The sequence below is a fragment of the Nodularia sp. LEGE 04288 genome (assembly GCF_963896525.1).
Classification (GTDB): Bacteria; Cyanobacteriota; Cyanobacteriia; order Cyanobacteriales; family Nostocaceae; genus Nodularia.
The window spans coordinates 1-85,782 of sequence record NZ_CAWQOY010000092.1 but is presented as its reverse complement, the minus strand read 5'-3'; the positions used below and the strand labels follow the sequence as shown (position 1 = coordinate 85,782).

Genomic DNA, 85,782 nt, shown 5'->3' with positions numbered 1-85,782 from the left:
CTTAACAACCTATTCTCTTCTCCCCTGCCCCCTTTCCTCTTCTCCCCTGCCCCCTGCTCCCTGCACCTCTGCCTCTTCCCAGTCCCCACTCCCTACTCGCGACATAAAATGAACGTTGCACCTACTTCTAAAGCTAAATCATCAGGCTTTCGTTCTGGCGATCGCCGCCAAGCCCTCAAAACAGCCAAGATAAATCCCAAAAAACTATATCTCAGAGCCATCAGGGATGCTTTTGTCAAGCTTGATCCCAGGTCTGCAATTAAAAATCCCGTCATGTTTTTGGTTTGGCTAGGGACACTTGTCACCCTAGTATTCACCATTGCTCCCAACTTATTTGAACCAGCCCCAGAAAATAACCCACAACTTTTTCATGGCTTATTAACAGGAATATTGTTTCTCACTGTTTGGCTGGCTAATTTTGCCGAAGCATTGGCTGAAGGACGGGGTAAAGCCCAAGCCGAAGCCTTACGCGCCAAGAAGACAGAGACAATCGCCAAAAAATTGGCTCCCGATGGCACAATTTCCGAAGTTCCTTCCCCTAGCCTCAGACAAAATGACACCGTTTATTTGGTAGCGGGCGATATCATTCCTGCTGATGGCCAAGTAATCATGGGTGTGGCCTCGGTGGATGAATCAGCAATTACTGGGGAAACAGTCCCCATCCTCAAAGAATCAGGCTCAGATGTTGCCGGTTCGGTGATCGGTAGTACGCGGATTATCTCTGATGAACTGATTGTTCGCATTACATCTGACCCAGATAAAGGGTTTATTGACCAGATGATTGCCTTATTAGCAGGAAAAGAACGCCGTCAAACACCGAATGAAATTACCCTGACAATCTTACTAGCCGTTTTGAGCTTAGTCTGTCTGTTGGTCGTAGCCACCTTGCCAGCACTGGCTTACTATGTCGAGAGTCCTGTCAGCGTCACAATTTTGATCGCTCTGTTGGTAGCGCTGATTCCCACTACCATCGCCGGATTATTAAGTGCCATTGGTATAGCTGGCATGGATCGGGTTGCCCAATTTAACATCATTGCCACCTCTGGACGAGCCGTGGAAGCCTGTGGCGATGTTAACACCCTAATTCTCGACAAAACAGGCACAATCACCCTTGGAAATCGCTTGGCAGAAGAGTTGATCCCGGTGAATGGCCACTCATTAGAGGAAATGGCTCATATTGCTTTGGCAGCTAGCGTATTTGATGATACACCTGAAGGAAAATCTATTATTCGACTGGCACAAAGCTTTGGCGCACGATTTGATTTTGATCCCAACCAAGCAGTCGGGGTGGAATTTTCCGAAGCCACCCGCATGAGTGGTACAAACTTATCCGGAGGACGTGAAGCCCGGAAGGGAGCCGTAGGAGCCATTAGTGAATTTATCCGTCTCCGCAATGGACAAGCACCCCCAGAACTGAATGCTGTCTACAAAAGAATTTCCCAACAAGGAGGTACACCCCTAGCAGTTTGTCTAGATGCGGAAATTTATGGTGTAATTTATCTCAAAGACATCATTAAACCTGGTATCCGCGAGCGTTTTCAGCAGTTACGCCAAATGGGGATCAGTACTATCATGCTCACTGGCGACAACCAGATTACCGCAGCTGTGATTGCCCAGGCCGCCGGAGTAAATGAATATATTGCTGAAGCTACACCAGAGGAGAAAGTCAGCGTTATTCACAGAGAACAAGCAGCAGGTAAAGTAGTCGCAATGACCGGAGACGGCACTAACGATGCTCCCGCACTAGCAAAGGCAAATGTCGGTGTTGTCATGAATACAGGTACTCAAGCTGCTAAAGAAGCAGCCAACATCATAGATTTGGACTCTGATCCCACAAAGCTGATTGATATCGTCAGTATTGGTAAACAATTACAAATTACCCGTGGAGTTTTGACTATATTTTCCCTTGCTAATGATATTGGTAAATACTTTGCACTGATCCCATTTATCTTTACCGCCGCTAATCTGCAAAGTTTGAATATTATGAATTTGTCCAGTGCTAATTCTGCTGTATTATCGACACTAATTTATAATGCTTTGATTATTCCCGCTTTAATTCCCTTGGCTTTGAGAGGTGTGCAGTTAAAATACCTGACAGCTAATCAACTGTTACAACGCCATCTCTTAATTTATGGATTGGGTGGAGTAATTGCACCGTTTATCGCGATTAAATTAATAGATATGCTAATTGCGACAACAGGGTGGATATAGAAAAGAAAACTAACTTTTAGTTTTTACTCTATTGCAGGACTTACGCAATAACTCTCTGTAACCCTCTTTCCTTTGTGTTCTTTGTGTCCTTCTCCCAAAGGGAGAGGCTAGCGCCAATGCGGTATGCGCTACGCGCACGCTACGCGAACGTTTTTTCATAATTTTGCGTAAGTCCTATATTGAACAAATGAATTAGAAATTCTTGCTATTTGTAGAGATTCATCGTTATACAAGACATTTCATCTGAGTGAAGTATACAAAAATTATATTCAGGAGCAATAGGAATTTTTATGACTATTATTCAAGAAACTATCAAAGCTATTCGCATGACTCTGGTACTTTGGTTACTAACGGGAATCATCTATCCTTTGGCAATCTTGATCATGGGTCAAGCCTTGTTTCCATTTCAAGCTAATGGCAGCGTTATGGTGAATGTAGAATCAGAAGCAATTGGTTCTGCTTTAATTGGTCAAACATTCACCACAGAGGGTTATTTTCATGGTCGTCCCAGTAGTGTGAGATATAGCCAAGGAGAACAGGCCAGTCCAACTGGCATATCTGGTGCTAGTAATCTTGCGCCTAGCAATCCAGCACTGCTAGATCGAATTGTCGAACAGGCAACTCAATTGGAAGAAGAGAATATTCAACCACTGGCTGATTTAATTTATAGTTCTGGTTCTGGCTTAGATCCACATATTTCTTTGAGAGCAGCAAGGCAGCAGGTGAGCCGAGTTGCTCGCGCTCGTGCTATCCAAGAGAATGAAATTTCACCTTTAATTAATCAGTATACTGATGGCAGATTTCTGTGGATTTTTGGGGAGCCGGGAGTCAATGTACTGCGATTGAATTATGCTCTTGACCTGCAAGATATTAACCGTCCATAAAGAGGCAGGGGGCAGGGGGAAAGGAAATTAGCTTTCGCTTTCCTACTTGCTGCAAGTTTCAAACCGCGTTCTCGGCTTGCTAGTCTTTGCTCATCTGTTAGCAATCGCACCAACTTGGGAATAACCTTCAATTTTCTAGCGTTGGCTTGGGGTAAACCATTCATCTCTACATAATTCCCATCAACAGCAGTTTTGCAGTAGCTAGGAAAGTCTTTACGCCACTGGTTCATAGTGGGACGTTAGACTAACACAGCAATAGTTTGTCGTCATGGTCAATAGATATAGCAGTTTCTATAGGGTCTTTAAGCATGAATTAACTCCTTAGCCTTCTTCATTTGTTCTAACTTTTCTGTCGATACTGAATTGACTCCCAATCGAACATATGTATAATTTTATATATTAATATTTTTGGTAATTAGAGCAATGAAATCAATAACAAAGACTTTTTTGATTGGTATATTACTTTTCATCTTCTTATTAACCATATCAATTTGTCTTTCTATTGGGATTTATAATATTAGAGATTCTACTTTTAATTCAGCAGACAAAATTGAATCAATTATTAAAATTTTTACTACAGCGGGATTGTTTTTTGGTGGTTTTGTAGCAGCTATCAATGCTTATTATGGTGCTGTACGTTCCTTTGCTATGGAAAAAACTGCTGAAGCGGCTAATAAAAATGCTGAGGCTGCTATTGATAAACAAATTACAGACCGCTTCTCAAAAGCAATAGAACAACTTGGTAGCGATAAAATCGAAATAAGATTGGGTGCTATTTATACTTTAGAAAGAATTGCCAAAAATTCTAATAATGACCATTGGACAATTATGGAAATTCTTACAGCATTTGTTCGTCAAAATTCGTCCGTTAAAACACATATCAAAAAACCATTATTATATGAAAACTCAAATAATCAGAAAGAAAAAGAATTGTCAAAACCAGCAATTGATATTCAAGAAGCAATGACAGTAATTATACGACGTTTTGATATATATGACAGAGACAAAATACTAGATTTGTCTCATGTAAACTTTAGTCAACTTAACCTCACAGATGCCAAACTCGCAGGAGCAGACCTCACAGGAGCTAACTTCAATAGAACAAACCTGACAAAAGCCATCCTCGTAGGAGCAGACCTCATAGGCGCTAATCTCACAGAAGCTAATCTCACAGAAGCCGAGCTTGAAGGAGCAAACTTCAGTGAAGCTAATCTTAAAAATGCAATCTTTTCAAGAGCTTTGCTTAGAGGAGCTATTCTTAAAAAAGCCGACCTTACAAAAGCCCACCTTGCAGAAGCCGACTTTACACACGCCAACCTTAAAGAAGCTGACCTTACAGAAGCAAGACTTGGAGGAGCCAACTTCACAAGAGCAAACCTTTCAAGCGCGTGCTTTAGAAGAGCTGACTTCGATCAATTCTGCTATATAGGAATAGGATTAATTGGAAGAGCAATCCTTACAGAAGCAAAAATCTTTAATGCCGACTTCTCTGAAAATAGAACAATAAAGTTAGAGGAAATTAAATCTACAATAGACTGGAATACTGCTAAGTATGATAGAGAATTTCATAACGAGTTAGGTTTACCGTACTATTAATAACTAATTGCCCATCTGGTTATCCCGCTTCCTCGCTTGAAAATTAAACAAAAAGTTTTTGAAGAGTTTCCATGAAGCTACCTTAAATAAATATATGTAGGATAGAAGATAAACACCAAACCATGAACCAGGTAGACTATCTCCGAATTAGCCTGATTGATCGCTGTAATTTTCGTTGTCAGTATTGTATGCCAGAGGGGGCAGAATTAGATTATTTCCTCAAGCAACAATTATTAACTGATGAAGAATTGCTGACGCTGATTCAAGAAGTATTTATTCCTGTGGGTTTTACCCGGTTTCGGTTGACTGGTGGGGAACCGTTGCTCCGCCCCCGTGTAGTAGATTTGGTTAAGGCGATCGCATCATTACCCCAAACCCAAGACCTTTCCATGACTACTAACGGGTTTTTATTAGCCCCCCAAGCCCAAAACCTCTATGATGCTGGTCTCCGGCGGATCAATATTAGCCTGGATTCCCTGGATTCAGACACCTTTGACCAGATTATTGGCAATCGTGGTCGTTCTCGTTGGCAACAAGTTTGGCAAGGGATTCAAGCTGCATACAGTGTAGGATTTGACCCTTTGAAGCTGAATGTAGTGGTAATTCCTGGTGTTAATGATCATGAAATTCTGGATTTAGCAGCCTTAAGCATTGAAAAGCAATGGCACGTCAGATTTATTGAGTTTATGCCTATTGGTAATGGCGATTTATTTGGCGATCGCGGTTGGGTATCTTCAGAAGACTTGCGCCAACGTATCCGCGATCGCTGGGGTTTGACAGCATCCCAAATTTGTGGTGCTGGGCCGGCTGATGTATTTCAAATTCCAGGGGCGAAGGGAACTCTGGGATTTATTAGTCAAATGTCAGAATGTTTTTGCGATCGCTGTAACCGGATGCGCTTGTCTGCCGATGGTTGGCTGCGTCCCTGTTTATTAAATGAAACTGGGCAAATTGATTTAAAAACGGCGCTGCGTGCTGGTACTAGCACTGACCAACTACAACAGCAAGTCAGAAAATTATTAGCAATCAAGCCAGAAATTAACTTTAAAGGGCGCGACTCTGGTACTGCCGGTCTTTACAGCCGTACCATGTCGCAAATCGGTGGTTAGTAGTCATTTGCATCCAAGTCTCCCCTCTCTTTACCAAGGCTACGGTGTACACACATCCTTATCCAGAAAGGGTTTCCCGCCCTAAAAACAGGGTTTAAGCGGAAACCCAGTTCCCCTCCTCGCTTGCGGGGAGGGGCTAGGGGTGGGGTGTTATTGCAGAAAAGAGCAATTTCCCGACTTGTGTGTACACGGTAGCTTTACCAAGGAGAGGGGTTGGGGGTGAGGTTCTGTACTTGATTAAATCCACACTCCAATGACCAAGGACTAATAACTAAGCTTGACGTGAGTAGTATTCCACAACCAGCAGCTCATTAACTTGTAACGCCACCCATTCTCGTTCAATGACGCTGTTAACTTTACCAGTCAACTTAGCTTTATCAAATTCCAGATGACTGGGGAGATTGGCTAAACCGGGATATTGCAAATTGGCTTCTACCAACTTCCGTGAAGCTTCGCGGTCTCTAATTGCAACTACTTCACCGGGACGGCACTGGTAACTAGCAATATCGACGCGCTTACCGTTAACTGTTACATGACCGTGATTTACCAGTTGGCGAGCAGCTGGAATCGTGGGAGCCATACCCAAACGAAAAACGGTATTATCCAAGCGCATTTCTAGCATTTGTAGCAGCACTTGTCCGGTAGAACCAGTTATGCGTCTAGCTTTACGCACATAGCGTAGCAGTTGCTTTTCGGTCAAACCGTAGTTCATCCGAATCTTTTGCTTTTCTTCTAGACGAACTGCATACTCAGAGCGTTTTTTACGGTTCTGACCATGTTGGCCTGGTGGATAGGCTCGTCGAGCTGTTTTACGACTTAATCCTGGCAATTCGCCTAAGCGACGTACAATTCTGAGGCGTGGCCCTCTATATCGGGACATGAGTTTCCTTAATCTAATCCTGTTAACTTTTACCCAGACATTCAATTTTGACACTCTCCTGATTATAAATCAGGAAATTCTTGGTTCTAAGAAGCTGCTGGCTTTGACATGACATATCAAAGTCGAGGCATTTTCTCCCCAAGCGTAAAATCCGGACTGTCCTGCCGTACTATAACAAACCGGTTTCTTGTGTTTATTTAGTTGGTAGACTACGAAATCGCTAGATTGCCTGACGCAGTATTTCAACTCGGAAATACTTTTTACGTTGTCTACTTATCTTATATTTTGACTATATTAGCACTATTCGCCTCAGCATCAATCGCAGTACCAAAAATCGTGAGAAATACAGGCATCATCGAATTTTAGATTTTAGATTTGGGATTTTGGATTGAGCCGACAGATAAATCCAGGGGCTTGTACCATTAAGGAACTATTGGTCAAGGAAGAGGCAGAGGGGCAGGGGGAAGAAGCAGGGGAGCAGGCTTGCCGTGAGCGTAGCCGAATGGGAGCAGGGAGCAGGGGGGAGTTAGAAATTACTTGAAACTTCCGGTTACTTAATAACCGTTCCTCTTCTTCCCAATCCCCAGTCCCCAGTCCCCATCCCTTGTATAAATTTTGTTTTGGAGGTTGGAAAAAATGGTCAAAATAACTGCTCGTAAATTTGTAGGCAGAGAAAATGTTTATGACATTGGGGTTGAGCATGACCATAATTTTACGATTAAACATGGTTTGATCGCCTCCAATTGTTTCAATAAATCCCACTCAACTGCCTATGGATATGTCACATATCAAACTGCATATTTAAAAGCTAATTATCCCTTAGAGTATATGGCGGCGCTGTTGACGGCAAACAGTGGCGATACAGATAAAGTGCAGAAATATATTAATAACTGCGCGAATATGGGTATTATCATCGACCCGCCAGACATTAATCGTTCTGGTCTAGATTTTACACCAGCCGCCGGCAAGATTTTATTTGGATTTACAGCAGTACGGAATGTGGGACAGAATGCGATCGCCTCTATTTTGTCAGCTAGAGATGAGGGCGGCGAATTTCAAACACTCGCTGATTTTTGCGATCGCGTCGATCTGCGAGCTGTTAACCGCCGGACTGTAGAATCCTTAATTCACTGCGGAGCCTTTGACAAAATTGAATCAAACCGTCAACAGTTAATCAATGACTTATTACTGGTTTATGATTGGGCGCAATCCCGCGATAAAGATAGAGCTAGCGGTCAGGGAAATCTTTTTGATTTTTCCGGTCTAGGTGGTGGCGTTACGGATACTAATCATAAAAAAGGAAGTAATGCTTTTGCCGCAGTTCCTAAAGCTGAACCTGTGGGAGATTTCCCCCCCCAAGAGAAGTTACGCAAGGAAAAAGAATTGCTGGGTTTTTACGTGTCAGATCATCCCTTAAAAGCTTTAAGACAAGCCGCATCCCTGCTGAGTCCGATTAACCTTTCACAACTTAATGAACAAAAAGAAGATACAAAAGTTTGTGCGGTGATCATGCTCAATAACGTCAAAAAAGTGATGACCAAAAAAGGTGATCAAATGGCAATTTTGCAAATAGAAGATTTAACGACACAATGTGAAGCAGTTGTTTTTCCTAAAACCTATGAACGCATCAGTGAGCAACTTATAGTTGATGTCAGGTTAATTATCTGGGGTAAAGTAGATCGGCGAGATGATCAAACTCAACTGATTGTTGAAGATGTCGAAAAAGTAGAGGAAGTAAAGATGGTGATGGTTGAACTCAATCCTCAAGAAGCTGGTGACATTGAACATCTACATCATTTAAAGACAATTTTACAAGAACAGTCAGGGGATAAAGAACAGGCCAGAACGCCAGTAATTGGAATTATACAATCAGAAAATTCTCGCCAATTGGTGCGCTTGGGTTGGCAATTTTCTGTGCAGTATTCTGGTAGAACAGTTCAAGCTTTGCAAAACGCCAGATTTACGGCGCATACAAAATCGCTGATTGATAATTGAATAGGAAAGTGCTGAGTAGAAACCCAGTCTCTATTACGAATTACGTTAGCGAAGCGGGGCGTAGCCCATTACGAATTACGAATTACGAATTACGAATTACGAATTACGAATTACATTTTCGGCGGCTTTGCAATACCTTGCTTCCTTAGATTCGCCTCAAGTTCTCTAATAAATTGCATATCTTCCTCTAACAGAGGCTGGTTTCTGTTTCCAGATAAGTCCTCACTAAAGGCGGGTTGCTTTTCCAAAAAACTGAATGCTTGGCGGAATTGATCGGGACTGGCTTCAATAGGGGAATCAAAATGACAGGTGATAATTTGGCGAAAATCCCAATTTGCAACTTGATCAGCCCAGAGAATTACTTGTTTTGGTGCTTGGGGGAGAATCAGAATTTGCAGGATTGGTGCTACAAACACGCGTCCATTACTTCGGAGAATATCGAATGACTGCTGCCAATCGTCTCGCCAGCGAAAGGGAAATAAACCAAAATAAGCCTGTGGTGAATGTTGTGGTGCTTTAAAAGCGTCACTAAACATTTGCCATAATCCAGTTGTTTCCAGGGAATGGGGACGAAAGTAAACGGCAAACAGTGAAATACGTTGCCATCCCTTGCGGCGATTTTCGGGATGATCTGCGATCGCTTCCCTAGCATGATCCCTAGCATGAAACAGTAAGGGATAGGGGTCTAATTGGGTAATAGCGGGTGGTTCTTCTGGTACAGACAGTATAGAGTCAGTCAGCAGCAGAGTGTGCGATCGCCTATGAAAAAATGCCACTTCGGCAAAAGAACCCCGTCCCAAGTCAATATCCAGCACCTGATAATCGAACTCATCAGCAAAAGGACTTTGACTACTATCTTCTGGAAGTACCTGAGTGCGTTTTTCGGGAAAACCCAGCCAACTCAAGGGTAAATTGAACGGGAAACTCCATTGATGGGGAGCCACAAAAACCTGTGCTTGTGGAAAGCGTCTGGCAAAAGGCCCGACAAAAACCTTATGTTCTAGACCCGAACTCGTGGGTAAAATAATGTACTTAACATCACCGTGCTTGGTGACTAACTCGTTAACTAAGCGGACACATTCAATAGTCGGAGCAACTGGCGCATAAACCAGAAGACCGCCGGCTGCGAGTTTCACCACAGTCATCCGAATCGGCACAACAGTGTAGAGAATGCCGTGAAGCTGATCGAATGTCCAGATCGTATCCTTGACTATTTCCGCGCAAATTGTCCGCCGCCTACCGTAGGGATAAAGTGGTACAGCCGGCCAGAAGTGCCATGACCAATCTTGTGGATGAGTACTCGGTTGCATCCATTCATGTTGCTGTACGTTCATTTTGTAGACTTTTAATCGTGATGATCACAAGCAAGGCAATTGCCAAAACTAATGCCAGGTTTCTAAGTAAAGAGTTGTTCCACTGCTTGAGTGCGATCGCTACCAATGCCCATATTGTGACTCCAGTGTAAGCAAAGTCTCGACGCTGAATCGCAATCACTGCTGCAATTACAAAAGCCACAAATAACATCATAGCCGTCCATAACTCAGCAGAAAGACCCCATCCATTCCACCCCTGAGAATACAACCAAGAAGCCACATTAACAATAGTCGCCACGCTAATCCAGCCCAGATAAATACTGATGGGAAAATGAACACACCACTTCTTCATCTGAGGTACACGCTGTTTACCAATGCCTAAACGCAAATAGGCAGCAATCAGTGGTATCAGAATTAACATCATTGCTATTACAGAAAGGGCAAAAAGTCGGGAAAGGAAAAGATATACCCAGATACTTTGAGCCACAGAAGCAATTACCAAGAAATATCCAATTTGGCGTAAATCTACATCATGCCTCTGGTTTGGGAGAAATTGGTAAATTGCCAATGCGAACAATCCCAGATAAATCAATCCCCAAATCGCAAAAGCATAGTTAGCAGGGATAATCAGAACATTAGCGAACAAAGTATTAGAAATATCACCTATTCTCAATCCGTTGAGCGGAAAAATATTTGATACTACATTGACAACAAAAGCACCAATGATTGCAGTCAATGTAACGATTTGCCGGATAAAATCTCCGTCATTTCCAGATGTAGACTTCTGCATAGAATAATCAGATAACTTATATCTTTGTCTGCTTTTATTTTACATCGTTATCAAGTAGGGGTTTGTTTTTGCATCCTACCTATTAGGAGGAGTATGAGTATTTATTTAGCGTTAGCATATTGAAGAGAAAAGACTAAAAAACCATTAAATAAAATGGAGGTTTGGTCAGTGAGTAAAACATCAATACAGAACTACCACGAACATCTCGTAGCAGCCGCAAAACGCCCTCAATCTGTGAAAGCTGTGGTTTCTCGCGGCGGACGGACTGACTTAGCTGGTTCAGCCTTACCTGATGTCCAAGCACCAACACTGCTAATTGTTGGTGGATACGATACACAAGTGATAGCGATGAATCAGGATGCACTGAAACAATTACGTATCAAAAAGCATTTGGAAATTATTCCTCAAGCCACCCATTTGTTTGAAGAACCGGGCGCATTGGAAGCCGTAGCGCAATTAGCGAGCCAGTGGTTTACGCATTACCTCATGCCATAAAATTAACAATACTATCACCAAAGCATTCATAGTCCATGAGGGCTTTGATTTCAACCTACAGCAGCTGGGACTCGGAAAAACCAAACTATATTACGACTCGTAAACACCCATGAAACCCTTACCAATGACCAATAGACATCTCCGACAATTAAATATGCGTTTCCTAGAACCCTTGTCGAGACGTTCCATGTCACAAAAAATCAAAAACAATACATTATTAATAAGTCTAAATTTTTATAAAATCTTGTATAGATATTTTGCAACTCGCTCAGAAAAGCTATTTTATGTGAAAAATACCCAAAAAATTTTCTACATTATAGTTTAAGATTTTCTAGATGAAATGCACCCTTTAATTGAACGGTGGAACAGTCGGCAGGGCCAGCAGAAAGCTCCACAGATACTTACCGAAGTAATAGTGGTCAAAATTTGCCAATTTGAGCTAGGCGGAATATCTGATTCTGATGATTGGTCTTGTGTGTCTTGAGCTAGCTCTTGAACTGAACGAGATAGCTGACTGACTGTACTCACCCCTTCAATTGCTGCTCCAATTAGATAAGCTACCAGGGCAATTCCTAGCCAGTGATTCATAATTTTGCAATTGTTAAATTCTGAGAAAATAATTGACCATATATATTAATTATGTGTAATTATTTGCTTTATTGTACTAGTGATTGCCTTTTCCAAAGGATAGTCTTCCTTCAGCTGTATCACGAATTAAGGGCAGTTTAGATTCGATGTAACTATTGAGACTGCTATCTGTCTGTATGTCAAGCACTTGCTGAGATTTGAACTTCTGGAGAAGTAATTGTACTAAGGCGGCATCGTCAAACTGGAGCAGAGTACTGACTTGGGTAGACTCGATTACAGCCCAAATTTGTTGCATCATCTTAGCAGTTATCATGATTTTCGCCTTTCTTAAGATTTTCTTTATATTCGCACACCTTAGCCATTTGTGCTGGGTTTGCGGCTCAAGATTAATCAATCAACACAATTAGAGATGCCTAATGAGTGATTTAGAGACAAATATTCACGATATAAGCAGGGAGCAACATGGAAAATGACACAAAAATGTGGTGGATATATGCATTGCTTTCAGCTGGTTTTGCCGCATTGACAACCATCTTTGCCAAAATTGGTGTTGAAAATGTGAACTCTAACCTAGCAACAGCAATCCGAACGGTTGTCATTTTAGTGATTGCTTGGGTAATTGTACTTATTGAAGGTAAGGGAGTCAATCTTTTGGCAATTCCCCAAAAGACTATGTTTTTCCTATTATTATCGGGAATGGCTACTGGTTTGTCCTGGATTTTTTATTTCAAAGCTTTACAAATGGGAAAAGCCTCACTCGTTGCACCAATTGATAAATCTAGTTTGGTATTAGTTTTATTGTTTTCCGTTATTTTTCTGGGTGAATCGTTAAGTTGGAAAATTGTTTTAGGCAATTTATTAGTAGCTATAGGAACCTTGGTATTAATCCTTTAAAATTCTGATCACTAACAAGTCTAGTAACATTGCGTACAAGTTCTAGAGGAATCTGATGTGACTTTTGAGAGAATGTGACAGTTAAAGCCGGATTCCTCTAAATTAACTAGATATACTTGCCTGTAACTGATTCTCTAGATTTGCACGTAAACATAAGTCTGCTATCGACCAAACCCACAACTTATTTGTAGACACCGCAAAATCTTCCGGTTTATGGGTGACAATTGCGTCTAGTTGCCAATACCTGGCACAGGAGAACTCTACCGCCGATTCAAAATCTCTCAGGGGTAATGAGCGTGCTTTTTGGAGAATCAGATGGTCAACTTGGCAAACTTCAATTTTCCCTTGTAACCAATATAATACTATCCCAGCAATCTTACTATTTTTGAAGCATTTGGCATAGGTGTAAATTTTTTGCCAACCAACATCTGTGATGTACATCTGAATCAATGGATGTACTCTATCTAATAATACTCTAATATCTTCTGTAAATTCTTGGCGATTGATCAAAGCTTCTAATATTAAATCAGCATCCAATAAAATTCTGATCACTTGAAATCCCCTTTAAGTCTGATAACGATAGCGTCAGAAAGCAGCTGATACGCATTTAATTTGCATCCTTGATGCTGAAAGTTGGCGATACTTACTTTTTTACAATCGCAGCAGTAATACTGATATTTAAAAAACATAAGATGCAAGTATGAATGTGCTTTAGCTATCTCAATTGGGTATGGGCATAATTAAATACAACTTGAATTAGCAAGATTTCAGATACGATGTCAAATTTTGGTAAAGATAGAGATTCTGGAAAAATAAACACAGGCTTTCACATTACCCCGCCTGATGCAGACTAGTAATTGCTTGAGAATATGTTGAGATGACGAGCAATTATTTTTTATGGTTCCAAACTAGAGCCAGTAGCTGGAATACTTGGGCTTAATTTGTAGAGTTCAGCCCGATTATCCGCCATTGATGAGATAAAGAGATAAATTTAGTTTTAAGCAAAGGGTAGATCCCAAGAAACACATTGGGATTGTTTTCCTAAAAGCTTTGCTATATCAGGATGACAAAATGTGTTTCTTAGAAGGGATGGGGTATTAGGCGGTAAGGATGGGAAAAACTTTTCCCTAGTCCTTAGTCTCTAAAAATTTAAACTCGGCCAGTCTGCTTCACGATAATAGTGCGTCATATCGTCAAATTTCCGTAGTTCTACACGGTCGATTAAAAATTCTGGAGAATTCAGCAGCCATTGCTGATTCAACTCAGAAAGCATAGTGCTGAGATTTATCCGGTCTAAATCTGGCGAAACCTCCCCAAAATAGCCTAATGTGACGTGGGCGAGAAAATGATAATGCTGTTCAATACCCAAAGCCATTAACTTCGGATTTTGATAAATTTTGCGGCGAAATTGAATAATCTGCTCATAGCAATGTTCATTCTGGGGGACTAAACAAACACCCACTGCTCTCGGCATCACTACCAATCCCAGCATTTGCCATTGAATCGGATTAGTTCCATTTGTCATGGATTCTTGATACTGCTGTAATATTTCAGCACAACAAGAGCGTAACTTTTGGTCAAATTCCGGGTCTTTTTCACAAGCGTGAACATAAGCACTGTCCCAAATCAAGTCAGCTAAAGTCAAATGAAAGCTAGCCGGGGGTACAGGGACAATCAAATCACTGCCCACAGGCAACTGTAAAAGTTCCTGCTGGTAAGATTGTAATTGGCTATGGAAAGTAGAGTTTTTTGCTTGTTCTGCCGCAGGTGGGGTAATTAGTGAATACCCAGGAAAAGGAGCAGCTTGTCTGGAGCCAGAATGCAAATTAAACTTAGCAGATTCCTGAATATGCTGAATTTGGGATCTGTAAGCTTCTGGTAGCATCATTTTTGCTACCCGATTCAGGTAAGTTTGATAGTTGTCGTCCAATCTTCGTAGCCTCGCGCTCTCACTTGATAGATTTTAGGGAAATTTACTCAGATTAGCAGAATGATTTCAAAAGTATTTAGCTTTTTTAAAATGATGATACGAGGACAAGGGTAACAAAAAGATTAGACTTAAGTATTGATGACCGCAAAAATAGATTTTCGATGCAGTAATTGTGGTTTTTAGGGGGGACGGAGAAGCCCACCCCACAAAATCAATAATCTTATGCACAGACAAACAGCAATAATCTCCCGCGACAGCCTAGCTTGGTGGGGGAGTCTTAACTTAAATCCGTAACCACTTCCATTGGACGCATCATATCGTGGTCTTCATGGATTAAGACATGACAGTGCCAGACATATTTTCCTAGTCTATCGTATTTGGCAATAACCCGGACAACTTGATTGGGGTAGACAATTATGGAATCCTTTCGACCCTGTTCGTAAATTTCTGGGTCTTGCGGATCGCCCTGAAAGTAAACATTTCGGAGAAATTGCTTAGTCTCTCCCTTTTTGGGGTCTATTTCCGAGACTACATTACCACTGAAATTCTGCCGATTGAGAACGTGAAAGGCAATCAAGTGAATGTGGATAGTGTGTGTGTACTGAGTAGTGTTGTAAAATTCCCAGACCTCGGTTTGATCCAGCAGTGTTTTTTCTGTTACAGGGTCTGAATATTTAAACGAACCATCTTCCAATGTACCCAGCAGAAACAGATCATTGTTACCTGCTTCTCTGAGTTGAAAAAGAGCTAATTGCTTGGGAGGTACAGTTGCTGTCAGAGGTGTGATGTTCTCCTGTCGCAACTGAGTCGTTAATCCATCACTCTCGTCTGTATCAACTGTGGCGATGGGAATATTAGAAAGCGGTTGGTTGACAATGAACTTAATAATCTGACCAGTTGTATTAGGATCAGCTCCTGGGCCATAGTTTCTTAAAATGAACTCTTTTCCGGCATCGTTAGTAAAGTCTACAATCACATCTGCACGTTCACTAGGAGAAAGAACCAAGTCATCTAGCGCAACTGGATTGTGTACAAAGCCTTGCTCAGTACCTATGAGGTACATTTTTTTATCTGAGTTGTAAAAATTGAGCTCGTAAAAGCGTGAATCTGAGCCATTGAGCAAACGCAAGCGATATTTTCTTGGTTCTACCTCCAGCTTGGGCCATACCATCCCATTCACTAAAATTAAATCGCCATAAGCTCCTGTGCGACTAGGTACTCCTGGTGGATTTATATTACCTTGTTCTGGATAGAATAGTTGACCATCAGTAGTAAACTTTTTGTCCTGAATCAGCAGTTCTCTTTCGTAGTCACCACTGGGTAAAACATCATTGTTGATGAGACTATTTTCGTTGTCATCTCGCAGTAAATAATAACCTGCAAGACCTGCATAAGAATTTAAACGAGTAACCATGTTTGTGTGGTCGTGATACCAAAGTGTCGCCGCTTCTTGGCTATTGTCATATAGATCGATTTTTTGTACCCAGTCTGGCCCTGTTAGTTCATAGTTTTGTGTGTACCACTCGTCTGGTAAGCCATCGCTAGCTGATTCGGTATGACCTCCATGCAGGTGTACAACTGCGGGTATTAATTTTTGCTCAAAGGCTTCTCTGAGAGGTTGACTGTGCAGTTTTTCGATATCTATCGGTAGCAAATGTTCTCTCGGTAGCTTATTTTCCCACTCAACTTGAATAGGCACAGACTCTTGGGCGATGAATGTGGGGCCAGGATAAGTCACATTTTGACCTGCTAAACCATATCCCCAAATGGTTGTATTTAAACGCTCATCATCGCTAGTCCCATACTCTCCATCTTCACCGGGGTTGGCATATAGTCCTAGCCATTGCTCACTTTCTCTCATTTCTAGAGTAAAATTTCCTCCCGTTGTAGCATCTATCTTCTGAGGAGAAGGTAGGGAATTAATGAACTGTGGTTGGCTTCTGGCATTGAGCAGGGAATAACTGTTTGTAGACTGGGCTTTGACTGAGTTAAATGAAATTCCTAAAATAAACAAAAATAAACCTAAAAAAAGTAACCTATTTTTCATGTTCATCAAATTTGATAGAAAGTGCATTATTGCGTCATACTCTTTTTTGACATCAAAGCAAAAAGCCATCTTACAAACTGTTGTTGGCGAATATTGATGTTCTATTTGTATAAATTATGCAATTAGACTAGATTCGCCATTTTGACAGAAGATTATTGAGTAACGCTGTTTAAAACAATATCATTATGTCTATTGGTATCTTGATATATCAAAAGTAATAGAAAAATCTCCAATAATTAGAGATTAAATTGTTTTTTATACAATTAAATAAAAATAGGTTACAATACTAATAAATGAAATTTATTTTGCAAATAGCAAGTATATTTAAGCTGCAAAAAAGCGTTAATTCAAAATAATTGTGAATTGAATTTTAGCGAAATATATTTATAATGGCTCAAAGTTTTTTTGATTTTTTGTCTTACCTACTCGCGATCGCATTATTACCATGAGTCTCACGCAGGATATGTCTGCACATTTAGGTGTTAAACAATACAGTTTTTATACAATTAGCTAAGTAATTACGTGTAAAAAAAGCGATTAAAGCTTTTCAGCCCGCTTGGGAAATTTAGCCATTTTCCCTGATAAATCAAAAATTAATTTTACAATGTACACTTAGACTTGGCTAAACCTGCTGTTAAAAAAGTTTATGCTGTTTTTTTATTGATTTGACGAGCAATCCATCGGCTCAGTCGCAGGCAGTTTATATTAAATAAGTAGCGCGAAAACTAAAGATTAAAAACGCAGAGGTGAACGCAAAGGCGGCAGAGTGAATATATCCTCCGCGTTTCTCTGTGTGTAAAAAAACAGGATATGAATTATGAAGACAACATTAGATAATTTGATTAATTCTCTCGAAGGTATCGAAATTATTACTGAAACTACCCAGGTGGCTAAATTATCCCAGGATTATCATACCTTTAGCCCGGTTCTAGTACCCAAGCTGGAGGGTAAAGTTGGGGAAATTGTGGTGCGTCCTGCTAACGAGGAAGAAGTGATCAAGGTTGCGATCGCTTGTGTCCAATGCCAAATACCTGTAACTGTCAGAGGTGCGGGAACTGGTAATTATGGGCAGTGTGTGCCTTTACATGGCGGCGTAATTTTAGATATGTCGAAGATGCAGGGGATACCTTGGGTAAAACCAGGAATAGCACGGGTGGAAGCTGGGGTGAAATTGGCTGCTATCGATAAAAAAGCGAGAGAAATCGGCTGGGAAATCCGTATGGCTCCTTCTACATACCGCACAGCCACAATTGGGGGATTTATTGCTGGTGGAAGTGGTGGTATTGGGTCAATACAATATGGGTTATTAGGCGATCGCGGTAATATTTTAGCCCTGCGAGTGGTAACTTTAGAAGATCAGCCTCGTGTGATCGAATTACGTGGCGATGATGTGCAAAAAGTCACTCATGCTTGGGGAATTAACGGCATCATCACAGAGGCAGAAATCCCTTTAGGGCCAGCTTACCCTTGGGCAGAAGTGATTGTTACATTTGACGATTTTATGGCAGCAGCCAAGTTTGGACAAGTCCTTGGTAATGCTGACGGCATGATTAAAAAATTAATTGCGGTGTTTGCATCGCCCATCCCCCAATACTTTCATCCCCTGCAAGAGTATATTCCTGGAGGTACTCACTCAGTTTTGTTAATGCTGGCTGAATCCAGTTTAGAGTTATTACCGGGTTTAGTGCAGCAATACGGCGGACAGATTACCTATCAAAAACCAGTTGCTGAAAAAAGTATCAACTTGGGAGAATTTACTTGGAATCACACCACGCTTCACGCCCGGACTGTAGATACTTCAATTACTTATTTGCAAAGTATGTTTCCGGCTGATGCTAGCTTGGAACTGGTAGAGCATATGTATCATTATTTTGGTGATGAAGTGATGATGCATTTAGAATTTTTTCGAGTCAATGGTCGGGTAATTCCTGGTGCTTTACAACTTGTACGTTACAGCACAGAAGAACGCCTGAATGAAATTATTCGTTATCACGAAGCTAAGGGTGTATCTATTGCTAATCCCCACACATATATTATTGAAGATGGGGGTAGAAAAGTTATTGACCCTGAGCAGTTAAAGTTTAAAGAGATGGTTGATCCTTATGGGTTAATGAATCCTGGGAAGAGTAAGGTTTTAGAATTTAAAATTCCCAATTAAGAAATCACATTTTATACCTCCTTTGTATTTATCTATGCTATGGTTCGAGAACCGTGGAAACCATGCAAAAATCCAACATCCAACATCTCCCATGATTGAAATCGACGGTTCCTATGGAGAAGGAGGTGGACAGGTTCTGCGTACCTCCTTGAGTTTAGCCGCCATCACTGGCGAACCGATACGCATTGTTGGGATTCGCGCCAAACGCAAAAAACCAGGATTAGCAGCGCAACACTTAACAGCCGTTCGTGCTGCTGCGAGGATTTGTCACGCCCAAATGCGGGGTGATGCTTTGGGTTCAATGATGCTAGAATTCATTCCCAGTAGTTCTGTGCAGGCCGGAACTTATATTTTTGATGTTACGGAAGTGCAACAAGGTGGTTCTGCGGGTGCGATTACTTTGGTTTTACAGACTATCTTGTTACCTTTGTCCCTCGCATCTGGTGATTCTCTGATAACGCTGCGGGGTGGGACTCATGTTAACTTCAGCCCGACAATCACATATATTGAGCAAGTTTATTTACCAACACTCAAGCGTATGGGGATAGAAGCAGAAGTGAAGTTAGGTGCTTGGGGGTGGTATCCCCAAGGTGGGGGAGAAATTCAGGTGCGGGTGAGTGGTGGTAGCACACTGGGCGGAATTAACTTATTAGACCGTGGAGATTTGCAACAAATCCGGGGACTGGCTGTAGTAACGCAACTACCCGCCCATATTCCTCAACGGATGGCAAATCGGGCTGAGAATTTGTTACGAGAAGCAGGATTAAAAGTTAATATAAAGGCTTTAAGAGAAAAGGGTGTAGCACCAGGGGCAGGTATTTTTCTGACTGCTGAATATAAAAATAGTTTAACTGGCTTTGGTGGGTTGGGGCGTTTGCGAATAACCTCCGAAGAAGTGGCAGAAATTGCTTGTAAACAGCTGTTAAGATTTCATCAATCCGGCGCACCAGTAGATGAATATTTAGCGGATCAATTATTATTGCCAGCAGTTTTAGCGTCAGAGGAAAGTCAGTATAGAGTGGCTGAGGTGAGTACACATTTGACGACAAATGCCGCCATAATTAAACAGTTTGGGCTGGCTCAAATCATAGTAGATGAAGAAGAAAAGATCGTGGTGGTGAAGCCTGGGGATAGGTAATTTCCAGGGATATATTTTTTTTAGTATGGCCCTAAAAATCGTTCGCCGTTGAAGTGAATTATATGAGTTGGTGCTTCTGCTACCCAAACTTCTGTCTCCCAAGAAATTTCGTTAATATATCTTGCCATGTCACTGCGACGATCAAAAGCGGTGACGAATACAAGTCCTGCCGTTGAATTTTTAAATATGGCTTCTAGTTCATTGCGGCGTTTAGGATTTATCGGTCCATGACTGGTAGTTGCTTCAATTAGTACCAGCCAATTTTTCTCTATAAAATGAACCACAACGTCAGGCATTTTTCCGTGTGCTTCAACTGTAACACCCAAAGAGTTTAGATATTGACTATCAAAATATCCCCATTTATCACCAGTATCACCTATGTAAATTAACTTTCCTTCTGGGGTGAATAAAGCACAAAAATCATTGATAATTTTTTCAATAAGGATATTTTGTCCTCCTGGTGACAAAGAAATAGTCTGTCCTGGAGTCACTATAACGGGAATCCTTTGCATATAACGTTCCTGAGCATATCGACTCTTTAGTGTTTCTACTGTTGTCAGATAAACTATCAGGTTTTTACTCCAGTCATTTGTTTCATAGTTACGAAATAATTTCAATGCGTTCGGCTCAACTTGATAGACTGTTTTTGGGCTGTTTGTTGCTCTGGAAGGTTGATCCGGGTTACTGATTAGAAAGCCAGCTTCTAGAAACTGGTGAACCGTTTGACGACGAATTGTTTCACGGGTATTAGGTGCATAAGTTTTACTATAATTTTTAGCTATAAATTCCATTATCGGAGTGATGCCTAATAGAGGATTTGTTGCACGATTCCAAGGTATATTAACTTTTAGATCAAGTAAAGCTAGCAACGTTAGTGCCGAACGCTCATTTTGTTGCGCTGCGGGTAAACCTAGATCCCTGAGAACAGCTTTCGCTTCTTCTATTTTTTGCAGTGCTGGGATAGAATCAGGCGAATTGAGGTTATCTGACATCCTTTGTCACTCCTGCTTTACGTAACTTGCAGTTATTTCTGGCTGGGTTCTCCACAGCATCTATTCCCAGTTCTAGAGATAGCTGTATATATTGAGTTGATTGATGAATTTCTTGTGATGAAATTTGTTGATTCCTCTCCAAATAAGTTTTTACAGAATGCGCTAAAGCCTTTGCTAATAAAGGAGGTACAGCATTACCAATCTGATTAAACTGATTATTTTCAGAACCTTGAAATTGGAACCAATCTGGAAAACTTTGCAGGCGCGCACCTTCACGAACTGTCAGCCTTCTTCTACGTCCATCTGGTAAACGTATTCGTAACATATCACCAGTTGGACTAGATAAATTTCTACAAGTTACTGTTCTAGCAGGGGTATCCAAATTAATATCTCTGGGATTGATACATTTAGAAGCTATTTCATACTTTTTAATATATTCATCCATGCTAGGAGTTAGAATTTTGGAATTAGGTGGTGCTAAATACGCTGATTTCCCCAAAGCTTCACCAGCAGTATAAGGTGAATAAAAATGTGTTTTTTCAGGCCAATGCCAACCGCCTTTATGTGCAACACAAAACAAGCGTTCTCGTTTTTGAGGTACACCATAGTGGGCAGCATTTAAAATTTCCCATTCAACAATATAACCAATCTCTTGTAGAGCTAAAACTATTTCTTCAAAATATTTTTTATTACGAAACAGCATTCCCCGTACATTTTCAAATAAAGCTATTTGAGGACGATAACGCTCAACAGCAGCAATAAAAATCGGAAAGCCATCACGACTATCTTTTAAGCCTAATTGATGCCCACTGACACTAAAAGGTTGACAAGGTGGCCCACCAATTATCACTGCTGCTCCTTCAACTAAATTAGATAATGGTGTTAAATTAACCTGATGACATACACCAAGCAGATTATGCTCATAAGTTGCGCGGGCATCTGCTAAAATTTCGTAACCAATTGTTTGAAAACCTGTAGCTTCAAAGCCCAGCGCCAGTCCACCACAACCACTAAATAAATCGATGACTAAATGTTCATTATGATTTTTTTCAGGCAGTTGTAGTTCTGTTTCAATGAAATTAAGGTAAGGCAGTCTAAATTTCAAGGTTTCAATTAAGATATCAGATAACCAGTATATAAGATAAATTGCCTAATATTTGCTGCTCGCAGAAAGGAATTCAGATATCGAAGTAGGGCTGAAGCCCTAACTACAAACCTTTAATGTTGCAGAATCTATTGGGTAAAAACCTTGACAGTATTACCTGGGACAGATACTTGCACTCGTGCGCCTATGGGTAGAGGAATATCAGCTATAGTTCGAGCGTGAATTTCTTTCCCAGAGGCAGTTTTTAAACAATATAGATATTCACGTCCTAAAAATCTGCGACTGTGGATAAATACAGGCGAATCAGTGGCGGCTTCTAATTTTAAACCTTCCTGGCGGATCATGATTTCGCCAGTGTCGTTTGTGTAGTTAACTGGTAACTCAAAATTACCGACTTCGGTTTCCCATATATTACCTTGACGACGGGCGGGAAGAAAGTTAGCCTGAGTCACAAATTCAGCTACAAACCTCGATGCTGGATGAGTGTAAATTTCTTCTGGTGTGCCTATTTGTTCTAAGTGTCCTTGTCTCATTACGCCCACAATATCGGAAATAGCTAACGCTTCTTCTTGGTCATGGGTAACAAAAATGGCTGAAGTACCCGCCGCTTTCAGTATGTCTCGGATTTCTTCGCGCAACCTTAACCGCACTTGAATATCAAGGTTACTGAGGGGTTCATCTAACAGCATCAGTTGCGGTTGGCGTGCTAAGGCGCGGGCGAGGGCGACTCGTTGCTGCTGTCCACCTGAGAGTTCGTAAGGATAACGCTTTTCTAAGCCTTGCAAGTTTACTAGTTCAATGACTTCGGCGATACGTTTTTGGATTTGCTGTTTATTTGAATGTCTCAACCCAAAGGCGACATTTTCGGCTACGTTCAAATGGGGAAACAGGGCGTAATCTTGAAAAACAATGCCGATATCTCTCTGCTCGGCTGGGACAGAAACAGAACCTTCGCAAACTATTTTACCGCCAATTTCAATTTTTCCTGATTGCAGGTTCTCAAACCCCGCAATCATTCGCAACAGCGTCGTTTTACCACAACCAGATGGGCCGAGCAATCCCAATATATCCCCTTGTTGCAGCGTTAGAGATACATTATCGACGGCGGGCGCGACATTTTGGGAAAACTGCTTGGTGACATTCTCTAATTGGACAATTGCTTGTTGCATAGTAGATAACAAAGAAAATAAGGCGATGAGTAAATTAAAATTTAGGTTGTGTTTCGGCGTTAGGTGTGACTTTCTCTTTTTTAACGTTTTCTTGAGATAACACCAATAAGGTGGAACCCATAGAAACGAGTAGCATTGCTAGAGAGGAGGCCGCAGCGTCAGCAAAATCGACGTTTTCTGTGGCTTGCCAAATTTGTGTTGCTAAGGTGTTGAAGCCTATGGGTGCTAACAGCATTGTTGCGGGTAGTTCTTTAATGGCTGTGAGAAAGACCAAGACGGCACCACTTAACACTCCAGGTCTGACGAGGGGTAAAGTAACTTCTCTTAAGGCTTGCCAAGGATTTCTGCCTAAGCTGCGTGCTGATTCTTCTAGCTGGGGATTGACTTGTAAAAGGCTGGTGCGTATTGCTCCGACTGATTGAGGCAAAAATAACACTAAATACGCAAATATGAGCATTGGCAATGTTTGATACAAAAATGGTAAGTAGTTTGCACCAAAAAATACCAAGGATAAAGCTACTACAATTCCTGGTACACCAAAACCTATGTAAGAGCAGCGCTCAATTATAGCGGTGATTTTAGTGGGGAATCTGACTGATAAAATGGCTACAGGTAAGGCAAATATTGTCGCTGCGATCGCAGCTAATCCTGCTGCTGAAACTGAGTTTAAAATACTAGGTAATAAGTTGGGGAAACTGTAGCCTGTATTGAGTCCCCGAATCAGCCAAAATAAGGTAATCCCGACTGGTAACACTACACCGAAGCTAGTGATCAGGAAGCAAAAACAGAGGGCTGGCCATTTCCAGATTCCCAATTTGACAATTTTGGGCGGACGCAAAGAGGCGGAACCACGACTGTAATATGCAGCGCGCGATCGCACTCGATACTCTAGCCATAAAATTAAAAGTACCAGTGTCACCAACATTAAAGATAACACTGCGGCTGTGTTACGGTTAAAACTAGCTTTGTATTGGATAAAAATTACTCGTGTAAAGGCATCAAACCGCATCAGCGAGGGTGTACCAAAATCTCGTAATGAATATAAAGCTACCAATAATCCCCCGGCAATCATGGAGGGTTTCAGTTGGGGTAAAACTACCTTAAAGAAGGTTTCCTTACTGCTATAACCCAAACTGCGACCAGCTTCTTCTATAGAAGGATCTATACCTTGTAAGCCAGAACGGACACTGAGTAATAGATAAGGGTAAGTAAACAAGGTGATTGCTAAAACTGCCCCTGGAAAACCATAAATGGAAGGTAATTCTTCTACTCCCAAAGGTTGGAGCAGTAACTGTAAAAAACTCCCCCTTGGTGCTAAGGTGGCAATTAAAGCAAAACTACCTACATAGCTAGGAACTGCTAAGGGTAAAGTTGTGGCGACTAACCAAAATTTACGTGCGGGTAAGTCTGTCCGCACAGTTAAAAATGCTAATGGGATGGCAATTAGTGTGGAAAATAAGGTCACTGTTGCCGCCATCGCTGCACTATTAAAGAAAACCGTGATATTGCGGGGACGAGAAATTAATGCCCAGAACTCATCCCCACCGATACCTACTGCACGGATAACTAAGTATACTAACGGCAGGGTAATAGCCACGGCTACAACTGCTGCCGCTAAAATTAGAAATAATGGAGGGCGAACCGATGATTTCAACTCTTACAAAACTCCTGCCTCTTGTAGCAATTCTAACGTTCCTGGCAGATCATTCAAGTTTGTCAGGTTAACGTTGGGTGTCTTAATCTGGTTCAATGGTACTTGATTTACCGGCCCTGCTACTCCTGAAACTACGGGATATTCATTAGTTTCTTTCGCAAAGTATGCTTGCGAACTGGGTCTGAGTAAGTAGCCAATCAGTTTTTCTACTTCTGGTTTTTGCTTGGTGGAATTCATAATTGCCACACCAGCAATGTTGATCATTGATGCTGCATCTTGATTGGTGTAGTGAGCAGCCACAGGGAATTTGGGATCAGTTTTTTTGAAGTTAGCTAAATAATAGTTATTTACCAGCCCGATTTGAGTTTCTCCGCGTCCTAAAGCTTCTACAATTGTGGTGTTGTTGCGGTAAACTTTGGCTCCGTTAGCTTTCATAGCTTTCAGCCATTGCAGAGTTCTGGGTTCTCCCTCTAATACGCGCATGGCGGTAACAAATGACTGAAATGAGCCGTTAGTTGGGGCCCAAGCTACTTTACCACGCCATTGTGGTTTGACTAAATCCCAAACTGACTTTGGCAGTTGTTCCTTTTTGACTAGGTTGGTATTGTAGTTTAGTACACGCGCCCGACCAGAAATACCTATCCAATGTCCTTGGGGAGAGCGAAAACGAGAATCTACTCGATTGAGCAAGTTAGATGAAATTGGCAGTGTGAGATTTCGTCTTTCTAGCAAGCCTAAAGCGCCTGCATCTTGAGCAAAGTATAAGTCGGCGCGGCTATTTTTGCCTTCTTCCACGAGAGCGATCGCTAACTCAGCCGTATCACCGTAACGCACTTGGATATTCATACCCAAGTCCTTTTTAGCTTGTTCCAGCAACGGCGAGATCAGTTTTTCTCCTCTACCTGAATAGATAGTGACAGTTTTGGTTTGTGCATTTACACTTAGACCTACTCCTGAACTGAGCATGAAAGCTAAAGCTCCAGCTGTAACTTTCATTAATGGCAAAGTTTTCAATTTAACAGACTCCATTTTTATTTAACAAGAATATTTAGCGAAAATTCTCGCTATGCTTAATTATTATCACTAAGGGGTACTGGTAAGCAAGAAAACTTATCAAACTTTTTTTAAGTATTTCCAGTTTTGCCTGCATTACCTGACCCAACTCATATTTTTTGTGATATCTTAAATGATTGCTACTTCCTGCAATAGTTTCAGTGTATTATCCAAATCATTGAGGTTACTCAAATCAATTTTTTTGTCTTGTTGGCGAATTTCATTGAGTGATTTCAAATTCCCTTGGGGAGCAATTCCAGAAGCTAGAGGATACTCAGAAGTTTGACTAGCAAAGTAGTTTTGAGCCTCTTCATTGAGCAAAAATTCGGCAAATTTTTGAGCTATATTGGGATGCTTGGCACTGTTGAGAATGGCTATCCCTGCCACATTGACTAAAGACCCAACATCTTCTGTGAAATGATGCGCTACTGGAACTTCAGGATTATCTTTTTTGATTCGTTCCAAATAGTAGTGATTAACAAATCCTACAGCTATTTCACCGCGAGTTAAAGCTTCTACTATTGATGTGTTGTTAGGAAAAACCTTGGGTTCGTTAGCTTTGATACCTTCTAACCATTCCTTGGCTTTGTCTTCTCCCTCTGCCACTCGTAAGCCTGTAACAAAGGATTGAAACGAGCCATTGGTAGGAGACCAGCCAATTTTACCTTTCCATTTGGGATCAGTAAAACCAAAAATAGATGATGGTAATTCCTCTGCTTTTACTAATGAGGTGTTGTAATCTACTGTACGCACTCTGCCCGTAACACCTACCCATTGCCCTTCTGGTGAACGGTAAGCACTATCTACCTTATTCACCAGCGAAGTTGGTAACTGTACGGTTCTACCTGCTTTTTGCAAAGCTCCCAGAGCGCCTGCATCTTGAGCAAAAAATACATCTGCGGGGCTATTTGTGCCTTCTTCCAAAATTGCTGATGCTAATTCCGCCGTATCACCATAACGGACTTGAACTTTAGCCTTAGTTTGTGCTTCAAACTTCTTAATTAGTTCACCGATGAGTTTCTCATTGCGTCCTGAATAAATTACTAATTCTTGTTCTAACTCTGTGGCGGTTTGTCCTAACTCTGTGGCAGTTTGTCCTAACTCTGTGGCGGTTTGATTAGAATTAGCATCACAAGCAACAGCTAATCCACCGCTAGCAGTTGCTATTCCGACTAAATAAACAAATTGGCGACGCTTCATACCTTTCTCCAAACAAAACTATTACATCATCATCTATTTTTTCAAGAGTTTTTCATGAAAAAATAAACTGGCATCATCACAAATTCAGATAATAATTGTGATTAACCTGCTAATTAGATTCCAAATCACTTATTTGTGGTTTGCTCTCAATTTATTTAGCTCAAGCTATTGATAACTATTATAAATTAAGTTCCAATATATACATGATATTAATTTCCATTAAATCAAAATTTTTGTCTAAAAGCAATCAGATTCAGATGGGAATTATTCTTGTATAGCACTGAATGCTGAAGCCATATTTGTGGTCGCAGATGTGTTTGGTGATCAAAGAGCTGGAGGCGGTGACTTAAATTCCAACACCATTCTGGCTAATCGCGTCCGTCTGAATTTTGACAGTAGCTTTACAGGTAAGGATCGTTTACGTGTTCGCTTGCAATCTGGTAATGTCACAGGATTAAATCCTGGTGTGACTGGTACCAACATGACCCGTTTGGGATTTGATACCAAAAGATTCACCTATGGTTTCACCGCCAAGACACAAGTTATAGATGGGTTTGTCGAGGTAGAATCAACTCGAAGAGCTTAATTTTAGGAGTAAACCCCTGTCTCTACAATTTATTTCCCTTCCTCCTTCTACTTCTCAACCACCCACAGGTTTAATTGTCTGCTTACATGGTTGGGGAGCTAATGCTGAAGATGCTGCATCTTTATCGCCGTTTTTTAATTTACCTAATTACCAGTTTTTATTCCCCAATGCACCTTTTCCTTTTCCCGATTCCCCTACAGGGAGGGCATGGTATGACCTGAGAAAGGAAAATATGTATGAAGGTTTGGCAGAAAGTCAGCAATTGCTCATAGATTGGTTGCTATCTTTGGAGAGTAGCACTGGTGTGCCGTTGTCGCGGACTATTTTGAGTGGTTTTTCTCAAGGTGGGGCGATGACTTTGGATGTGGGGCTAAAATTGCCTCTAGCCGGATTAGTTGTGATGAGTGGATATTTACATCCGGATATAGTCACAACAGCTAAAGGTGATTTTTCCCCGACTTTAATTATGCATGGTAGATATGATGAAGTTGTGCCACTGGCAGCTGCTGTAAAAGCACGGTCAGCAGCAGAGTCTCTGGGAATTGCGGTAGAATACCATGAATTTGATATGGGTCATGAAATTCGCCCAGAAATGTTAGATGTGCTACGCAATTTCGTTGTCAAGCTCATTGGCTAATCTGGAGTACAAATTTTTTCCAAAATATGGTAAAAAGATTGCAAGTTTTTCGGAAATGTGCGCCCTCTAATGAGTAAGATAGATTGGGTAGCAGCGTCAAGCGCAACTCAAATCATGCTGGGTGAGAATTCTGCATAAGGGAGGGGCAAGGATTATGACAACTTTAAGCATTTCCAAGAAAAACATTTCTGCTATGACGACGGCAGATGTACAAGAGTTGGCTAATCGTCTGGAAGAAGATGATTATAGCAATGCTTTTGAGGGTTTAAATGATTGGCATCTATTGCGTGCGATCGCTTTTCAACGTCCTGAGTTAGTTGAACCCTATATCCATCTCTTGGATTTAGAAGCCTACGACGAAGCATAACAATTTTAACATTAGGAGTTAAGAGTTATATTTCTAACTACTTGCTCCTAACTTTTAACTATGCTGAATCTCCAACCCCAAACCCCAAACCGCAAAAAAAGGGTGATCATTGGTGTAGGTGGTGGTATCGCCGCCTACAAAGTTTGTGAATTAGTTTCAGCGCTGTTTAAAACTGGGGTAGAAATTCGCGTCATTCTCACCCAGGCGGCGCAACAATTTATTACGCCTTTAACTTTAGCTACCCTCTCTCGCCATTGTGCATACACAGATGATGATTTTTGGCAAGCCACTCACTCACGTCCCTTACATATTGAGTTGGGCGAATGGGCTGATTTGTTGGTAATTGCTCCTTTGACGGCGCATACATTAGCCAAGTTAGCTTGTGGGATGGCGGACAATTTACTCACAAATACGGTGCTGGCTTCTACTTGTCCTGTGTTGTTAGCACCAGCCATGAATACAGATATGTGGTTACAGTTAGCCGTGCAACGCAATTGGCGACAACTGTTAACAGATAGCAGATATCATGGTATGAAAACAGCGTCGGGGTTATTGGCGTGCGATCGCATCGGTGCTGGGAGAATGGCAGAACCCCCGGAAATTTTAACTTATATCCAATCACTTTTACACACTGGCGGTCAACGAGATTTAACTAATCAGCGTGTATTAATTAGTGCTGGGGGTACAAGAGAATATCTTGATCCAGTGCGGTTTATTGGCAATCCGTCCACGGGTAAAATGGGACTGGCTTTAGCACAAGCAGCACTGCATCGTGGCGCAGATGTGACGTTGGTGCATGGTGTAACTACTTGGGATGTACCATTAGGAGTGCAAACTATACCTGTAGTCAGTGCCGAGGAAATGCAGCAGGTAATGCAGTTATATTTACAGAAGGCTGATGTGATTATTATGTCCGCCGCAGTGGCAGATGTTAAGCCTAGAGATTATAGTCCAGAGAAATTACCGAAGCGATCGCTTCCCCAAGCTTTACCTCTAGAACCAGTCCCGGATATCATTGCTCAGTTAGCACAACTCAAACAACCCCATCAGCTGTTAATTGGGTTTGCGGCACAGACAGGGGATATTATCACCCCAGCTATGGCAAAGTTGCAGAATAAAAATTTAGATATGATTGTTGCTAATCCTATAGATCAACCTGATAGTGGATTTGGTAGTGATTATAATCAGGCGATATTTTTAGATAAACAAGGAAATCAAGTGGAAATTGCACCAGGTTCTAAGTTGCAAATGGCGCATGATTTATTTGATTTTGTGGCGTTTTCTCACGCAGAGGCGCAGAGGCGCGGAGAATCAGAGTTCAGTGAGTAATATGTCAAAGAATTACTGTGTTCCTATTTTTTAGGGATTTTCAGCATTTTTCTTATAATATCTGTAACACCTGACTAATTCGGGCTTGGTTTTTCACAGCGAAGGGTTTGGAAATGTTTACTTCGACAGAGATTCCCATCATTGGGATAATTTTGTTAATCGCTTTGGGTATTTTAGGTTGGGGCTTTTATCGCGCTAGACCTTTTGGGAAACTGGGAATCTTAGCCTGGTTGCAGTCGGTGGTATTAATGACTCCCTGGCTGCTGTTCTTTGGTTTGTTTGCGGCAGGGATTTACATTAATATACTTGGTATATTGATTTTAGTAGTAACTTCGGCTGGGTTGTACGTCTTTTTAGGCAGACAGTTACGCGCAGCTGGGCAAGATGCAATTATTAAGCAAAGAGCAACCGAAAGGCTAGCGGCTGATTCTTCACAAGCAGCCGAAAATACTCCGCAAGTCGTACTAGCAGAACTGAAAATCGAAGCACTGCCAATTCCAGAAGCAGATTTAAGTGCAATTAAAGGCATTTTCGGGATTGACACATTTTTTACCACAGAAACTATCTCCTATCAAGAAGGAGCGATTTTCAAAGGTAATATGCGGGGGGAAGCAGAAGAAGTTCACAAACGCCTAACTGCAAGTTTGCAAGAAAAAGTAGGTGATAAATATCGGCTGTTTTTAGTGGATAGTACAGACGGTAAACCTGTGGTGATTATCTTACCTAGTCGTAATGATCCACGTCCGATGTCATTACAGCAAAAATCCTTTGCGGTGATTCTATTGCTAGCAACAGTCGCCACTTGTTTAGAAACTGCGGGATTATTGCTGAATTTTGATTTATTTAGCAACCCAGAACGATTTGCGGCGGCTTTACCCATAGCGACTGGGATATTCGCAATTTTGGCAACTCATGAAATTGGTCATTGGTTGCTGGCTCGTCGTCACCAAATCCGCCTCAGCTGGCCTTTCTTTTTACCTGCTGTGCAAATCGGTTCTTTTGGGGCAATTACTCGCTTTGAGTCGCTGTTACCCAATCGTAAGGTACTATTTGATATTGCTTTGGCAGGGCCAGCCGCAGGTGGTATCCTTTCTTTGTTAATGTTAATCGTCGGTTTGCTACTTTCCCATCCAGGTAGTTTATTTCAATTACCCAATCAGTTTTTCCAAGGTTCAATTTTAGTCGGTAGCTTGGCGCGGGTTGTCCTGGGTTCAGCGTTACAATCATCTGTTGTCAGTGTCCATCCTCTGGTGGTGATTGGTTGGCTAGGGTTAGTGATTAATGCTTTGAATTTGATGCCTGCTGGACAATTAGATGGTGGTCGGATTGTACAGGCAATTTATGGACGCAAAACCGCAGGACGAGCAACTGCGGCTACTTTAATTCTCCTGGGGCTAATTTCTCTGGCTAATTCCCTAGCTATTTACTGGGCGGTGGTGATTTTCTTGTTACAAAGAGATTTAGAACGCCCTACTTTAAATGAAATCAGCGAACCTGATGATGCTAGAGCGGCTTTGGCTCTATTGGCACTATTTTTAATGATTACTACTCTTTTACCTTTAACTCCCGGTGTGGCGGGAAGGTTAGGTATTGGTTGATGAGGCGGGGGGAAGCTTTGATATCTTGTTGAGTGAACTAAATTCTTTTTTTTTAACGAACCGCCAAGTACGCCAAGTACGCCAAGTGAAGAAAGGGAAGGAAGAAATGCTTCGGTGAATTTTAGCCCTACTCCCCACTCCCTACTCCCTACTCCCCACTCCCTACTCTACGGTTTCCAACCTGTGAGCAAATTTGGATAAGCCGATGGTGTGGGGAATATCTTTTTTAAGCCAGTTTGACGCTTGAGGGGCTGTTCTTGGCTGAGATTCCAGAGGGTTTCGTAGAAGAAGAAGGAAACTCCGGCAAATTTGCGATCGCGTACTTTTTGTACTTGGTTTTGAATCTGTTCTATGGGTACGGTGCGATTTTTTAACCCGGATAAAATGCCGATACTTACAGGAATATGGCTGCGGGCGGCTTTGACTTCTGGATACTCTAATTCTTTGATAAATACGTTCAAATCATCGCGATATATCTGCAATACTAAGTCTTCTATCAGTCCCATTCTTTCCCATCTCTGCCAATCGGCTAGATAATATTCGTAGGAGAAACGCTGAGGATTAGGCGCGACGGAAACAATACAATCTTTTTGATTGGCTTTGATGGCTATAAATACCCGCTTCATGAATTCGGTAATTTTGTTCGCTCTCCATCTCACCCATGCGGGATTTTTGGGGTCTTGTGGGGGAGCTTGTCCACGGTGTTCTTTTTTGTACAGAGCTACTGTATAGGCATCATAGCCCAGTTCTGATGGTAAGCCAAAATGATCGTCAAATTGAATGCCGTCAATATCGTAGTTTCTGACAATTTCAACGATTAAATCTTGGATAAATTTTTGGGCTTCTGGGTGAAAGGGATTTAACCACACCCGTTCATGTGTGCCTTCTTTAACAATTTTACTGCCATCGCGGCGACTGGTGAGCCATTGGGGACGATTTTTAGCTAAAAGGGAATCAGCCGGAGCCATGAAGCCAAATTCAAACCAGGGAATCACTTTTAACCCTTTTTGATGTCCCTCTGTGACAACTTCTTTGAGCATATCTCGCCCTTGTAATCCAGGTTCAGGATCGAGCGATCGCCCAATGACTTTGGCAGCAACTTGACTAGGATATAATGTATATCCCCAATTCCACACTGTAGGGTAAACGGTGTTGAAGTTTAATTCATTCAACCGTTCCAAGGCATTTTTCAGGCGATCGCGTTCAAATAGTACATTACTATCAATATTGGTTAACCACACGCCTCTTAATTCTGGCTTTGGTGTGATTTGAGCGTTCAGCGGAAGCGATAGCATGACTGTAGCGATCATACTCAAGGAAACGATCACGGCAAACAACGTCCGCTTTTGACGGTGAAAAATTTTTCCCCCAATCAACTCCACACACCACTGGATAAATTTTTTCATAACTTGCTACACACAGCCTAAAACATGATTCATGACTAGTTTATGGAGACATAAGTTGCATTATTGTCTGCTAGTTAAAATACTGACTAATTTTTCGTAATTTTTTGTAATATAGGACTACTATTTGATTTTTTAACAGACACGTAGGGTGTGTTAGCGGTAGCGTAACGCACCAAAACCTTAATAATGGTGCGTTACGGACTTCATCCGAACGCACCCTACAATACTTAATTTTTTCATAAATCAAACCGGATTCCTATATTTGCCTTGGTGATCATCTCGCAGTCAATAAAGTTGAGTACATGGTTTCATATGCGAACTGACAAAAGCCCGACAGCCAAGAAACAGCGCTGGCGCTACTGCTCCGGATAATTCCTGTAAAAATTAAGGAACAAATAATTAGTATCGTAGGGTCTATCTAAACACTATCAATATGGGAATTTGCTGATGAAGACGACTCTCAAACAGTATCCTATTAACTCTCAAGCCAGAATAATCACTGCTTTGACTTTGGCTAGCATTTTATCTATCTGTGGTGGGTTGACAATTATCAAAAGTGCCACTGCTAATTCTCTAAACTTACCACTAGAAAATAATTGGGAATTATCACCAATATATCAGCAAAACAGCTTACCACTACCAGTAGCTAGTGCGGTGCGGCGAGATGTATTCATGAGAGAGAGAATTTCACCGCCAACACTTAAAATTATTGATTATAGTCCAGAAACTTGGAGCAATGGTTGCTTGGACTTACCCCAACCCGATGAACTTTGCACCCAAGCATTAGTTCCTGGTTGGCGAGTTGTCGTCTCTAATGGCGAAACCAACTGGGTATATCACACTAATAGCAATGGGCGTTTGTTACGGTTAGCTGAAACCAATACTGTCACAAATCCATCCACAGATTTACCTGGATCTGTAAAAAATGCGGTTTTACAAGCCGCCTCTAAACGTTTAAAACGACCAACTTTTCAGCTAACTATCATTGAAGCTCAACCACGTACTTGGTCTGATGGCTGTTTGGGGTTAGGTGGTGCTAATGAACTTTGTCTCCAAGCTTTAGTCGAAGGTTGGCTAGTAACGGTTGGTGCTGGTGACCAAACTTTGGTGTATCACACGAACGAAGACGGTTCGGTCTTCAGGTTAAATGAAGAAGCTAGTACAATTACACAAAACTAATTACTCCAAAGAGTTCTAAAACGTTAAACTACACTTTATCTATCGGAATAAAGTTGTATATTTAGGGAATAGATGATATGATTTGTATTATCTATATAAATACTTCCAAAGATAGATGAGTAATCAAAGCGATCGCTCACACCATAGTTGGGTACAAACTCATAATCTGACAAAGCCAGAGTTAAAACTGCAACAACAGCGACAGAAAGAGCCGATGTTTTATTATTTTGCTTATGGCTCTTGTATGTGTCCAGTAGATTTAAAGCGATCGCTTGGTGAAAACACTCATTCTTATATTATCGGCCCGGCAATTTTAAAAAATTATCGCTTAGGCTTTTATTCCTATTCTCCCACTCGCCACTGTGGGGTTTTGGATGTGTTACCAGATCCCAGCGCCAGCGTCAAAGGTGTACTGTATCAGCTACCCTGGCGATTGAGTACATATCTGGATCAGCGTGAAGGTGTTTCCGAAAGTTTCTATCGTCGGGAAGCAGTAGAAATTCATTGCCAAAATCAGGTATACACAAACGCTCGCACCTACATAGTCGTTAACAAGCTCACAGAAGAACTCGCGCCCAATGACTGGTACTTTAATGTTGTTCTGCGCGGTGCTGTTACCTGTGGACTTCCAGAGGAATATTGCTGGAATTTATTTGATCATATGTACAAGTTACAACAGCGTCATCAAGAACAGCAAATTGTGCGCGCAGCTGAGAAATCGCTATTACCACTCAGCCCAAGCTTGAAAATCACACCCCACTCCTAATACCGCTACGCGGAAGTCAAAAGTTTACCCTGAGCGAAGTCGAGGGGTCAAAAGTCAAAAGGCTAATAAAAAAACCTCAAACCGATTTTGGCTTGAGGTTTTTGAGACTATGACCTTCTTTACTTCCTGTATTTAGGAACTTCCAAGGAATAAAATCCCGAACTAATTTGTAGGGTGGGTTAGGACATTAGTCCGTAACCCACCATTATCCTGAAGTTTCTGGTGGGTTACGCTGCGCTAACCCACCCTACAATTTTTGGGTAATTTATTTTTTGGTGTTCCCTTATCAGGTAAAAAAGTCTAACCTATATTGATTTAGTAACGGTCACGGAAATTACCGCCACCGCCACCACGGTTTCCACCACCGAAAGAACCTCTATTATCTTCTCTGGGTTTCGCCTTATTGACTTTCAAGTCGCGTCCCATCCATTCAGCACCATCGAGAGCTTCGATAGCTGCTGTTTCTTCTTCATCTGTACCCATTTCTACAAAGCCAAAACCGCGCAGTTGTCCTGTTTCACGGTTAGTAGGTAGCTGTACGCGCTTTACAGAACCATATTCTGCAAACACAGCACTAAGAGTGTCTTGTGTAACTTCGTAAGATAGGTTGCCTACGTAAACTGACATAGATTTTCTCCAAAATCGTAAGAGTGTAGAGATTTCGATTTCGGGGAAAAGTCTGTAAATACCAAAAGGAAAAAGCCTGTCAATACTAAAAACAAAAGCTGATCGCCGAATAAATTCTCACCCTCTCACTATGACACACAGGTCAAGTATTGGAGGGGAATTGATAAATATTGTTACGAAAAGTCACACAAGCAATTGATAATTAAGTATGACATATATCGCGATCGCGTGGGAACTTTTTTTTAGCTAAAACGAAACAAACCAAAAACTAACACCCTCCCACATCAAGCATCTTCTCCTGTACTCCAACTCCGTGACCTCTGTGGTTAGTTTCCTCTTTATCTTTCACCCCACCGCCAAAAATATCGTCAAAATAACCATTAAATTAGATATAGGGACTAAAAAAAATAAACTGATGAACGCGATGTCTAGCGACAAGCCGCCCAGCGTCTACGCCTCTTCTCTTGCATCTATTGTCGAAGAAAATGCCATCTATCCTTGGGAAAACCTCGAACTCAACCAGCAAAAACAAATTCAACAGGCGATCGCATCGGCAAAACCTCCCAATTGCATCGTCTATCCCCGCACCCAAGCCCAACTAGCAGCAGTCATCGCCGAGGCATACCGTCAAAATTGGCGCGTCCTTCCTTGTGGAAAAACCAGTAAAATCAACTGGGGTGGTTTAGTCCAAAGCGCTGATATCGTCGTCAGCACAGAACACATCAATCAACTAATAGAACACGCCGTTGGTGATTTAACTGTCACAGTCGAAGCCGGAATGCAGTTTTCCCATCTCCAGGGAATTTTGGCAAAATCGCGGCAATTTCTCGCCCTTGACCCCAGCAGACCAGATTCAGCCACAATTGGCGGTATTGTCGCCACATCTGATACCAATTCCCTCAGACAACGTTATGGTAGTGTCCGCGACCAGCTACTAGGTATTACTTTTGTCCGTGCTGATGGGCAAATTGCCAAAGCTGGAGGACGAGTTGTGAAAAATGTTGCCGGATACGACTTGATGAAGTTATTTACTGGATCTTACAGCACATTAGGCGTTATTAGTCAAGTAACTTTCCGCGTGTATCCCCTAGCCGAAACATCTGGTACGGTGGTATTGACTGGTACAGCAGAGGCTATATCCCAAGCTGCAAATACTCTCCGCAGTTCAGCGTTAACACCAACTCAGGCTGATTTGCTCTCCACTCAACTAACTTCTAAGTTAGGCTTAAATCAGGGGTTGGGATTAATTGCACGTTTCCAAAGTATTAGTGAAAGTGTTAAGGAACAGTCAAATCGATTGTTGGCAGTAGGACAGCAGTTGGGTTTAGATGGGACAATTTATGTGAATGAAGATGAAGGCTCTCTATGGCAAAGATTGCGAGAACTCATGGATGATGCCGTCACGGAGTCTGCAATTACCTGCAAAATAGGAGTGTTACCGACTGCTGCTGTGGAGGTTTTGACTCAGGCGGAATTGGGTTTGATTCACCTGGCTAGTGGTTTGGGGTGGTTGCAATTTGAGGATAAAAATCAGGTTTTAAAAATGCGCGAGCGGTGTGAAGTTAATCGAGGTTTTTTGAGTATTTTAACAGCACCAAATCCGGTTAAGGAAGCAATGGATGTTTGGGGTTATTCTGGTAATTCTTTGCAGGTGATGCGCCAAATTAAGGCTCAGTTTGATAGTAATAATATTTTAAGTCCTGGTCGCTTTGTGGGTGGGATTTAATTTAACGAACCACAGAGGCGCAGAGGACACAGAGATAAAGAGGGGAAGAGTTTAAATATGCAAGTTTCTGATAATTCTGTGAATGATACTGCTAAGATTAAGAATTTAAAGGGTTTTGATGTTAGTCAGCCACCTGATCCGAAGTTGATTGATAGTTGTGTACATTGTGGTTTTTGTCTGGCTACTTGTCCCAGTTATCGGGTAATTGGTAAGGAGATGGATTCTCCCAGGGGACGCATCTATTTAATGGATGCTATTAATAATGGTGAGATTGCTCTGAATACGGCAACTGTAGAACATTTTGATTCTTGTTTGGGTTGTCTGGCTTGTGTGAGTACTTGTCCTTCTGGTGTGCAGTATGACAAGTTGATTTCTGCCACTCGTCACCAAGTTGAACGCAATTATTCCCGCAGTTTACCAGATAAGTTGATTCGGCAACTGATATTTTCTTTGTTTCCTAATCCTGATTTATTACGCTTTTTTCTGTTTCCTTTGCTGGTTTACCAAAGGTTGGGTTTACCAAAGTTAGTTCGGGCTACAGGGTTATTGAAAAAAGTATCTCCCCGTTTGGCTGCAATGGAATCGATTTTACCAAAAATTACTCTTCAATCTTTTCAGGATAATTTACCCGATGTGATTCCCGCCCAAGGTGAGAAGCGTTACCGAGTTGGGGTGATTTTGGGATGTGTGCAACGGCTGTTTTTCTCTCCTATTAATGAAGCAACTGTCCGGGTTTTAACGGCTAATGATTGTGAGGTTGTAATTCCGAAATCTCAAGGTTGTTGTGCGGCGCTTCCTGAACACCAAGGACAAACGGAACAGGCGAAGACTTTAGCTAGACAAATGATTGATAGTTTTGCTAATACTGATGTCGATTTTGTGATTATCAATGCTGCTGGTTGCGGTCATACTTTGAAAGAATACGGTCACATTTTACAAGATGACCCAGAATATAAAGAAAAAGCTGAAGCGTTTGCCGCTAAGGTCAAAGATGCTCAAGAGTTTTTAGTCAATGTGGGAATGACAGCCAAACTATCACCGTTATCTGATAAACCTTTAAATTTAGTTTATCAAGATGCTTGTCATTTATTACATGGACAAAAGATTAGTGTGCAACCGCGTCAGATGTTACGCCAAATTCCCGGAGTCAAGTTAAGCGAACCCATAGACGCAGCTTTATGTTGTGGTAGTGCTGGGGTTTATAATATGCTGCAACCAGAAGTTGCTGAGGAATTGGGTCAGCAAAAGGTGCAGAATTTATTAAATACTGGTGCAGAGTTAATTGCTTCGGCTAATCCTGGTTGTACGTTGCAAATTACCAAGCATTTACAATTGCAAGGAAAAAGTATTTCTGTGATGCACCCAATGGAGTTATTAGATTATTCAATTCGGGGTGTGAAATTGAACTGAGTCAGATAGACAAGGGCGGGCAAGATGTCCGCCCCACAAGATTTATCATCTTAAAATGTGTACTTCATTTACTTGCAAAATGCTATAAATTTTCAACCCAAAACCTATAATGTAGGTTGGGTAGAGGCTTTGTAAAACCCAACAATGATTCACCAAACTCAGAAGCAAGTATCTGATGCACAAGTATTGGAGCATTTCTAATTACAGATGATTTTTAGCGGTCGCGCTTTTATTTGCTATAATCCGTTTAAGTTTGAGACATGGTTTACCGTGACACACATTTCAAACTGTTAACTTGTAAAGTTTTTTGGGAATACTATATTTACCGTTCTTAATAAATTGTCAGTTAATGATCATGAAATTTACCGGAAAAATTAAGGCTATTAGTATTAAGGAGGGTAAAACTGGTCTGGGATTTATTGATTCTGATAGACCAATACCTGATCATGAAGGTGACATACTTTTCTTTGCTGATAAGCTGATTGGTCTAGCAATTGAATATGTAGAGCGAGGAGATTCAGTAGAATTCACTGTTACTGAATGGAATAGAAAAGATGGCACTATCCAAAAAATTGCCGAAGAAGTTCGCTTCTTGAATAAAACGATCAGCTTAACAGGTGTTATCAATTGGGTAAATACTGAAAAAGGTAACGGTTATATAAAACCCGACACACCATTAGACAGTCTAAATAAAGATTTATTCTTTTTTAAACAAGATTTAGATGACGTAGAAATAGAAAAGATTGCCAAAGGCGATCAGGTTAAATTTATAGTAAAAATTATAAATTATAGTGATGGGAGGGTGGTAAAGTCAGTTAAAAATATTCGGTTACTTTTAGATCAAGTAAATATCTCTATACAATCAGCAACAAATACACAAAATTCTGATCCAAAACCAGCCAGAAATCCACAAACTTCTGCTCCGGTATCAGTCACAAATTTACCAACTTATAATCACCATACTTTAAAGCTCAAAGAAGTCAAAGAAAAAATTACTTTACTTTTGAGTAGCTATAAAACACTATCAGATCCAGCAGAGTTTGAGGATTATACATTCATGATTCTCCGGCTATTGGGTATCCATAGCTTATATCAATATGATAAAAAAAATCAAGCTGGTAGAGCCGATGGTTTTTTTATAATTGGTAGTCTGGTAGTGATGTACGACTGTACTCTCAGAAATGAATTTGAAGAACACAAAAAAGAACAAATTGAAAATTATGTCAATAAATTGAAGAATTCTCAAATCACAATTGATTTCAGATTGACAGATGGTGGTGTGAGGAAAAAAACTCTACAAATACAGGGTAAAAATTGTCAGGTCTGGATAATTACTAAAAACAATACTAGGGAATTGTATGATGTTGATGGGATTCGTGTTAAAGAAGTTGCCGTTCAAGATTTAATGAAAGTCTTTAATAAAAGACTTTATTCAGATGCATTTGAAGAAAACGAACTATCTGCAAATCTTGCAGTAATTGATAAATCTTGACTTTAATCAACTTTAGAGGTTGTTGGAAAAGTTTTGTTTTTGGTAGCAAAACATTCAATGCCTTTTTACGGGTGGCTAGGGGGTATCTCTAGGGGATATCCAAAATTATCCAAAAATATGTTGTGGTGCAGGCATCTTACTCGCTACGCTACCAAAAAACCGGGTTATTGGAGATAAAAACCCAATTTTTTAACGTCTTATTGTATCTGCAATCAATGTTTGAGGATTATTAAACAGAACCCTTTGGGCAATACTGTAGCCAAATCAGCCCTTTTTTTATACTCGTTTTTTAGCTACACTATTGTCAATCCCAGATAGGATTACACAAAATATTCTATTTCTCTTTCTAATTCTTTGGTGTCTATTTCATGGTTTTGGCGTTTCATTTGAAGATACACTATCTAAAAACTGACTAGGTGTAACAATCAAGATATGTCTAAAAGGATGCAGTTCTAATAGGTCTTTGTCTCCTGTGATAATATGAGTGGCTTCTCCAGAAATGGCTAATTCTAAAAACTTATTATCTTTAGGATCTCGACAAATATCAACTGTTTCGCTAATTGTTATTAATTCTGTTTCTCTGGCTAAACTGGCTAAAAAGTCTTCCCGAATTTCTCTGGATAGATAGCGGTCAAATTTTTGACGACTGAGTACATCAATTAATTCTGATAAAATTTCTACTGAAATTAAGATTAATCCGTTTTGTTTGGCTTCTCTAAAAGCTTGCATTGTGGTAGATTTAGAGAATATTAATGCGCTGACAATTACATTTGTATCAATTACGATACGGTTATTTTTAATCATTGAGAATTGATTCTAAAATCTCTGGAGTCATTCCTTTGAAAATTGCTTGTTGACTCGCTTCTTTCATGATATCTAAGAGTGGTTTTTGACTGACTGCTTTTTTCAGCATTATGTTAAGAAACATTTGGATTTTTTGCTGTTTTTCTGGTTCTGCTTCTCGGTACGCTTTGGCAATTTCAGGGTCAACTTGAATGGTAATATTTTCCATGATAAATTAAATGTTAATTAATCTATTTTTATTATAGCAATTGAATGTTATTTCTGTTTTACACTCTCCTCAATCATTCTAATTTCTTCCTCTGTTAACCCATAGAATTGATACACTATAGGAATACGATTTGATTATTGAAAAAATCTAAGTATATGTAGGGTGTGTGATGGCTTTAGCCTAACGCACCGTCTTCTGGGTCTTGGTGCCGTACTCTCCTGGATAACAACACCCTACTGGTGAGACGAGCTTAAAATGGAGCAAAAAATTGTAGGTTGAATTGACGTAAGGAAACCCAACATCATTATTGGCAGAGTTGGGTTGCGCTACGCTTAACCCAACCTTACGTTTAATGCATTATTTTAGCCTTGCCACGCCACTACGTGTGTTTCATAAATCAAATATGAGTCCCATAGACAGCAAACTGTCTACTAATCTAGGAAAGATACATATCTTTACACTTATTTTACTACTTGGGTGTTTGTCATCCCATCATGATTTAACTTCTCGCTGGTTCTCTAACCACTGTAAACTTCGATTCCAAGCCCACCAGATGTCAGGATCTTCGGCTTGACGCTGACCGGCTTTGCTACTTATATAACCCACATGACCACCATGAGGAGTTAGCCACAAATCTAAGGCTGAATTACTCGCACAAGCAGCTTGCAACTCAGGGATGATGTCTGGGTGAAACAAGGGGTCATCGGCAGCATATAAAATTAAGGTGGGTTTGGAAATCTGCGGCAACAATTGTAAAGCACTACTGGCTTGATAATATGCTTCTACGGAGTCAAAACCCAATGTGCTAATTACCAGTTCGTGGTCAAAAGCCCAGATACTATTGGCTCGTTCAATCGCTGCTGGGTCAATTGTGCCAGGATGAAAATCATGTATTCGCCATGCCAGTTTTTTTAAATTACGGGCGATCGCCTTTTCTAAGTACTTCCCAATCGGTTGTTTGACTAAATAGTCAAGCGATCGCCACGAATCCAAACTGGGACAAATCACCACCCCACCACCAATATCACTGTCTCGTAAGCCTAAAAATTCACCGCCTTGAATCAAATCAGTGGCAGTTTTTACCGCCCATAATGCTAATTGTCCCCCCAAGGAAAACCCTGTAAACCAAAACTTACTGGGGCATCCCATTTTTGCTGCTGCGGCGGCAATGCGAACAAAATCTTCTCCTTCATACAAACCATCAGAAGTCAAAGTCGGAGACAACTGGGCGGTTTTGCCGTGGGCGCGCCAATCAAATAAAACTACGGCGTATCCTTGAGCGTATGCTTTCCGCCCCAAGAGTCTCAAAAACCATTGTTGATCTAGCTCACCTGTAATCCCATAAGTAGCAACAATCGTACTATGAGCATTTTTTGGTATCGCCACCCAAGTAAAAATCGGTACACCCTGCCCACCAATCAGCACAGTTGTCTGGTATGGCGGCTCTGAAAGTAGAGTAGTTTGTTGCCAATAACGTTCTCCCCACAAAGCAGTGTAAACAGTCATTGCCACACCATTTTTGAGAAACCGGGGCGGATTGTAGGCAGAATAACACAACATATCTGGAATTTAGAGTACCTTAGTTCTGATTCCACCATCCTTTAGTTTTAAACTTTATGCTAGATTTGAATGTTTTTTATAATCAAGAGAAAAATCTTTGTATCTATCAAAGGTTCTTATTTATCCTTAATTAAGTAGTAATAATTTTTTAAATAATGCCCAGGATTCTTGTTATAGACGATGACGCGGCAATTTCAGAACTAGTTGCCGTCAACTTGGAAATGGCTGGCTACGATGTCAGTCAAGCTGAAGATGGCATCAAAGGTCAGGCGCTGGCGCTTCAGCTTCAACCCGACTTGATTATGCTTGACCTGATGTTGCCGAGAGTAGACGGTTTTACAGTTTGCCAACGCCTCCGGCGAGATGACCGCACAGCCGAGATTCCCGTGTTGATGCTCACCGCTTTAAGCCAAACTCAGAATAAAGTCGAAGGTTTCAATGCTGGCGCGGATGATTACCTCACCAAGCCCTTTGAAGTGGAAGAGCTGTTAGCGCGGGTGCGGGCATTATTGCGGCGGACTGACCGCATTCCCCAAGCTGCAAAACACAGTGAAATTCTCAACTATGGGAATTTGACTCTGGTTCCAGAAAGATTTGAGGCGATATGGTTCAATGAAACGGTAAAATTGACTCACCTGGAATTTGAGCTACTCCACTGTTTACTGCAACGCCACGGTCAGACAGTTTCCCCTAGCGAAATTCTGCGGGAAGTTTGGGGCTATGATCCAGATGATGACATTGAAACCATTCGAGTGCATATCCGCCACTTGAGAACGAAACTAGAACCAGACCCCCGTCACCCCCGCTATATCAAAACAGTCTATGGTGCGGGATATTGTCTAGAATTGCCTAGCATCCCTCAATCAAATGAGGGGGCTTCAGCATCATCTGTGGTTGAGTGAAATTTCTCCAGGATTTCATCTACAAAAAACTGTCCTCGGCTCATTGTCGCATCTGTACTTGGATTCGCCACCTACCCTTGGGGATGGCCTTTACCCTACGAGCCGCCGCCCTCCAGAGTACAGTGTGTTAAGAGTTACTATGTTGCCAAGAAAATTCGCAAGGAGGAGCCAGCGTTGCATCCGGCTTTCCCACCCCAAATAATGGGGCTGGTGTTCCTCCAGGCGAACTTCTGACCGTGTACACACAAGTTGAAAAATCTTACCCACATTGGCTTGAAACTCGTAGTTATGGATGCTAGTCCTAATGCACCGAGAATCTGAGATGGTGCGTTGCGCTACGCGACAATACACCCTACATAAAAGGATTGAGAGTTTTAATCATTTGTGTGTATACCGTAGGGCGACTTTCTGAATGACCATTTCAACTGAGATGCTTCAACAGTGCGATAAATGTGCATTCCCAAACTAGGCGCGGTTGGGCGTAACACAGTAAGGATTTACGGGCTTGTTCTAGCTTGTGAATAATTTCTGCTTGATGCCACTGTTTCCAGTAGGATTGTTGCAGATAATCGATTAACCATAGTTGTGCTTCTGTATCTAATTCTTGAGCAATTGTTTTGGCTAAGGCTAAGACGTGGCGGTGAGATGAAGGCACTTTGGTGACATCTTGGAGTAAAGTCTCAGGAATTATTTGTAATTGCTCATAAGATGCGATCGCACTTCCTGGGCTACCAGCCGCTATACTCAAGACTGCCTGATGCTGCAAAATTTCTTCATGTCCTGTTTGGGTGAGTACCTGAGTTAGAGACTGTGTATCTAGGCGATAAAAAGGAATCCGTTGACAGCGTGACACCAAGGTCGGCAAAACCGACTCAGGAGATGGTGCAATCAAAATCAGCGTCGCCTGTCCTGGTTCTTCCAAGGTTTTCAGCAAAGCATTCGCTGCTGATTCTGCCATTGTTTCGGCTGACTCCAGCACTACCACATTTCGCGGAGCTTCCAAGGGGGGACGGCCGAGAAACTCCGTAATTTCCCGAATCTGTTCTAGTCTAATTACAGGCGGTGCTTTGCGCTTGAGTTTTTTCTCGGCTGCTTCTGCGACTGTGAGGCGTTTTCCCTCGTGTTGGTAGGTCGGCTGCACCCACCACAAATCAGGATGATTGCCTTGACGCAAACGACTTTGTAAGGAAGCGATATTACGGGTCTGTGCGGCAAATAACAATTCTACAAAACACCGCGCAGCTAAAGTTTTGCCCACACCATCTATGCCGACAAATAGATAAGCTGGGGCTACTCGGTGTTGTTTGACAGCCTGAGTCAGTAATTCTATGGCTTGTGACTGCCCTAAAAGTGGGGAAAATGGGTCATTAGTCATTGGTCATTGGTCATTAGTCATTGGTCATTAGTCATTGGTCATTGGTCATTGGTCATTGGTCAAATTGGGAAGTCACCATTTTTCCCCCCTGCTCCCTGCTCTCCTGCTATAATTAAGCAATACTGCCTCGTTTTCTGGCTTCTTTGTAAGACGTTCCCACATTTCTCAACCCGGCTTTAATCATTTGTCTCTCTAACAAGGCGAAGAAACGAGTTCTATCTCCACCTCGGACTACTGCCTGATTATGCGCTTCCGCTATAGCGACGGGGTAGCCATAGCCTTTCTGCACCTGTGCCAGCATTAATCCCAGGGCTTGGTTTAACAGGGCTGTATTCTCGGCTACCCATATCGGAACTTCGATGCGCGCAATTTCACTACCCACGTGGACATGGCAAAAGTAAATCATTTGCTCTCCATAGAGTTCTAAAATGCGGTTGTTGCTCCGCCACAATGGCCCCCGTTGTCCTGGTTGCAGTTTGGTTCCCCATAGGGTCGTATCTCGCAGTGTGTCAAAAAGTTTACAAGGTACTTTTTCTAGTTGATCTGGACAATAACTTTTACAATCGGGGGCGGGATGGGGACAAGCTAATAACCGTAAGAAGTTTGTACAATCGATATTGCGAGAGGCGCTCAGATAGCCCATGATCGGAATTTCAGCCTGACGCATTTGTTGCCAAGCTTCCAGGATCGGGGGTAAAATGCGATCGCGCGCATCCATCGGCAGCTGTTCCAAAAACCAGTAAATTAAGGAACCATCAACCATTGCTAAAGCTGGTGCTTCCCCTTTCGCCGCACAAGCCAATTCTGCCAAAACTGTGGTTTCGGAAGCAGTCCGACGGTAACCCATCCATTCCTCGGTTTTAATTCCCCATTGCCGAGACACATATAAATCTTCTGGGCGATAAAATACCTCTGGTAAACTATCAAGTAATGGTTGGCGATTTTGTCCGTAGTGTAAAACAACTCTGCCAATATTTAAAAGATAGCAATAAGCAATTTCATGATGATTGGGGGCAATTTGGGAACCGTCGGTAGCAATGACAGTATGCACTTTTGGCGGCACGGGGATATCAATGCAGGTTTCTAGTGGCTCAATGGGTGTAGCATTAGCAAAGATAATGCGATCGCGCCATTTTTCCTGACGCTCAATTAAATCTTCTTGACACTCATAAGCATTTTGCAGATGTTGTTGCGCCAATTCCAAACGCTGGCGACCAGCAGCAGCCTCTAAAGTAAGATGCTGACTTAAACCCTGCATTTGTCGCGCCAATTTTGTGAGATCAAGCATATATATTTAAGTTATATTCTTTTACTTAACATTGAAAGATTAATTCCTTTCGCACGTAGTTACGGTTTTGACATCCCTTTTTCATGTGCCAGACGTGATATATGATAAAGTAGGTATTTGCCGCTTAGACACGAATAGACAAATTTAGCAACGTGCAGGTAAGCAATGCTAATAGATGCTCGAAAGTTGACTCAAGATCAAACTATCACCTGTGATATCTGCATTATAGGTGCTGGTGCAGCAGGCATAACATTGGCTCATGAATTGCGCGATTCGGGAATGGAAGTTGTTCTTCTGGAAAGTGGAGGGATGAAATTTGAGGATGAAACCCAAGACCTGAATAGAGGAAATGTTGTCGATTTGCGGGTTCATGGAGCCTTAGAAGACTACAGACGCAGACGCTTCGGTGGTGCAACAACTGCCTGGGGAGGACGTTGCGTACCTTTTGATCAAGTCGATTTTGAATCTCGACCCTATGTGCCACATAGTGGATGGCCTATAACTAAGGGTGATTTAGATCCCTACTATGCTCGCGCCCATGTTTATTGCGATATTGGCTCTTATACCTACAAAATAACCGATCTTCTTTCTAGCCCAGAGCGAGAGAAGACAATGATTCCAGATTTTAAATCAGCAGATATTTCCATAGATAAATTGTATCTTTTCAGTCCACCAACAAATTTCGGGAAAAAATATCTAGATATTTTGCAAAAATCATCAAATATCAAAGTATATTTATACGCAAATTGTCTTCAAATTATGCTTACTCCTGAAGGAGATCAGGTTAATTATTTAAAAGTTGCCTCTCTCAGGAAAAACGAATTTTCTGTTTCTGCAAAACAATATATTTTGGCAGCAGGAGGATTAGAAGTTACAAGACTTCTGCTCTTATCAAATAATGTTCAACACCAAGGAATAGGTAATCAATATGATTTAGTTGGACGCTTTTATATGTGTCATGTTTATCACCGGAGTGAAGTGAAGTTTCCAAACTCTCATGTTATATCAGATTACGAAAAAACTTTCCAGAAAGTTTACTGCCTCCGGGCAATATCTATTAATGAAAATGTCCAAAAGCAGCATCAACTACTTAACCATAGAGCATATTTAGAACGCCCCGATAGCAGTGACACCAGCCATAAAAATGCAATTCTATCTGCTATCCATTTAGCAAATTTATTAAAAAATAAACAAGCTAATTATCAGCAAATATCTCAACATCTAAAAAATATTGTATTTGACTTTGATAGCATCTTAAAATTTTCTGCAAAATGGATAAATAAAAGAATTATTAGTCAGAGAAAACTGCCGCCTGTCTTACTGAAAAGTGATGCAAATACTTACACACTTCGCATTGACTCCGAACAAATTCCCAATCCATTTAGCCGTGTTACCCTAAGTGACCAGAGAGATAATTTTGGACTTAAGCGGTTAAAAGTTGATTGGCAATATACTGATTTGGATGTAGATAGCCCTATCAAGACCGCCCAATTGATTAAACAAGCCTTAACCCAGTCTGATGCTGGACAAATCAGACTTTTGCCAAATACCATACCAAAAGCATTAGGGGGTCATCATCTTGGAACAACAAGGATGGCGAGTAGCCCTGTTCATGGTGTAGTAGATGAAAATTGTCAAGTTCATGGAGTAAATAATCTTTATATTGCTAGCAGTTCTATATTCCCAACTTCTAGCTATGCCAACCCTACATTAACAATCGTAGCTATTGCCATCCGCCTTGCTGATTATATAAAACGCTTTTACAGTTAAAATATCTGGAGAAAAAGGCGATATTTGTCGTAAATCACTCCTATTTTACTTCTGTTTCTTTAATTATTAAACAAGGAAAAAATTGAAACCCGGCATTGGCTTGAAGGTGGCTTGAAATCTGAATGTTATACCAATTATTTGTGAGGCTGCATATTATTTCGACCCCACCCCTAACCCCTCCGGTGCAAGCGAGGAGGGGAACTGGATTTCTGGTTAAATTCTATTTAGGGAACACCAAAAAATAAATTACCCAAAAATTGTAGTGGCGTGGCAAGCCTAAAATTTTGCATTAGATTTTTGAGACAATTAAGATAAATCAACACGTTCTGATTTTTTCGTAATGCACTAATTTAAGCTTGTCATGCCAGTAGAGGCATCCTTAGTTAACCACACCCAGGAAGAGCGGGGTATGCACCCCAAAAAACTCATGACTAATGACTATTTAATCAAACAGACATGACCAATAACTCGTCTGGTAATAGACTTATCCAAAAATTAGATTTTGACCTTTGGTTTATCAGGCTTTGATATTAATTCGTGGATATGTCTAATATATTCCAGATTCATTTAGGTTAAATTACAGCCAGCCAGTGAAATCTTTAGTAAACTGAGGTAGATTTAAGACCTGAATTCGCGGATTATCTTGGGCGGCTTTGCGTTCTGTTTGGGTATTATAGCCCCAGTCTGCCAAGAAAAGTTTGACATCTTCCAGGTCTGTTTGCTGTTGAACTAACTGCAATGTTTTGAGTCTGTCTTCTACAAACCACAGACTAACTGGTTTTTTGTCAGCTTTGTGAATTAATTCTCGGAGAATTTCGTATTTAGGGCGTTTGACTTCTTTGCCAAAAATCGCTGCTGGGGGTAAATTTACGCCTTCTCGTTGTAATAACTGCTGCACGAAGCGCCCTTCTTTGGTGGTGACAATGTATAATTTTGTCTGACTAGCAATGGTGAGTTTAATTTTTTCCACTACACCCGGATAAAATCTATGCAGACTTAGCCAACCGTCTAAATCTGTGGTAATCCATTCATCCCGCAAGTTGTCTAGTTTTGCACCAATTGTTTGGGACTGGAGATTATGCTCTAATAAAATTTGTGGGGTAATCGTCGTCCACTCCTGAAGAATTTTTGACTCAGAAATTTTATCTACCAAGGCTTTGATTAATACTGGCATTTCCCAACCTGTTTCAATCACAGGTCTGAGGCGATAAAATCTTAAGGCTAAATCATCTGGTGGTGTATTGTCTACGGGTGACCAAATTTGACAATAGGTACGCCATGCGACTTCAAAATATTCAATTAGTCCATCGCAAATTACTCCATCAAAGTCTAAGGCTAAAATTGTGGGACTACTTGCGGTCATTATGTTGACGAATAAACTGCTGTTGTTAGATTAGCTGACAAATTCAAACTACGCAGTATTTTTTGTTAGTATTTCATAATTTATCAATGGGAAATTGGTATCATATCAAGTCCGGTTAATTAGGAATGGGGAGTTAATAAAATACTGAACCTCACCCCCAACCCCTCTCCTTGCTTTCGCGTAGCGTCTCCCTTTGGGAGAAGGAGAGGGGAGAATTTAACTCAAGTAAAAGGCGGGGTGATGTCAAAAATCTTGCTTTGTTAGAACTTATTGAGGATGCCGTTATTTGTGATTTATACTTTTCGTAAAAATTCCGTGTCTGGGACTAAAAAGTAATGCCAAAAGAAATAATCCTGATACGACTAAAACGATGGCGGGACCGGAGGGTAAATTATAAAAGTAGCTGAGGTACATCCCGCTAATACTGGAAATTACACCAATAAATGCGCCTAAAATCATTATTTGATGTAGGCGTTTAACTAAAAGATAGGCTGTTGCCCCTGGTGTGATTAAAAGTGATAATACTAAAATGACACCTACGGTTTTCATGCTGGCAACTATTGTTAAGGCAATGAGCAGCATGAGTCCAAAGTTTAGCCGATTGACTGGCAAACCTGCGGCTTGTGCGCCTAACGGGTCAAAAGTGTAAAATAAAAGTTCTTTATATAGTAAGAAAATAACTATTAATACTATAGCGGCAATAATGGCGGTGTCTCTGACTTCGTTAGCTGTCACGCCGAGAATGTTACCGAAAAGAAAGTGATTTAAATCGATTTTTTGGTCTTTTTGAATAATAGTAATTAAGGTGATACCCAGGGCAAAAAATGCTGAAAGGACTATACCCATTGCCGCATCTTCTTTGATTGGCGATCGCGTTTGAATCCAGGCGATCGCCATTGTACTCACAACTCCGGCTATAAATGCGCCAAAATAGATATTTCCTCCCAGCATAAAGGCGATCGCTAGTCCTGGTAAAACTGAATGACTAATCGCATCACCCAGCAATGCTAATCTTTGCACCATCAAGTAACTGCCCACAACTGCACACAGCAAGCCGACTATAATTGCCACCACGAGCGATCGCTGCATAAAGCTGTATTGCAATGGCTCAATTAATGCTTCTAACATAAATATTTATACGTTTCGCAGAGATAGGGAAAATTTAAGCAGCGTCATCAAAGTACATTACCTGACCGTTATAAGCACGATAGAGGTTTTGCTTTGTCAAAACTTGCTGTCTTACACCTGTAGCGATTAATTCCCTATTTAGTAAAATTAAATCATCAAAGTGGGTAATTGATTCGCCTAAGTCGTGGTTAACTACCAGGACAATTTTACCAGCCGCCGCCAGTTCATGGAAGACTTCAAAAATCACAGTTTGGGTTTTTTGATCAATACCTACCAATGGTTCATCAAAGCAGTATATGTCTGCTTGCTGTGCCAACGCACGGGCTAAAAATACCCTTTGTTGTTGTCCCCCTGATAATTCTCCGATGGGGCGATCGCAATAGTCAAACATTTCCACCCGTTTGAGGGCATTTTTGGTTTCCTGGCGGCTAACTGTGGAAAAACTCCGCAACCAACCTGTCTTTTTTACCCTTCCCATAATCGCTACATCCCAAACTGTAGCGGGATAAGTCCAGTCAATTTGGCTACGCTGTGGGATATATGCAACTTTCTCTAATTGCTGCATTAAAGGTTTTGTTTGATACTGCACTGTGCCGCTACTGAGAGGAACTAAGCCCAGCATGGCTTTCATCATCGTACTTTTTCCCGCCCCATTCGGGCCAAAAATCCCCGTAATTCTGCCTGGTTTGACAATACAGTTAACGTCTCTTAAAGCTTCGTCTGTTCGGTAATGCACCCCGATATGGGCAATATTAATGCTTGCAGTGGTGGGTGTGAGGGTGTCTTGCATGGGGTAGACAGCGTTTAAGGGAAAGTTAACAGTTCTCATTTTGAGGGATACCAAGAAAAATGAAAAGAATATGAGAATAGTATACTTGAAATTATGAGAACAATATGAAAACAAGTGTAACAAGTATATGAAAGTGATTACTCAGTCAAAAGCGAGATTATACGCGCAAGCGGTGGTGGGAGTTTTGTTAGGACTTTCTATCGCAGGGTGTAACCAAGTAGACACTAACCGCACCTCTAGGGGGATAGATGGCCAGCCGCGAGTAGTTGCAACTAGCACCATCATTGCTGATTTGGCTGAAAAAATTGGGGGAGAGGAAATTCAGTTAACTGGTATTCTCCAACCAGGAGTTGATCCTCATATTTATGAACCGAAACCAGCAGACAGCCGGGTTTTAGAAACAGCCGATTTGATTTTGTATAACGGCTATAACTTAGAACCAGGACTGATTAATTTAATGAATGCGGCTGGGGAGAAGGTGCGGAAGATACCAGTGGGGGAAGTTGTCAAGCCTTTACAGTTAGACCAATATGACAGACAAGTTGTGCCAGATCCTCATGTATGGGGTAGTGCAGAAAATGCGATCGCCATGACAAATGTGATCCGGGATGAGTTGATTAAATTATCCCCCGCAGATCAAGCCGAATTTACTCAAAGAGCGTCAGAATTAACTCAGGAATTACAGCAGTTGCATAACTGGATTAATCAACAGATTCAAACTATTCCCGCAGACAAACGCCAACTTGTGACAACTCATGATGCTTTTCAATATTATGGTAAAGCTTATGGGATTGCGATCGCCGGCACATTAATTGGAATTAGCACAGAAGAACAACCCAGCGCCCAAACAGTAACGCGTTTGGTAGAGTCAATCAAAAAAAACAGTGTCCCGGCAATTTTTGCGGAAACTACAATTAATCCAGCGTTAATTACCACCGTTGCCCAAGAAGCCGGTGTAAAATTAGCACCACGTCAACTATACGCTGATTCTATTGGCGCAAAGGGCAGCGAAGGAGATTCTTACATCAAAATGATGGAGGCGAACACCCGCACCATTGTAGAAGCATTGGGGGGCAAATATACGCCATTTCAACCCACAAATTAATTCTAGACAATTTCATTGATACGGGTATACACAGGCAAAACCCGTACAGGCGGGTTTAAATCATATGCGCCCAATATTTTGAGAATAGGCTTTCAAATCTCTAAAAATATATCAACATCCACTTGACCTTGCTTTAAAATATTTCTCAGCGTTCCTTCCCTAATCTCTCGATGATGAGGAATGGTTGTTTTCTGATTAGTTTCTGCGTTAAACCAAATTTCATGATCTCCCTTAGCTGAACGATAAAATTCAAAACCTAATGTTCTCAATTTTCGCGTCACTTCTCGATAAGAGAAACCTGCCAATCTACCCATTAGACCTCCATAATCAGAGGATATTCAAATTGCGATGGTAAGTCTTGTAAATTCAAACTAGCGTTTTTTCCTTTTTCCATATCTAATAGCACCTTAGCTACATCTTCAGCAATTTCCAATGCTTCTTGTAGTGTTTTACCTTCTGCCACTAAACCTTGGATATCATCACTAGTAGCCACAAAATAGTCTTGTCCCTCTTCCGAAAATTTTTCAATATTCAGTCTAATTAATTTTTTCATGTTTTTTATTAATTAACTCAGAATACAGATTAATTCTATCCCTCATAATTCTAGTTGAGTGTATGATAATAATCAATAATAAAAATTTCATTTAAAAGCAAGTTTTTGGGAAATTAGCCAGCAGTATGGCGGATAACACCGAGAAAATAGAATCATTTCGAGCCTTAGCGCTGCAAGTTAAATGTGATGCAGTCAATTTAGCAGGCGATCGCCAAGCAACCAGACAACTGATGCTAAACTCGATCAATCGCTTGGAGCAACAAATCGCTGCTAGTATTGCTTTCATTGGCTTTGACTGTCGTTTAATCGTCTTACCAGAATATTTCCTCACAGGTTTCCCGATGGGGGAACCTTTGGCTGTGTGGGGAGAAAAAGCCTGTCTAGAAATGGCTGGTGCTGAATATGAAGCACTGGGTAAAATTGCTCAGAAACATCACATATTTTTAGCTGGTAACGCCTACGAACTCGACCCCAATTTTTCGGGGTTATACTTTCAAACCAGCTTTGTGATTGACCCTTCTGGATCTATTATTTTACGCTATCGACGGCTAAATTCCTTATTTGCCCCCACACCCCATGATGTTTGGGATAAGTATCTGGATTGCTATGGTTTAGAGGGAGTGTTTCCCGTGGCGAAAACAGCAATTGGTAATTTAGCAGCGATCGCATCAGAAGAAATTTTATATCCAGAAGTAGCACGGTGTCTAGCAATGCGGGGCGCAGAAATCTTTTTACACTCCACATCAGAAGTGTATGACAATACATTCACGCCTAAAGACGCGGCGAAAATCTCTCGTGCAGTGGAAAATATGGCTTACGTAGTCTCAGCTAATACGGCAGGCATAGATAATATTCCCATTCCCGTGGCTTCGGCTGACGGTGGATCTAAAATCATTGATTATCGGGGAAAAGTTCTAGCACAGACCACTACAGGCGAAAGTATGACAGCTTTTACAGAAATTGACTTGGCAGCTTTACGACGCGATCGCCGCCGTCCGGGGTTAAATAATTTACCATCACGCCAGAGATTTGAACTCTACGCCCAAAGTTACAGCCAGTCACACTTTTACCCAGCAAACACCATGCTAAAAGGAGAAGTAGACCGCAAACACTTCATAGAAACGCAACAAAAAACCATTGAACGTTTAGTCACATTGGGCATAATTTAACTTGTAATAGGGGGATGAGACATAAAAACTAACGACTAATGAATAAACCAATCGAAGTCCGTAACCCCAGAACTGGAAAATTTGACTATGTAATTCTCCCGCCGCCCCCCAGGCTGTTAGTACACAAATGTAACCGCGCCCGCAGAGCGCAAATTAACTGGCAAAACATAGGTATAGAAGCGAGAATTGACGCTTTACTCCAATGGAAGCAAGCCATAGTGTCTGGACGTGAACAGCTGACAGAAGCTTTGGTAAGTGATACCGGGAGATTATCAACATCAGTCTTAGAAATAGACTCTTTCCTCGCTAGCATTGACCGTTGGTGTAGGTTAGCACCAGATTTACTAGCAACCTCAGCCAAAAATACAGCCATTCCCTTCATCACCCTGCAACAAACATCAGTACCTTACCCCCTAGTAGGAGTAATTAGCCCGTGGAACTTTCCCCTGTTGCTATCTACAATTGATACTATTCCCGCATTATTGGCAGGTTGTGCCGTCATCGTCAAACCCAGTGAAATTGCCCCCCGCTTCGTCGCCCCACTGATTACAGCCCTCAATACCGTCCCAGATTTGCGTGACGTACTAAGTTTTGCTGAGGGAGCCGGGGAAACAGGTGCTACCCTGATAGAAAATGTAGATTTAGTCTGCTTTACAGGCAGTGTCGCCACAGGACAAAAAGTGGCAGAAGCCGCAGCCAGAAGGTTTATTCCCGCTTTTTTAGAATTAGGGGGAAAAGACCCCGCCATTGTTTTAGAATCAGCCGATTTAGAATTAGCCACCTCAGCAATTTTGTGGGGTTCCGTCGTCAATACTGGACAGTCGTGCCTGTCAATTGAGAGAATTTACGTTGCCGAATCTATATTTGAAGAGTTTTATCATCAACTGGTAGCCAAAGCCCATCGTTTGCAGTTAGCCCATCCCAGAGTTGACAGTGGAGAAATTGGCCCCATCATCGCCGAAAGACAAGCCGCAATTATTCACGACCATCTTCTAGACGCAGTGGAAAAGGGCGCATTAATCCATTGTGGCGGTAAAGTCGAACAAATAGGTGGGGGTTGGTGGTGTCGTCCCACAGTTATCACCCAAGTCAACCATTCCATGAAAGTGATGACAGAAGAAACCTTTGGCCCCATAATGCCAGTCATGCCATTTCCCACAGTTGAGGAAGCGGTATACTTAGCAAATGACTCTATATATGGACTAAGTGCTGCGGTGTTTGCCGAGACAGAAATAGAAGCCTTAGCAGTCGCCGCACAAATCGATGCAGGTGCTATCAGTATCAACGATGCCGCTTTGACTGCCATCATGTACGAGGGAGAAAAGAATTCTTTCAAATTCTCCGGTCTTGGTGGGTCACGCATGGGGCCAGCGTCACTAAAACGCTTCCTGCGAAAAAAAGCATTTTTGATTAAAACTAACTCTAGTCATGACCCTTGGTGGTTTAATAACCATTGAAAGAAATCCCTAGTCAAGCCCACACTACAGGAAAAGTCAAATGTCTATTATTAAAGTAGAAATGCCCGTGATGGCACGCCATGAAGGAGAATGGTCAGGTGTTTATACATTGGTTGATACAGAAGGCAAAATTATCGATAAATACACTTCTCATTTAAGCTGCCAGCTTATCGAAAATCCCCCCTTTTCTTACTACCAAACAAATCGCTATCAATGGCCTGATGGGAGAAAAGAAGAACATATTTTTCCCGGAATATATCGTGACCAAAAGCTATGGTTTGACACTGAACGTCTTGATGGTTGTGCCTGGGAAGTAGACAATGACATTATTATGTTGCGTTTCGCTTTTAAGGGAATACCCGACGCATATTTATATGAAACAATTTTTCTGAGTCCTTGTAATAACTTTCGCTTCCGCACTTGGCATTGGTTTAAAAATCATCAAGTTTACCAACGCACCTTAATACAAGAACAGCGCATATAATTTTTTGAATCAATTATTATCTTTAGGGTGCATCAACATTAGGGAATTTGCCGTTATTTAAATGAATAGAATTGGATTTTTGCCGAAATTATCACCATTGGGGAGGGAAAAAGAATTAAGAGTTTATCCCCATATTCGGAATTATGACGAAGCTGCAAATGTAATTAATACTCAAGCTTTATCAAGAAAATGCATGATCACGTCGATATTCTGAATCAAACTTTGAAACTTCCCTGTGGTGTGGTAATACCTAATCGCTTGGCTAAAGTTGCCATGAGTGAACAGTTAGCTAATTTAAAGAATAGCCCCACAGAAAAATTAATCCATCTATATCAACAATGGGCATTAGGAGGAGCAGGTTTAATTATTACAGGTAATGTGATGATTAATTCCACAGCTTTGATTACATCTCGCGATATTGCAATTCAGGACGAACGCGATTTACTTATACTTCAAAAATGGGCAGATGCAGGTCAAATAAATGGTGGACAAATGTGGATGCAAATTAATCACCCCGGACGGCAGTCTCCCCGTTTTTTATCCCCCCATCCTGTTGCACCATCTTCTATACCCATGAACGTGGCAAAAAAAGCATTTGCCAAACCTATATCTTTAACTGCAACAGAAATCGAAAATCTGGTAGAAGATTATGCCCTCACCGCAGAGATTGCGAAAAAAGCAGGTTTTACTGGAGTTCAAATTCATGCTGCACATGGGTACTTAATTAGCCAATTTTTATCGCCGCTGACTAATCAGCGTGATGACGCTTGGGGTGGTACACCTGAAAAAAGAATGCGATTTCTTGTGGAAACATTTCGGGCTGTACGTAACGCTGTGGGTAAAAATTTCCCCATAAGTATCAAACTCAATACTGCTGATTTCCAAAGAGGTGGCTTTAGTGAACAAGAATCAATGCAGGTTGTGCAAAAGTTAGCAATAGAAGGTGTTGATTTAATCGAATTTTCAGGAGGGTCTTATGAAAAATTGGTCATGGTTGGAGTCGAAAGTTTTCCCCAAAAACAAAGCACTCTTCAAAGAGAAGCCTATTTTTTAGAATACACCTGTAAAGTACGCAACCTAGTTTCTACACCTCTGATGTTAACAGGTGGTTTCCGAACTTCGAGAGCTATGGTTTTGGCAATTGTAGAAGGAAGTGTAGATATGATTGGATTAGGACGACCATTAGCAGTCGATCCATATTTACCAACAAAGATTTTCAAAGGTGAAGCTACAAAATCCCAACTTCAACCACTTAAAACAATTTTTCTCACTAAAGATCAATTGGGCTTTATTGAATTATTCTGGTATACCCAACAAATCCAACGTATTGCATCTGTTAAAAAACCCGCTCAAAACCGCAGTCCCTTAATAGCACTTGTGATTGCTTTATCTACTATATGTGCTGATATTTTTTATCTAACTATGCGAAGATTGATAAAAAAACCATAACTCCCAGTATTTTCAGTTTAAATGTTTACTAAGTTCTAAACAAAATAAATATGGCATTCAAATATTTGCGAATACCTATAGCTTGGCAAAATTTAGTTCATGCCAAAACTCAGTTTTTGATTGCACTGTTATCAGTGAGTTTTGCGGTTACTTTAATGTTTACGCAACTGGGATTTTTTGGAGCGGTTTTAAAGACTGCTACATCTGTTTACGATCACCTCAACTTTGACATCGTTTTGATGTCGAACAAAGCTTTAGAATCTACTGTAGCCCAATCTTTCCCCCGTCAGAGACTATATCAAGCTGCTGGGATAAAAGGGATAGAATCAGTGATGCCTTTTTACATAGCATTTAAACAATGGCAAAATCCTGAAACTAAACTGAGACGACCCATGCTTGTGATGGGTTTTAATCTTCAGGATCAAATATTTAGGATACCTGAAGTTTATACACACACTCAATCATTGCAACGAGAAGGAACCCTTTTACTGAGCCGTTTATCAAGACCGGAATTTGGTCAGCAGAAGGTAGGGTTAAAGACAGAATTAGGGAAGCACAGAGTCGAAGTTGTTGGTTTCTTTAGTATGAACCCCAGTCTGCGAACTGATGGTATCGTTATTATGAGTGATACTGATTTTATACGTATTTATCCAGGGCGATCGCTAAATGATTTAAGTATGGGTTTAATTAAGCTGCACAAGGGTGCAAATGTCAAGTTAATAGTGCAGCAATTGCGCCAAATTTTACCTCGTGATGTTGATGTACTCAGTCAAAAGGAGGCTGAAGCAAAAGACCAACAATATTGGGTTAGTTCAACTTCTGTTGGTTATATTTTTGGTCTAGGAGTTATCTCTGGTTTTATGGTTGGGGCAGTAATTGTTTATCAGGTCTTAAATGCCAATGTTACCGAACATCTTCATGAATATACTACTTTAAAAGCCATCGGTTATAATAATTACCACTTATCTGTTATAGTTTTACAGTCATCCTTTATCTTATCTATTTTAGGTTTTTTACCCGGATTATTTATGAGCTTAGGTATTTATCATTTGACTTATGCCGTAACAAAATTGCCAGTTTATATGACATTCAATCGGATCATTTTAGTGGGGTTACTAACTATTTTTATGTGTAGTATTTCAGCATTAATTGCACTTTGGAAAGCTTTTCTCATTGACCCTGCGGATGTTTTTTAGTATTCATGCGAGTATTTTTATTTAAGATTTCTCTTTCCTGGCGCAATTTAGTTTTTAATAAACAAAGATTTATTGCAGCTTTAGCTGCTATTGCTTTTGCAGTATTTTTAATGTTTATCCAAATTGGATTTCGCAATGCAATGTTGAATAGTAGTGTTCGATTTATCCAATATTTAAATGCTGATTTAATTATGATAAATAAACAAAGATATGTCAGTTTTGTAGAAGAAACATTTCCTAAAACAAGATTATATCAAGCTCAAAGCTTTGCGGAAGTTGAAGCTGCTTACCCATTTTATATTGGTATAGCAATGTGGAAAAATCAGGAATCTTTAAGCGAACGCGGTATCAGAGTTTTTGGATTAGATTTAAATTATTCAACTTTTTCAATTCCACATATTCAAAAGTATAGACAATCTCTGTATTTTCCGGATACTTTACTTGCTGATACCAAATCCCGACATGAGTTTGGTCAGATGCGCGTGAGTACCACGACAGAACTATCTGGACGAAAAATTGAAATTATCGGATTATTTGAATTAGGCACAGATTTTATGGCCGATGGTAACTTGATTACCAGTGACCAAAATTTTTATAGAATATTCGCAGGAAAATTTTCGTGGGGAGAAGGTAATATTCGCACTTCTTTACATGATGTTGACTTAGGTTTAATCAAACTTAAAAAAGGTATCAACCCCGAAAAAATAGCCAATAAGTTAAATGATTTTTTGCCAAAAGATGTCATTGTCTTAGCAAAATCAGCATTTATAAATCGTGAACTCAAATACTGGGATAAAGCTACGCCTATTGGCTTTGTTTTTACTTTAGGAACAATTATTGGTTTTATTGTTGGCTCTATCATTGTTTATGATATCATTTTCAATGATATTGGAGACAATTTAGTACAATATGCTATGCTCAAAGCAATAGGATATTCTAATTCATATTTTAAAAATATTGTAATTTTACAATCACTTATTTTAGCAATCCTCGGTTTTATCCCAGGATTATACTTGAGCATAATCATTTATCAAATAGCTTCAGTCACTACAGGTCTCTTACTAAAAATGGATATCCAATTAATAATTATAGTTTTATTATCGACAATATCTATGTGTATATTATCAGGAATAGTTGCTGTTAGAAAATTGCAATTAATAGCTCCAGCAGAAGTATATTCTCAGAAAAATTAATAGGATTAGAGATATAATGCAGCCAGAACAAGCTATATCAATCCAATATCTAAATCACTACTACGGTATAGGAAAATTAAAAAAACAAATTTTATTTAACATTAATCTTGAAATTGAGCCTGGTGAAATTACAATTCTCAGCGGACCTTCTGGGTCAGGAAAAACTACTTTATTGTCTCTAATTGGCGGATTACGCTCAGTTCAACAAGGAAGTCTCAAACTCTTTTCATTAGAACTATCTGGTGCAAATGGCTATCTTTTAGAGCAAGTTCGTAAACAAATTGGATTTATTTTTCAATCTCACAATTTGCTCAGTTCTTTAACTGCTAATCAAAATGTGCAAATGTCTCTAGTTTTAGACCCGAAAATTACTATGAAACAAGTTCATCAGCAGTCCCAGAAAATGTTGGAAATGGTAGGAATTGGAGACTTTATTAATGCTTTTCCTCACCAACTGTCAGGTGGACAAAAACAGCGGGTTGCAATTGCTCGTGCTTTGGTTCGTCAGCCAAAACTAATTCTTGCTGATGAGCCAACAGCATCTCTGGATAAAAAAAGTGGTCGGGATGTTGTAGAATTAATGCAGCAATTGGCTAAAAAACAAAGCTGTACAATTTTAATGGTGACTCATGACAATCGAATTTTAGATATTGCTGACCGGATAATTGCTCTAGAAGATGGCTGCTTATCTAATTCTAATAAACAATCAGTTTAAATTTTAAAAAATAACTTTCTTTGAGTTTTAAAATCAAAGATGGATTACTGCTGTGACCTCTAAATAGGTCAGATTACCGACTTTTTTACTACTAGCTTGGTCTAAACTAATTTTAACTTCCACAACTCTTGCATCTCTTTTTGCTGCTGGGTCTGTACCAAGAATATCTGTTTTGCCAATTTGTAGACCAATTTCATCCACATTTCCCTGTAATTCTCCAACAAATGCGCTACTAGTAATGGTAGCTTTTTGACCAACACGGACATTACTAACATCTGTTTCATAGACTTCTGCAACTACGTACATTTGGTCTGTTTGTCCTAGCTCAACAATCCCTTTTTGACTGACTGTTTCTCCCGGTAAAGCGTGTATTTTCAAAATTTGTCCGTCTTTAGGTGCTTTTATATATGCTAAGTTCAAGTTAGCTTGCGCTTGTTTAACAGCAGCTTGCACGTTGTTCACCTGTGCTTGAGCTGCTTGTATATCAACTAAACGGACTTCTTTTATACTATTTAAGGTAGCTTTCGCTGCTTTTAATTGTTCTTTTTGAACTTCTTGAATTCGTTTTTGATTTGCTTGTGCTTGGTTTAGTTGTTGCGTAATGCTTTCTACTACCAAACGCCTATTATCTCGAGTAGAGGCAGAAATAGCTCCATTTGCAAACAGTAATTTATAACGATTATCTTCTATTTTAGCATTACTTAATTCTGCTTCTAGTCCGGCAATTTCTGCTTTGAGAATATTCATTTGTCCTATTTTTTCAGACTCTTGGCGAGTAATATTTGCTATTTGAGCATTTACTTCTCCAGGTTTTGCTCCGGCTTTAACTTGAGCTAGATGAGCTTTTGCAACAGCAACCTCTTGTTTTGCTTTCTCTAAGGCTGCTAATAAACGTTCCTGACTATCAAGGATAGCAATTGTTTGACCCACTCGTACTTTATCACCATGTTTTACTAACAGTTTCTCTACTCGGCTCGCTTCTGATATATTAGGTGTCGGTGCTGATAGTTTAATCACTTTATCTTTAGGTTCTAAACGTCCCAAAGCCTTAATTAATTCAGGTTTTTCTATAGTAGTAAAATCATCTTGAAGGATATTTTCTTCACTTCCAACTAAGAAGCTACGATATAGAATAATTCCACCAATTCCACTAATAACTATCAGGGCAAAAACTGTAATATTTACTTGCAGCCGGGAATGCTTTTTAAATTCGGGAATTAGCTTCATTTTCTCAAAATTAATGTTTATTATCAGTGCAAGTAATTGCAATATCTTCTATATACTGATTAAAGTGAGGTTATGAGAATCCTTTATTTCCAAAGCCTTTAAATATTTTAGTAAGAAAATTTTACTTAGCTTGTGTAAAATACTGCCAACCAAGCAACTATACCCGCTCCCTCAATTAACCAGCGAAAGGCTCTATCAGCTTTTTTTCGATAAATTAGCGTCAGAATTATAATATAACCAGCGACTAAAAAGAAACCTAAACTATTTAGTTCTATTGCGACATACCCACCAATTGCTGCTAAAAAAATAGAAATAAATTTTGCTGTCTTTTTACCACAAATAACAGCTAGAGTTTTAGTCCCTACTAAACTGTCACCTTGAATATCACGAATATCATTTAAATTGATTAGTGCAGATACAAAACAGAAAAAGGTTATAGTCAATAATGGGAGACGACCATTCCATACACCTGCTACGGCTTGCGGAATACCAATATTTAAGATAGCCCAGAGAATAGCAACGTAAGGAATTTTTAAACCGGGTAACTGTTTAGGTGCTTTACCACCAGGGAGTATCTTCATACTATATATAAAGGCAAATCCAATGCCACTAAGAATAGGTGGTATTGCTGCTGGACGTAAAATAAGTAGTATCGCAACTATTACAGCTGCGCCAATCATTAAAAAACGTAGTGTCTGTTGGTGTTGAGATATCCAGCGTGTTCTTTCTTGCATATTAGCTTGATCATCTTCATTAGAAGAATCCGTAATTCGGTCAAGGTTGTACATCAAGAATGTCAGAGCAAATATAAGCACCAAGACAGGGAGGTCATATTGTCGCTGTATTAACATTTCAATACTTAAAGCCCACCCCACCGCAGTTACAGCCAAAATAATATTTGAGTATAAAAGCCAACACTCAATAAATTTATAGATGCGGTTTATGGCTTTAGAAGAACTATACACAAGTTACCAAATATACCTAACTCTCAATTGCATTATACCAGCTTTCTGTGAGCCTGGATATAACTGGAGTATGGACTGTTTTATTTTATGGAAGTCCCAGAAATCTTGTTACTTAAAATTCCTAGTCATTAATATGTGCATATGACAATACTGTTCCAAGTTGGGATATATCCCTATCAACTCTGATAAAAGATAAATATCCATCAACTGTTCTGTGTCTAGAAGTAGTGTTATAACTGGGACAATAACCTAAATGATCTTTTGCAAAACGGTAATTTCCTATATCACAATATCCAGCTAAAGCGTATGCCTCTTCATTGTATGATTGAATGATTCCATAGTGACCGTCATAATGTGGCAAGATGGCAAGTAGCCATGTTCCACCCCCATTATTATGTTTCCTTAAAAACTTCTTTTTTGCTATTTCAAATTGAACTGTCTCTGTCTGACCCCAAGGTAATAATTTACTATCCAAAGCTGGAATAAATTCACTTATTCTCGCATCTGGATGATTGGTTTCTGCATATTGGTATTTAAGTGGAACAGGTCCATTTTCCATCCAAAGGATTTCCGTTGGCTCTGCGCCTAAAACTTTCCAAGATTCTACTCTTACCCCTGCGGGAATAAAGGAATAAGAATGTCTATCTAGTCGCCATTCACCAATTTGAATTTCACCAGCAAGTATAAAAATTTCTAAATCAGCGGTAAAGATACCAGATGGCGCTGCAAATTTGGGCGGTAGCACTACTCTTGAAGTAGATGCGCCACAGTCATGCCAAGTCAGTAATCTTCTTCTTCCTGGTAGTACTTTGTCTGGCATTCCACTGATTCGCCATTCTTCTTCTAACACAGTATTTGTATTGAAAAATTGATATTGACGAGGTACATACTCTTTCGATATTGCCGTGCTTCTTCCCGATAGGTTCAAGCGTCCGCTACTATCTCCGCCCCAATCTTCTTTTACAGACGCTACATTTAAAAAATTATCACTTTGATCTTTTTCTGCGAAATTAAAATTTTCATTCTCTTTACCCACCATTTCACATTCTCCATACCTTTGAATTAGTGCTTATATTTCTTTAAAAAGCTAATTTTATATCACTTATACTCAATTTTATTCTAGAAAATCAATTACTACCTTTGCTATTTCTTCAGGCATCTGGTTCATCATGCAGATAGTTCCGCCTTCAATATCAATGAAGTGGCTATGAGGAATTGCGGTTAAAATGAACTCCCTATTATCTGCGTTAGCAAAACCTAATTTTTCTAATTGTTTTACGTCTTCCGTACCAGACAATATTAGGGTGGGAGACTTAATTAAACGCAATCTAGCTTCCATTCTTTGGCAGTAGTCGATAACAGCGAAAGGTGCATACCAAGGATAGCCAAAACATTTTAAATCGTCTAAAATCCAACGGTGATTTAACTCAGCAAAACCTACATAGTTTGCTCTTGCTAACCATCTTTGCATGAGATGGGAACCATCTTCTTGTATATTAAGATTTTCAAATTTCTTCGATAAAGCTGCTTTTGCTTCTTCACTAAAGTTATCTATGTTACATAATATAATTTTTTCAACTCGCTCAGGATAAGCTGCTGCCACTTCTGCTGCTATACAAGCACCAGTATGGTTCCCAAGAATACTTGTGGTTTTTATTCCTAACTCGTCCAGTAGTAAAATAACAGTCTTTGCGTAATCCTCAATTGAGTACATTCTTGGAGGTTTATCGGAATCTCCTAGCCCTAATAAGTCCATAGCGATAACTAGCCGATTCTGAGTCAATATTGGGATTAATTCGCGAAATTCATCACCACTTCTGAAGTTTTGATGAAGTAAAAGTAGGGGATTTCCTTCGCCACTAATACGGTAAAGAATCTGCCCATCTTCAGTATCTAAAAAAGCTCGTTTGATTGGTTTATTCATACTATATTTATCAGTTCATGGGCTTGATCTTAACCTATCACGAATAGTCTAGAATGCACTGAGCAAAGTGACTAGATTTCTGCAAGAGCGGTGTTTTGCTTGGTATTAACGTAAATACCGCCGCCTCGTCCTTAAATGGGAACGTCTAAAGGTTTATTTAGACGCATTCATCGACTTCACGAGAAGTGGCTTCCCACAGGGTACACAAATAATTTATCCTATTTCCTTTATTCTTTCTATGTGTGCTTCTCCCTACAACCCTACCGTGTACACACAAGTCGGTAAATTCTAAGACCCCACCCCTAGCCCCTCCCCGCAAGCGAGGAGGGGAACCGGATTTACAGTTAAATTCTGTTTTTAGGACTGGAAAATCTCTTTAGTTCAGGATGTGTGTACACCGTAGCCCCCGCAAGCGAGGAGGGGACTATAATATACCTCATGTGATTAGGAACGGCTATATGTGCTACGCGATCGCTTGAGCAATACGTTCCTCATGAATTTTCTGATTCATCCAAAAAGGCGCTATAATTTAAACTCTAAAACTGATAGTTAACAAAGTAAAAGCATGGTAAAAGGTGACAAAATAAACTTTTCAACTCCGAGTGGATTTCCAGAATTTCTCCCTAGTGAAAAGCGCTTAGAATTATACTTGTTAGATAATATTCGCAGAGTGTTTGAAAGCTACGGATTTACCCCCATTGAAACACCCGCAGTTGAACGTTTAGAAGTGCTGCAAGCTAAGGGCAACCAAGGTGATAATATCATTTATGGTATTGACCCAATCCTGCCACCAAATCGCCAAGCGGAGAAAGAGAAAGCCGGCGAAACAGGTTCAGAAGCTAGAGCTTTAAAGTTCGACCAAACTGTGCCTTTAGCAGCTTATATTGCGCGTCATTTGAATGAATTAACTTTTCCCTTTGCCCGTTACCAAATGGATGTAGTTTTTCGGGGAGAACGGGCAAAAGATGGACGTTTTCGTCAATTCCGTCAGTGCGACATTGATGTAGTTGCCCGACGTGAACTCAGTTTACTCTATGATGCTCAAATGCCGGCAATTATCACCGAAATATTTGAAGCTGTGAATATTGGTGATTTTCTGATTCGGATCAATAATCGTAAAATTCTAACAGGTTTTTTCCAATCTGTGGGAATTGACGAAACTAAAATTAAATCTTGTATTGGCATTATTGATAACTTAGAAAAAATTGGGGAAGCTAAAGTTAAACAAGCGTTAGAAACGGAAGGAGTTATCCCTGAACAAACTCAAAAAATAATCGATTTTATTAGCATTAATGGCACGGTTGATCAGGTATTAGATAAGCTCAATCATCTTGCTCAAAATCTCCCAGAGGCAGAGCAATTCAATTTGGGAGTAACTGAGTTAGCAACTGTGATTACAGGTGTGCGTAATCTGGGAGTATCTGAAAATCGGTTTTGTATTGATTTATCTATTGCGCGTGGTCTTGATTATTATACGGGGACAGTTTATGAAACAAGTTTATTAGGACATGAAGCTTTAGGAAGTATTTGTTCTGGCGGCAGATATGAAGAATTAGTCGGGACTTTTTTAGGTGAGAAAATGCCTGGTGTGGGTATTTCTATTGGCTTGACTCGGTTAATTAGTCGTTTGTTAAAAGCTGGTATTCTTAATACTTTGTCTGCTACACCAGCGCAAGTAATGGTGGTGAATATGCAAGCAGATTTGATGCCTCTTTATTTAAATGTATCTCAAAATCTGCGTCGGGCTGGACTTAATGTTGTGACTAATTTTGATAAACGCCCATTGGGTAAACAATTTCAACTTGCTGATAAACAAGGAATTCAATTCTGCGTAATTATTGGTTCTGAGGAAGCCGCAGCGCAAAAGTCATCTCTTAAAGATTTAAAGTCAGGTGAGCAAATAGAGGTTAAATTGGAAAGTTTGGCTGGGGAAATTAAAAATAGGCTTGGGTAAATGAAATCTTTTTTTCTCACGCAGAGGCGCAGAGGCGCAAAGGAAGATTTTTTAAGTTGTATGAAAAACCTCGTTAAAAAAGCATTTTTAGATAAGGAATGCGGATTTAATAAAATACAGAACCTCACCCCCAACCTTACTAAGGAGAGGGGAGATTTTGACGCAAGTGAAAGGCTTGGTTTTTTACAAGGATATTGTATTAAGTTTTTATGCAGGCAAAAATTTACAAAAAGCTAATTGCTAAACGGTTGAGTGCAGATTTTAAATCATCTGTGGAAGTTGTGGAGGTTCCTATCCCTGAACTTACAGCTAACGAAGTTTTAATTCGTAACCAATTTGCGGGTGTTAATGGCGGTTTTGATACTTTGCTTTGTCGTGGTGAAGTTCCTTTTGCTAACTTAACTCCCCCATTTGATGTGGGTGTGGAAGCGGTGGGAGAGGTAGTAGCTGTGGGAGAAAATGTTTCAGATTTTACTGTTGGTGATACAGTACAAACTATTGGCCGTGGTGGTGGTTATCGTGAATATCAGGCTGTAGATTCTAAATTAGCATTTAAGGTGCGTGAATCCAGACCAGAGGTGTTAACTTTAATGCCTACAGGTGTATCAGCTTTGGTTGCACTGGAACAAGTCGGTGAGATGAAGAGTGACGAAGTTGTTTTGGTGACGGCTGCGGCTGGTGGGACTGGTCATATTGCTGTACAGTTGGCGAAGCTAGCGGGTAATCATGTGATTGGTACTTGTGGTTCTGATACTAAGGCACAGTTACTTAGAGAATTAGGGTGCGATCGCATTATCAACTATCGTCAAGAAAATCTCAACCAAGTCCTCAAACAAGAATACCCCAATGGCATTAATTTGATTTTTGAGTGTGTGGGTAAAGATGTTTTTGATACCTGCGTTGATAACTTAGCTGTGGGGGGACGTTTAGTGGTGGTGGGTTTTATCTCTGAATATGCGAAGCAGCCAGAACCAGTTACCCAACCCCGCATTTATCAGCAGTTATTTTGGAAAGGTGCTTCTGTCCGTGGCTTTCTCATGCCTCATTATAGTCAACATTTGGCCGAGGCTAGCGATCGCCTATCAAATCTCTTCTACACAGATAAATTAAAAGTTGCTGTTGACCCGACGCAATTCTTAGGTATAGAGTCCATCTCTTCTGCTGTGGAATATCTACTGAGTGGTCAGAACTGCGGTAAAGTAGTTGTGAAATTTTAGCTATCAATAATTTGCATTTCCTTGGGAATAATCACTTCACGAGATAACATAATGTATCTCCTTAATTAGAGGTGAATATGACAGAAGACACAGCAAACACTTTAAAAATTGCTGAAAAAGCATTTGAACATTTTACCCACGGTTTAGCCACAGGGAACTGGGAAGCGTTTTTAGATATGCTTACAGAAGATTTTACCTTTTGGTTCCCAATGGGCAAATTTCACGGGTTAAATGAGGGCAAAGACCGCGCCAGAGAGTTTTTTCAATATGTTTCGCAATCCTTTAATTCCGGTCTTCAGCTAACTTCTTTAGACTCCGTTACCAGTAATGCCACAACTGTTGTTTTTGAGTTTCGTGATGAGGGACTGTTATTCAATCAGCCTTACAAAAATCGGGTAGCGGTTTCTTTTGATGTGCGTGGAGAGAAAATTTCTGGCTATCGCGAATATTTTGGTAGTGATGGTAAATCTTATTAAGAATTATTCAAATACTACTGTTCTATTAGTATATACCAAAACCCGATTTTGTAAATGCAATCTCACGGCTCTTGCTAATACCACTCGTTCCAAATCTTTACCTTTTCTAACTAAATCATCTATTTCATCGCGGTGACTGACTCGCACCACATCTTGTTCAATAATTGGGCCAGCATCTAAATCAGCAGTAGCATAGTGGGCTGTTGCTCCAATAATTTTCACACCACGTTCAAATGCTCGGTGATAGGGATTTGCACCTACGAAAGCTGGTAAAAATGAATGATGAATATTAATGATTTGGGGAAATTTGTCAATAAAATCTGCACTGACAACTTGCATATATTTCGCCAACACCACCAAATCTATTTGATATTTTTCTAGTAGTTCGAGTTGTTGCGCTTCCTGTTCGGCTTTATTATCCTTAGAGATAGGAATGTGATGGAAATCAATGCCAAATTGCTCTGCTACGTCCTGTAAGTTAGCATGATTACTAATTATTAAAGGAATCTCCGCTGCAAACTCTTTGGCGCGTTGTCTCCAAATTAAATCAAATAAACAATGGTCTTGCCGACTTACCCAAATGGCAATACGTGGTATAGTATCGGAAAAGTGCAGTTGCCATGTAGCATCTAAAGGTTGTGCGATCGCATTAAATGCCGGAGCAATCAATTCTCTTGGCAAATTAAATCCATTTAACTGCCATTCAATCCGAGTCAGGAATAATCCAGCTGCAAAATCTGTATGCTGGTCTGCATGGATAATATTTCCGCCATTAGCATAGATAAAATTGGCAAATTTGGCAACTAATCCTCTACGGTCAGGACAGGAAATGAGCAAAGTGGCGGTGGGATTGGTCATGTAACCAGTTCTTAATCTTTAATTTTTAATTGTTTCATTTTCTGGAATTATTTCAGCCTCACTTGTATCTTCAGGTTGTTGCCATTCTGATAGTTGCCGATTTACGGCATTTGCAAAATTTGTAGATACCAGTAGGACATTTATTGTACCATTTTGTGGAGTTGCAGAATCAGCTTGAGCATACAAAAAAGTACCGTTAAAGTTAGATTTACCCAAAATTAGCTGATGAGTTTTTTGATTTTTTAGGTTAATATTAATAGTTGCCAGTGGTTGATTTAAACCAAATTCTTCTCGTTGATTAGCTGGAGTTGATAAAGTGCGATCGCTTTGACCTTTAACTAACAAATCCGTTAAATAAGCAACGATAGCATCATTTGCTGGTTCTGTTGTCGGAGATGTCAGCAACCACTGAGAAGCTTCTGATTCAGTGTTACGTTGTAAATTCAGGCTGATATCTTTGGTTTTGATTGTTAATGACTGGATATCATTTTCTGTAAAGGAGAAAATTTGCTGTTGTTGTGTCTTGACTTCTTCTCGCTGAGTTTTACCTTGAATTTCATAGAAATAAACAAAACCACCCAAACCCAGCGCTAGCAATATTAAAATTAAAGTTGTTTTTGGTAATTTCATCTTTAAGGAATACTAAGTTCAATGAAAGTAAAAAGTAGATAATTTTACTTTTTACTTTTTACTTTTTACTTTTTAATTATCTCCGTCGCCACCAGATAATCGCCGCAGTTGCTAACCCCATTAGAGGTATTAATAACAAAGACGACAATGTTAGAAGATTCGCTTGTACGATGTTCAAATTAATTCGGCGATTTTTTTCTTCTTTGGGGCGAATTGAAAGGGGTTGTTGGTCTTGTTGACTCAACCAAGTAACTGAGTTGAGAAACACATCTCCATTCAGTTGCTGTTGAAATAAGCCATCAGTGGCAAAATCTGAATCTCCTATGACTACTAACCGTGACTCAATCTGAGGTTCTTCAGGCTTTTCTGCGGTTGTGGGAGTGGGGTTAGTCTCACCTTCGATTGTGGGCGATGGTGTGGGTGAAGCTGAGGGAGTAGAGTTAGTTTCACCTTCGATTGTGGGCGATGGTGTGGGTGAAGGCGTAGGGTTAGTCTCACCTTCGATTGTCGGTGATGGTGTTGGTGTGGGTGAAGCTGAGGGAGTAGAGTTAGTTTCACCTTCGATTGTGGGCGATGGTGTGGGTGAAGGACTGGGGTTAGTTTCACCTTCGATTGTGGGCGATGGTGTGGGTGAAGGCGTGGGGTTAGTTTCACCTTCGATTGTGGGCGATGGTGTGGGTGAAGCTGAGGGTGTGGGGTTAGTTGTGGCTGGGATTGTTTTAGTCAAAGCCACACCCAAAGTCAAAGGACCGGGGTTGTCTGTTTCCGGGTCAAAATCTAATTTTTCGCTTTTCTGGTCACTTTCCGCCCAACTTTGAGGATAAGGTTTAGTTTGCAGTAGAGAAATAGCCTCAATCCCAGCTACGGGATTAATTTCTAAAGGTCTTGCTAATCGATAAAAGGAAATACCATCACCAAACTCTTTTGTAATCGGGTGTTGTCCGTAATTGGTGACCAGGGGAACAGCCGGGCCAAGTCCCACACCTGTCCCAGAAACATCCACGGCTAAACGATTATCCAAGTTAATACCCCACTCTTGTAGCAAGCTGTTGAGATTAGTCTCTGTATTGGGGTCAATCATTAATAGTGCATTCCCACCACCATTGAGATAATCTTGCAAGGCTTTGACTTCGTTATCAAATAATTCGCGTTTGGGGCTAGCTACTACAACAACATCTGCATCTTCTGGAACTTGGGATTTTTCTACTAAGTTCAGTGGTAATGCAATGTAATTTCTATCATCTAAGGACTGAATGGCTTGTGAAATTCCCCCCTCACCAGATGTCATCACTTGTTCGCCATGACCTTGGAGAAAATAAACTGAAGTAGTGGTTGTATTAGTAATTTGTTGCAGACGATTTGTTAATCTAACTTCTGACAAGCGTTCATTGACATTTAAGGTTTGTACTAATTGGCGGTTATCTCCAGATTCCAGGTAAACTTCCCCATAGTTTTTCACAGTAAATTTGTTTGCTAGGGTCGGTTGCGCTTGGGGATCAATATACTCAAACTGAAAATTTGCACTTTGTCGCCGATAGTTTTCTAATAGTTCCCTGTCTTGGGGATTTCTATTAACATCAAATATCCATACTTTCACTGATTGGGGTAAGCTACGTACTAATTCTTTTGATTGAGGGGCTAGGGTAAATAACTGGGCTTCTGTTAAGTCTTGACGCAGGTTGTAGCGAGTACCTAAAAAGTTAATTAAGCCTAAAATTACGAAGACAGCGACGGTTGCAATTAAGGCATTAGTACTAGCTTGAGTAGAACGGCGATTCCACCATTGATTTCGCTGACTTTGCAATACTATCCACAAACCACTGATGACAGTTCCCATAATCAGAAAGACTAAGGGAATAATTCCCCAGTTTCCCGAAACTAATCCAGAGGTTAAGCCCACAGCCAGTAAAAAGGGGCCTAGCCAAAATAAATATTTTCCAAGTTTGTTTGTTTTGATAGTCTTCATGCTATTTGTCATTAGTTAAACAATTTTGGATTTTAGATTGCCGTTAGCGAAGCGTACCCAGCGCAACGAATATTTTAGATTGAAAGTGAAAAAATCCGTTAATCCAAAATCCAAAATCCAAAATTTAAAATCTAAAATTGGTACGGTCATTTAATTAACTACTAACTACCGACGTTGAAAGCGCAGTGCGTCAATTGACTGGGCTGTGAGAAAGATGCCCAAAAAAATGTAACTGGTAAATAAAATCAAGGCGCTGGTATCGAAAATCCCTTGGATCAGGGTATTGTAATGTTTTAATAATGAGAAATGACCTACAATTTCTCCGACTGGCCCACCTATACTTTTGGCAATCACATCAACAAACAATAACAATAAAACGAGGGCGAAGGTGAGGACAGCAGATAAAATTGTGCTGTCGGTGAGGGAGGATATAAACATTCCTAATGATAAAATTGCGGCTGCTAGCAAGATTAAGCCCAAATGTCCCAGTAGGGGAATTGTCGGCGACATGGGAGGATTTGACGCACTGATGGCGATCGCCTGAAATACGAACAAGGGTATAATCAACGTGGTAAAAAATGTCAGCACTCCTAATAATTTACCTACAGCTACCGCCCAGTTAGTGACTGGTGAGGTGGCTAAAAGTTCCAAAGTGCCGCGCTTGCGTTCTTCGGCATAAAGTCCCATTGAGAGAATTGGCAAAATAAATAACAATAGCCAACCTAATCTATCCAAAAATGCCCGCACAAACTCGTAGGGAACATCGATGGGCGGTATTGGTACGCCTAGTTGTTGTCCTTGTAAATCTATTTGGGCGACGGCTGACAAAATTCCATCTGGCCCCAGCAAAATCATCACAAAGAATAATCCACCGATGAACCAAAATACACTAGCGATCGCATAAGCTAACGGCGAGATAAAATAACTCTGTAACTCTCGGCGATAAATGGCAATAATATTACTCAGTACTATACCCATTTATGCGGCTTCTCCTTCGTTGGTTTCTGAGTCTGCAAGGGATTCTAAATTTTTTTCTTCTGTAGTCAATTGCAAAAATACATCTTCTAGGGTAGCGCTGACACGTCGCATTTCATGTAATCCAAATCCGACATTCAGCAAAGTTGCAGCAATATCCTGTCCTGGTTCCATTCCAGGTTGTGATATCACCCGCAGGTAGGCGCGGTTGTCTCTCGATGGGTGATGACTAGAAACAGATTCTACCAGACTCACACCTGGGACATTTTGCAACACTTGTTTTGCTAGACCAGTGTCACCTTCAATTTCTAATTCATATCCTGACCCGCTGGCCAACTGGGTCATCAGATTTTCTGGTGTATTAGTTGCTACTAATTTCCCCTGATTGATAATAGCGACCCGGCTACAAGTCATACTCACCTCTGGCAAAATGTGGGTAGACAAAATAATTGTGTGAGTCCCAGCCAAGCTTTTAATTAAATTGCGGACTTCAATAATTTGTCGGGGGTCAAGTCCGACGGTGGGTTCATCTAAAATAATCGCCGGTGGGTCATGGACGATCGCTTGAGCAATGCCGACTCTTTGGCGATATCCTTTGGATAGTTTGCGAATAATGACTTTACGCTTATCTTCTAAGTTGCAGCGTTCTATGGCTGCTGTTACCTTGTTGGTGCGATCGCCTGCGGAAATACCCTTAATTCGGGCGACAAAATGTAAAAACCCTTCCACGGTCATTTCTGGATATAACGGCGGTGTCTCAGGCAAATAACCAATGCGTTGGCGGACTGCGAGGGAATCATCATTGACATCAAACCCAGCAATTCTCGCTTTTCCCTCTGTGGCTGGAAGATAACCGGCTAAAATCCGCATGGTTGTAGTTTTACCAGCACCATTCGGCCCTAAAAACCCCAAAATTTCCCCAGGTTCGACGCTAAATGTCACATCATTAATAGCTGGGGTAGAACCATAGGTTTTACTGAGATGTTCTACTTCAATCATCTTGATTAGGCGATCGCTCAGATATACAATACTCAATCATCTTAGATCATGGACAGATTTGGACTGGGATAAGGTGCTGTGATTCTCAGATTTCCGGGGGCTGGGATTTTTGGGATGACTAAAAATCAGCAAATTCGCTAAAATATATGAGTAATGCAATACATGGTTGCGGCAGATGCTCAAGGAGCTTTGGCAGTTGCTCAAAGTAGCCATCACTAATTTACCCTTACAAAGCAATGATGGTATATTTAATACAATAAAATATTAAAATCTATGTATTAACTAATGTTGAATAATCCGCAGCCACAGGGAAAATATGATGCAGTCCTTAATGGCGAAAATCAAACCTCAGAATGGTCAGATGTTTTGGGTGGTATTGAAGGTATAAAATTACAGATAAATCATCCTGACCAACGGACAAGAATAGCAGAAATTTTACAGGCTTTGAATTATGTAGAACCAATTTTAGATTTGGCAATTCAATAAGCCCTGCTAAAAGTTATCTTCCCCTAACAACATCTTATACACGATTGGCTTCCGGAGATGGGATGGGCGTTCCGCAGGAAAGCCCCCTCAAGCCGATCGCACTCTAAATCATACAATGGCGATCGCAGGTATTAGAATCGCCACTAGCCAAAGTCTTTGCGTCAGTTTAGGTATAGGATTGATTTTTGCAGCGTTAACCTATATATTGCTTCGCATCTTACGCCGCTAAATTTTCCCTGCATATCAATGCAGTGCGATATCTTCACTATGTCTAATCAACGCAAAATTCAAAGCATCTACACCGATGGCGCTTGTACTGGGAACCCTGGCCCTGGGGGTTGGGGTGTTGTCGCTTATTTCAGTGATGGCAAAATTCACGAAATGGGTGATGCTGCCAGCTATACGACTAATAATAAAATGGAAATGCAAGCGGCGATCGCAGCTTTAAATTTCTTCCACACATCTGGACAAGCTGAACCCATCACTCTCTATACCGATAGCGAATACCTGATTAACTGCGTGACTAAGTGGTTACCAGGATGGAAAAAAAGAGGCTGGAAAAAGGCAGACGGTAAACCTGTCCAGAACCAAGACCTTTTAGAACTTCTCGATCAACTCAATACTTCCCAAGTAAATTGGCAACACGTCCGGGGACATTCTGGTAACATAGGTAACGAGCGTTGTGATGCGATCGCTCGCTCCTATGCAAGCGGTCAAATCCCTTCTCTACAAGAATTATCCGCTACTGATTCCTACAAATCTTTACATTCTTTAAGTGAAGAAAATGTAGAAAAAGTAGCTGATTATGCATCTAATTCTACAATACTTAACAAAAGTACACAAGATGACGGTACTTTTATATCAGATATAAACATTATGGAAACATCCACCGCACAAACTGCGGCCGTAAATGAAGAAAAACTGTCTACAACTAGGGTAAAGCAACTCAAAAACTTGCTGGAAACTCTGCGTATAGCTGACGAAATTTCGGAGAAAGGCTACTTAATTAGTAGTTCGGAACTAGCAGACTTAATGGATGTCCACGCCAGTGCTGTAACTAGTCGGGGAGACGAGTGGCGCTGGCGGAACTGGATTGTATCACGGGTAAGACGTGAAGGAAATCAAATTCTCTGGGAACTAGAAAGAGGCGATCGCCTAGAAACTGAAGACGATTCGTAATTCGTAATTCGTAATTTCCCTTGTAGAGACGCGATAAATCGCGTCTTCCTTCCAGATCAAGCAATCAGTTATACTTCCTTCCGCGCCACTCCTTTGGGGTGTGCAGTGCTGATATAAAGATTCGCAGTACAGCTATGGGATCTGCTAAAGGAGAAAGCCAAAATAACCAGCCACCTTGAGCATTTTTGCGATCGTAGGAAGGTGCGATCGCCAATAGCATAGCAAAACGAATCACCAACAGAAATACATTCAGCCACAACAACAGAGGATGGGAGGAAATCCAAAAGCAACTCAGCACAACCAACAAAGGTAAACCCTGAACTGCTGAGAGTAACCATAAATCCCCCCAAACTTGAGCAGGTGGAGATGCGTCTTTCAAATCCAGACTGCGCCCCCACTCCTTCCAAGTTTCTATCGCGCCTTCATACATCCGCACCTTCAGCACCTTTGCGCCATCCAAAAAGCCCACTTTAAAGCCTTGAGCCGCAATATGTCGCGCTAATGTGACATCATCACAAAAAGAACTCCTCGCACTGTTATAACCACCTACTGCGGCTAAAACCGAACGGCGACACAAAAAGCATTGCCCATTTGCCATTACCCGTTCTGGCTGTTCCGTGGTAATTCCCGCCGGGTCAAAGCGATACAGCAGAGTCATTAATAACGCCGGTTGCAGCCAGCATTCACCGGGATACTGAAGGATAAACTGCGGTGAAAGGGAAACCAAATCATATTCTTGGGCTGCTGCGGTCTTGATCAAACTAGCAACTAGACCAGGGTCTGGTTGGGTATCAGCATCCATCCCCAGAAACCACTGACTGGCTTCGGAACTATGCAAAAAGCCATTATGTAACGCCCAAGGACGACCCACCCAATTAGCAGGTAAGGGGTCATCGGTGATTAAGCGAAAACGGGGGTCTTGTTGCTGTGCAGTTTTGACTAAATCCGGCGTACCATCCTGGGAATTACTATCTACCACAATAATTTCCCGGACTTCGTAACTTTGCCGACTCAAGCCAGATAACAGAGGACTAATGCGAAGCGCCTCGTTCAACGTGGGAACAACAACACTGACAGTACCCAAAAGCTCTGGTGTTGGCTGTTGGGGTTGCAGGGGCGGATGCCTTCTTGGCCCCTTGACCAGACGCGAAAGTAAAATCGCTGTTGCTGGTATTTGAATAAGTAGCAATAGAAAAGTTATGACGCTTTCTACTGTTAAAGCGTTTTCCACAGTAAAAGTATTTTGCAACGAAAATGGTGATTACACAAAAATTCAGTAGGGGACATGGGGTATTAGTTATATTCCTGTCCCCTAATTTTATTTCAAGGCAACTTTGATATTTGCCACTGAAACTGCGTTAGTGGTTGATTCGGCATCAGCTTGGGCAGATACGGCTGATCCTTTTAACCACAGTGCTAGAGAGGGACCTACACCTAGTACAAAGCCTAATCCTACAGGAATGGTGAAACCAGCAGCCAAACTCATCACTGTAGCGAAACCAAAGTTGGCTAAATACACTACTAAGGGTATATTGAGTTGCGATCGCTCAAATTTGATCGGGTTGTTGTTCCATAGCAAAGCAGCCACAGTCATAAACACTGCACCAGTACCCAACCAGCCCACAAAGTTTTGATAAGGCATTCCAAAGAAAGGCCCTGGTTGTTGCCAATACCAGAAGGGCAGAGAAGTTTGACTCATAGCTGGGTCAAGCACAAAATCCCAAGAAGTCAACAGCAAAGAACCCAAACCGATAGCACAGATATGTCGCCACAAGCTAGGTTTTGTATCCACTTCTAAGCCAGCACGCGCCAGCAGGTAAGAAGCACATCCCACATAAAACCATGACAGAGGAATTGTGAACGGCACTAAACCAGCAATTTTATAGCCCAAGCCGCTGAGATAGCTGTAGTGACCGAAAGGAAATCCAGTACTGGTTCCTAGTAGTTCACTCCCCAAAGAAATAAATATTGCGGGTAGCATGAATGCCAAAATTCTACCCAAACCCAAAGTCCGCAAACCATACAAAAATACAGCCGCTGTTCCCAAGATCATATAGACCACACCACCGCCAGCCATACTCCACTGCATAGCGGTTTGTCCAAATTCAGATAAATGGAAGATCACTTCGGCATTAGGTACAACTAGTAGTATGCCGACTAATCCGAATACCATTGAGACGATATGACCAATCAGGCATACGCGCTCCGCAATTACAAGTTGTTTCATCATAAGTCTTTAACAAAATGTGACATTTAGCTACTGGGCTGTTAATAGTTTACAAATGTTTACGCAAATATTTAACTAGTTTGTGCCATTATTCTGGTGCAAGGGGTTTAGTTTTCTTGGCAAGAGCATAACAGCTTATTGATTTCATCAATAAAAATCAGATGATAAACCTATAGTCTAAGCCATTGCAGCCGAAATCCATCTAACTAAATACAGCTTTTTTTAGTAAGCCTTTGTGGTCTCACCTGTAAGCTGACAGATGTTCACCATCCAAAAATATATTTTAGGGGAGAAAATTAAAGTAAAACCAGGGTTTGGCTGACCCTAATACTTGCTAAATAACAGCTTGATCGGCTAATCACTACAGCCCCCCATATCAATTGTGAAAATACTTCCTGGGATTTCCTTAGTGCTGGTACTGTTTAGCTACGGTACATTAGGTTGGGCATTATCCGAGACACAAGCCCCTTTGTATGTGTGGATAACTTTTATACTTGCTGTTTTGCTTTTAGTAAGTACCTTGACTATTCCTTGGTCGGCAATATCAAAATACTCTAGTTTATTAGTGCAATCAAATCTCAGGTCTTTTGCTGTTGCCACTTTTGGCGCATTTTTATTTTTTTTAATGCTGGCTCGGTTCCGACTATTTCTTGATACCTTGCTGATTATTTCTGCTGGTATCTTAGCGAGAATTGACTGTCAAACCGCTGGGTATAAGCAAGGAAAAGCTTTTTTGATGACGTTGATATTTTCATTAGCAGGTTTAGCCTTGGGTAAAGTACTGCACATGGGATTTTACCAACAGTGAAGGGTGGGTTATACCCACCCAACCAAATCTAAACAGCAGCAGCTTCAACAGTCGCAGCAACTGGATAAACACTTACTTTTTTGCGGGATTTGCCTTTTCTTTCAAAGGTGACGACACCTTCAATCAAAGCAAACAGAGTGTCATCGCTGCCAATACCGACGTTGTTACCGGGGTGAACTTTGGTACCACGCTGACGCACGAGAATATTTCCCGCAAGCACAGTTTGACCACCATAGCGTTTTACACCCAGGCGTTGAGCATTAGAGTCGCGACCGTTACGAGTACTACCAGTACCTTTCTTATGAGCCATAATTACCTCTTGTGTTTTTTTTAATTATTATTCAGCAACAGCTTCCACAGGGGCATCATCGATAACGGGAAGTTCAACAGCTACACCGTTTTCGGGACCAAAGACCTCACCATTAAAGTTGATGGAATCAATCATTAGTCTAGTGATTTCCTGGCGATGCCCCCGTTTTTTGCGGGTTTTCTTTTTAGGCTTCATTTTATATACCAGGACTTTGCGGCCTCTAAAGTTCCGCACCACTGTCCCTTCTACAGTCGCCCCTGCTACTAACGGCTGTCCAATGGTGACTTCGCCGTCGTGCTGTACTAGTAATACTGAATCTATTGTAACTTTTTCGTCCGCTTCGATATGGAGCAGTTCAATATCGTAAAAGCGACCTGGCTCAACTTTTAGTTGCTTACCGCCAGTTTCAATAATTGCGTAGGTCATGGAATCGTCCTTGAAGTTGCCGTACAGGTAGCTGGCTTTAAATGCGATTTATCTGGTTTTGATCAATCGCTGTTGCTAGCTTTTGTTATATGTCTACCTGATCCGAGCAGGAATTAGACAGACAATCTGCAATTATACTTGATTCACTGGACTTAAGTCAATATCAAACATATAGCTATTGGGATGCGATCGCCTGAGCCTACTACTGCGAAAGTTCTGGTTTTCAAATTGAGATGAGAAGTTCTATACCTATGAAGATCAGCTTCCTATCCTCAGTTTTCCCAAAACTGCATAAGCTATACGAGTCTGGAATTAAGAATGAATGTTAGGCGATACTGCTATTGATAGGTGGTTCCAAATACTTATGGCTTATGAGTACTGCATTCAGATATTGGCAGCTAGTAACAATTGATGCTGCGGGAAAACGAAAAATCCAGGAAATTACTCCAGCTAAAACATTTTTTGCGGCTCAATTTCCCGAATATACGGCTGAAAATGGAGTACCAGATGCAAAGGTGCAACGAGAACTGCTGCAATTATCTAGAGCTGATACCACTGACAGATCCTATTTAGCAGAACGTTGTCTACTGTGTTTGATCTCCTGGCAAATTGAACAGGTTTGCTGGCAACTAGAAGCCCAATTTGGCAAGGCTCACGGTTTTAATTGTAGTAATTTATTACCTTATGTCTTAGATGACGATGGCAAATTTCCACAAACAGGTAGTTATCAATCCCTGGGGCGAAAAATTTTGTCGAGTTTTGAACCGGAAAAAAGTCATCTGGCAACGTGGATAAATATCAAGGTAAAACAGCATCCAGAACTGAATAAATTTTTGTTGGAGTTGGGACTTTACCGGGTGACTGATTGGGCAATTTTGAATGATACTCTCCCGAAAAAATTACAGCAAATTCTCAGGGATTTTCACTCTTTAACATCTAAAGAGGGGGCAGATTTTTTAGCCCTGTTAAAAAGTTATCAAGAAATTTATAAATCACAAAGATTACAGCAATGCTCTTTAGGTAATAAGGGAATATGTCCTCAACCCACGACTCAACAGCTAGAGCAAATTGCTTTAAGCTTACAAAGTCAAATTGGTCAAAGGCTGGAGAATGAAACTGTAATAACACAATTACAGAGGCTAGCTGCTTATCTGCGAGAATACCGCATTTATAACCAGAGTCGTTGTCTACCAAAAGTTAGAGAATATCCTGTTGATATAGCGGCTGTGGAAAACAATGATGAAAATGAAAATGAGCAAATGGAGTTTCTCCAGTTATATCGTGAGCAATTTTTTGTTTGTTTGGAGCAAGCATTAGATATAGTTGTGAGTTCTTGGGTGAAGAAGCTACAACGGAAGAAGGGGGATAAAGCGCAAATTTTTTTAAAAGCACTCCAACTATTTCATTGTCAACAAATGTCAATGACAGAAATTGCTCAGAGTTTAAGTTTAAGGGCGCAAGATGCAGTAACTCGCTTAATGAAGCTGAAAGAATTTCGCGCTGATGTACAACGAGAATTTGTCAAAATGCTATGCGATCGCGTCACTGATTTAGCAAGGAATTATTCTGATGCAAAATGTTTAAAAAATCTTGATCAACAGTTGGCATCCATACTGCATACACAAAGTTCAATTTTATTTAGAGAGGCAGAAATTAAATCTCGAACAGTCAAAAATAATTTACCCGATAGCCTATTTTCGCAAAAATTGTGTCGTTATTTAGATTCATTGGATGTATAAATATGAATAATTTATCAAGCAACATTCCTCAGCTACAATTAGACTACGAAATTTTCTCTCCAGCCGCAATTAAGCTTTCATCTGATCAAATTGTTCAAGCTGTGGAACTCAGTCATGAAATTTTCCATGTATCGCGAAAATGGCAAACTTATATTAATGGTCTAGCGCTATTCGCTTTTGAAGAATGGCTGAAGGAACGAGTCGATAATTTCACTATTAAACGGGAAAAATGTACAGTTTTACAGCCTGCATTAGCTAACGTGATTCCTGTTGTTGCTAACTTACAAGTAGGTGAATTTAAAATTTGCTTAATTCCCACTGGTAGTCTGGATGATTCCGAAATTGAAATTCCTCAAGTAATCGTAGATTTACAAGAATATATCCCGCATTTTTATGTATTAGTAGAAGTTCTCGAAGAACAATCATCTGCTATAATTTCTGGATTTTTATCCTATCAGGAACTGATGGAAAATCGGACAAAAACTAATTTACAGCCAGAAGCAGACTGGACTTATCAATTACCTTTGCATTGGTTTGATTCTGACGTCAATCATTTATTGTTATATTTGCGTTGTTTAGCGACAGAGGCTATTGCTTTACCAGCAATTCCTGAAAATCGCGCTCAAATTTTATCGACAATGCAAAATAACTTAACAGCATTGTTACCCCAATTGCAATCATCTCAGCGGGAACTATGGGAAGTATTGACTTGGGAACAAGGAACTGCTGTACTTACTAATCCAGAATTACTGCGTTGGATTTATAACTGTCAACAGCAAACACCTAACTTTGCACTCACAAGCAACTTAAAAGATTTATTCAAATTATGCACACAGCCAGCTTTAAATGTGGGACGTTGGTTGTGGGATGAATTGGATGAATTAGCGCAGGAATTGTCCTGGACATTACTACCTAGTTTCACTCCTGCGGTAGCAATGCGAAGTCCGACAGAAGAATTTGAGGAAATTATTCACCAACTGCAACACCGAGGTTTAGAAATTCCCTCTCAGGCGCGGGGTGCTTATCAAGATTTACTTTTAGCCGGAATTCCTTTACGCCTGTATGCTGTGACTTGGCATTTACTATCTGAAAGTGACTCACATTTGTGGACATTGCTGTTAGTTTTAGGTACAACTTCACAGAATACTTTACCTAGCCATTTAAAATTGCGAGTCAGTGACCAAACGAGCGTTTTATTGGAACAGGGGATAAATCAAGAACAGGGTGATAGTTATTTGTTTACTCGTGTTGTTGGTAACTGGGATGAAAAGTTTTTGGTGAGTGTAAGTTTAATGGATGGTGTGGAAATTAGCTTACTGCCATTTACATTTTATCCAGGGCAATCGCTTTAGTTTGTTTGGTTACAGTTTTAGTAACAACTGATTATTTTTTCTGAGTTTGATTGCTAGATTTGGTCAGGTGATCTATTTATCTGTGGTGAATTATGGTTGTGTCGAATTTTTATCTGAAAGTTCAACAATTTGATCAACTTTGTTATTTTGAGTTGTCTTGGGGGCAAGGGCAACAGATTGGGGTGACGCTGAATTATCCTGATGCACTCAATTTAAAATATCAGGAATGGCAACGAATTTATTTACGTTTTTATAATACGGAACTGCGAGGAAGAGTAGCGGAAATTGGTAGTTTGACTGCACCACCTGTTGATTGGCACGCTCGTTTGGTGGAGGCGGAAGCACAACTTTTATATGAGTTTCATCACTGGTTACGTCATGCGGAATTATATGAAATTCGAGCCACCATAGCTCAAGCAACTAAAACTGATCTTTTTCTTACTTGTAATTCTCTCGATTTAGCACGTTTACCTTGGGAGGTTTGGGAAATTGGTACGGAATTTGCGCTCGATTCTACTAAGTTTTGGATTGTTCGCACGCCTTTGAATCGGCGAGGGATAATTGCTGATGTAAAACAAGATCATGCCCCTAGAAAGGCTAGGATTTTAGCGATTTTAGGGGATGAGTCTAATTTAAATTTTGCGGCAGAAAAGCAGGCTATTCGTTCTTTGAATTCTTTGGCGGATGTGACTTTTATTGGTTTGCAATCTCAGTCAAGTATTGCTGAGTTAAAGACTAAAATTGTGCAAGCGATCGCTTCTCCGTCTGGTTGGGACATTTTATTTTTTGCAGGTCATAGTAATGAAACTAATTTAACTGGTGGTGAGTTGGGTATTGCTCCGAATACGTCTTTATTATTAACGGAGATTGAACCTGCATTAACTATTGCTAAAGAAAGAGGATTACAGGTAGCAATTTTTAATTCTTGTAAGGGTTTAAGCATTGCTAATAAACTCATTGATTTGGGTATTAGTCAAGTAGCAGTCATGCGAGAACCAATTCATAACCGCGTAGCTGAGGAATTTTTCTTACGATTTATTCAAGCTTTAGCTGCATATAAAGATGTGCATGAATCATTATTAACGGCTGCAAAACATCTGAAGTTAGAAAAAAATCTCACCTATCCTAGTGCTTATTTAATTCCTTCTTTATTCCGGCATCCAGAAGCCGATTTATTTTGTCTCCAACCATCGGGGATTAAACAATTATCGCAAAATTTAAAACCGACTCGAATTGAAGCGATCGCACTATTATTTATCTTAACCATTAGCTTACTTCTACCCCTACAAAGATGGGGATTACAACGGCGCATACTGGTACAGGCTATATATCGTCAACTGACCAATCAAATTGCCAGGGTTCCCGATTCACCCATCCTGTTGGTGCAAATTGATGAAGCCTCCATTATCAAAGCCAACATCTCTAATCCCAAACCGATGAATCGTCAGTATTTGGCGAGTTTAGTTGATGCCTTAGTGGCTAATAATGCTAGGGTGATTGGTATTGATTATCTATTAGATCGACCCCAAGCACAAGGCGATCGCATCCTCGCTGAATCTATCCAAAATGCTATCTCTGCACCCCAACCGACATGGTTTGTTTTGGCGGCTACTCACAATCTCAAAGGTGAATGGCTACAAGCACTACCTAATATTGTCAGCCTAGACTGGAGTTTGCAAGGTGATATTAAAATTTTGCCTTGGTATATGCAATTGTTTCCGATGGATGATTGGCAATCTCAGCCTTGGCATTTTTCCAGTTTATTAACACTGAGTCATGAATTACAACAAATTCCCAACTCACCCCAGCCGCAATTAGATAGTCAAACGGATTTTCTGCAACAAATCAACGCTTTTCTCAAGGATGGTAACAAAACTCATCAAACAATTGTGTCATTCCCACAATCGCATTTGCAAGCAATTACAGCTTTAAGTTATTGGCTAGATCAAATGTGGATGCACCCGATTATTGACTTTTCCATTCCTCCTCAACAAATATATCGTTCTATTCCGGCTTGGCAATTATTAGAAAATCCAGCCGGTTCCCAAAGTTTACAGCAGCAAATTGTGATGATTGCCGCAGGAGGATACAACGAAGCCGGAATTAGCGAAGATGGCGAGGATAATTTTCACAGAGATTTACCACCTGCGGTTAAATACTGGCGTAATCAGGAAAGTTCTAATCACAAAAATCGGTTAATTACTGGAGGTGAAATTCATGCTTACATGGCACATCATTTACTGACTCGGCGATTAGTTGTGCCGATTCCTGATTTCTGGGTAATTTGCATGGCGATATTACTCAGCAAAAGCCTATATTTATTACCAATAAAAAAGCAGAAATTTGTCCAGCAATGGTTAGTCTTGCCAACTGTAATTACAACAGTTTACGGACTGATTAGCTTACAAATTTATATTTCTACAGCTATACTATTGCCTTGGGTTTTACCCTCTACAACAGTTTGGTTTTACTTTATTCTTGCCAACTTTCACAGGAAAAAAGATGCGTAAACTTTTAGTATCTACTTTAGTTTTATCAGCAGTGGCTTCTACAGCTTTAGCTGTTGTATCTGGGCAATTCGTCCTTGCTGAAAAAACAACAGAACCATCTCTATGGGTGAAGCTTTATCGAAATTTATTTAATAAAAAAGAGCCTCCCGTTGAACCTCGTAACGGTGGTTCTCGTCCTCCTAATTCAGTCTGTATGGTTTCTCCAGATGCGCCACGGGTATATAGGATGGTTTGGAGCGATCGCCCTTTATTTATTTGGCAAGGTTACGCTTCTACGGTAGCAGTTCAGCCGATAAGAAGCAATGCAAATTTATGGATTCAATCAGTCAATCAAACTCAGAATATCACCTATACAGGCGAACCATTAGAGCCTGGTCAAACCTACCAATGGGCAGTTAATTCTAATCAATTTGTGCCATTTCAAATCATGGAGAAGCCACAGCGCGATCGCATCAGTACCGACTTGCACAATATAGAAAAGCAACTCAATGCCATGAGTGCAAATACGGAAGCGATCGCTCTGGCTAAAGCTAATTACTTTATGGAAAATAACTTGTGGTCTGATGTATTACAACAAATCTATTCTGTTCCCAAACCTTCGGCTGAATTGATCGCATTTCGTCAAGATATCGTGCAGAAGTTATGTAATCCAGCTATAGCCAATCCTTCATAAGACCCCACCCCTAGCCCCTCCCCGCAAGCGAGGCTATCGTGTACACAC

The 85,782-nt window shown here is 40.7% G+C and carries 77 protein-coding genes and 1 pseudogene; 39 read left to right on the top strand and 39 right to left on the bottom strand.

What is annotated here, in order from left to right; genetic code table 11:
- The first annotated feature begins 108 nt into the window (after positions 1-108).
- The 4 genes from kdpB to moaA all read left to right on the top strand — a co-directional run bounded on the left by kdpB (position 109) and on the right by moaA (position 5,800).
- Positions 109-2,211: a potassium-transporting ATPase subunit KdpB gene (kdpB, locus tag AACX33_RS06715; RefSeq protein ID WP_193998240.1), complete on the top strand. Its 2,103-nt coding sequence runs from the start codon at positions 109-111 to the stop codon at positions 2,209-2,211.
- Between the two features lie 290 nt (positions 2,212-2,501).
- A complete protein-coding gene (gene kdpC, locus AACX33_RS06710) occupies positions 2,502-3,095 on the top strand; it encodes a K(+)-transporting ATPase subunit C (RefSeq protein WP_193998239.1) in 594 nt (197 codons plus the stop codon).
- A gap of 423 nt (positions 3,096-3,518) precedes the next feature.
- Positions 3,519-4,691, top strand: coding sequence for a pentapeptide repeat-containing protein (locus AACX33_RS06705; protein ID WP_193998238.1), 1,173 nt, complete (start codon positions 3,519-3,521; stop codon positions 4,689-4,691).
- Between the two features lie 122 nt (positions 4,692-4,813).
- Positions 4,814-5,800 carry a GTP 3',8-cyclase MoaA gene (gene moaA / locus AACX33_RS06700; RefSeq protein WP_193998237.1) on the top strand — a complete coding sequence of 329 codons (987 nt, stop codon included), beginning with the start codon at positions 4,814-4,816 and terminating at the stop codon, positions 5,798-5,800.
- A gap of 271 nt (positions 5,801-6,071) precedes the next feature.
- On the opposite strand, the gene rpsD is transcribed toward moaA, so the two are convergent.
- Positions 6,072-6,680: a 30S ribosomal protein S4 gene (gene rpsD / locus AACX33_RS06695; RefSeq protein ID WP_193998236.1), complete on the bottom strand. Its 609-nt coding sequence runs from the start codon at positions 6,678-6,680 to the stop codon at positions 6,072-6,074.
- Positions 6,681-7,316: 636 nt separating this feature from the next.
- On the opposite strand from rpsD, the gene AACX33_RS06690 reads away from it, so the two are divergent.
- Positions 7,317-8,675, top strand: coding sequence for a helix-hairpin-helix domain-containing protein (locus AACX33_RS06690; protein ID WP_193998235.1), 1,359 nt, complete (start codon positions 7,317-7,319; stop codon positions 8,673-8,675).
- Between the two features lie 110 nt (positions 8,676-8,785).
- On the opposite strand, the gene AACX33_RS06685 is transcribed toward AACX33_RS06690, so the two are convergent.
- Both AACX33_RS06685 and AACX33_RS06680 read right to left on the bottom strand, forming a co-directional pair.
- Positions 8,786-10,009, bottom strand: coding sequence for a DUF4336 domain-containing protein (locus AACX33_RS06685; protein WP_193998234.1), 1,224 nt, complete (start codon positions 10,007-10,009; stop codon positions 8,786-8,788).
- Entirely contained in the window at positions 9,990-10,778 is a 789-nt protein-coding gene (locus tag AACX33_RS06680; protein ID WP_193998233.1) for a tryptophan-rich sensory protein, read from the bottom strand. Before AACX33_RS06680 ends, AACX33_RS06685 begins: the two co-directional genes overlap by 20 nt.
- Before the next feature lie 168 nt (positions 10,779-10,946).
- Between AACX33_RS06680 and AACX33_RS06675 the strand changes: the two genes are divergently transcribed.
- Positions 10,947-11,273: a dienelactone hydrolase family protein gene (locus AACX33_RS06675; protein WP_227788890.1), complete on the top strand. Its 327-nt coding sequence runs from the start codon at positions 10,947-10,949 to the stop codon at positions 11,271-11,273.
- Between the two features lie 321 nt (positions 11,274-11,594).
- Here the strand turns inward: AACX33_RS06675 and AACX33_RS06670 are convergent, their stop codons facing one another.
- Both AACX33_RS06670 and AACX33_RS06665 read right to left on the bottom strand, forming a co-directional pair.
- The gene (locus AACX33_RS06670) at positions 11,595-11,861 is read right to left on the bottom strand and encodes a hypothetical protein (protein WP_227788889.1); all 267 of its coding nucleotides are present in this window, start codon (positions 11,859-11,861) and stop codon (positions 11,595-11,597) included.
- Positions 11,862-11,937: 76 nt separating this feature from the next.
- On the bottom strand, positions 11,938-12,174 hold the full coding sequence (locus AACX33_RS06665; RefSeq protein WP_193998232.1) for a hypothetical protein: 237 nt from the start codon (positions 12,172-12,174) through the stop codon (positions 11,938-11,940).
- A 149-nt stretch (positions 12,175-12,323) separates the two neighbouring features.
- Here AACX33_RS06665 and AACX33_RS06660 point away from each other — a divergent pair, with 149 nt between their 5' ends.
- Positions 12,324-12,755, top strand: coding sequence for an EamA family transporter (locus tag AACX33_RS06660; RefSeq protein ID WP_265338632.1), 432 nt, complete (start codon positions 12,324-12,326; stop codon positions 12,753-12,755).
- A 102-nt stretch (positions 12,756-12,857) separates the two neighbouring features.
- Here AACX33_RS06660 and AACX33_RS06655 read toward each other — a convergent pair whose 3' ends face one another.
- The 3 genes from AACX33_RS06655 to AACX33_RS06645 form a co-directional block, all read right to left on the bottom strand.
- Complete coding sequence (locus tag AACX33_RS06655; RefSeq protein WP_193998231.1) at positions 12,858-13,307, bottom strand: PIN domain-containing protein; 450 nt, start codon at positions 13,305-13,307, stop codon at positions 12,858-12,860.
- A gap of 589 nt (positions 13,308-13,896) precedes the next feature.
- On the bottom strand, positions 13,897-14,685 hold the full coding sequence (locus AACX33_RS06650) for a DUF1868 domain-containing protein (protein WP_193998230.1): 789 nt from the start codon (positions 14,683-14,685) through the stop codon (positions 13,897-13,899).
- Between the two features lie 277 nt (positions 14,686-14,962).
- Positions 14,963-16,732 carry a multicopper oxidase family protein gene (locus tag AACX33_RS06645; protein WP_193998229.1) on the bottom strand — a complete coding sequence of 590 codons (1,770 nt, stop codon included), beginning with the start codon at positions 16,730-16,732 and terminating at the stop codon, positions 14,963-14,965.
- 817 nt (positions 16,733-17,549) lie between these two features.
- On the opposite strand from AACX33_RS06645, the gene AACX33_RS06640 reads away from it, so the two are divergent.
- On the top strand, positions 17,550-18,890 hold the full coding sequence (locus AACX33_RS06640) for an FAD-binding oxidoreductase (RefSeq protein WP_193998228.1): 1,341 nt from the start codon (positions 17,550-17,552) through the stop codon (positions 18,888-18,890).
- A gap of 91 nt (positions 18,891-18,981) precedes the next feature.
- Entirely contained in the window at positions 18,982-20,028 is a 1,047-nt protein-coding gene (rtcA, locus tag AACX33_RS06635; RefSeq protein ID WP_193998227.1) for an RNA 3'-terminal phosphate cyclase, read from the top strand.
- 20 nt (positions 20,029-20,048) lie between these two features.
- Here the strand turns inward: rtcA and AACX33_RS06630 are convergent, their stop codons facing one another.
- From AACX33_RS06630 to AACX33_RS06605, 6 genes are all read right to left on the bottom strand, one after another.
- Positions 20,049-21,020 (bottom strand): BsuBI/PstI family type II restriction endonuclease, encoded by a 972-nt coding sequence (locus tag AACX33_RS06630; protein WP_193998226.1) that lies wholly within the window; start codon positions 21,018-21,020, stop codon positions 20,049-20,051.
- Complete coding sequence (locus AACX33_RS06625; protein WP_193998225.1) at positions 21,010-22,125, bottom strand: DNA cytosine methyltransferase; 1,116 nt, start codon at positions 22,123-22,125, stop codon at positions 21,010-21,012. The genes AACX33_RS06630 and AACX33_RS06625 overlap by 11 nt, the downstream gene beginning before the upstream one ends.
- Positions 22,126-22,253: 128 nt before the next feature.
- The gene (locus AACX33_RS06620; RefSeq protein WP_193998224.1) at positions 22,254-23,294 is read right to left on the bottom strand and encodes an ABC transporter ATP-binding protein; all 1,041 of its coding nucleotides are present in this window, start codon (positions 23,292-23,294) and stop codon (positions 22,254-22,256) included.
- Between the two features lie 34 nt (positions 23,295-23,328).
- The gene (locus tag AACX33_RS06615) at positions 23,329-24,948 is read right to left on the bottom strand and encodes an ABC transporter permease (RefSeq protein ID WP_193998223.1); all 1,620 of its coding nucleotides are present in this window, start codon (positions 24,946-24,948) and stop codon (positions 23,329-23,331) included.
- Positions 24,949-24,951: 3 nt separating this feature from the next.
- Positions 24,952-25,944: an iron ABC transporter substrate-binding protein gene (locus AACX33_RS06610; protein ID WP_193998222.1), complete on the bottom strand. Its 993-nt coding sequence runs from the start codon at positions 25,942-25,944 to the stop codon at positions 24,952-24,954.
- A gap of 186 nt (positions 25,945-26,130) precedes the next feature.
- Complete coding sequence (locus tag AACX33_RS06605; protein ID WP_193998221.1) at positions 26,131-27,201, bottom strand: iron ABC transporter substrate-binding protein; 1,071 nt, start codon at positions 27,199-27,201, stop codon at positions 26,131-26,133.
- 280 nt (positions 27,202-27,481) lie between these two features.
- Between AACX33_RS06605 and AACX33_RS06600 the strand changes: the two are divergent.
- The 5 genes and pseudogenes from AACX33_RS06600 to AACX33_RS06580 form a co-directional block, all read left to right on the top strand.
- Positions 27,482-27,703: pseudogene (locus tag AACX33_RS06600) on the top strand (iron uptake porin); the annotation flags it as partial.
- Between the two features lie 100 nt (positions 27,704-27,803).
- Positions 27,804-28,424 (top strand): alpha/beta hydrolase, encoded by a 621-nt coding sequence (locus AACX33_RS06595; RefSeq protein WP_193998389.1) that lies wholly within the window; start codon positions 27,804-27,806, stop codon positions 28,422-28,424.
- 154 nt (positions 28,425-28,578) lie between these two features.
- The gene (isiD, locus tag AACX33_RS06590) at positions 28,579-28,791 is read left to right on the top strand and encodes a protein IsiD (RefSeq protein WP_193998219.1); all 213 of its coding nucleotides are present in this window, start codon (positions 28,579-28,581) and stop codon (positions 28,789-28,791) included.
- Between the two features lie 60 nt (positions 28,792-28,851).
- Positions 28,852-30,120, top strand: a complete 1,269-nt coding sequence (gene coaBC, locus AACX33_RS06585; protein WP_193998218.1) for a bifunctional phosphopantothenoylcysteine decarboxylase/phosphopantothenate--cysteine ligase CoaBC — start codon at positions 28,852-28,854, stop codon at positions 30,118-30,120.
- Positions 30,121-30,233: 113 nt separating this feature from the next.
- The gene (locus tag AACX33_RS06580; RefSeq protein WP_193998217.1) at positions 30,234-31,718 is read left to right on the top strand and encodes a site-2 protease family protein; all 1,485 of its coding nucleotides are present in this window, start codon (positions 30,234-30,236) and stop codon (positions 31,716-31,718) included.
- Between the two features lie 167 nt (positions 31,719-31,885).
- On the opposite strand, the gene AACX33_RS06575 is transcribed toward AACX33_RS06580, so the two are convergent.
- Entirely contained in the window at positions 31,886-33,124 is a 1,239-nt protein-coding gene (locus AACX33_RS06575) for a glycoside hydrolase family 10 protein (RefSeq protein WP_193998216.1), read from the bottom strand.
- Between the two features lie 447 nt (positions 33,125-33,571).
- Between AACX33_RS06575 and AACX33_RS06570 the strand changes: the two genes are divergently transcribed.
- Complete coding sequence (locus AACX33_RS06570) at positions 33,572-34,303, top strand: hypothetical protein (RefSeq protein ID WP_193998215.1); 732 nt, start codon at positions 33,572-33,574, stop codon at positions 34,301-34,303.
- 115 nt (positions 34,304-34,418) lie between these two features.
- Positions 34,419-35,069, top strand: a complete 651-nt coding sequence (locus AACX33_RS06565; protein ID WP_193998214.1) for a gamma-glutamylcyclotransferase — start codon at positions 34,419-34,421, stop codon at positions 35,067-35,069.
- Between the two features lie 315 nt (positions 35,070-35,384).
- On the opposite strand, the gene AACX33_RS06560 is transcribed toward AACX33_RS06565, so the two are convergent.
- Positions 35,385-35,696, bottom strand: coding sequence for an RNA recognition motif domain-containing protein (locus AACX33_RS06560; protein WP_193998213.1), 312 nt, complete (start codon positions 35,694-35,696; stop codon positions 35,385-35,387).
- A 415-nt stretch (positions 35,697-36,111) separates the two neighbouring features.
- Here AACX33_RS06560 and AACX33_RS06555 point away from each other — a divergent pair, with 415 nt between their 5' ends.
- From AACX33_RS06555 to AACX33_RS06545, 3 genes are all read left to right on the top strand, one after another.
- A complete protein-coding gene (locus AACX33_RS06555) occupies positions 36,112-37,422 on the top strand; it encodes an FAD-binding oxidoreductase (RefSeq protein ID WP_193998212.1) in 1,311 nt (436 codons plus the stop codon).
- Between the two features lie 57 nt (positions 37,423-37,479).
- Entirely contained in the window at positions 37,480-38,832 is a 1,353-nt protein-coding gene (locus AACX33_RS06550) for a (Fe-S)-binding protein (RefSeq protein WP_193998211.1), read from the top strand.
- 355 nt (positions 38,833-39,187) lie between these two features.
- A complete protein-coding gene (locus AACX33_RS06545; protein WP_227788888.1) occupies positions 39,188-40,324 on the top strand; it encodes a cold shock domain-containing protein in 1,137 nt (378 codons plus the stop codon).
- A 366-nt stretch (positions 40,325-40,690) separates the two neighbouring features.
- Here AACX33_RS06545 and AACX33_RS06540 read toward each other — a convergent pair whose 3' ends face one another.
- From AACX33_RS06540 to AACX33_RS06530, 3 genes are all read right to left on the bottom strand, one after another.
- Positions 40,691-41,128: a putative toxin-antitoxin system toxin component, PIN family gene (locus tag AACX33_RS06540; RefSeq protein WP_227788887.1), complete on the bottom strand. Its 438-nt coding sequence runs from the start codon at positions 41,126-41,128 to the stop codon at positions 40,691-40,693.
- On the bottom strand, positions 41,121-41,336 hold the full coding sequence (locus AACX33_RS06535) for a hypothetical protein (protein ID WP_193998209.1): 216 nt from the start codon (positions 41,334-41,336) through the stop codon (positions 41,121-41,123). The genes AACX33_RS06540 and AACX33_RS06535 overlap by 8 nt, the downstream gene beginning before the upstream one ends.
- Before the next feature lie 492 nt (positions 41,337-41,828).
- Positions 41,829-42,896 (bottom strand): YheT family hydrolase, encoded by a 1,068-nt coding sequence (locus AACX33_RS06530; RefSeq protein ID WP_193998208.1) that lies wholly within the window; start codon positions 42,894-42,896, stop codon positions 41,829-41,831.
- Between the two features lie 155 nt (positions 42,897-43,051).
- On the opposite strand from AACX33_RS06530, the gene AACX33_RS06525 reads away from it, so the two are divergent.
- Positions 43,052-43,798: a response regulator transcription factor gene (locus tag AACX33_RS06525; protein WP_193998207.1), complete on the top strand. Its 747-nt coding sequence runs from the start codon at positions 43,052-43,054 to the stop codon at positions 43,796-43,798.
- Between the two features lie 421 nt (positions 43,799-44,219).
- Here the strand turns inward: AACX33_RS06525 and holB are convergent, their stop codons facing one another.
- On the bottom strand, positions 44,220-45,173 hold the full coding sequence (gene holB / locus AACX33_RS06520; RefSeq protein WP_193998206.1) for a DNA polymerase III subunit delta': 954 nt from the start codon (positions 45,171-45,173) through the stop codon (positions 44,220-44,222).
- Positions 45,174-45,285: 112 nt separating this feature from the next.
- A complete protein-coding gene (locus AACX33_RS06515; RefSeq protein WP_193998205.1) occupies positions 45,286-46,461 on the bottom strand; it encodes a DNA double-strand break repair nuclease NurA in 1,176 nt (391 codons plus the stop codon).
- 186 nt (positions 46,462-46,647) lie between these two features.
- On the opposite strand from AACX33_RS06515, the gene AACX33_RS06510 reads away from it, so the two are divergent.
- Complete coding sequence (locus AACX33_RS06510; RefSeq protein ID WP_227788886.1) at positions 46,648-48,231, top strand: GMC oxidoreductase; 1,584 nt, start codon at positions 46,648-46,650, stop codon at positions 48,229-48,231.
- A gap of 577 nt (positions 48,232-48,808) precedes the next feature.
- Here the strand turns inward: AACX33_RS06510 and AACX33_RS06505 are convergent.
- The 3 genes from AACX33_RS06505 to AACX33_RS06495 form a co-directional block, all read right to left on the bottom strand.
- Positions 48,809-49,594 (bottom strand): HAD family hydrolase, encoded by a 786-nt coding sequence (locus tag AACX33_RS06505; protein WP_193998203.1) that lies wholly within the window; start codon positions 49,592-49,594, stop codon positions 48,809-48,811.
- Between the two features lie 282 nt (positions 49,595-49,876).
- Entirely contained in the window at positions 49,877-50,722 is an 846-nt protein-coding gene (locus AACX33_RS06500; protein WP_193998202.1) for a metal ABC transporter permease, read from the bottom strand.
- A 34-nt stretch (positions 50,723-50,756) separates the two neighbouring features.
- Positions 50,757-51,551, bottom strand: a complete 795-nt coding sequence (locus AACX33_RS06495) for a metal ABC transporter ATP-binding protein (protein WP_193998201.1) — start codon at positions 51,549-51,551, stop codon at positions 50,757-50,759.
- 88 nt (positions 51,552-51,639) lie between these two features.
- On the opposite strand from AACX33_RS06495, the gene AACX33_RS06490 reads away from it, so the two are divergent.
- Positions 51,640-52,617 (top strand): metal ABC transporter substrate-binding protein, encoded by a 978-nt coding sequence (locus AACX33_RS06490; RefSeq protein ID WP_193998200.1) that lies wholly within the window; start codon positions 51,640-51,642, stop codon positions 52,615-52,617.
- A 92-nt stretch (positions 52,618-52,709) separates the two neighbouring features.
- Here the strand turns inward: AACX33_RS06490 and AACX33_RS06485 are convergent, their stop codons facing one another.
- Entirely contained in the window at positions 52,710-52,931 is a 222-nt protein-coding gene (locus AACX33_RS06485; RefSeq protein ID WP_193998199.1) for a type II toxin-antitoxin system HicA family toxin, read from the bottom strand.
- Complete coding sequence (locus tag AACX33_RS06480; protein WP_193998198.1) at positions 52,931-53,170, bottom strand: type II toxin-antitoxin system HicB family antitoxin; 240 nt, start codon at positions 53,168-53,170, stop codon at positions 52,931-52,933. The genes AACX33_RS06485 and AACX33_RS06480 overlap by 1 nt, the downstream gene beginning before the upstream one ends.
- A gap of 125 nt (positions 53,171-53,295) precedes the next feature.
- Between AACX33_RS06480 and AACX33_RS06475 the strand changes: the two genes are divergently transcribed.
- The 7 genes from AACX33_RS06475 (at position 53,296) to AACX33_RS06445 (ending at position 60,833) form a co-directional block, all read left to right on the top strand.
- Positions 53,296-54,339 (top strand): nitrilase-related carbon-nitrogen hydrolase, encoded by a 1,044-nt coding sequence (locus AACX33_RS06475; protein ID WP_193998197.1) that lies wholly within the window; start codon positions 53,296-53,298, stop codon positions 54,337-54,339.
- 38 nt (positions 54,340-54,377) lie between these two features.
- Positions 54,378-55,796, top strand: coding sequence for an aldehyde dehydrogenase family protein (locus tag AACX33_RS06470; protein ID WP_193998196.1), 1,419 nt, complete (start codon positions 54,378-54,380; stop codon positions 55,794-55,796).
- A gap of 40 nt (positions 55,797-55,836) precedes the next feature.
- Entirely contained in the window at positions 55,837-56,280 is a 444-nt protein-coding gene (locus tag AACX33_RS06465; RefSeq protein WP_193998195.1) for a DUF3598 family protein, read from the top strand.
- Positions 56,281-56,469: 189 nt separating this feature from the next.
- Positions 56,470-57,729: an NADH:flavin oxidoreductase/NADH oxidase family protein gene (locus AACX33_RS06460; protein ID WP_193998194.1), complete on the top strand. Its 1,260-nt coding sequence runs from the start codon at positions 56,470-56,472 to the stop codon at positions 57,727-57,729.
- A 50-nt stretch (positions 57,730-57,779) separates the two neighbouring features.
- Positions 57,780-58,925, top strand: a complete 1,146-nt coding sequence (gene devC / locus AACX33_RS06455) for an ABC transporter permease DevC (protein WP_193998193.1) — start codon at positions 57,780-57,782, stop codon at positions 58,923-58,925.
- 5 nt (positions 58,926-58,930) lie between these two features.
- Positions 58,931-60,118, top strand: a complete 1,188-nt coding sequence (gene devC / locus AACX33_RS06450) for an ABC transporter permease DevC (protein WP_193998192.1) — start codon at positions 58,931-58,933, stop codon at positions 60,116-60,118.
- Between the two features lie 16 nt (positions 60,119-60,134).
- On the top strand, positions 60,135-60,833 hold the full coding sequence (locus tag AACX33_RS06445; RefSeq protein WP_193998191.1) for a DevA family ABC transporter ATP-binding protein: 699 nt from the start codon (positions 60,135-60,137) through the stop codon (positions 60,831-60,833).
- Between the two features lie 33 nt (positions 60,834-60,866).
- On the opposite strand, the gene AACX33_RS06440 is transcribed toward AACX33_RS06445, so the two are convergent.
- The 4 genes from AACX33_RS06440 to AACX33_RS06425 all read right to left on the bottom strand — a co-directional run bounded on the left by AACX33_RS06440 (position 60,867) and on the right by AACX33_RS06425 (position 64,949).
- Positions 60,867-62,102, bottom strand: coding sequence for an ABC exporter membrane fusion protein (locus AACX33_RS06440; protein WP_227788885.1), 1,236 nt, complete (start codon positions 62,100-62,102; stop codon positions 60,867-60,869).
- A gap of 83 nt (positions 62,103-62,185) precedes the next feature.
- The gene (locus AACX33_RS06435) at positions 62,186-63,025 is read right to left on the bottom strand and encodes a UbiA family prenyltransferase (protein WP_193998190.1); all 840 of its coding nucleotides are present in this window, start codon (positions 63,023-63,025) and stop codon (positions 62,186-62,188) included.
- Positions 63,026-63,146: 121 nt separating this feature from the next.
- Entirely contained in the window at positions 63,147-64,064 is a 918-nt protein-coding gene (locus AACX33_RS06430; RefSeq protein WP_193998189.1) for a DUF4437 domain-containing protein, read from the bottom strand.
- A gap of 75 nt (positions 64,065-64,139) precedes the next feature.
- Positions 64,140-64,949 carry an alpha/beta fold hydrolase gene (locus AACX33_RS06425; RefSeq protein WP_193998188.1) on the bottom strand — a complete coding sequence of 270 codons (810 nt, stop codon included), beginning with the start codon at positions 64,947-64,949 and terminating at the stop codon, positions 64,140-64,142.
- Between the two features lie 565 nt (positions 64,950-65,514).
- Here AACX33_RS06425 and hisS point away from each other — a divergent pair.
- The 3 genes from hisS (at position 65,515) to AACX33_RS06410 (ending at position 68,596) form a co-directional block, all read left to right on the top strand.
- A complete protein-coding gene (gene hisS / locus AACX33_RS06420) occupies positions 65,515-66,903 on the top strand; it encodes a histidine--tRNA ligase (protein ID WP_193998187.1) in 1,389 nt (462 codons plus the stop codon).
- 209 nt (positions 66,904-67,112) lie between these two features.
- The gene (locus AACX33_RS06415; RefSeq protein ID WP_193998186.1) at positions 67,113-68,120 is read left to right on the top strand and encodes a zinc-binding dehydrogenase; all 1,008 of its coding nucleotides are present in this window, start codon (positions 67,113-67,115) and stop codon (positions 68,118-68,120) included.
- A 77-nt stretch (positions 68,121-68,197) separates the two neighbouring features.
- Positions 68,198-68,596 (top strand): nuclear transport factor 2 family protein, encoded by a 399-nt coding sequence (locus tag AACX33_RS06410; RefSeq protein WP_193998185.1) that lies wholly within the window; start codon positions 68,198-68,200, stop codon positions 68,594-68,596.
- Positions 68,597-68,599: 3 nt separating this feature from the next.
- Here AACX33_RS06410 and purU read toward each other — a convergent pair whose 3' ends face one another.
- The 5 genes from purU to AACX33_RS06385 form a co-directional block, all read right to left on the bottom strand.
- Positions 68,600-69,454, bottom strand: coding sequence for a formyltetrahydrofolate deformylase (purU, locus tag AACX33_RS06405; protein ID WP_193998184.1), 855 nt, complete (start codon positions 69,452-69,454; stop codon positions 68,600-68,602).
- A gap of 18 nt (positions 69,455-69,472) precedes the next feature.
- A complete protein-coding gene (locus tag AACX33_RS06400; RefSeq protein ID WP_193998183.1) occupies positions 69,473-70,084 on the bottom strand; it encodes a DUF4340 domain-containing protein in 612 nt (203 codons plus the stop codon).
- Positions 70,085-70,160: 76 nt separating this feature from the next.
- Positions 70,161-72,050 carry a GldG family protein gene (locus AACX33_RS06395; protein WP_227788892.1) on the bottom strand — a complete coding sequence of 630 codons (1,890 nt, stop codon included), beginning with the start codon at positions 72,048-72,050 and terminating at the stop codon, positions 70,161-70,163.
- 165 nt (positions 72,051-72,215) lie between these two features.
- Positions 72,216-73,028, bottom strand: coding sequence for an ABC transporter permease (locus tag AACX33_RS06390; RefSeq protein ID WP_193998181.1), 813 nt, complete (start codon positions 73,026-73,028; stop codon positions 72,216-72,218).
- Positions 73,029-74,024: an ABC transporter ATP-binding protein gene (locus tag AACX33_RS06385; protein WP_193998386.1), complete on the bottom strand. Its 996-nt coding sequence runs from the start codon at positions 74,022-74,024 to the stop codon at positions 73,029-73,031.
- 285 nt (positions 74,025-74,309) lie between these two features.
- On the opposite strand from AACX33_RS06385, the gene AACX33_RS06380 reads away from it, so the two are divergent.
- Positions 74,310-74,510, top strand: a complete 201-nt coding sequence (locus tag AACX33_RS06380; RefSeq protein WP_193998180.1) for a hypothetical protein — start codon at positions 74,310-74,312, stop codon at positions 74,508-74,510.
- 267 nt (positions 74,511-74,777) lie between these two features.
- The gene (rnhA, locus tag AACX33_RS06375; RefSeq protein WP_193998179.1) at positions 74,778-75,689 is read left to right on the top strand and encodes a ribonuclease HI; all 912 of its coding nucleotides are present in this window, start codon (positions 74,778-74,780) and stop codon (positions 75,687-75,689) included.
- Positions 75,690-75,753: 64 nt separating this feature from the next.
- On the opposite strand, the gene cruG is transcribed toward rnhA, so the two are convergent.
- Both cruG and cruF read right to left on the bottom strand, forming a co-directional pair.
- Positions 75,754-76,920 (bottom strand): 2'-O-glycosyltransferase CruG, encoded by a 1,167-nt coding sequence (gene cruG, locus AACX33_RS06370; RefSeq protein WP_193998178.1) that lies wholly within the window; start codon positions 76,918-76,920, stop codon positions 75,754-75,756.
- Positions 76,921-77,007: 87 nt separating this feature from the next.
- Positions 77,008-77,916 carry a gamma-carotene 1'-hydroxylase CruF gene (gene cruF, locus AACX33_RS06365; protein ID WP_193998385.1) on the bottom strand — a complete coding sequence of 303 codons (909 nt, stop codon included), beginning with the start codon at positions 77,914-77,916 and terminating at the stop codon, positions 77,008-77,010.
- A gap of 373 nt (positions 77,917-78,289) precedes the next feature.
- Between cruF and AACX33_RS06360 the strand changes: the two genes are divergently transcribed.
- Positions 78,290-78,724, top strand: coding sequence for a hypothetical protein (locus AACX33_RS06360; RefSeq protein WP_193998384.1), 435 nt, complete (start codon positions 78,290-78,292; stop codon positions 78,722-78,724).
- 28 nt (positions 78,725-78,752) lie between these two features.
- Here AACX33_RS06360 and rpmA read toward each other — a convergent pair whose 3' ends face one another.
- Both rpmA and rplU read right to left on the bottom strand, forming a co-directional pair.
- Positions 78,753-79,034, bottom strand: coding sequence for a 50S ribosomal protein L27 (gene rpmA, locus AACX33_RS06355; protein ID WP_193998177.1), 282 nt, complete (start codon positions 79,032-79,034; stop codon positions 78,753-78,755).
- A gap of 27 nt (positions 79,035-79,061) precedes the next feature.
- Entirely contained in the window at positions 79,062-79,460 is a 399-nt protein-coding gene (rplU, locus tag AACX33_RS06350) for a 50S ribosomal protein L21 (protein WP_193998176.1), read from the bottom strand.
- Positions 79,461-79,831: 371 nt separating this feature from the next.
- Here rplU and AACX33_RS06345 point away from each other — a divergent pair, with 371 nt between their 5' ends.
- The 4 genes from AACX33_RS06345 (at position 79,832) to AACX33_RS06330 (ending at position 85,734) form a co-directional block, all read left to right on the top strand.
- Complete coding sequence (locus AACX33_RS06345; RefSeq protein WP_193998175.1) at positions 79,832-81,199, top strand: hypothetical protein; 1,368 nt, start codon at positions 79,832-79,834, stop codon at positions 81,197-81,199.
- A 2-nt stretch (positions 81,200-81,201) separates the two neighbouring features.
- Positions 81,202-82,551, top strand: a complete 1,350-nt coding sequence (locus AACX33_RS06340; RefSeq protein ID WP_193998174.1) for a DUF1822 family protein — start codon at positions 81,202-81,204, stop codon at positions 82,549-82,551.
- Between the two features lie 92 nt (positions 82,552-82,643).
- Positions 82,644-85,061, top strand: a complete 2,418-nt coding sequence (locus AACX33_RS06335) for a CHASE2 domain-containing protein (RefSeq protein ID WP_193998173.1) — start codon at positions 82,644-82,646, stop codon at positions 85,059-85,061.
- Positions 85,054-85,734, top strand: a complete 681-nt coding sequence (locus AACX33_RS06330) for a hypothetical protein (protein ID WP_193998172.1) — start codon at positions 85,054-85,056, stop codon at positions 85,732-85,734. Before AACX33_RS06335 ends, AACX33_RS06330 begins: the two co-directional genes overlap by 8 nt.
- The last annotated feature ends 48 nt before the right edge of the window (positions 85,735-85,782 follow it).

What these genes read in the sequence shown, in the direction of transcription:
- kdpB (WP_193998240.1), top strand. Translation starts at nt 109, where the DNA reads ATGAACGTTGCACCTACTTCTAAAGCTAAATCATCAGGCTTTCGTTCT.
- kdpC (WP_193998239.1), top strand. Translation starts at nt 2,502, where the DNA reads ATGACTATTATTCAAGAAACTATCAAAGCTATTCGCATGACTCTGGTA.
- AACX33_RS06705 (WP_193998238.1), top strand. Translation starts at nt 3,519, where the DNA reads ATGAAATCAATAACAAAGACTTTTTTGATTGGTATATTACTTTTCATC.
- moaA (WP_193998237.1), top strand. Translation starts at nt 4,814, where the DNA reads ATGAACCAGGTAGACTATCTCCGAATTAGCCTGATTGATCGCTGTAAT.
- rpsD (WP_193998236.1), bottom strand. Translation starts at nt 6,680, where the DNA reads ATGTCCCGATATAGAGGGCCACGCCTCAGAATTGTACGTCGCTTAGGC.
- AACX33_RS06690 (WP_193998235.1), top strand. Translation starts at nt 7,317, where the DNA reads ATGGTCAAAATAACTGCTCGTAAATTTGTAGGCAGAGAAAATGTTTAT.
- AACX33_RS06685 (WP_193998234.1), bottom strand. Translation starts at nt 10,009, where the DNA reads ATGAACGTACAGCAACATGAATGGATGCAACCGAGTACTCATCCACAA.
- AACX33_RS06680 (WP_193998233.1), bottom strand. Translation starts at nt 10,778, where the DNA reads ATGCAGAAGTCTACATCTGGAAATGACGGAGATTTTATCCGGCAAATC.
- AACX33_RS06670 (WP_227788889.1), bottom strand. Translation starts at nt 11,861, where the DNA reads ATGAATCACTGGCTAGGAATTGCCCTGGTAGCTTATCTAATTGGAGCA.
- AACX33_RS06665 (WP_193998232.1), bottom strand. Translation starts at nt 12,174, where the DNA reads ATGATAACTGCTAAGATGATGCAACAAATTTGGGCTGTAATCGAGTCT.
- AACX33_RS06660 (WP_265338632.1), top strand. Translation starts at nt 12,324, where the DNA reads ATGGAAAATGACACAAAAATGTGGTGGATATATGCATTGCTTTCAGCT.
- AACX33_RS06645 (WP_193998229.1), bottom strand. Translation starts at nt 16,732, where the DNA reads ATGAAAAATAGGTTACTTTTTTTAGGTTTATTTTTGTTTATTTTAGGA.
- AACX33_RS06640 (WP_193998228.1), top strand. Translation starts at nt 17,550, where the DNA reads ATGAAGACAACATTAGATAATTTGATTAATTCTCTCGAAGGTATCGAA.
- rtcA (WP_193998227.1), top strand. Translation starts at nt 18,982, where the DNA reads ATGATTGAAATCGACGGTTCCTATGGAGAAGGAGGTGGACAGGTTCTG.
- AACX33_RS06630 (WP_193998226.1), bottom strand. Translation starts at nt 21,020, where the DNA reads ATGTCAGATAACCTCAATTCGCCTGATTCTATCCCAGCACTGCAAAAA.
- AACX33_RS06620 (WP_193998224.1), bottom strand. Translation starts at nt 23,294, where the DNA reads ATGCAACAAGCAATTGTCCAATTAGAGAATGTCACCAAGCAGTTTTCC.
- AACX33_RS06610 (WP_193998222.1), bottom strand. Translation starts at nt 25,944, where the DNA reads ATGAAAGTTACAGCTGGAGCTTTAGCTTTCATGCTCAGTTCAGGAGTA.
- AACX33_RS06605 (WP_193998221.1), bottom strand. Translation starts at nt 27,201, where the DNA reads ATGAAGCGTCGCCAATTTGTTTATTTAGTCGGAATAGCAACTGCTAGC.
- isiD (WP_193998219.1), top strand. Translation starts at nt 28,579, where the DNA reads ATGACAACTTTAAGCATTTCCAAGAAAAACATTTCTGCTATGACGACG.
- coaBC (WP_193998218.1), top strand. Translation starts at nt 28,852, where the DNA reads ATGCTGAATCTCCAACCCCAAACCCCAAACCGCAAAAAAAGGGTGATC.
- AACX33_RS06580 (WP_193998217.1), top strand. Translation starts at nt 30,234, where the DNA reads ATGTTTACTTCGACAGAGATTCCCATCATTGGGATAATTTTGTTAATC.
- AACX33_RS06575 (WP_193998216.1), bottom strand. Translation starts at nt 33,124, where the DNA reads ATGAAAAAATTTATCCAGTGGTGTGTGGAGTTGATTGGGGGAAAAATT.
- AACX33_RS06570 (WP_193998215.1), top strand. Translation starts at nt 33,572, where the DNA reads ATGAAGACGACTCTCAAACAGTATCCTATTAACTCTCAAGCCAGAATA.
- AACX33_RS06565 (WP_193998214.1), top strand. Translation starts at nt 34,419, where the DNA reads ATGAGTAATCAAAGCGATCGCTCACACCATAGTTGGGTACAAACTCAT.
- AACX33_RS06560 (WP_193998213.1), bottom strand. Translation starts at nt 35,696, where the DNA reads ATGTCAGTTTACGTAGGCAACCTATCTTACGAAGTTACACAAGACACT.
- AACX33_RS06555 (WP_193998212.1), top strand. Translation starts at nt 36,112, where the DNA reads ATGAACGCGATGTCTAGCGACAAGCCGCCCAGCGTCTACGCCTCTTCT.
- AACX33_RS06550 (WP_193998211.1), top strand. Translation starts at nt 37,480, where the DNA reads ATGCAAGTTTCTGATAATTCTGTGAATGATACTGCTAAGATTAAGAAT.
- AACX33_RS06545 (WP_227788888.1), top strand. Translation starts at nt 39,188, where the DNA reads ATGAAATTTACCGGAAAAATTAAGGCTATTAGTATTAAGGAGGGTAAA.
- AACX33_RS06540 (WP_227788887.1), bottom strand. Translation starts at nt 41,128, where the DNA reads ATGATTAAAAATAACCGTATCGTAATTGATACAAATGTAATTGTCAGC.
- AACX33_RS06535 (WP_193998209.1), bottom strand. Translation starts at nt 41,336, where the DNA reads ATGGAAAATATTACCATTCAAGTTGACCCTGAAATTGCCAAAGCGTAC.
- AACX33_RS06530 (WP_193998208.1), bottom strand. Translation starts at nt 42,896, where the DNA reads ATGTTGTGTTATTCTGCCTACAATCCGCCCCGGTTTCTCAAAAATGGT.
- AACX33_RS06525 (WP_193998207.1), top strand. Translation starts at nt 43,052, where the DNA reads ATGCCCAGGATTCTTGTTATAGACGATGACGCGGCAATTTCAGAACTA.
- holB (WP_193998206.1), bottom strand. Translation starts at nt 45,173, where the DNA reads ATGACTAATGACCCATTTTCCCCACTTTTAGGGCAGTCACAAGCCATA.
- AACX33_RS06515 (WP_193998205.1), bottom strand. Translation starts at nt 46,461, where the DNA reads ATGCTTGATCTCACAAAATTGGCGCGACAAATGCAGGGTTTAAGTCAG.
- AACX33_RS06505 (WP_193998203.1), bottom strand. Translation starts at nt 49,594, where the DNA reads ATGACCGCAAGTAGTCCCACAATTTTAGCCTTAGACTTTGATGGAGTA.
- AACX33_RS06500 (WP_193998202.1), bottom strand. Translation starts at nt 50,722, where the DNA reads ATGTTAGAAGCATTAATTGAGCCATTGCAATACAGCTTTATGCAGCGA.
- AACX33_RS06495 (WP_193998201.1), bottom strand. Translation starts at nt 51,551, where the DNA reads ATGAGAACTGTTAACTTTCCCTTAAACGCTGTCTACCCCATGCAAGAC.
- AACX33_RS06490 (WP_193998200.1), top strand. Translation starts at nt 51,640, where the DNA reads ATGAAAGTGATTACTCAGTCAAAAGCGAGATTATACGCGCAAGCGGTG.
- AACX33_RS06485 (WP_193998199.1), bottom strand. Translation starts at nt 52,931, where the DNA reads ATGGGTAGATTGGCAGGTTTCTCTTATCGAGAAGTGACGCGAAAATTG.
- AACX33_RS06480 (WP_193998198.1), bottom strand. Translation starts at nt 53,170, where the DNA reads ATGAAAAAATTAATTAGACTGAATATTGAAAAATTTTCGGAAGAGGGA.
- AACX33_RS06475 (WP_193998197.1), top strand. Translation starts at nt 53,296, where the DNA reads ATGGCGGATAACACCGAGAAAATAGAATCATTTCGAGCCTTAGCGCTG.
- AACX33_RS06470 (WP_193998196.1), top strand. Translation starts at nt 54,378, where the DNA reads ATGAATAAACCAATCGAAGTCCGTAACCCCAGAACTGGAAAATTTGAC.
- AACX33_RS06465 (WP_193998195.1), top strand. Translation starts at nt 55,837, where the DNA reads ATGTCTATTATTAAAGTAGAAATGCCCGTGATGGCACGCCATGAAGGA.
- AACX33_RS06460 (WP_193998194.1), top strand. Translation starts at nt 56,470, where the DNA reads ATGCATGATCACGTCGATATTCTGAATCAAACTTTGAAACTTCCCTGT.
- devC (WP_193998193.1), top strand. Translation starts at nt 57,780, where the DNA reads ATGGCATTCAAATATTTGCGAATACCTATAGCTTGGCAAAATTTAGTT.
- devC (WP_193998192.1), top strand. Translation starts at nt 58,931, where the DNA reads ATGCGAGTATTTTTATTTAAGATTTCTCTTTCCTGGCGCAATTTAGTT.
- AACX33_RS06445 (WP_193998191.1), top strand. Translation starts at nt 60,135, where the DNA reads ATGCAGCCAGAACAAGCTATATCAATCCAATATCTAAATCACTACTAC.
- AACX33_RS06430 (WP_193998189.1), bottom strand. Translation starts at nt 64,064, where the DNA reads ATGGTGGGTAAAGAGAATGAAAATTTTAATTTCGCAGAAAAAGATCAA.
- AACX33_RS06425 (WP_193998188.1), bottom strand. Translation starts at nt 64,949, where the DNA reads ATGAATAAACCAATCAAACGAGCTTTTTTAGATACTGAAGATGGGCAG.
- hisS (WP_193998187.1), top strand. Translation starts at nt 65,515, where the DNA reads ATGGTAAAAGGTGACAAAATAAACTTTTCAACTCCGAGTGGATTTCCA.
- AACX33_RS06415 (WP_193998186.1), top strand. Translation starts at nt 67,113, where the DNA reads ATGCAGGCAAAAATTTACAAAAAGCTAATTGCTAAACGGTTGAGTGCA.
- AACX33_RS06410 (WP_193998185.1), top strand. Translation starts at nt 68,198, where the DNA reads ATGACAGAAGACACAGCAAACACTTTAAAAATTGCTGAAAAAGCATTT.
- purU (WP_193998184.1), bottom strand. Translation starts at nt 69,454, where the DNA reads ATGACCAATCCCACCGCCACTTTGCTCATTTCCTGTCCTGACCGTAGA.
- AACX33_RS06400 (WP_193998183.1), bottom strand. Translation starts at nt 70,084, where the DNA reads ATGAAATTACCAAAAACAACTTTAATTTTAATATTGCTAGCGCTGGGT.
- AACX33_RS06395 (WP_227788892.1), bottom strand. Translation starts at nt 72,050, where the DNA reads ATGAAGACTATCAAAACAAACAAACTTGGAAAATATTTATTTTGGCTA.
- AACX33_RS06390 (WP_193998181.1), bottom strand. Translation starts at nt 73,028, where the DNA reads ATGGGTATAGTACTGAGTAATATTATTGCCATTTATCGCCGAGAGTTA.
- AACX33_RS06385 (WP_193998386.1), bottom strand. Translation starts at nt 74,024, where the DNA reads ATGATTGAAGTAGAACATCTCAGTAAAACCTATGGTTCTACCCCAGCT.
- AACX33_RS06380 (WP_193998180.1), top strand. Translation starts at nt 74,310, where the DNA reads ATGTTGAATAATCCGCAGCCACAGGGAAAATATGATGCAGTCCTTAAT.
- rnhA (WP_193998179.1), top strand. Translation starts at nt 74,778, where the DNA reads ATGTCTAATCAACGCAAAATTCAAAGCATCTACACCGATGGCGCTTGT.
- cruF (WP_193998385.1), bottom strand. Translation starts at nt 77,916, where the DNA reads ATGAAACAACTTGTAATTGCGGAGCGCGTATGCCTGATTGGTCATATC.
- rpmA (WP_193998177.1), bottom strand. Translation starts at nt 79,034, where the DNA reads ATGGCTCATAAGAAAGGTACTGGTAGTACTCGTAACGGTCGCGACTCT.
- rplU (WP_193998176.1), bottom strand. Translation starts at nt 79,460, where the DNA reads ATGACCTACGCAATTATTGAAACTGGCGGTAAGCAACTAAAAGTTGAG.
- AACX33_RS06345 (WP_193998175.1), top strand. Translation starts at nt 79,832, where the DNA reads ATGAGTACTGCATTCAGATATTGGCAGCTAGTAACAATTGATGCTGCG.
- AACX33_RS06340 (WP_193998174.1), top strand. Translation starts at nt 81,202, where the DNA reads ATGAATAATTTATCAAGCAACATTCCTCAGCTACAATTAGACTACGAA.
- AACX33_RS06335 (WP_193998173.1), top strand. Translation starts at nt 82,644, where the DNA reads ATGGTTGTGTCGAATTTTTATCTGAAAGTTCAACAATTTGATCAACTT.
- AACX33_RS06330 (WP_193998172.1), top strand. Translation starts at nt 85,054, where the DNA reads ATGCGTAAACTTTTAGTATCTACTTTAGTTTTATCAGCAGTGGCTTCT.